The organism is Streptomyces sp. bgisy159, from assembly GCF_057707805.1.
In genome coordinates this window covers 1-111,664 of the sequence record NZ_JBYIQX010000021.1, presented here as the reverse complement: position 1 = coordinate 111,664, position 111,664 = coordinate 1, and the positions used below count along the sequence as shown (strand labels likewise).

General features: G+C 72.0%; 104 protein-coding genes (1 of these 104 cut by a window edge). 51 read left to right on the top strand and 53 right to left on the bottom strand.

All coding sequences use genetic code 11. The annotated features are described in order from the left end of the window. The 3 genes from AC3ET3_RS21200 to AC3ET3_RS21190 form a co-directional block, all read left to right on the top strand. A protein-coding gene (locus AC3ET3_RS21200; RefSeq protein ID WP_432134728.1) for a pyridoxal phosphate-dependent aminotransferase crosses the window boundary here: on the top strand, positions 1-1,071 show its 3' portion. Its footprint begins 141 nt before the window's first position; only the last 1,071 of its 1,212 coding nucleotides appear in the window; its start codon lies beyond the left edge, outside the window; its stop codon occupies positions 1,069-1,071. Between the two features lie 81 nt (positions 1,072-1,152). Beyond that, positions 1,153-1,569, top strand: a complete 417-nt coding sequence (locus AC3ET3_RS21195) for an SCO4983 family protein (protein ID WP_432134727.1) — start codon at positions 1,153-1,155, stop codon at positions 1,567-1,569. A 94-nt stretch (positions 1,570-1,663) separates the two neighbouring features. Beyond that, entirely contained in the window at positions 1,664-2,248 is a 585-nt protein-coding gene (locus tag AC3ET3_RS21190) for a Uma2 family endonuclease (protein ID WP_432157077.1), read from the top strand. Between the two features lie 200 nt (positions 2,249-2,448). On the opposite strand, the gene AC3ET3_RS21185 is transcribed toward AC3ET3_RS21190, so the two are convergent. Next, positions 2,449-4,269: a phosphoenolpyruvate carboxykinase (GTP) gene (locus AC3ET3_RS21185; RefSeq protein ID WP_432134726.1), complete on the bottom strand. Its 1,821-nt coding sequence runs from the start codon at positions 4,267-4,269 to the stop codon at positions 2,449-2,451. Positions 4,270-4,530: 261 nt separating this feature from the next. Here AC3ET3_RS21185 and trhA point away from each other — a divergent pair, with 261 nt between their 5' ends. The 4 genes from trhA to AC3ET3_RS21165 all read left to right on the top strand — a co-directional run bounded on the left by trhA (position 4,531) and on the right by AC3ET3_RS21165 (position 8,413). Next, on the top strand, positions 4,531-5,286 hold the full coding sequence (gene trhA / locus AC3ET3_RS21180) for a PAQR family membrane homeostasis protein TrhA (protein ID WP_432134725.1): 756 nt from the start codon (positions 4,531-4,533) through the stop codon (positions 5,284-5,286). Between the two features lie 102 nt (positions 5,287-5,388). Then, positions 5,389-7,002 (top strand): MFS transporter, encoded by a 1,614-nt coding sequence (locus tag AC3ET3_RS21175; protein ID WP_432134724.1) that lies wholly within the window; start codon positions 5,389-5,391, stop codon positions 7,000-7,002. A 5-nt stretch (positions 7,003-7,007) separates the two neighbouring features. Further along, positions 7,008-7,637, top strand: a complete 630-nt coding sequence (locus AC3ET3_RS21170) for a TetR/AcrR family transcriptional regulator (RefSeq protein ID WP_488187251.1) — start codon at positions 7,008-7,010, stop codon at positions 7,635-7,637. 35 nt (positions 7,638-7,672) lie between these two features. Further along, positions 7,673-8,413: a Mut7-C RNAse domain-containing protein gene (locus AC3ET3_RS21165; RefSeq protein WP_432134722.1), complete on the top strand. Its 741-nt coding sequence runs from the start codon at positions 7,673-7,675 to the stop codon at positions 8,411-8,413. Here AC3ET3_RS21165 and AC3ET3_RS21160 read toward each other — a convergent pair. The 5 genes from AC3ET3_RS21160 to AC3ET3_RS21140 all read right to left on the bottom strand — a co-directional run bounded on the left by AC3ET3_RS21160 (position 8,400) and on the right by AC3ET3_RS21140 (position 17,214). Next, positions 8,400-10,781 carry a galactose oxidase family protein gene (locus AC3ET3_RS21160; RefSeq protein WP_432134847.1) on the bottom strand — a complete coding sequence of 794 codons (2,382 nt, stop codon included), beginning with the start codon at positions 10,779-10,781 and terminating at the stop codon, positions 8,400-8,402. The two genes, AC3ET3_RS21165 and AC3ET3_RS21160, sit on opposite strands and share 14 nt — an antisense overlap. A gap of 65 nt (positions 10,782-10,846) precedes the next feature. Then, positions 10,847-12,043, bottom strand: coding sequence for a glycosyltransferase (locus AC3ET3_RS21155; RefSeq protein ID WP_435612647.1), 1,197 nt, complete (start codon positions 12,041-12,043; stop codon positions 10,847-10,849). After that, positions 12,040-13,698: an ArnT family glycosyltransferase gene (locus AC3ET3_RS21150; protein ID WP_432134720.1), complete on the bottom strand. Its 1,659-nt coding sequence runs from the start codon at positions 13,696-13,698 to the stop codon at positions 12,040-12,042. Before AC3ET3_RS21150 ends, AC3ET3_RS21155 begins: the two co-directional genes overlap by 4 nt. Further along, entirely contained in the window at positions 13,695-14,963 is a 1,269-nt protein-coding gene (locus AC3ET3_RS21145) for a glycosyltransferase (RefSeq protein WP_432134719.1), read from the bottom strand. The genes AC3ET3_RS21150 and AC3ET3_RS21145 overlap by 4 nt, the downstream gene beginning before the upstream one ends. 193 nt (positions 14,964-15,156) lie before the next feature. Then, the gene (locus AC3ET3_RS21140; RefSeq protein WP_435612646.1) at positions 15,157-17,214 is read right to left on the bottom strand and encodes a thioredoxin domain-containing protein; all 2,058 of its coding nucleotides are present in this window, start codon (positions 17,212-17,214) and stop codon (positions 15,157-15,159) included. Between the two features lie 197 nt (positions 17,215-17,411). Here AC3ET3_RS21140 and AC3ET3_RS21135 point away from each other — a divergent pair, with 197 nt between their 5' ends. Continuing rightward, a complete protein-coding gene (locus AC3ET3_RS21135) occupies positions 17,412-17,978 on the top strand; it encodes a Uma2 family endonuclease (RefSeq protein WP_435612645.1) in 567 nt (188 codons plus the stop codon). Between the two features lie 209 nt (positions 17,979-18,187). Here the strand turns inward: AC3ET3_RS21135 and AC3ET3_RS21130 are convergent, their stop codons facing one another. The 3 genes from AC3ET3_RS21130 to mca form a co-directional block, all read right to left on the bottom strand. After that, on the bottom strand, positions 18,188-18,496 hold the full coding sequence (locus AC3ET3_RS21130) for a hypothetical protein (RefSeq protein WP_435612644.1): 309 nt from the start codon (positions 18,494-18,496) through the stop codon (positions 18,188-18,190). Positions 18,497-18,825: 329 nt separating this feature from the next. Next, entirely contained in the window at positions 18,826-19,146 is a 321-nt protein-coding gene (locus AC3ET3_RS21125) for a hypothetical protein (RefSeq protein WP_432134715.1), read from the bottom strand. Then, positions 19,139-20,020 (bottom strand): mycothiol conjugate amidase Mca, encoded by an 882-nt coding sequence (gene mca, locus AC3ET3_RS21120; RefSeq protein ID WP_432134714.1) that lies wholly within the window; start codon positions 20,018-20,020, stop codon positions 19,139-19,141. The genes AC3ET3_RS21125 and mca overlap by 8 nt, the downstream gene beginning before the upstream one ends. A gap of 156 nt (positions 20,021-20,176) precedes the next feature. Between mca and AC3ET3_RS21115 the strand changes: the two genes are divergently transcribed. Both AC3ET3_RS21115 and greA read left to right on the top strand, forming a co-directional pair. Next, positions 20,177-20,578: a DUF4307 domain-containing protein gene (locus tag AC3ET3_RS21115; RefSeq protein WP_432134713.1), complete on the top strand. Its 402-nt coding sequence runs from the start codon at positions 20,177-20,179 to the stop codon at positions 20,576-20,578. 221 nt (positions 20,579-20,799) lie between these two features. After that, positions 20,800-21,300, top strand: coding sequence for a transcription elongation factor GreA (gene greA, locus AC3ET3_RS21110; protein WP_432134712.1), 501 nt, complete (start codon positions 20,800-20,802; stop codon positions 21,298-21,300). 127 nt (positions 21,301-21,427) lie between these two features. On the opposite strand, the gene AC3ET3_RS21105 is transcribed toward greA, so the two are convergent. The 3 genes from AC3ET3_RS21105 to ilvA form a co-directional block, all read right to left on the bottom strand. After that, complete coding sequence (locus tag AC3ET3_RS21105) at positions 21,428-22,270, bottom strand: ABC transporter permease (RefSeq protein ID WP_432134711.1); 843 nt, start codon at positions 22,268-22,270, stop codon at positions 21,428-21,430. Next, entirely contained in the window at positions 22,267-23,244 is a 978-nt protein-coding gene (locus tag AC3ET3_RS21100) for an ATP-binding cassette domain-containing protein (RefSeq protein WP_432134710.1), read from the bottom strand. The genes AC3ET3_RS21105 and AC3ET3_RS21100 overlap by 4 nt, the downstream gene beginning before the upstream one ends. 224 nt (positions 23,245-23,468) lie before the next feature. Continuing rightward, positions 23,469-24,698, bottom strand: coding sequence for a threonine ammonia-lyase (gene ilvA / locus AC3ET3_RS21095; protein WP_435612643.1), 1,230 nt, complete (start codon positions 24,696-24,698; stop codon positions 23,469-23,471). A 162-nt stretch (positions 24,699-24,860) separates the two neighbouring features. On the opposite strand from ilvA, the gene AC3ET3_RS21090 reads away from it, so the two are divergent. From AC3ET3_RS21090 to AC3ET3_RS21075, 4 genes are all read left to right on the top strand, one after another. Then, complete coding sequence (locus AC3ET3_RS21090) at positions 24,861-25,373, top strand: MarR family winged helix-turn-helix transcriptional regulator (RefSeq protein WP_432134846.1); 513 nt, start codon at positions 24,861-24,863, stop codon at positions 25,371-25,373. A 257-nt stretch (positions 25,374-25,630) separates the two neighbouring features. Then, on the top strand, positions 25,631-26,134 hold the full coding sequence (locus AC3ET3_RS21085) for a sigma factor-like helix-turn-helix DNA-binding protein (RefSeq protein ID WP_435612642.1): 504 nt from the start codon (positions 25,631-25,633) through the stop codon (positions 26,132-26,134). Positions 26,135-26,162: 28 nt separating this feature from the next. Continuing rightward, positions 26,163-26,417 (top strand): hypothetical protein, encoded by a 255-nt coding sequence (locus tag AC3ET3_RS21080; RefSeq protein ID WP_432134845.1) that lies wholly within the window; start codon positions 26,163-26,165, stop codon positions 26,415-26,417. Between the two features lie 66 nt (positions 26,418-26,483). Further along, positions 26,484-26,864 carry a hypothetical protein gene (locus tag AC3ET3_RS21075; RefSeq protein ID WP_432134707.1) on the top strand — a complete coding sequence of 127 codons (381 nt, stop codon included), beginning with the start codon at positions 26,484-26,486 and terminating at the stop codon, positions 26,862-26,864. Positions 26,865-26,915: 51 nt separating this feature from the next. Here AC3ET3_RS21075 and AC3ET3_RS21070 read toward each other — a convergent pair whose 3' ends face one another. After that, the gene (locus AC3ET3_RS21070) at positions 26,916-28,070 is read right to left on the bottom strand and encodes a cystathionine gamma-synthase (RefSeq protein ID WP_432134706.1); all 1,155 of its coding nucleotides are present in this window, start codon (positions 28,068-28,070) and stop codon (positions 26,916-26,918) included. A 131-nt stretch (positions 28,071-28,201) separates the two neighbouring features. On the opposite strand from AC3ET3_RS21070, the gene AC3ET3_RS21065 reads away from it, so the two are divergent. Beyond that, the gene (locus tag AC3ET3_RS21065; protein WP_435612641.1) at positions 28,202-29,320 is read left to right on the top strand and encodes a hypothetical protein; all 1,119 of its coding nucleotides are present in this window, start codon (positions 28,202-28,204) and stop codon (positions 29,318-29,320) included. Positions 29,321-29,525: 205 nt separating this feature from the next. Here AC3ET3_RS21065 and msrA read toward each other — a convergent pair whose 3' ends face one another. Together msrA and AC3ET3_RS21055 are read right to left on the bottom strand one after the other, a co-directional pair. After that, the gene (gene msrA / locus AC3ET3_RS21060) at positions 29,526-30,038 is read right to left on the bottom strand and encodes a peptide-methionine (S)-S-oxide reductase MsrA (protein WP_435612640.1); all 513 of its coding nucleotides are present in this window, start codon (positions 30,036-30,038) and stop codon (positions 29,526-29,528) included. A 211-nt stretch (positions 30,039-30,249) separates the two neighbouring features. Further along, positions 30,250-31,836: a hypothetical protein gene (locus tag AC3ET3_RS21055; protein ID WP_432134703.1), complete on the bottom strand. Its 1,587-nt coding sequence runs from the start codon at positions 31,834-31,836 to the stop codon at positions 30,250-30,252. Positions 31,837-32,126: 290 nt separating this feature from the next. On the opposite strand from AC3ET3_RS21055, the gene AC3ET3_RS21050 reads away from it, so the two are divergent. The 4 genes from AC3ET3_RS21050 to AC3ET3_RS21035 all read left to right on the top strand — a co-directional run bounded on the left by AC3ET3_RS21050 (position 32,127) and on the right by AC3ET3_RS21035 (position 35,847). After that, positions 32,127-32,567: a glutaredoxin domain-containing protein gene (locus tag AC3ET3_RS21050; protein ID WP_432134702.1), complete on the top strand. Its 441-nt coding sequence runs from the start codon at positions 32,127-32,129 to the stop codon at positions 32,565-32,567. Positions 32,568-32,734: 167 nt separating this feature from the next. Further along, positions 32,735-33,415 (top strand): hypothetical protein, encoded by a 681-nt coding sequence (locus AC3ET3_RS21045; protein WP_432134701.1) that lies wholly within the window; start codon positions 32,735-32,737, stop codon positions 33,413-33,415. Positions 33,416-33,436: 21 nt separating this feature from the next. Continuing rightward, positions 33,437-35,041: a hypothetical protein gene (locus tag AC3ET3_RS21040; RefSeq protein WP_435612639.1), complete on the top strand. Its 1,605-nt coding sequence runs from the start codon at positions 33,437-33,439 to the stop codon at positions 35,039-35,041. Next, positions 35,038-35,847: a TIR domain-containing protein gene (locus AC3ET3_RS21035; RefSeq protein ID WP_435612638.1), complete on the top strand. Its 810-nt coding sequence runs from the start codon at positions 35,038-35,040 to the stop codon at positions 35,845-35,847. The genes AC3ET3_RS21040 and AC3ET3_RS21035 overlap by 4 nt, the downstream gene beginning before the upstream one ends. 138 nt (positions 35,848-35,985) lie before the next feature. Here the strand turns inward: AC3ET3_RS21035 and AC3ET3_RS21030 are convergent, their stop codons facing one another. Continuing rightward, positions 35,986-36,906, bottom strand: a complete 921-nt coding sequence (locus AC3ET3_RS21030) for a macro domain-containing protein (protein WP_435612637.1) — start codon at positions 36,904-36,906, stop codon at positions 35,986-35,988. 101 nt (positions 36,907-37,007) lie between these two features. On the opposite strand from AC3ET3_RS21030, the gene AC3ET3_RS21025 reads away from it, so the two are divergent. Next, on the top strand, positions 37,008-38,369 hold the full coding sequence (locus tag AC3ET3_RS21025) for an AfsR/SARP family transcriptional regulator (RefSeq protein WP_432134697.1): 1,362 nt from the start codon (positions 37,008-37,010) through the stop codon (positions 38,367-38,369). Between the two features lie 120 nt (positions 38,370-38,489). On the opposite strand, the gene AC3ET3_RS21020 is transcribed toward AC3ET3_RS21025, so the two are convergent. Further along, entirely contained in the window at positions 38,490-39,530 is a 1,041-nt protein-coding gene (locus AC3ET3_RS21020) for an NAD(P)-dependent alcohol dehydrogenase (RefSeq protein WP_435612636.1), read from the bottom strand. A 170-nt stretch (positions 39,531-39,700) separates the two neighbouring features. Here AC3ET3_RS21020 and AC3ET3_RS21015 point away from each other — a divergent pair, with 170 nt between their 5' ends. After that, a complete protein-coding gene (locus AC3ET3_RS21015; RefSeq protein ID WP_432134695.1) occupies positions 39,701-40,624 on the top strand; it encodes a helix-turn-helix domain-containing protein in 924 nt (307 codons plus the stop codon). Positions 40,625-40,713: 89 nt separating this feature from the next. Here the strand turns inward: AC3ET3_RS21015 and AC3ET3_RS21010 are convergent, their stop codons facing one another. After that, positions 40,714-41,979 carry a L,D-transpeptidase gene (locus AC3ET3_RS21010; RefSeq protein ID WP_435612635.1) on the bottom strand — a complete coding sequence of 422 codons (1,266 nt, stop codon included), beginning with the start codon at positions 41,977-41,979 and terminating at the stop codon, positions 40,714-40,716. 206 nt (positions 41,980-42,185) lie between these two features. Continuing rightward, positions 42,186-42,566, bottom strand: a complete 381-nt coding sequence (locus AC3ET3_RS21005) for a hypothetical protein (RefSeq protein ID WP_435612634.1) — start codon at positions 42,564-42,566, stop codon at positions 42,186-42,188. Positions 42,567-42,675: 109 nt separating this feature from the next. On the opposite strand from AC3ET3_RS21005, the gene AC3ET3_RS21000 reads away from it, so the two are divergent. Further along, a complete protein-coding gene (locus tag AC3ET3_RS21000; protein ID WP_432157053.1) occupies positions 42,676-43,002 on the top strand; it encodes an LPXTG cell wall anchor domain-containing protein in 327 nt (108 codons plus the stop codon). Between the two features lie 42 nt (positions 43,003-43,044). Beyond that, a complete protein-coding gene (locus AC3ET3_RS20995) occupies positions 43,045-43,842 on the top strand; it encodes a hypothetical protein (protein ID WP_432157052.1) in 798 nt (265 codons plus the stop codon). Positions 43,843-43,906: 64 nt separating this feature from the next. On the opposite strand, the gene hutH is transcribed toward AC3ET3_RS20995, so the two are convergent. The 3 genes from hutH to AC3ET3_RS20980 form a co-directional block, all read right to left on the bottom strand. Further along, entirely contained in the window at positions 43,907-45,520 is a 1,614-nt protein-coding gene (gene hutH, locus AC3ET3_RS20990) for a histidine ammonia-lyase (RefSeq protein ID WP_432134844.1), read from the bottom strand. A gap of 64 nt (positions 45,521-45,584) precedes the next feature. After that, positions 45,585-46,739 carry a GGDEF domain-containing protein gene (locus AC3ET3_RS20985; RefSeq protein ID WP_432134690.1) on the bottom strand — a complete coding sequence of 385 codons (1,155 nt, stop codon included), beginning with the start codon at positions 46,737-46,739 and terminating at the stop codon, positions 45,585-45,587. Positions 46,740-47,023: 284 nt separating this feature from the next. Beyond that, positions 47,024-47,833 (bottom strand): enoyl-CoA hydratase/isomerase family protein, encoded by an 810-nt coding sequence (locus AC3ET3_RS20980; protein WP_432134689.1) that lies wholly within the window; start codon positions 47,831-47,833, stop codon positions 47,024-47,026. Between the two features lie 249 nt (positions 47,834-48,082). Between AC3ET3_RS20980 and AC3ET3_RS20975 the strand changes: the two genes are divergently transcribed. Next, the gene (locus AC3ET3_RS20975) at positions 48,083-48,790 is read left to right on the top strand and encodes a hypothetical protein (protein WP_435612633.1); all 708 of its coding nucleotides are present in this window, start codon (positions 48,083-48,085) and stop codon (positions 48,788-48,790) included. Between the two features lie 61 nt (positions 48,791-48,851). Here the strand turns inward: AC3ET3_RS20975 and AC3ET3_RS20970 are convergent, their stop codons facing one another. Both AC3ET3_RS20970 and AC3ET3_RS20965 read right to left on the bottom strand, forming a co-directional pair. Next, positions 48,852-49,979, bottom strand: a complete 1,128-nt coding sequence (locus AC3ET3_RS20970) for an adenylate/guanylate cyclase domain-containing protein (protein WP_432134687.1) — start codon at positions 49,977-49,979, stop codon at positions 48,852-48,854. 236 nt (positions 49,980-50,215) lie between these two features. Beyond that, the gene (locus tag AC3ET3_RS20965) at positions 50,216-51,085 is read right to left on the bottom strand and encodes a biotin--[acetyl-CoA-carboxylase] ligase (protein ID WP_432157050.1); all 870 of its coding nucleotides are present in this window, start codon (positions 51,083-51,085) and stop codon (positions 50,216-50,218) included. A gap of 110 nt (positions 51,086-51,195) precedes the next feature. Between AC3ET3_RS20965 and AC3ET3_RS20960 the strand changes: the two genes are divergently transcribed. The 4 genes from AC3ET3_RS20960 (at position 51,196) to AC3ET3_RS20945 (ending at position 53,895) form a co-directional block, all read left to right on the top strand. Next, a complete protein-coding gene (locus AC3ET3_RS20960; protein WP_432134685.1) occupies positions 51,196-52,788 on the top strand; it encodes an acyl-CoA carboxylase subunit beta in 1,593 nt (530 codons plus the stop codon). Between the two features lie 9 nt (positions 52,789-52,797). Next, positions 52,798-53,007 (top strand): acyl-CoA carboxylase epsilon subunit, encoded by a 210-nt coding sequence (locus tag AC3ET3_RS20955; protein WP_432134684.1) that lies wholly within the window; start codon positions 52,798-52,800, stop codon positions 53,005-53,007. Between the two features lie 106 nt (positions 53,008-53,113). Beyond that, complete coding sequence (gene mmpB, locus AC3ET3_RS20950; RefSeq protein WP_432134683.1) at positions 53,114-53,242, top strand: morphogenic membrane protein MmpB; 129 nt, start codon at positions 53,114-53,116, stop codon at positions 53,240-53,242. 32 nt (positions 53,243-53,274) lie between these two features. After that, positions 53,275-53,895, top strand: a complete 621-nt coding sequence (locus AC3ET3_RS20945) for a Maf family protein (protein WP_432157049.1) — start codon at positions 53,275-53,277, stop codon at positions 53,893-53,895. Here AC3ET3_RS20945 and AC3ET3_RS20940 read toward each other — a convergent pair. Then, positions 53,864-54,352, bottom strand: a complete 489-nt coding sequence (locus AC3ET3_RS20940; protein WP_432134681.1) for a hypothetical protein — start codon at positions 54,350-54,352, stop codon at positions 53,864-53,866. The genes AC3ET3_RS20945 and AC3ET3_RS20940 overlap by 32 nt on opposite strands. A gap of 376 nt (positions 54,353-54,728) precedes the next feature. Here AC3ET3_RS20940 and AC3ET3_RS20935 point away from each other — a divergent pair, with 376 nt between their 5' ends. Next, positions 54,729-56,501 (top strand): acetyl/propionyl/methylcrotonyl-CoA carboxylase subunit alpha, encoded by a 1,773-nt coding sequence (locus AC3ET3_RS20935; protein ID WP_432134680.1) that lies wholly within the window; start codon positions 54,729-54,731, stop codon positions 56,499-56,501. Positions 56,502-56,730: 229 nt separating this feature from the next. On the opposite strand, the gene AC3ET3_RS20930 is transcribed toward AC3ET3_RS20935, so the two are convergent. Together AC3ET3_RS20930 and AC3ET3_RS20925 are read right to left on the bottom strand one after the other, a co-directional pair. Beyond that, positions 56,731-57,642: a DeoR/GlpR family DNA-binding transcription regulator gene (locus tag AC3ET3_RS20930; protein ID WP_488191645.1), complete on the bottom strand. Its 912-nt coding sequence runs from the start codon at positions 57,640-57,642 to the stop codon at positions 56,731-56,733. Positions 57,643-57,762: 120 nt separating this feature from the next. Continuing rightward, the gene (locus AC3ET3_RS20925; RefSeq protein WP_432134678.1) at positions 57,763-59,211 is read right to left on the bottom strand and encodes an NAD(P)H-quinone dehydrogenase; all 1,449 of its coding nucleotides are present in this window, start codon (positions 59,209-59,211) and stop codon (positions 57,763-57,765) included. A gap of 97 nt (positions 59,212-59,308) precedes the next feature. On the opposite strand from AC3ET3_RS20925, the gene AC3ET3_RS20920 reads away from it, so the two are divergent. From AC3ET3_RS20920 to AC3ET3_RS20910, 3 genes are all read left to right on the top strand, one after another. Continuing rightward, complete coding sequence (locus AC3ET3_RS20920) at positions 59,309-59,797, top strand: gamma-glutamylcyclotransferase (protein WP_432134677.1); 489 nt, start codon at positions 59,309-59,311, stop codon at positions 59,795-59,797. Positions 59,798-59,932: 135 nt separating this feature from the next. Then, positions 59,933-60,757 (top strand): purine-nucleoside phosphorylase, encoded by an 825-nt coding sequence (locus tag AC3ET3_RS20915; protein WP_432134676.1) that lies wholly within the window; start codon positions 59,933-59,935, stop codon positions 60,755-60,757. A 103-nt stretch (positions 60,758-60,860) separates the two neighbouring features. Next, positions 60,861-62,492 (top strand): phospho-sugar mutase, encoded by a 1,632-nt coding sequence (locus tag AC3ET3_RS20910; RefSeq protein WP_432134675.1) that lies wholly within the window; start codon positions 60,861-60,863, stop codon positions 62,490-62,492. Positions 62,493-63,367: 875 nt separating this feature from the next. Here AC3ET3_RS20910 and AC3ET3_RS20905 read toward each other — a convergent pair. The 3 genes from AC3ET3_RS20905 to AC3ET3_RS20895 all read right to left on the bottom strand — a co-directional run bounded on the left by AC3ET3_RS20905 (position 63,368) and on the right by AC3ET3_RS20895 (position 66,151). Next, positions 63,368-64,048, bottom strand: a complete 681-nt coding sequence (locus AC3ET3_RS20905; RefSeq protein WP_432157048.1) for a PH domain-containing protein — start codon at positions 64,046-64,048, stop codon at positions 63,368-63,370. Between the two features lie 15 nt (positions 64,049-64,063). After that, complete coding sequence (locus tag AC3ET3_RS20900; RefSeq protein WP_432134673.1) at positions 64,064-64,675, bottom strand: class F sortase; 612 nt, start codon at positions 64,673-64,675, stop codon at positions 64,064-64,066. A gap of 156 nt (positions 64,676-64,831) precedes the next feature. Beyond that, positions 64,832-66,151, bottom strand: coding sequence for a hydroxyacylglutathione hydrolase (locus tag AC3ET3_RS20895; protein WP_432157047.1), 1,320 nt, complete (start codon positions 66,149-66,151; stop codon positions 64,832-64,834). A gap of 246 nt (positions 66,152-66,397) precedes the next feature. On the opposite strand from AC3ET3_RS20895, the gene deoC reads away from it, so the two are divergent. From deoC to AC3ET3_RS20880, 3 genes are read left to right on the top strand one after another with little or no spacing between them, the layout of a single operon-like run. Then, on the top strand, positions 66,398-67,357 hold the full coding sequence (gene deoC / locus AC3ET3_RS20890; protein ID WP_432134843.1) for a deoxyribose-phosphate aldolase: 960 nt from the start codon (positions 66,398-66,400) through the stop codon (positions 67,355-67,357). A gap of 5 nt (positions 67,358-67,362) precedes the next feature. Next, the gene (locus tag AC3ET3_RS20885; RefSeq protein WP_432157046.1) at positions 67,363-68,820 is read left to right on the top strand and encodes an aldehyde dehydrogenase family protein; all 1,458 of its coding nucleotides are present in this window, start codon (positions 67,363-67,365) and stop codon (positions 68,818-68,820) included. Further along, a complete protein-coding gene (locus tag AC3ET3_RS20880; RefSeq protein ID WP_435612632.1) occupies positions 68,817-69,716 on the top strand; it encodes an aldehyde dehydrogenase family protein in 900 nt (299 codons plus the stop codon). The genes AC3ET3_RS20885 and AC3ET3_RS20880 overlap by 4 nt, the downstream gene beginning before the upstream one ends. A 97-nt stretch (positions 69,717-69,813) precedes the next feature. Here the strand turns inward: AC3ET3_RS20880 and AC3ET3_RS20875 are convergent, their stop codons facing one another. Then, positions 69,814-70,239 carry a hypothetical protein gene (locus tag AC3ET3_RS20875; protein WP_435612631.1) on the bottom strand — a complete coding sequence of 142 codons (426 nt, stop codon included), beginning with the start codon at positions 70,237-70,239 and terminating at the stop codon, positions 69,814-69,816. Between the two features lie 64 nt (positions 70,240-70,303). Here AC3ET3_RS20875 and AC3ET3_RS20870 point away from each other — a divergent pair, with 64 nt between their 5' ends. Next, entirely contained in the window at positions 70,304-71,011 is a 708-nt protein-coding gene (locus AC3ET3_RS20870) for a uridine kinase family protein (RefSeq protein ID WP_432134668.1), read from the top strand. 149 nt (positions 71,012-71,160) lie between these two features. Here AC3ET3_RS20870 and AC3ET3_RS20865 read toward each other — a convergent pair whose 3' ends face one another. After that, a complete protein-coding gene (locus AC3ET3_RS20865; protein ID WP_432134667.1) occupies positions 71,161-71,964 on the bottom strand; it encodes a SigE family RNA polymerase sigma factor in 804 nt (267 codons plus the stop codon). A gap of 233 nt (positions 71,965-72,197) precedes the next feature. Between AC3ET3_RS20865 and afsQ1 the strand changes: the two genes are divergently transcribed. From afsQ1 to AC3ET3_RS20840, 5 genes are all read left to right on the top strand, one after another. Then, entirely contained in the window at positions 72,198-72,875 is a 678-nt protein-coding gene (gene afsQ1, locus AC3ET3_RS20860; protein ID WP_432134666.1) for a two-component system response regulator AfsQ1, read from the top strand. An 88-nt stretch (positions 72,876-72,963) separates the two neighbouring features. Further along, positions 72,964-74,577, top strand: coding sequence for an ATP-binding protein (locus AC3ET3_RS20855; protein ID WP_432157043.1), 1,614 nt, complete (start codon positions 72,964-72,966; stop codon positions 74,575-74,577). A 17-nt stretch (positions 74,578-74,594) separates the two neighbouring features. Then, positions 74,595-75,197, top strand: a complete 603-nt coding sequence (locus AC3ET3_RS20850) for a hypothetical protein (protein ID WP_435612656.1) — start codon at positions 74,595-74,597, stop codon at positions 75,195-75,197. Between the two features lie 156 nt (positions 75,198-75,353). Then, complete coding sequence (locus AC3ET3_RS20845) at positions 75,354-75,872, top strand: VanZ family protein (RefSeq protein ID WP_432134841.1); 519 nt, start codon at positions 75,354-75,356, stop codon at positions 75,870-75,872. An 88-nt stretch (positions 75,873-75,960) separates the two neighbouring features. Continuing rightward, the gene (locus AC3ET3_RS20840) at positions 75,961-76,161 is read left to right on the top strand and encodes a PspC domain-containing protein (RefSeq protein WP_432134664.1); all 201 of its coding nucleotides are present in this window, start codon (positions 75,961-75,963) and stop codon (positions 76,159-76,161) included. A gap of 74 nt (positions 76,162-76,235) precedes the next feature. On the opposite strand, the gene AC3ET3_RS20835 is transcribed toward AC3ET3_RS20840, so the two are convergent. Beyond that, positions 76,236-76,592, bottom strand: coding sequence for an ATP-binding protein (locus AC3ET3_RS20835; protein WP_432157042.1), 357 nt, complete (start codon positions 76,590-76,592; stop codon positions 76,236-76,238). 138 nt (positions 76,593-76,730) lie between these two features. Beyond that, the gene (locus AC3ET3_RS20830) at positions 76,731-77,894 is read right to left on the bottom strand and encodes an adenosine deaminase (protein ID WP_432157041.1); all 1,164 of its coding nucleotides are present in this window, start codon (positions 77,892-77,894) and stop codon (positions 76,731-76,733) included. 112 nt (positions 77,895-78,006) lie between these two features. Here AC3ET3_RS20830 and AC3ET3_RS20825 point away from each other — a divergent pair, with 112 nt between their 5' ends. Then, positions 78,007-78,798, top strand: coding sequence for a prolyl oligopeptidase family serine peptidase (locus tag AC3ET3_RS20825; protein WP_432134661.1), 792 nt, complete (start codon positions 78,007-78,009; stop codon positions 78,796-78,798). A gap of 272 nt (positions 78,799-79,070) precedes the next feature. Here the strand turns inward: AC3ET3_RS20825 and AC3ET3_RS20820 are convergent, their stop codons facing one another. Then, the gene (locus AC3ET3_RS20820; RefSeq protein ID WP_432134660.1) at positions 79,071-80,030 is read right to left on the bottom strand and encodes a LysR family transcriptional regulator; all 960 of its coding nucleotides are present in this window, start codon (positions 80,028-80,030) and stop codon (positions 79,071-79,073) included. A gap of 64 nt (positions 80,031-80,094) precedes the next feature. On the opposite strand from AC3ET3_RS20820, the gene AC3ET3_RS20815 reads away from it, so the two are divergent. Together AC3ET3_RS20815 and AC3ET3_RS20810 are read left to right on the top strand one after the other, a co-directional pair. Next, on the top strand, positions 80,095-81,384 hold the full coding sequence (locus AC3ET3_RS20815) for an MFS transporter (protein ID WP_435612630.1): 1,290 nt from the start codon (positions 80,095-80,097) through the stop codon (positions 81,382-81,384). A 160-nt stretch (positions 81,385-81,544) separates the two neighbouring features. Then, positions 81,545-82,561: a sigma-70 family RNA polymerase sigma factor gene (locus AC3ET3_RS20810; RefSeq protein ID WP_435612629.1), complete on the top strand. Its 1,017-nt coding sequence runs from the start codon at positions 81,545-81,547 to the stop codon at positions 82,559-82,561. On the opposite strand, the gene AC3ET3_RS20805 is transcribed toward AC3ET3_RS20810, so the two are convergent. Then, positions 82,445-82,831: an STAS domain-containing protein gene (locus AC3ET3_RS20805; RefSeq protein WP_432157039.1), complete on the bottom strand. Its 387-nt coding sequence runs from the start codon at positions 82,829-82,831 to the stop codon at positions 82,445-82,447. The two genes, AC3ET3_RS20810 and AC3ET3_RS20805, sit on opposite strands and share 117 nt — an antisense overlap. A gap of 73 nt (positions 82,832-82,904) precedes the next feature. Between AC3ET3_RS20805 and AC3ET3_RS20800 the strand changes: the two genes are divergently transcribed. Continuing rightward, complete coding sequence (locus tag AC3ET3_RS20800) at positions 82,905-83,825, top strand: AEC family transporter (RefSeq protein ID WP_432134656.1); 921 nt, start codon at positions 82,905-82,907, stop codon at positions 83,823-83,825. Positions 83,826-83,834: 9 nt separating this feature from the next. On the opposite strand, the gene AC3ET3_RS20795 is transcribed toward AC3ET3_RS20800, so the two are convergent. The 9 genes from AC3ET3_RS20795 to AC3ET3_RS20755 form a co-directional block, all read right to left on the bottom strand. Next, positions 83,835-84,422: a Uma2 family endonuclease gene (locus AC3ET3_RS20795; protein ID WP_432134655.1), complete on the bottom strand. Its 588-nt coding sequence runs from the start codon at positions 84,420-84,422 to the stop codon at positions 83,835-83,837. A 98-nt stretch (positions 84,423-84,520) separates the two neighbouring features. Further along, on the bottom strand, positions 84,521-85,804 hold the full coding sequence (locus AC3ET3_RS20790) for a thymidine phosphorylase (RefSeq protein ID WP_435612655.1): 1,284 nt from the start codon (positions 85,802-85,804) through the stop codon (positions 84,521-84,523). Positions 85,805-85,892: 88 nt separating this feature from the next. Then, a complete protein-coding gene (locus tag AC3ET3_RS20785; RefSeq protein WP_432134654.1) occupies positions 85,893-86,306 on the bottom strand; it encodes a cytidine deaminase in 414 nt (137 codons plus the stop codon). Next, the gene (locus tag AC3ET3_RS20780; protein WP_432134653.1) at positions 86,303-87,565 is read right to left on the bottom strand and encodes an ABC transporter permease; all 1,263 of its coding nucleotides are present in this window, start codon (positions 87,563-87,565) and stop codon (positions 86,303-86,305) included. Before AC3ET3_RS20780 ends, AC3ET3_RS20785 begins: the two co-directional genes overlap by 4 nt. Further along, entirely contained in the window at positions 87,565-88,689 is a 1,125-nt protein-coding gene (locus tag AC3ET3_RS20775) for an ABC transporter permease (RefSeq protein WP_432134652.1), read from the bottom strand. The genes AC3ET3_RS20780 and AC3ET3_RS20775 overlap by 1 nt, the downstream gene beginning before the upstream one ends. Beyond that, complete coding sequence (locus tag AC3ET3_RS20770; protein ID WP_432134839.1) at positions 88,686-90,365, bottom strand: ABC transporter ATP-binding protein; 1,680 nt, start codon at positions 90,363-90,365, stop codon at positions 88,686-88,688. The genes AC3ET3_RS20775 and AC3ET3_RS20770 overlap by 4 nt, the downstream gene beginning before the upstream one ends. 259 nt (positions 90,366-90,624) lie before the next feature. Further along, complete coding sequence (locus AC3ET3_RS20765) at positions 90,625-91,674, bottom strand: BMP family lipoprotein (RefSeq protein ID WP_432134651.1); 1,050 nt, start codon at positions 91,672-91,674, stop codon at positions 90,625-90,627. A 289-nt stretch (positions 91,675-91,963) separates the two neighbouring features. After that, entirely contained in the window at positions 91,964-93,052 is a 1,089-nt protein-coding gene (locus tag AC3ET3_RS20760; protein WP_432157037.1) for a BMP family lipoprotein, read from the bottom strand. A gap of 433 nt (positions 93,053-93,485) precedes the next feature. After that, complete coding sequence (locus AC3ET3_RS20755; protein WP_432134838.1) at positions 93,486-94,736, bottom strand: M20 family metallopeptidase; 1,251 nt, start codon at positions 94,734-94,736, stop codon at positions 93,486-93,488. 407 nt (positions 94,737-95,143) lie between these two features. Here AC3ET3_RS20755 and AC3ET3_RS20750 point away from each other — a divergent pair, with 407 nt between their 5' ends. Further along, the gene (locus tag AC3ET3_RS20750) at positions 95,144-95,455 is read left to right on the top strand and encodes a hypothetical protein (RefSeq protein ID WP_432134649.1); all 312 of its coding nucleotides are present in this window, start codon (positions 95,144-95,146) and stop codon (positions 95,453-95,455) included. A gap of 258 nt (positions 95,456-95,713) precedes the next feature. Here the strand turns inward: AC3ET3_RS20750 and AC3ET3_RS20745 are convergent, their stop codons facing one another. Further along, complete coding sequence (locus tag AC3ET3_RS20745; RefSeq protein ID WP_435612628.1) at positions 95,714-97,474, bottom strand: cellulase family glycosylhydrolase; 1,761 nt, start codon at positions 97,472-97,474, stop codon at positions 95,714-95,716. Positions 97,475-97,645: 171 nt separating this feature from the next. Between AC3ET3_RS20745 and AC3ET3_RS20740 the strand changes: the two genes are divergently transcribed. After that, complete coding sequence (locus tag AC3ET3_RS20740) at positions 97,646-98,134, top strand: VOC family protein (protein WP_432157035.1); 489 nt, start codon at positions 97,646-97,648, stop codon at positions 98,132-98,134. 29 nt (positions 98,135-98,163) lie between these two features. On the opposite strand, the gene AC3ET3_RS20735 is transcribed toward AC3ET3_RS20740, so the two are convergent. From AC3ET3_RS20735 to AC3ET3_RS20720, 4 genes are all read right to left on the bottom strand, one after another. Beyond that, a complete protein-coding gene (locus AC3ET3_RS20735; RefSeq protein ID WP_432134646.1) occupies positions 98,164-99,234 on the bottom strand; it encodes a hypothetical protein in 1,071 nt (356 codons plus the stop codon). Between the two features lie 49 nt (positions 99,235-99,283). Continuing rightward, positions 99,284-100,222 carry an N-acetylneuraminate synthase family protein gene (locus AC3ET3_RS20730; protein ID WP_432134645.1) on the bottom strand — a complete coding sequence of 313 codons (939 nt, stop codon included), beginning with the start codon at positions 100,220-100,222 and terminating at the stop codon, positions 99,284-99,286. 14 nt (positions 100,223-100,236) lie between these two features. After that, the gene (locus tag AC3ET3_RS20725; RefSeq protein WP_432134644.1) at positions 100,237-101,463 is read right to left on the bottom strand and encodes a cytidylyltransferase domain-containing protein; all 1,227 of its coding nucleotides are present in this window, start codon (positions 101,461-101,463) and stop codon (positions 100,237-100,239) included. 140 nt (positions 101,464-101,603) lie between these two features. After that, positions 101,604-102,959, bottom strand: a complete 1,356-nt coding sequence (locus AC3ET3_RS20720) for a DUF6716 putative glycosyltransferase (RefSeq protein ID WP_435612627.1) — start codon at positions 102,957-102,959, stop codon at positions 101,604-101,606. Between the two features lie 197 nt (positions 102,960-103,156). On the opposite strand from AC3ET3_RS20720, the gene AC3ET3_RS20715 reads away from it, so the two are divergent. The 4 genes from AC3ET3_RS20715 (at position 103,157) to AC3ET3_RS20700 (ending at position 108,499) form a co-directional block, all read left to right on the top strand. Continuing rightward, positions 103,157-104,137 (top strand): glycosyltransferase family 2 protein, encoded by a 981-nt coding sequence (locus AC3ET3_RS20715; protein ID WP_432134642.1) that lies wholly within the window; start codon positions 103,157-103,159, stop codon positions 104,135-104,137. After that, positions 104,137-105,504 carry a polysialyltransferase family glycosyltransferase gene (locus tag AC3ET3_RS20710; protein WP_432134641.1) on the top strand — a complete coding sequence of 456 codons (1,368 nt, stop codon included), beginning with the start codon at positions 104,137-104,139 and terminating at the stop codon, positions 105,502-105,504. The genes AC3ET3_RS20715 and AC3ET3_RS20710 overlap by 1 nt, the downstream gene beginning before the upstream one ends. Positions 105,505-105,572: 68 nt before the next feature. Next, entirely contained in the window at positions 105,573-106,742 is a 1,170-nt protein-coding gene (locus tag AC3ET3_RS20705; RefSeq protein ID WP_432134640.1) for an acyltransferase family protein, read from the top strand. Then, positions 106,739-108,499 carry a hypothetical protein gene (locus AC3ET3_RS20700; protein WP_432134639.1) on the top strand — a complete coding sequence of 587 codons (1,761 nt, stop codon included), beginning with the start codon at positions 106,739-106,741 and terminating at the stop codon, positions 108,497-108,499. Before AC3ET3_RS20705 ends, AC3ET3_RS20700 begins: the two co-directional genes overlap by 4 nt. Before the next feature lie 69 nt (positions 108,500-108,568). Here AC3ET3_RS20700 and AC3ET3_RS20695 read toward each other — a convergent pair whose 3' ends face one another. From AC3ET3_RS20695 to AC3ET3_RS20685, 3 genes are read right to left on the bottom strand one after another with little or no spacing between them, the layout of a single operon-like run. Beyond that, entirely contained in the window at positions 108,569-109,837 is a 1,269-nt protein-coding gene (locus AC3ET3_RS20695; RefSeq protein ID WP_432134638.1) for an NAD(P)/FAD-dependent oxidoreductase, read from the bottom strand. Continuing rightward, positions 109,834-110,244, bottom strand: coding sequence for a GtrA family protein (locus AC3ET3_RS20690; RefSeq protein WP_432134637.1), 411 nt, complete (start codon positions 110,242-110,244; stop codon positions 109,834-109,836). Before AC3ET3_RS20690 ends, AC3ET3_RS20695 begins: the two co-directional genes overlap by 4 nt. Continuing rightward, on the bottom strand, positions 110,234-111,268 hold the full coding sequence (locus AC3ET3_RS20685; RefSeq protein WP_432134636.1) for a glycosyltransferase family 2 protein: 1,035 nt from the start codon (positions 111,266-111,268) through the stop codon (positions 110,234-110,236). The genes AC3ET3_RS20690 and AC3ET3_RS20685 overlap by 11 nt, the downstream gene beginning before the upstream one ends. Between the last annotated feature and the right edge of the window lie 396 nt (positions 111,269-111,664).

Genomic DNA, 111,664 nt, shown 5'->3' with positions numbered 1-111,664 from the left:
GAGGCCCCGCCCGAGATCCTGGAGGACATCCTCCGCAACGTCTCCTCGGCGCACGGCTACGGCGACGCCAAGGGCCTGCTCGCCGCCCGCCGGGCCGTGGTCATGCACAACCAGACCCTCGGCATCGAGACCGACGTCGAGCACGTCTTCATCGGCAACGGCGTGTCCGAGCTGATCGTGATGGCGATGCAGGGCCTGCTCGACGACGGCGACGAGGTACTCGTCCCGGCCCCCGACTACCCGCTGTGGACGGCGGCCGTCTCGCTGTCCGGCGGCACGGCGGTGCACTACCGCTGCGACGAGCAGTCCGACTGGATGCCGGACCTCGCGGACGTCGAGCGCAAGGTCACCGACCGCACCAAGGCGATCGTCATCATCAACCCGAACAACCCGACGGGCGCGGTGTACGACGAGGCGATGATCAAGGGGCTGACGGACATCGCCCGTCGCCACAACCTGCTGGTCTGCTCGGACGAGATCTACGACAAGATCCTCTACGACGGCGCCACCCACACCCCGACCGCGAAGGTCGCCCCCGACCTGCTGACGCTCACCTTCAACGGCATGTCGAAGGCGTACCGGGTGGCCGGCTACCGGGTGGGCTGGATGTCGATCTCCGGCCCGCGCGCGCACGCGGACTCCTACATCGAGGGCCTGACGATCCTGGCGAACATGCGGCTGTGCGCGAACATGCCGGGCCAGCACGGGGTGGTGGCCGCGCTCAGCGGACGGCAGACGATCAACGACCTGGTCCTGCCGGGCGGGCGACTCAAGGAGCAGATGGACACGGCGTACGAGCTGCTGACGCAGATCCCCGGCGTGAGCTGCGTCCGCCCGAAGGGCGCCCTGTACCTGTTCCCGCGTCTGGACCCCACCGTCTTCAAGGTCAAGGACGACCGGCGACTGGTGCTGGACCTGCTGCGACGCGAGAAGATCATGGTGGTGCAGGGCACCGGCTTCAACTGGCCGGAGCCCGACCACTTCCGAGTGGTCACGCTGCCGACGGTGACGGATCTGCGGGACGCGATGGGCCGTATCTCGCGCTTCCTGGACGGCTACGGCCAGCCCTGACCGCCTCTTTCTACGATCACCACAACTTTAGACGAGATCTAAGCTAGGATGGCTTCCTGTCAGAGCACAGGAGGCCATCCCATGTACGAGCCGATCCGCACCAAGTCGGTGCACAGCACGATGGCCGGCACCCCCTCGGACTTCCCCCACCGCTCCCGGGAGGAGGAGCTGGACATCCAGCTCGCGGGACACCTCTCGGCGCTGCTCACCGTCACCGACGAGCTGCGCGGTCACCGCCCCTCCGGCGAGCTGGACGCGGCGGCCGACCGGCTCGCCCAGCAGGTGGCCCGGCTGCGGGGAGGCCGGGCGCCGGTCCGCGCGGTGCCCTCCGGGAGCGCCGCCGATCCCGCGGCCCTGCACCGGCGCGCCCACGCCCTGGCCGGCCGCGCCCTCGTCGTCGCCGCGTCCCGCGCCGACACGGCCGCCGCCATCCTGGCCGCCGAGCGCATGGACGCCCACACCAGCGCCCTGGACCCCCGCGAACTCACCGCCCCCTGAGCCCCCCGGGCTCCCCTGATCGGCCCCGGTCCGCGCGCACCCGCAGCGACGCGCGGACCGGGTGCCACATCTTCAATACGCTGAGCCCATGGGCATGGACTACGCCAAGATGCGCGTGATCGCTGAGCAGCTCGGGGCCTACGCAGAGCAACTCGAAGGGTCCTGGAGCGTCGAGATCGGACCCTCCGGTCCGATACTGGCGATGATGTGCCCGTCCAAGCGTCACAAGGGCACCGTCCGCCGCATCCGCGACCAGCTGAACGCACAGCTGCCGGACACTCACCCTGGCTACATCTGCGAGAACGGCCCGGAGATCGAGCACCCCGTGCTCGCCCGGATGCGCCGCCCCGACGCCGTCGTCATCCCTGAGGACGTCCTCGACGAAGAGGGCCTCGCCGTCGACGCGACGCAGGTGCTCGCGGTGATCGAAATCGTCTCGCCGTCGAACCCGAGCAACGACTACATCGAGAAACTCATCGACTACCCCGCGATGGGCATCCCGCACTACCTGATCGTCGACCCCCGCGCCGGCACGATCGAGGTCCACTCCGAGCCCTGCCGGGCCGCCTACGGCCGCAAGGAGCCGTACATCTACGGGGACGTGGTGGGGTTCGGTGCCTGGCGGATCGAGACCGCCGCCTTCCGGCGCCACGGGAAGGCCGGGGACGCGGCTCCCTGAGAACGGGCGCGGCCTCCCGGGAACGGGCGAGGGCCCGCCGCCCGCGCCTCCGTCGGGGCGGACGGGGCGGGGCGACGGGCCCGGGGCCGCGCACGCCGTTGTGCGCGGCCTCGCCGGTCTGGTCCCGCGGCCGGCCCGTGACGATGTTGCTGGTCAGGGCACAACTCGGAAGGCCAGCCGCGGAGTCGGGGGGGAGGGCGTCAGCCCAGGCGGTTCACCAGCGCCCGGTACTGGTCCCACAGCTCCTTCGGGGTGTGGTCGCCGAAGGTCTCCAGGTGGCCGGGGACGAGTGCGGCCTCCTCGCGCCACACCTCCTTGTCCACCGTGAGCAGGAAGTCCAGGTCGGCTCCGGACAGGTCCAGCCCGTCGGTGTCCAGGGCCTCCTTCGTCGGCAGGACGCCGATCGGGGTCTCCACGCCCTCGGCCTTGCCGTCCAGGCGCTCCACGATCCACTTCAGGACGCGGGAGTTCTCGCCGAAGCCGGGCCAGACGAACTTGCCGTCGTCGTTCTTGCGGAACCAGTTGACGTAGTAGATCTTCGGCAGCTTGGCCTGGTCCTTGCCCTTGGCGACGTCGACCCAGTGGCCCATGTAGTCGCCCATGTTGTAGCCGCAGAACGGCAGCATGGCGAACGGGTCGCGGCGCAGCTCGCCGACCTTGCCCTCGGCGGCGGCGGTCTTCTCGGAGGCCACGTTGGCGCCGAGGAAGACGCCGTGGTTCCAGTCGAAGGACTCCGTCACCAGGGGTACGGCGGTGGCGCGGCGCCCGCCGAAGAGGATCGCGGAGATCGGCACGCCCTTGGGGTCCTCCCACTCGGGCGCGATGATCGGGCACTGGGCGGCGGGGGTGGTGAAGCGGGCGTTGGGGTGGGCGGCGGGCTCCGGGGAGTCCGGGGTCCAGTCGCGGCCCTTCCAGTCGGTGAGGTGGGCCGGGACCTCCTCGGTCATGCCCTCCCACCAGACGTCGCCGTCGTCGGTGAGCGCCACGTTGGTGAAGACCGAGTTGCCCCACAGCGTCTTCATCGCGTTGGCGTTGGTGTGCTCACCGGTGCCGGGCGCGACGCCGAAGAAGCCGGCCTCGGGGTTGATGGCGTACAGCCGGCCGTCCTCGCCGAACCGCATCCACGCGATGTCGTCGCCGATGGTCTCGACGGTCCAGCCGGGGATCGTCGGCTCCAGCATGGCGAGGTTGGTCTTGCCGCAGGCGCTCGGGAAGGCCGCGGCCACGTACTTGGCCTCTCCGCGCGGCGGGGTCAGTTTGAGGATCAGCATGTGCTCGGCCAGCCAGCCCTCGTCGCGCGCCATCACGGAGGCGATGCGCAGGGCGTAGCACTTCTTGCCGAGCAGGGCGTTGCCGCCGTAGCCGGAGCCGTAGGACCAGATCTCGCGGCTCTCGGGGAAGTGCGAGATGTACTTGGTGCCGTTGCAGGGCCAGGGGACGTCCGCCTGGCCGGGCTCCAGCGGGGCGCCGACGCTGTGCACGGCCTTCACGAAGAAGCCGTCCTCGCCGAGCTCGTCCAGCACGGCCTGTCCCATCCGGGTCATGGTGCGCATGGAGACGGCGACGTAGGCGGAGTCGGTGATCTCCACACCGATCGCGGACAGCCGGGAGCCGAGCGGGCCCATGCAGAAGGGCACGACGTACATGGTGCGGCCGCGCATGGAGCCGCGGAAGACGCCCCGCTCGCCGGTGAAGACCTCGCGCATCTCCGCGGGGTCCGTCCAGTGGTTGGTCGGCCCGGCGTCCTCCTCCTTCTCGGAGCAGATGAACGTCCGGTCCTCGACGCGGGCGACGTCCGACGGGTCGGAGGCCGCGTAGTAGGAGTTGGGGCGCTTGACCGGGTCCAGCTTTCTGAACGTGCCCTTCTCGACGAGCTCCCCGCACAGGCGCTCGTACTCGGCCTCGGATCCGTCGCACCAGACCACGCTGTCCGGTTGGGTCAGTTCGGCGATCTCGTTCACCCACGAGATCAGATCCTGATGCTTGGTGGGAACGGTGGTAGCCGAGTTGTCGCGCGCCACGGTTGCTCCTAGGTGAGGGTTATTTCCTTATTGCCCCGTGGGGGCTGCGACCCGGATGCCGCCACAGATGCTCATCCGGTGCCGACCGCACTCATTTGATCATCCGACGGGTCGGCCCATATGTCCAGAGGGCGTCACAGATGAGCAGGGTGAGACGCGCCACGCACGCAGCGGTCGGAAGATGAGATGATGGCCACTCTTCGCCGCGATCCCGTCCCCAACTGATCCGTAACTTACGGTTCCGTAGGTACGATGCGGCGCATGACAGCGCCCGCCCCCGATGCGCCCATGGACGCCCCGGCCGCCGGCCAGGGGTCCGACGCGCCCGCGCCTTCTCTGCCCCGCCAGCTCAAGCACCAGGTCGCCCAGCACCTGACCGACCCGATCAAGCCGAGACTGCGCGGCTGGCTGCACCTCGGCATGTTCCCGGCCGCCCTCGTCGCCGGCCTGGTCCTCACCGCGCTCGCGGACTCCACCCGCGGCCGGGTGGCCTGCGGCATCTACGTCCTGACGGCCTGCCTCCTGTTCGGCGTGAGCGCGCTGTACCACCGCGGGAACTGGAGCCCGCGCATGGACGGCATCCTGCGCCGGCTGGACCACGCCAACATCTTCCTGATCATCGCCGGCACCTACACCCCGCTGACCATGCTGCTCCTGCCCGGCGCCAAGGGGCAGTGGCTGCTGTGGGGCATCTGGGCCGCGGCCGCCGCCGGCATCGTGTTCCGGGTGTTCTGGGTCGGCGCCCCGCGCTGGCTCTACACCCCCTGCTACCTGGCCATGGGCTGGGCGGCGGTGTTCTTCCTTCCGGACTTCATGCGTGCCGGCGGCATCGCCGTGCTGGTCCTGGTGATCGTCGGCGGCGTGCTCTACAGCGTCGGCGGCGTCATCTACGGCATCAAGCGGCCGAACCCGTCACCGCGCTGGTTCGGCTTCCACGAGGTGTTCCACTCCTTCACCCTCGCGGCGTTCGTCGTGCACTACGTCGGCATCTCGCTGGTGGCGTACCAGCACGCCTAGCCGGCTACCGCCGCTCGACGCGGGGCCACGGTCTGCGGACCGTGGCCCCTTTTTTTGCGCGCCCGTTGACAGCGCCTGGCTTTTGACAGCTACTCTCATTTCATGGCAACTGTCACTACGCCGGTCGAGCCGCGCCTCGACCCACGCCGCTGGTGGGCCCTCGGGGCCCTGGTCGCGAGCATGCTGACGCTCGGCTTCGACACGACGATCCTCAACGTCACCCTCCCGACGATGGCCGCCGACCTCGGCGCCACCACGGGCGAACAGCAGTGGATGGCCGACGCGTACGTCGTCGTCTTCGCGTCGCTGATGCTCCCGGCGGGCCTGCTCGGCGACCGGTTCGGACGGCGCCGGATGCTGGTCGCGGGCCTCGCGCTGTTCCTCGTCGGCTCGCTGGCCGGCGCGCTCGCCGGGGATGTGACCGCCGTGGTCGCGGCCCGCGCCGCGATGGGCGTCGGAGCCGCGCTGATCACCCCGCTGGCGCTGTCCGTCGTACCGTCGCTGTTCCCGGCCGACGAACGGGGCAAGGCCGTCGGCGTCATCTCCGCCGCCTCGGCGCTCGGCCTGCCGCTCGGCCCGATCATCGGCGGCTGGCTGCTCAACCACTTCTGGTGGGGCTCGGTCTTCCTGGTCAACGTCCCCATGGCCGCCCTCGGCATCGCCGCCTGCGTGCTGCTGCTCCCCGAGACCCGCGACCCGTCCTCGCCCAGGGTGGACGCCCTGTCGGCGGCGCTCGGCGTGAGCGGGCTCGGCGCCCTCGTCTACGGGTTCATCGACGCCCCCGAGCGCGGCTGGGACGCCCCGCCGATCCTCGTCCTGTTCGCCGCGTCCGCCGTCCTGCTCACCGCGCTGGTGGTGCGCGAACGCCGGGTCGAGCGCCCCATGCTCGACATGACGCTGCTCGCCCACCGCGGCTTCCTGCTCAACACCGTCGCGGCCACGCTGGTGATGTTCGTCCTGTCCGGGCTGCTGTTCGTGCTGCCGCCCTATCTGCAGGCCGTTCTCGGCAACGACGCCCTGGGCACCGGGGTGCGGCTGCTGCCGATGATGGGCGGCCTGCTGGTGGCCTCCCGCACCGCCGCACCGCTCGCCGCCCGCTTCGGCGCCCGGCTCACCGTGAGCGCCGGACTGGCCGTACTGGCCTTCGCCGCGCTCCTCGGCAGCCGTACGAGCGCGGCCTCCGGCTACGGCTTCACCGCCCTGTGGCTCTCCGTCACCGGCCTCGGCTTCGGCCTCTCGCTCATCCCCGCGATGAACGGCGCCCTGGGCGCGCTGCCCCGCGACCGCGCTGGCAGCGGCTCCGGACTCCTGATGACCCTGCGCCAGGTCGGCGGCGCCCTCGGCATCGCCCTGCTCGGCAGCCTCCTGTCCGGCACCTTCCGGGACCGGCTCGACGTCACCGGACTGCCCGCGCGGGCCGCCGACACCGCCGGGGACTCCGTGGTCGCGGCGCACCTCGTCGCCGAGAAGGCCGGTCCCGTCAGGGGCACGGACCTGGTCGCCTCGGCGAACAGCGCCTACGTCCACGGGATGGGCGTCGTCCTGCTGGTGTGCGGGATCGCGGCGCTCGTCTCCGCCCTGCTGGCGGCGGCCTTCCTCACCGGGGCGCCCGACCCGGGGACCGCTGAGGCAGCCGAGCCCACCGAGACCGCCGAGCCCACCGGGCCCGGCACGGACCCGGCCATGGCGGCGCCGCCGGAGCGTGCCGGACAATGACCTGCATGACGGCCGCACGAAGCACCTCCCCCGCCGACCGCCCCCGCCTCGGACTGCGCGAGCGCAAGAAGATCAAGACACGGGAGGCGATCCGCACGGCGATGTACGCACTGGTCAAGGAGCAGGGCTACGAGGCCACGACCATCGACCAGATCGCCGAGCGCGCCGAGGTGTCCCCGTCGACCGTCTTCCGGTACTTCCCCACCAAGGAGGACATCGTCCTCACCGACGAGTACGACCCGGTCCTCATGGAGATGCTGCGGGACCGCCCGGCGGACGAGCCGTGGGCGGACTCCATCCGGCACGTCATGCTGGCGGCCGCCCGGGTGGGGGTCGAGGAGGACCGGGAGGTGGCGCGGCTGCGCACCCACCTGCTGGTCCACGTCCCGGCGGTGCGCTCGCGGATGATGGAGACCATGTCGGTCACCGGCCGCATGCTGTCCACCGCGATCAGCGAGCGCACCGGACTCGCCCCCGACAGCCTGGAGGTCCGCGTCCACGCGATGGCCCTCATGGGCGGCCTGATGGAGACGTCGATGTACTGGGCGGAACACGGCCACGAGGGCGACCTCGCCCCGCTCCTCGACCGCGCCCTCGACGTCCTGGAACACGGCCTGCCGGACCGGAAATCCTGAGGCCGGGCCGCCCGGCCCGTGCCATCCTTGACCGGGTGAACGCACCCGAGATCCACGTCGAAGTAGCTCCCGAACTGGCCGTCTTCGTCCCGCACCACCGCCGTGCCGGAGCCACCGCGCTCGCCGTCGACGGTGTGTCGACCCTCGGCCATGTCGTCGAGTCGCTCGGCGTGCCGCTCACGGAGGTCGGCACCCTGACCGTCGACGGCCGCGAGGTCCCGGTGTCCCACGTCCCGGCGCACGGCGAGTCGGTCCTGGTCGGGCCGGTCGCCCACCCGCAGCGGGTGCCCGGCGCCCCCCTGCGCTTCCTCCTCGACGTCCACCTCGGCACCCTGGCCCGCCGGCTGCGCCTGCTCGGCGTCGACACCGCGTACGAGTCCACCGACCTCGGTGACCCGGCGCTCGCCGCGCTCTCCGCCGCCGAGAAGCGCGTCATGCTCAGCCGCGACCGTGGCCTGCTGCGCCGCCGGGAACTCTGGGCCGGCGCCTACGTCTACAGCACCCGCCCCGAGGACCAGCTGCGCGACATCCTCGGCCGCTTCCGCCCCGAGCTACGACCCTGGACCCGCTGCACGGCCTGCAACGGCCTGCTGCGCGAGGCCACCAAGGAGGAGGTGGCCGACCAGCTGGAGCACGGCACCCGGCGGACGTACGACGTCTTCGCCCGGTGCGCGGACTGCGGCCGCGCGTACTGGAAGGGCGCCCACCACGACCAGCTGGTGGCGATCGTGGAGGACGCCCTGAGCCTGCGTCAGGAGCCGGTCAGCGACGCCTGACGTCCTGCGCGTCGCACGCGACCCCGTTGCGGTTGCGGTCCAGCTTCAGCGGGTCGTCCTTGCCGTTGACGGCCAGCCGCCCGTACTCGTTCTTGCGCAGCCACTCGCAGCGGGCCGCCGTCGTCCTCTTCACCTGGGCCGGGAACACCGTCGGCACGCACACGTTGGCGGAGCCGTAGTGCCGGTCGCACCCGGAGATCGCCGTGCTCAGCGGCTGCGACGTCCGCTTCTGCCCCGGCTTGGTCACCTTGCCCTGGAGGTCGTCCGCGAAGGAGTGGATGTGCGGCGACGGCGCGCCGCTCGACGAGGACACCGAGAACGTCGACAGCGAGTCGGTGCTCAGGGCGGCGGGACCCGTCAGGTGGACCCACTCGGCCACCGACGGCACCCCGTTCGCGTCGACCGCGAAGAGCATGTACCAGCCGGGCGGCGCCAGGTTGGGGTTGCTCGTCACGTTGAGGTCGACGTTGTTCCCGTCGACGGACAGGGGCAGGTCCACGAACCGCTGGTTGGGGTCGGAGGAGTGGGTGACCGCCGCCGGCCGGATCAGCTCCGCCTTGGCGATGGGCCGGTCGACCGTGATGCGCTGGGTGTCGCCGTAGTTCCACTCGGAGTCGATCACCGAGGTGATCGACGGCCGGGCGCCCTTGAACAGGTAGGGCGGGCTGTAGATCGACACGTCGTGGTTCCAGCTGCCGTTGCCCGGGTTGTCGCCGGTGGTCATCACACGGCCGTCGGGCAGCAGGAACGCCGACGAGTGGTAGCCGCGCTCCTCCGGGTCCGGCACCACCGGGTCGAAGGTGCCGGCGGCCGGGTCGTACAGCGACGACTCGTACACCGGGTCGGCCCGGTTGTGCAGCGCGCCGCCGGTCTCCAGCACCTTGCCGTCGGGCAGCAGGACCGCGGAGACGTACATCTTGCCCTGCGCGCCGGTCTCGGCGACCGGCCCGTTGCCGAGGTCGACGGTGCCCTGCGGCAGCGGCGGCCCGGCGACGTAGGCGGGGTTGGCGGCCTTGAGGTCGATGACGTCGGTGAGCCGGTTGCCGTCGGGGTTGCTGTCGATGTTGCCGCCGCCGAGGGTGAGGACCCGCTGGTCCTGCGCGGGCGGCAGCAGCACGCTCGCCGACTGGTCCCGCTGGTCCTTGTTCTGCAGACCCGGCACCTCGGTGATGGTGTTGGCGTCGTAGTCGTAGATCGCCGAGCCCGTGCCGGGGATGTTGTTGCCGAAGACGTGGCTGCCGGAGTAGAAGAGGCGGCCGTCCTGCATCAGGATCATCGACGGGTACAGGCCCCAGTACGACCAGGTCTGGTTGACCTGCCAGGTCGGCAGCCACTTCTGCTGCGCGTCCGACCAGCGCTCGGCGGTCACCGATCCGGTCGAGTCCTCCCGCAGCCCGCCGAACGACAACACGTCACCGTTGCCCATGATCGTCGCCGACGGGTACCAGTGGCCGTCGTTGAGGTCGTTGGTCTTGGTGTAGGTCTCGGTCGCCGGGTCGAAGATGTACGAGTCCTTGAGCCCCTCGTAGCCGTGCGTGCCCGCCGCGTCGGGGTAGGCGCGGTTGCCGCTCATCACCAGCACCCGGCCGTCCTGCAGTTGCACGTGCCCGGCGCAGAACATGTCCTTCGGGGTCGGGATGACCTTGTAGCTGCCGTCGGCGGGGTCGTACACGGCGCTGGTGAAGGTGCCCGCGGCGAACAGCTCCTCACTGTTGCCGGAACCGGCGATCAGCAGCACCTTGCCGTTGTTGAGGACGACGGAGTGCATGGAGCGCACCGGGTTCTGGGTGGGCAGCACGTCCCACTTCCCGTCCGCGCACTGCTCGGCGGTGCCCGTGCAGTCGGCGGGCGGCAGGGGCTGCGCCACCTGCTCCATGGTGTAGTCGTCGGTGGTCGCCGAGCCGGTGCCGTACACCGACACGCCCCAGGTGATGCGGTCGGTGCCGGCCGGCACCTCGGGGGTGCGCACCGACGCCTGGGTCCAGGCGGCGGCCATGTCCAGGGTCTTGAGGTCGGTCCAGTACTGCCAGCCGGCGGTGGTGTCGTGCCGGAACACGGTCACCGCGGTGTCCGGGGTCGTCGACTTGTACCAGAGGGACAGGTCGTACTGCCGCCCCGGCGACACCGTGGGCGCGCACTCGGCCGACTCGGTGATCAGGGCCTTGCGGTCGCCGTCGACGCGTCGGGTCAGCTCCACCCTCATGGCCTTGGAGCCGCTGTGGGCGTCGTTGACGGTGGTGAAGGTGAAGTCGTTGTCCCCCCAGCCGGACTTCTCCCAGCAGTACGGCATGTCGCCGGTACCGGCGGTCTCGAAGCCCGGGTTCTTGATCAGATTGGCGGCGGACGCGGACTGCGGCGAGCTGAGCATCAGCCCCCCGGTCAGCCCGGCCACCGCCAGGATGGCGGTCGTCCTTCGGCGTCTTGTCACACGGCTCACACGGCCCTCCTAGCGGCGGTACGGCGGCTGCCGCGCATCCCCCTGCGCGGCAGGTAGACCAGCGCTTCGGTGCCGACGAAGCGCAGGACGAACGTGGTGACCAGGGCCAGCGCGGTGGCCGGCAGGGCCGACATGCCGAAGCGGTGCACGAGCAGCGCGATCAGCGGGATGCGCAGCACCAGGTCGGCGTTGGCGAGGAGCGCGAACCGGCCGAGCCGGTCCCACCAGCGGCGGTGGTCGCGCCGGTCGCGGAAGAGCAGGTGCTCGATGAGGTAGAAGTTCCAGCCGACGCCGAGCTGGTTGGCGAGGATCTCGGCGGGCACGTAGTGCACCCCGGCGGCGGTCAGGGCGTACAGGCCGAGCAGGTTGGGCACGAAACCGCTGAGCCCGATCAGACCGAAGCCGACCATGCGGGCGACCGGGGAGGCGGTGCGCAGTCCGGCGAGGTGGCGCAGGAACCTCACGCCTTCCTGCGCGGTCGACTTGGACTCTCCGGCGTAGCGGTCCTGGAAGACGAACGGCACCTCGGTGACGGTGCGCGGGCGGCTGCGGACCGCGAGTTCGAGGAGGATCTTGTAGCCGAGCGGTTTGAGGACGTCGGCGGTGACGGCGCTGCGGCGGATCGCGAAGAAGCCGCTCATGGGGTCGCTGATGCCGTGCAGCCGGCGCGGGAAGAGCGCCTTGGTCAGCCAGGTCGCCGCGCGGGAGACGGCGACGCGGTAGCTGCCGGCGAGCCCGGCGCGGCTGCCGCCCTTGATGTAGCGGGAGGCGACGACGAGTCCGGCGCCCGTCCGTTCGCCCGTGGCGACGAGTTCCGGCACCAGCGAGGGCGGGTGCTGGCAGTCGCCGTCCATGACGACGATCCAGTCGGAGCCGGCCGCCTTCATGCCCTCGACGACCGCGCCGCCGAGCCCTCCTACGGGCTGCTCGCGGTGGAGCACGGTCACCGGGAACGGGCAGTCCTTCGCCGCGTCGCGGATCACGTCGGGGGTGTCGTCGGTGGAGTCGTCCACGAAGACGACCTCGCAGGGCAGCCGGGCGGGCACCGACGCGGTGATCTGGTGCAGCAACTGCCGTACGTTCTGCGACTCGTTGAAGGTCGGTACGACGATGGTGACGGCCCCGGGCTCCGGGATCTCGGTGGCCCCGGTCTCCGGGACGCGGGCGGTGTACTCGGTGTACTCGTGGGTCATCGGACGCCTCCCGCGGCCTGGCCGGTGGTCTGGATCTCCCGGATCTCGATGCGGTCCTCGCCGGTGCCGAAGGTGGCGACGGGCCGGGAGTGTTCGAGGGCGGCCCGGACGCCGGGCAGGTCGGGGGCGTCGCGGCGCACGGTGGGTGAGGCGACGACGTAGTCGATGTCGCGCCAGCCGTGGGGCAGGGTCTTCGTCACGGCGGGGTCGAGGTCGGCCTTGTAGAACCAGATCGCGCCGGTCCCGGGCTGGAAGCCCTGGTGGACGAGGTCCAGCCAGAGCGCGTCGTCGACCAGGACGCGGGTGTTCCCCGGGTCGTCGATCTCCCGGTCCAGCCAGCTCGCGGCCGCCCGGTAGGGGGCGTTGGCGTCGGCGGTCATCGCGGTGCGGTCACCGTCGTACCAGCGCGGCAGGACGTAGGCGCCGGCGGCGAGCGCGAGGAGCACGGCGACGCCGTACCGCCCGCCGGTCAGCCACCGCTTCTCGCCGTCGGCGCGCCGTCGGCGCAGGATGCCGTGGGCGACGCTGGCGGTGCCGCCCGCGAGGACCAGCGCGAGGAAGGGCAGCACCTGGATGACGTACATGGCGGGCAGGTAGCCGCTGGGCCGCATGGCGACGACGGCCAGGACCGCCACCGCGAGGGAGGGGCCGGCCAGGGCGCGGGCGGTGACCGACCAGCGCCAGGTGGCCAGGAGCAGCAGGGCGCCGGCCAGGCCGCCGAGGATCAGGACGTGGTCGTAGTACAGCCAGGACCGCAGCACGCCGTGGGAGCCGGAGCCCGCGTCGAGGATGAAGCCGGAGCCGGGGCGGGTCATCTGGTAGGTGATGCCGTCCCAGAGCGAGACGTGCCCGCTGCCCGGCAGCAGTTCGCCTTTGAGGAGGGCGAACAGCGGATAGGAGAAGCCGATCAGCGCGCAGGCGGTGACGGCGCCGGTCACGGCGAACTTCCGGGTGTCGCGGTGGCTGTGCCGCCACATGGTGAGCAGGACCGCCGGGAGGACGAAGAGCATCGTCTCCTTGGTGAGGACGGCGGTCGCGGCGGCGACGCCCGCGCCGAAGTGGTGCCAGAGGTGGCGGCTGGGCGAGGCGGCCAGGGCGAACGCGAGCAGCGTCCACATCACGGCGAGGTTGTCGAGGAAGATCTCCCGCTGCAGGACGACGGAGAGCGGGGACAGCCCGAAGAGCGCCATGCCGAGCCCGGCGGCCCAGCGGGGCAGGGACAGCCGTCGGCCGAGGACGTAGAGGAGGACGGCGCTGACCGCGCTGACGACGAGCATGGCCGCGCGCATCGCCGCGACCGTCATGGACGCGGGGGCGATCAGCTTGGGTATCCAGGTCAGCAGGGCGAGCTGGATCCAGCCGAGCGGCGGGTGGTCGTACCAGTAGGTGTAGTGGGCGAGGCCGCGGCCCTCCTGGACGGCCCAGGCCTGGGCGAGGTAGGTGCCCTCGTCGTCGCTGAGGGTGGGGTAGTCGGCGATGTTCCAGCCCTGCACGACGAGGATCGCCACCAGGAGCGCGCCGCACAGGAGGAGGTCGGGACGGGACGAGCGCAGCCGCTTCGGCGGGGCTGTCCGGCCGGTCGGAGGGGTCTCGGGCACAGCTCGGCGCTGCGCGGGGACCTTCGGTCGGGTCACCGCGGGAAGGGTGGAGGTCACGCAGGAACGTCCTCTCGGGTCACTGCGGAATCGGTGAGATGCGCTCCGACGTGGGTGGTGAGCTCCCAGTCGTTGCGGCCGCGCTGCTCACGCCAGACGGCGCGGACGGCCGCTCCGGCGAGCAGCACCTGGTAGAAGGGGCCGCCGACGACCAGCTTCACGTAGTGGGCGAAGCGCACGCGCAGTCCGTACTGCCGGCCGAAGTCGTGCAGGCCCACGACCTCGAAGACGAAGGTGACCAGCGCGGTCACGGCCGGCAGGAAGGTGATGAAGGCGATCCCGACGGGCACGTCGAGGAAGAGGGCGATCGCCACGTTGAGCGGGATGATGAGGCCGGAGAACGCCTGAAGGAACGGCGTCATGAGGGTGTAGCGGGCGAGCAGCCGCTGCCCGAAGGTGGGCAGTTGCTTCCAGTCCTTCTTCCGGTACACCTGGAGGAAGCCCTGGTTCCAGCGGGTGCGCTGCTTCAGCAGGGACATCAGGCTGCCGGGGGTCTCCTCCCGGGTGACCATGTCGGAGTCGTAGGCGACGACGACCTTCTTGCCGACGCTGGAGAGCCGTACGCCCAGGTCGCAGTCCTCGGCGAGGCAGTCGGGGTCCCAGCCGTCGGCTTCCCGGAGCACGTCCGTGCGGACGAAGACGGTGTTGCCGCCGAGCGGGATGAAGCCCTTCTGCGCGTGCAGGTGGAGCCGGGAGCGGAACCAGAAGAAGTACTCCAGGCAGTTGCGCAGGCTGTACCAGCTGGAGTGGAAGTTGATCAGCTGGACGCCGCCCTGGACGACGTCGGCGCCGGTGGTCCGGAAGGCGTGGTCGACGTGCGCCAGCAGCTCCGGGTGGACCTGGTCCTCGGCGTCGAAGACCCCGACGACGTCGCCGCGGCAGTGCGGCAGCGCCGTGTTCATGGCCTTCGGCTTGTTCTTCTTCTCGTGGGTGTCGACGACGACCCGGACGCGCGGGTCGCGCTCCTCGGCCGCGCGGGCGACGGCCGTGGTCTCCGGGTCGTCGTGGCCGACGATGACGATGATCTCGAAGTCGGTGTGGCTGGACTCCAGCAGCCGCTGGATGGTGTGGTCGAGCACGGCCTGTTCGTGCCGGGCCGGCAGCAGCAGTGAGAAGGACACGTGCTGGTCCCCCTCGGGGCTGCCGAAGCGGGTGGAGGCGAGCACCTCGGGCGTGCGCCACGCGTGCATCTGCCACCACAAGGTGAACGCCGCCATCCAGAACAAGGCCAGTGAGATGGCGGCGATGAAGACAGACGTCAGCAAACAGATCCCCCCAGATCTTGAAGCCCCCTGACGCGACGGCGCGTCACACCCGTCGCGTCACTGTGGAGAGATTAGGGGGGATTCGTGAAATGCGGGAGGTGTTGCGATAAACGGCTTGTTTCGGAGTTGACGCGACACTACTCGGACTTATCCGAACCAGAGATGATCCCCCGGGTGCGGAATTTGTCCTTCCCTATCCGTTTCCACCGCTCAGTGCCGCCCGCAAGTGCTCGCTGTCCGTCGTCGGGGCGTCACAGACGAAGTGACGGCAGACGTACGCGGCCGGTTCCCCGTCCACCAGCGGCCGGTCCGCCAGCAGCGGGAACTCCTCACTGCCCGCGGTCCCGTAGGCCACGACCGCCCCGGGAGAGGTCCCCAGCAGCGCCGTGCGGTGCAGCTCCCTCGCCGCCGGATCGTCCAGCGCGGGCCCCACCACGGCGACCTCCCGCGGCCCGGCCAGCGCCGCCTCGGCGACCGCCAGCCCCCACCCGATGAACCGCGGCACCCGCGGCCCGAGCGCCTTCACCACGCCGAGCGCCTTCTCGGCCGCCGCCCGGTACGCACCGCCCCCGGCCCCCTGCGCGGGCGACGCACCGGTGTGCGCGGCGTAGGCGAGCAGCGCGCCCGCGGCCGCCGTCCACCCCGAGGGCGTCGCGTTGTCGGTCGGGTCCTGCGGCCGCCTGATCAGCCGCTCCGCGTCCACCGCCGTGTCGTACAGCGTGCCGTCCTCACCGGTGAAACGGGCCAGCACATGGTCCAGCAGGAACCCGGCGAACTCCAGCCACACGCCCTCACCGGTGACCGAGGCCAGGGCCAGGAACCCCTCGGCGACATCCGCGTAGTCCTCCAGCACCCCGGAGTGCGCCCCGGCCCGCCCGTCCCTGCTGGTCCGGCTGAGCCGCGCCCGGTCGTCCAGATGCAGCCGTACGAGGAGGTCGGCGGCGGCCACCGCGGCCTCCACCAGATCGGGCCGGTCGAAGTAGGCGCCGGTCTCGGCGAGCGCGGCGACCGCGAGCCCGTTCCAGGCGGCGACCACCTTGTCGTCCCGGCCCGGCGCCGGCCGCTCGGCGCGGGCGGCGAGCATCCGGGCCCGCACCGAGTCGATCCGCGCCGCGTCGAACACCTCTTCCTGCTGCGGCAGCCGAAGCACCGAGGAGCCGTGCTCGAAGGTGCCCTCCTCGGTCACGCCGAAGTACCGGGCGGCGAGCCCGGCGTCCTCCCCGAGTACCTCGTCGAGCCGCCGCGGCGTCCAGACGTAGTACGCCCCCTCGACGTGCCGGCCGCTCCCGTCGTCGCTGTCCGCGTCCAGCGCGGAGGCGAAACCGCCCTCGGGCGTGCGCAGTTCACGGACCATGAAGTCGGCGGTCTCCAGCGCGACCCGCCGGGCGAGCTCCGAACCGGTGGCCCGCCACAGGTGCGCGTACACCCGGCACAGCAGGGCGTTGTCGTAGAGCATCTTCTCGAAGTGGGGTACCACCCAGTCCCGGTCCACCGAGTAGCGGGCGAAGCCGCCGCCGAGCTGGTCGTAGATGCCACCGCGCGCCATCCGCTCACACGTGTCCCGTGCCATCTGCAGCGCCCCCTCGGAGCCGGTGCGGGCGTGGTGCCGGAGCAGGAACTCGATCACCATGGCCGGGGGGAACTTCGGCGCGCCGCCGAAGCCGCCGCGCTGCGGGTCGTACTCCCGGGTGAGGCCGAGCAGCGCCTGCGCCAGCTCCTCCTCGCCCGGTGTCTCGGTGCCGCCGTAGGAGATCTCCCGACCGGCCAGGTCCCGCACGATCTTCCCGGCCACCTCGGCGACCTCCTCCCGCCGTTCGTCCCAGGCCAGGTGGACGCCCTCCAGCACCTGCCGGAAGGACGGCATGCCGTGGCGCGGCGCGGGCGGGAAGTAGGTGCCGAAGTAGAACGGCTCGGCGTCCGGGGTCAGGAACACGGTCATGGGCCAGCCGCCCTGACCCGTGGCCGCCTGCACCGCCTCCATGTACACGGCGTCGACGTCGGGGCGCTCCTCGCGGTCGACCTTCACACTCACGAAGTGCTCGTTCAGGTACGCAGCGGTGTCGTCGTCCTCGAAGGACTCGTGCGCCATGACGTGGCACCAATGACACGCGGAGTATCCGACCGACAACAAAACGGGTGCATCGCGCCGTTTCGCTTCCTCGAACGCCTCCGGTCCCCACGGCCACCAGTCGACCGGATTGTCAGCGTGCTGAAGCAGATAAGGCGAGGTCACACCAGCCAACCGGTTCATGCGCCCCAGCCTCTCACAGCGCCCGGCGCGACCGATGAAGCCTTCACGGGATCGCTGAGCTCGGCTGACTTGCACTCGTGCGCCATTACGCAGTGGGCGACTCCGTCCCCCTCCGAGACGGGCAGCCCGACACCTCGGAACAGTAGGCTGGGCGCAGCAGTGCCGGCCCTGCCGAGGCTCCTCCAAGGAGGTACACCATGACCGCCGAGATGGTGGCGCCCGCGTGGATGCATTCGCAGATCAGCGCGGAGCAGTACGACTCCTGGTCCGAGGAGCAGTGCGCCGGCATCGAGATCGTGGACGGGATGGTCGTCGTGAGCCCGAGCGCCTCCAAACGGCACAACCGGCTGGCTCGGATCCTGGCCAATGCCCTGGACGCCGCCGCGGGGCCCGACTGGAACGCGGACACGGACTTCGACGTCCGACTGCAGGACGTTCCCCTCACCAACCGCCGTCCGGACGTCACCGTCTACCGGGCGGAGACCATCGACGTCACGCCCACCCGCCCCGAGCATGTGCTCCTGGTCGTCGAGGTCGTGTCGCCCGGTTCGGAAACAACCGACCGCGTCGTGAAGGTGGACCAGTACGCCAAGTCCGGCATCCCCTTCTACTGGCGGGTCGAGCAGGCCGCCACCGGCGTCCCGATCGTCTACACCTACGTCCTCGACCCCGCCACCAAGGCTTACAGGGACGGCGAGATGTTCACCGGCACGGTGAAGGCCACCGCACCTTTCTCCCTCACGGTCGATCTCGGGGACATGTAGGGACGTTGCGGGCATCCGTGGCTTCGGGCGCGGAAGGTGGCCGGACACGTCGCCGTCCATCGAATCCGCACGGCAGGTCTTCACAACCCCGGCACGCACCGTGAAGACACACGCTTCGTCCCGCCGGTCATTTGCGGTCGGCGTCGCAACCCCCTGCCGCACCGGACAGGAAACGCCAAGGGGTGCCCGGCCCAGCCATACGCCATGGCTCAGGCGTGGGTCGTGGTGGGCGCCTGCTCGGCTGGGACGCTCCGCCGGGCCGCGCGCGTCCGCCCGGTGCCCGCTCTGGACGGGGCAAGGAAGCCGACGAGGAGCGCGGCGACGCCGAAGCCCACCGCGACGCACAGCGCGACGCCCGTGAACTGGCTGAAGAGCTGGGGCGCCTGGGCACCGCCGACCAACTGCTCGGGCCCGTACAACTGGACCACGGTGTACGCGGCAGTAATCCCCCCGAGCACCACCAGCGCGCTGAGGAAAAGCGGCAGCAGCCGACCCAGACGCGGGGCGGCGGCAGCCACGGGAGAGACGCTCGCGCCGGCTTCCGGCGGATCGGTGTCGCGCACGGCGAGGCGTGGACCTGCGGGGAGCCGGCCTTGGTGGGCGCGGGCAACGCGCGCACGGCGCGGGCGTGGGCCCTGTATGACGAGGCGGTCGGCGCGCCCGCTGTGTGACGCCGGGGTCGGCGGCTGCCGGCTGGGGCCGGAGCGCGAGGTGTCGCTGGAGGCGGGCGGCAGGCCTGGCGCGCCTCGGCATGGCGGCGGACCTCCACGCCCACCGGGTGACGGGCGTGGAGGTGCCGCCACCGAGCCGGTGAGCGCGCTCTGGGCCACCACTGGCCCGGGCGCTCCTAGGCCTTCTTCTGGGCCTTCTCGCCGGAGGCGGTCTTCTCCCCGGAGGTGACGTTCCCCACGGAGGCGGCCCGCTCCTGGGAGGGAATCGCCTCGCCGGACGGGGCCGCCTCGCCGGAGGAGGGGGCCTCCGGTTCCTTGAAGTCGACCCTGCCCATGTGCCGGTTCATCGACTTCATCAGGGCCCACACCGCCACCGCCATCGCCGCGAAGACGAGGAAGCCCAGGACACCGGGGGTGACCTTGTTCTCGTCGATCTCCTTGGCGAGGGGGAGGAGCTGGGCCGCTGCCACACTCACGCTTGCGCTCATGTCAGGCATTGTCCCGGATGCCCGCGAAGAGGTCGTCCTCGGGGAGGGAGGTGTCCACGAGCGACTTCGCCAGCTCGTACTCCTCCGTCGGCCAGACCTCCCGCTGGAGCTCCATCGGCACCCGGAACCAGCCGCCGTCGGGGTCGATCTGCGTGGCGTGGGCGATCAGCGCCTTGTCGCGGATCTCGAAGAAGTCCGCGCACGGGACGTGCGTGGTCAGCGTGCGCTCCACCCGCTCGAACTCCTTCCACCGCTTCAGCCACTCCCCGTACGGGGACTCCAGGCCCCGGTCGAGCATTGCCTGGTGCAGCGCCTCGGTGCGGGGCCGGTTGAAGCCCTGGTTGTAGTAGAGCTTGAGCGGCTGGTAGGCGGGCCCGAAGCGGTCCTCGGGGTACTTCTCGGTGTCCGCCGCGCCCTCGAACGCCACCATGGAGATCTTGTGGGTCATGATGTGGTCGGGGTGGGGATACCCGCCGTTCTCGTCGTAGGTGGTGATCACCTGGGGACGGAAGGCGCGGATCTGCTTCACCAGCTCGCCGGCGGCCTCGTCGACGTCCTCCAGGGCGAAGCAGCCCTCCGGCAGCGGCGGCAGCGGGTCGCCCTCGGGCAGGCCCGAGTCGACGAAGCCGAGCCACTCCTGCTTGACGCCGAGAATCTCCCGGGCCTCGTCCATCTCCTTCTTGCGTACCTCGTGGATGTGCTCCTCGATGTACGCGTCGCCCTGCAGCTTGGGGTTGAGGATGGAACCGCGCTCCCCGCCCGTGCAGGTCACCACCAGCACGTCCACCCCCTCGGAAACGTACTTCGCCATGGTGGCCGCGCCCTTGCTGGACTCGTCGTCGGGGTGGGCGTGCACGGCCATCAGTCGCAGTTGGTCAGTCAAGACTCAGATCCTCAAGTGTCGGCGCCCCACGTCGAAGGGGGCTAACGGCGGCTTCTATAGTGACGGAATCGGGGGTCGAATAATTCCGGGGCCGGACCGGGCGGGCGGCTTTCGGACGGTCACCGCCCCGCCGATGCCCTTGCCGAGAGGACGATCATGAGTACGACGGCGAGCCCCCGAGTACCCGAGGGGCGTTACGGCCGCTCCTCGGACGAGCGCGCCGACCGCAGACTCAAGATCGCCGCGGGGGCGTTCGGCGTGGTGCTGCTGGCGTTGATGGGGTACTTCGCCTACCACTACATCGCCAAGAACGAGATCAGCGGACAGGTGATCGCCTTCCAGGCGAGCGATGACGCCGTGCGGGTGCATCTGGAGGTCCACAAGGACGCCGGCGTCGACGGTTACTGCACGATCCGCTCGCAGGCCGCCGACGGGGCCGAGGTCGGCCGGGCCGACTTCCGCTTCTCCGGCCCGGACACCCGTATCGACCGGGTGGTCACCCTGCGTACCACGGAGAAGGGCACGACCGCCGAGCTGCTCGGCTGCCACGTCGGCTGAAGCCCGGCCGGCCCCCGGCCGGGGCTCGGCTTAGCCCTGGTCGACGCGGCGCCGTCGCCTGGAATGCGTGGGCGGTGACCTGCGCTGACGTAATTCTGGTGGCTTATGTCCTCCCCCTGTGGCCACTGAATTGTTAGGCTCGTGGTTTCGCCCTCCCATGGAGGAACATGCTTCTGGGTAGGGCGATGCTTTGTATTCCCAGTACCGACGAGGAGCACCCTGTGACCCAGACCAGCGAGAACGTCACCTGGCTGACCCAGGAGGCGTACAACAAGCTCAAGGATGAGCTTGAGTACCTTACTGGTCCTGCGCGCACGGAGATCGCCGCCAAGATCGCGGCCGCGCGCGAGGAGGGCGACCTGCGCGAGAACGGCGGGTACCACGCGGCGAAGGAGGAACAGGGCAAGCAGGAACTCCGTGTCCGCCAGCTGACCCAGCTTCTGGAGAACGCCCAGGTCGGCGAGGCCCCGGCGTCGACGGACGGTGCGGTGGCGCCCGGCATGGTCGTGACGATCGCCTTCGACGGCGACGAGGACGACACCCTGTCCTTCCTGCTCGCCTCGCGCGAATACGCGAGCGCCGACATCGAGACGTACTCGCCGCAGTCCCCGCTGGGCGCCGGCGTGATCGGCCACAAGGTCGGCGAGGACGCCGAGTACGAGCTGCCCAACGGCAAGAAGGCCTCCGTGCGCATCCTCAAGGCCGACCCCTACAACGGCTGACCCAGAGCCGCCCTGCGACCGACCGCCCCCGGCGTCCCTCGGGACACCGGGGGCGCGGCGTCGGGACCACCGCGCACCGGGGCGCAGCGGGGTGACCCGGCGGGCCGGCTGCGCCGTGCGAACCCTCTCAGCCGGCTGCCCGGCGGTACTTGCGGACGGCGAGGGTACGGAAGGCGAGGATGATCAGGACGGACCAGATCAGCGAGGCCCACACCGGGTGCTGCATGGGCCAGGCGTCGGGTACCGGGTAGCCCTCCGGGAAGTTGCCGAAGAGTTCCCGGCACGCCTGGACGGTGGCGCTGAAGGGGTTCCAGTAGGCGATGGTCTGCAGGAACGACGGCATGTTCTCGGCCGGCACGAAGGCGTTGGAGATGAACGTCAGCGGGAACAGCCAGATCAGGCCGCCGGAGGTGGCCGCCTCGGGGGTGCGCACGGACAGGCCGATCAGCGCGCCGATCCAGGAGAACGCGTAGCCGAGCAGGAGCAGGAGGGCGAAGCCCGCGAGCACCTCGGCGAAGTTCGCGTGGGTGCGCCAGCCGACCAGGACGGCGACGAGCGCGAGGACGACCAGGGTCAGGGTCGTCTGGACGAGGTCGGCGAGGGTGCGGCCGGTGAGGACCGCGCCGCGCGACATGGGCAGGGAGCGGAAGCGGTCGATGAGGCCCTTGTGCATGTCGTCGGCGATGCCCGCGCCCGCCCCGGCGGTGGCGAAGGTGACGGTCTGCGCGAAAATGCCCGCCATCAGGAACTCGCGGTATCCGGACGCGCTGAGACCGGCGCCCGGGACGCTGATCGAGCCGCCGAAGACATAGCTGAACAGCACGACGAACATGATGGGCTGGACCAGCCCGAAGATGATCACTTCGGGGATGCGGGTCATGCGGATCACGTTGCGCTTGGCGACGACGAGGGAGTCACGGGCGGACTGTCCGACGGCGGTGCCGCGCACGGTGTCGGTGAGGGTGCTCATCGGGCGGTCTCCTGCTCGGTGGTGGTGTCCTCGGACTCGGCAGCGTGTCCGGTCAGGGAGAGGAACACGTCGTCGAGGGTGGGGCGGCGCAGGCCGATGTCGTCGATCTCGATGCCCCGGCCGTCCAGCTCGCGGATGACCTCGGCGAGGAGCTTGGCACCGCCGGTGACCGGAACGGTGAGCTTGCGCATGTGCTCCTCGATCGCGGTGTCGCCCTTGCCGAAGCCGGTCAGCACCTCCGCCGCGGCCGGTATGTGTTCGCGCTCGTGCACCACGACCTCGACGCGCTCGCCCCCGGTGCGGGCCTTGAGCTGGTCGGAGGTGCCGCGGGCGATGACCCGGCCGTGGTCGACGACCGCGATCTCGTGGGCGAGGTGGTCGGCCTCCTCCAGGTACTGGGTGGTCAGCAGCAGGGTCGTACCGCCGGAGACGAGCTGTTTGATGACTTCCCACAGCAGTTGGCGGTTGCGCGGGTCGAGACCGGTGGTGGGCTCGTCCATGAACATGACCGGCGGGGAGACCACGAGGGCGGCGGCCAGGTCGAGGCGGCGGCGCATGCCGCCCGAGTAGGTCTTGGTGGGGCGGTCGGCGGCGTCGGTGAGGTCGAAGCGTTCCAGCAGTTCGTCGGCGCGGGCCTTCGCCGCCTTCGCCCGCATCTGGTAGAGCTGCCCGACCATCTGCAGGTTCTCGCGGCCGGTCAGGTACTCGTCGACCGCCGCGAACTGGCCGGACAGGCCGATGGAGCGGCGCACGCGGTCGGGGTGGGCGAGGACGTCGATGCCGGCCACCGATGCCTGGCCGCGGTCGGGGCGCAGCAGGGTCGTCAGGCAGCGGACGGTGGTGGTCTTTCCCGCTCCGTTGGGGCCGAGCAGGCCCAGGACCGTGCCCTCCGGGACGTCGAGGTCGACGCCGTCCAGAGCCTTGACGTCTCCGAAGGTCTTGACCAGCCCCTCGGCATGGATGGCGCCTGGCATAGAAGTTCTCCGCGTCGTCGGGGATACGTCTTCGAGTGGGAACAGTAACGCGATGTATCGCGTGTCTCAATGGATTTGTCGGCGGTGCATCCGAACGGGTGAGACGGGGTCAGGGGAAGAGCGGTGCCGGGGTGGGCGCGGTGTCGGAGTATGGGGTGGGCGCGGTGTCGGGGTATCGAGGTGGCCGCGGTGTCGGGGCGGTGGGCAGTGGGCGGTGGGCGGTGTCAGCCGAGCACGGTGTGGCCCGCCGCGCGCAAGGCCTGGCCGACCTCGGCGCAGTGGGCCGGGCCCTTGGTCTCCAGATGCAGCTCCACCTCCGCCTCCGTCAGCCCGAGGCGCGGGTCGGTGCGGACATGACTGACGTCGAGGACGTTGGCGTCCACCCCCGACAGCACCCCGAGCAGCGCCGCGAGCGCGCCCGGCCGGTCCGTCAGCCGGACCCGTACCGCCAGGTAGCGGCCCTGCGCGGCCATGCCGTGGCGCAGCACGCGCTGCAGCAGCAGGGGATCGACGTTGCCGCCGGACAGCACCGCCACGACCGGCCCCTCGAAGGCGCCCGGGTCGTGCAGCAGCGCGGCGACGGGGCTGGCGCCGGCCGGCTCCACCACCAGCTTGGCCCGCTCCAGGCAGAGCAGCAGCGCGGTGGACAGCTCGTCCTCGCTCACCGTGCGCACCTCGTCCACCAGGTCGCGCACGATCGCGAACGGCACGTCACCGGGCCGGCCCACCCTGATGCCGTCGGCCATCGTGACCGGGTTGCCGAGCGCCACCGGGTGCCCGGCGGCCAGCGACGGCGGGTACGCGGCCGCCCCGGCGGCCTGCACCCCGACGATCCGCACGTCGGGCCGCACCGACTTCACGGCCACCGCGACACCCGCCGCGAGACCGCCGCCGCCGATGCCGACCACGACCGTGCGCACCTCCGGGCACTGCTCCAGGATCTCCAGGCCCACCGTGCCCTGCCCGGCGATGATGTCCGGGTGGTCGAAGGGGTGGATGAACACCGCGCCGGTCTCGGCCGCGTACTCCTGGGCGGCGGCCAGCGTCTCGTCGACGACCTGGCCCTGCAGGCGCACCTCGGCGCCGTAGTCCCGGGTCGCGCTGATCTTCGGCAGGGGCGCGCCCCGCGGCATGAAGACCGTCGCCCGCACGCCCAGCAGCGACGACGCCAGTGCCACGCCCTGCGCGTGGTTGCCCGCGCTGGCGGCGACGACCCCGGCGGCCCGCTCCTCCGGGAGCAGCCCGGCGATCCGTACGTAGGCGCCGCGCAGCTTGAAGGAGCCGGTCCGCTGGAGGTTCTCGCACTTGAGGTGCACGGGCTCGCCGACGAGCTGGGACAGGTACCTGCTGCCTTCCATGGCGGTCGTCCGTGCCACGCCCGACAGCATCTTCTGGGCGCCGCGCACGTCGTCGAGGGTGACCGGCCGCAGGATGTCAGTCGTGCTGGAGCTCATGACTCCAGCATCGCAGTTCACAGGCGGGAGCGAGCGCTGTGACCAACCGGCGAGATCGGTTTGCGCGGGGCAGGTACGGCACGGCTTCGGGCCGCGTAACCTGTTTCCCCAACCCAGCACCCCTGATGAAGTGAGCCCCCGGCCATGCCCACAACGCCTGAGATGTCGATGGACATGACGACCGTCGGTGACACCGGTCTTCTCGACACGCTGCAGCACGAGGTAGCGCTTTTCGCCCGCCGTGCCGAACAGACCCGGCTCGGCGGGGTCGGGCAGCTGCGCAACTCCATGGACCGCGCCGCGTACCTGCTGCTCAACCGCCTGGACAAGGAGGGGCCGATGGGTGTGAAGGCACTGGCCGCGAGCATGGGCATCGACTCCTCGACGGTCACCCGGCAGGTCGCGCCGCTGGTCGAGACGGGGCTCGTCAAGCGCACCTCGCACCCCGAGGACGGGCGGGCGGTGGTGCTCCAGCTGTCCCCGCGCGGGCAGGCGCGTCTGGAGGAGGTGCGCTCCTCGCGGCGTCAGTTGATGGCCGAGTTGACCCACGACTGGGCGCCGGAGGAGCGCGAGGCGTTCTGCGCGCTCCTCACGCGCTTCAATGGCGCGCTGTCGTCCCGGATGGCGGCCCACGGCCTGCCGGGCTCGGAGGCGTCCCCCGCGCAGGCTTCCTGACCCGACGGGGCCGCCGCGCCGCACGCGTGCCCTGCCCTCGCCGTGCGGGCTTCCCGCCACCCCGGCGCGCTCCCCCTCGCCTCCGTCACCGCGCGCGTGCCGCGTCGTCGTCGGCGCGCGTGTCTCGTCGCCGCGCGCCTGCGCTCGTACCACCGGCCCGTGCGCACCCCTTGACCGGTGGGGCGCGGCTGGCCTCAGATGAGAGAGGGCCGGTCGGTGAGGTCGGTGTGCGAAAGCGGCGTCGGGGGGAGGCGCGCGTGGGAGACAGACACCTGGAGCAGGACGTCCGCCGGGCCCGCGAGTTCGAGGCGTTCGTCGCGGGAGCCGGGGGCCGGCTGCTGCACACGGCCACGCTGCTGACGGGCGAGTCCGCCGTCGCCAACCCGCGCGCGCGGCGGCTGCTGGCCCTGGCCCTGGCGCACACGTACGCGTCCTGGCACCGGCTGCGTGGCGAGGACCCGTACGACCGCACCCGGCGCCATCTGGCCGTCCGCTTCGCCGACGGGGCCTGGCACCAGTACGGCGGCCGTGGATGCGCGCGCCCGCACCCGGACAGTCCGCTGTTTCCGCTCACCCCCCGGGAGCGGCTGGTGCTGGTCCTGCGGTGGTACGAGGGGGTCGGCGAGGACCAGGTGGGCGCCCTGCTCGGCATGCCCGCCGAGCGGGTCCACGCGGTGTGCGAGCGGGCGACGACGACCTTGCTGCGCCCGCCGCCCGCTCCGGTGCGGCCGCCGGCCGGCGCGAAGGTGGCCCCGTCATGAGGGCGCCGGGGAGGTGGCGGTCGTGATCATGAACCGCCCGCAGCGCGAGGCCGCCGTGAGACACCTGCTGGAGGGCTCGGACCGGCCGGCCCCGGTCCCGCCGGAGCTGTACGAGGACGCCCTGCGCCTGGGCGCGCGCCGTCTGCGGCGGGAGAGGCTGGTCCGACGGCTGCTGTGGCTGGCACTGGTCGCGGCGGTGGTGGCGTTCACGGTGTGGTCCCTGACCGCCCGCCCGTGGGTCGAGCCCCCGTCGGACACCACCCCGCCCCTGACGGGCTGGTGAGCCGGCCGCGGCGTGGCCGATCATGAGGCGTCCCGTCGTGCGGCCGCCGGAGAGGCAGTGTGAGCTGTGGGTGAGTGGTATGCGATCTGCGCGATCCGGTATGTCCTGGTCCTCGGCGCGGGGTATGCCGTCGCCTGCGCCGTGGCACCGTTGGACCCGGAGCCCGATCGGGCCTTCTGGCCCATGTTCGTCGGGCAGTTGGTGGAGCTGGCCGACCTGCTGGCGGTCCTGGCGCCGCTCGCGCTGTTCCTTCTGCTGCTGCTGGGGCTGATCAAGCAGTACGGCAGTACGGCGGTGTTCCGCGCGTGGGCCGCGGCGCTGCTCCTCCTTCCGCTGGTGCCGCTGTGGCTGGGCGGCATCGGAGGCTTCACCGGGATCATGATGCTGACCAACATCGCGTTCGCCTGCCGGCTGATGCCCGCGCCACCGCTGCGGCCGCTGTACTGACGGCCTGACACGGCCCGGCCACCCGTCATGGCGGCCGGGCCGGTCGCGTCCCTAGCCGAGCGCCTGCTGCAGGTCCGCCAGCAGGTCGTCGGCGTTCTCGATGCCGACGGAGAGACGGACCAGGTCGCCGGGCACCTCCAGGGCCGAGCCGGCGGCGGAGGCGTGGGTCATGCGTCCGGGGTGCTCGATGAGGGACTCGACACCGCCGAGGGACTCGCCGAGCGTGAAGATCTTCGCCCGGTTGCAGACCTCGACGGCGGCCTCCTCGCCGCCCTCGACCCGGAAGGACACCATGCCGCCGAACGCCCGCATCTGCTTGGCGGCGACCTCGTGGCCGGGGTGGTCGGGCAGGCCCGGGTAGAGGACCCGGGTCACGCGCGCGTGCCGGGTGAGCATGTCGGCGATCTTGCCGGCGTTCTCGCTGTGCCGGTCCATGCGCACCGACAGCGTCTTGGTGCCGCGCAGCACCAGCCAGGAGTCGAACGGACCGGCGACGGCGCCCATCGCGTTCTGGTGGAAGGCCAGCTCCTCGCCCAGGGTCTCGTCGGCGGTGATCAGCGCGCCGCCGACGACGTCGGAGTGGCCGCCCATGTACTTGGTCAGCGAGTGCACGACGACGTCCGCGCCGAGCGACAGCGGCTGCTGCAGGTAAGGCGTGGCGAAGGTGTTGTCGACGACGAGCCGCGCGCCGGCGTCCCGGGCGACCTGGGCGACGGCGGCGACGTCGGTGATGCCGAGCAGCGGGTTGGAGGGTGTCTCGACCCACACGGCCTTGGTCTTCGGCGTGATCGCGGCCCGTACGGCGGCCGGGTCGCCGGTGTCGGCGACCGACCACTCCACGCCCCAGCGGGCCACGACCTTCGCGAACAGCCGGAAGGTGCCGCCGTAGGCGTCGTTGGGGATGACCACGTGGTCGCCGGGGCTGAGGAGCGTACGCAACAGGCAGTCCTCGGCCGCCAGTCCGGAAGCGAACGCGAGACCGCGGCGGCCGCCCTCCAGAGCCGCGAGGTTCTCCTCCAGGGCGGTCCTGGTCGGGTTGGCGCTACGGCTGTACTCGTAGCCGCCGCGCAGGCCGCCGACGCCGTCCTGCTTGTAGGTCGAGACCTGGTAGATCGGCGGGACCACGGCACCGGTGAGGGGATCGGCGGTGTTGCCCGCGTGGATCGCGAGGGTCTCGAAGTGCTGACTGATGTGCCTGTCGCTCATGGGCACCGAGCGTAGTCCGCCCGGCGCTCCCGTGCCGGACGGCTTCGCAGGGGCGTGGGGAGAGCGGGGTTTTCCACAGGCCGGGGGGCCGGGGTTGGCCAATTGTCGGTGCGGTCTGGTTCGCTGGTCACATGGAGATTCTCTGGGGCCTGATGGCGGTGCTCTTGATCGGCTTCGTGCTGGTGCCCTACCTGCTGCGCCGGGGCCGAGGGATCACCCGGGTCCTGCCGGGGCACCCGGACGCCGCCGACCCGGCGAACTACGGCTTCGTACGCGAGGAGGAGCTGGACGTCCGGATGCCGGGGCCCGACCAGGACCTGCTGGAGGTGCTGGACGTGGTGCAGCGCACCCAGGACTACCGGGCGGCCCAGCAGCTGCTGGCCGGCACCGAGACGGACGGTGAGATCCGCTGGCAGCGGGTGCAGGCCTTCGCGGGCGCGGCCTCGCTGGAGCTGGCGCAGCGGCCGGGCGGGGTGAGCGAGACGCCCGGTGGTCAGTGGCTGCGCGTGTGGCGGACCGAGGCGCCCAAGGACGCGGGCGGCGCGGCGGTGTACGCCGAGTTCCTGGTGCAGCAGGCGTGGCGGACCGCGACGCCGGGCACGGAGGATTTCCGGATCATCATGGAGGAGGCCAAGGACGCCTGCGGCCAGGCGGCGCTGCTCTCCCCCGGCGATCCGGTGCCGTACGTCATCGAGCTGTCCGTGGCGCGCGGGCTCGGCTACCCGCGCCCGGAGTTCGAGGAGTTGTGGCAGCGGATCCTGGACCGGGCGCCGTACCACATGGGCGCGCATCTGGCGGCGCTGCACTACTGGTGCGAGAAGTGGCACGGCTCGCGGGAGCTGGCGGCGCAGTTCGCGGAGACGGCGGCCGCCCGGGCGCCGGAGGGCTCGCTGCTGGCCGCGCTGCCGTTGTTCGCGGTGTTCGAGCACCTGCCCGAGGTGAACCTGGTCACGAGCTTCTACCGGAGCGAGACCGTCACCAAGGCGATGCACGGCGCCCTGTACGCGGTGCACTCCGCCGACCCCGAGGACCCGATGGCGGCGCACGTCCGCCACCTGCTGGTCTTCTTCCTGGTGCGTGCCGAGCGCTGGGCGGAGGCGATGGAGCAGCTGGTGCGCGTGGACGGACACGTCGGCGCGCTGCCGTGGACCCTGAGCGCCGAACCGGCCGCCCAGTTCGCCGTGCACCGCGCGCTGGCGGTGGCGGGGTACGAGGCGAACGGCGGCAGCCCGGCGATGCTGCTGGGCTGACGGCGCCCCTCGGACCGGCAGCCTCGGCACCCGGCCCCGGCGCCCGGATCGGAACGGGTGCGCCGCGCGAAGACACCTCGGGAAGTCGCCCGGCAGGCGCAAGCACAGACGCAGGCAAAGGCACAGGCGCAAGCGCAGGCACAGACGCAGGTACAGGCAAGGCCCGGCGGCGAAGCCTTCGCTTCCCGCCGGGCCGTGGTGCGGGTCAGTCCTGGGCGCGGGCGGGCAGCCGCCATCCCGGGCGCGGGAAGTGGCAGGTGTAGCCGTCCGGGTAACGCTGCAGGTAGTCCTGGTGCTCGGGCTCGGCCTCCCAGAAGGGGCCGACCGGCTCCACCTCGGTGACGACCTTGCCCGGCCACAGGCCGGAGGCGTCCACGTCGGCGATCGTGTCCTCGGCGATCCGCTTCTGCTCGTCGTCGACGTAGTAGATGGCCGAGCGGTAGCTGGCGCCGATGTCGTTGCCCTGGCGGTTCCTGGTGCTCGGGTCGTGGATCTGGAAGAAGAACTCCAGGATCGCGCGGAAGTCGGTCCTCTCGGGGTCGAAAAGGATCTCGATGGCCTCCGCGTGCGTGCCGTGGTGGCGATAGGTCGCGTTCGACACGTCACCCCCGGTGTATCCGACCCGGGTCGCCGTCACCCCCGGAAGCCGGCGGATCAGCTCCTGCATTCCCCAGAAACACCCGCCGGCCAGCACGGCCCTCTGCGTCTGCCCAGCCATTGCGGCCCTCCCATACGTGTCAGCTCGGTGACTCGGCGTGCTCGGCTCGAACGCCACCGCCATCCGATGCCCACCGTCTCCAACGCGCGAGGGCCGCGAACGATTCCGTGCTCCCCCGGTCGGCCCGGCGGTCGCCGGCCCCTCCCGAGGCCCGGCCCCGCCGTCCGGACGCCCGGCCCCGTCCGGCGGGGCCGGGCGTCCGGGGGGCCGGCTACTTCCCCGGCTGGGTGAAGCCGAGGACCGTCGGAGCCAGCAGTTCGGTGGACAGCGGGCCGCGTTCGGTTCCCGGCTTGATGTAGTCGCGCAGTCCGAGCACGAGCTGGCCGCGCAGGGCGGGGTCGCCCTCCGCCGTGGGGTCGTTGTGCGGCGGCAGCATCTGCGTGGTGATGTCGGTGCAGTTCTCCGGTCCCCCGGGGACGCCGCTGAGCACCGCGCAGTCCCGGGTGAAGTAGTGGACGAACATCTTGTCGGTGTTGCGGACCGTCTTGGCGTAGGCGTCGGCGGACCCCTTGAGGTCGCTGTCCAGCACGTTGGCCACGCCCGCCAGGATCGCGGCGTTGTTGACGGACAGGGCGCTGTAGGTGGCGTTGCCGGTCTCGGTGGCCAGGGTGTCGATCACCGCGTAGACCTGGCCGGAGTCGAGCGGCAGCGGTTGCTGGCTCAGGAAGTAGGCCGCGTCCTGCTGGTCGCCGAGGCAGTCCATGTTGATCTCGCGGCAGTACGGTCCGGTCCACCCGTACGTCTCCACCGGGTCGAGCATCCGGGCGGAGGCCGGCGGGGGCTGGGTGCAGTCCTGGGTCCGCAGGCGGGTCGTGCCGCGGACGCGCTCGCACACCGCGCTCACCAGGTTCCGCAGGTCGCCCGCCAGGGCTGCTTCGCTGTCGGCCGTGCGCGGGGCGAAGGTGAGCGGTCCGTAGCGCTGGACGGGACCGGTCGAGGCGGGGGCCCGCACTCGCATCACCGTCAGCGGGGGATCCTGCCGCCACCGGGCCGCGGCCTGTTCCTGGCCGGCGTCGGGGAGGGCGTAGCGGAACGCGGTCAGGAAGTCGATGGCGTCCTTGCCCATGCCCAGCGGTCCGATCGGGCCGTAGGTGTCCCGGTCGGGGATCTGCTCGGTGAAGATGTCGTCGGCGGGTACGCCCTGGGCCTGCAGGGTCCGGCGGACGGCACGGTCGGTGGCGGCGCTCGGGGTGACGATGAAGTACCGGTTCTTCTCGAAGGAGTAGCCGGACTGCCGCTCCATGACGACGTTGTTCACGATGTCCCCGAGGGCGGACACGCTCTGGGTCCGCTGCGAGCCCCGGTCGCCGGGCGGGATCGTGTCGAACAGGTAGTGCATGGGGACGTCGACGGTGCTCTGCCACTTGAGGTAGTCGCTGGTCTTCCAGTGCCCGTGCTGGCTGAACTCGAAGGTCTGCAGTCCCATGTAGCGGCCGGGGGGCGGCATCTTGCCGTACATCACGAGAGCGTCGCGCTCGCCGAGCCGGTAGGTGGCGGTGTGTCCAGGCCGCGTCTTGCCGAAGGCGTTCACCGCCGCGGGGTCGACGTACTCCCCGGGCCAGGTCTTGACGACGGGCAGCACGTACGGGGCGGCGGGGTTGTTCGCGTAGCAGTTCTTCAGCTTCGGGTAGGTGTAGTTCTCGCAGTCCTGCTCGGTGTACAGCTTCGGGTAGCCGGAGGCGACCTGGAAGCCGCTCGCGCGCAGGTCCGCGACCAGCCCCGAGGTGAAGGAGTCGCCGGGCCCGTCGGGACCGCCTCCCGCACTCTGCCGGCCGCACCCGGCCATGGCGACGAGCAAGACGCACGTCAGCGAACACCCGACTCTCGGCGCTGTACGGCCCACGGTTTTCCCTCCGGATCGGTTCCGTGCCCACGCCTGCGGGAGGATGGCACCGTGAGGCACAGTCCCGAGGTCTACACAGGGTTGCTTTCAGTGATTCGACTGTCACCAAAGGTGGTGGGCCGGGCAAACCCGGCGGGGCAGTCGGGCGACGCACCGGCGGCCGCGCCCGACGGGGTACCGCGGGCGGGCCGCCCGTTCCCGCCGGTCCCGGCGCCCCCCGGGGCCCTGCCGGCCCGGGTGCCCTCATGACGCGCGGCCGGCTGCTCCTCCCGTCGCTGCTGGTGCTCGGCGGAGCGGCCCTCGCGACCGGCATGGTCCTCGACGGGTCCCCCGGCCCGGCCGTGGTGGTGCTGCTGGTGTTCCTGGTGCTCGCGGGCATGCACTCGCCGCTGGTCTTCCCCAGGTCGGTCGGCGCGGCGGAGGCGCGGCGGCGCAGCGCGCTCGACGGCCGGCCGGTCGTCCTCTGGCGCCCGGGCTGCCCGTACTGCCTCCGGCTGCGCCTGCGCCTGGGGCGTGACGCCCGCCGGGCGCACTGGGTGGACATCTGGCGGGACCCGTCCGGCGCGGCCATGGTGAGGGAGGCCGCCGACGGCGACGAGACGGTGCCGACCGTGCTCGTGGACGGCCGGCCCCACGTCAATCCGGACCCCGCGTGGGTCCGCCGGCAGATCTCCCGTCCCTCGTGACCGCGTAGGCGCGCGCCCGCGGCCGGGTGTCTCATACCGGACCCGGATCGGAAGCGCATCGGAAGCGGGAAAGCGGTTCTCGGCCATCGCCCGTCGCGGCAGAGTGGCTCTCGCCACACCGGCTGGACGAGCGAGAACCCGGCGATCGCCGGGAGTTGCGAGGATTCATGAGACACACCCACGAGCCGCCGAGCCTGTTACCCGCCGCCGGCCAGGAACGGACACACACGCTCCTCATCGCCGGTGTTCCTCTGCTGCTGCTCGTGCTGATCGGCGTCGTTCCCCAACTGGGTTCGGACGACGGCGCATCGGGCGCGAGCGGCTCGGACCGGCCCGGCGGCTACTTCTACCGGCCACCGGACAGCTACTCGGCCCCACCGGACACCTCCCCGACGTACGAGACGGCGCCCTCCCTGCCCACTCCCGAGGCCACCAGCCTGTTCCCGGACCCGTTCGGCACGCTGGACGCGCAGGGCGGGGAGACCGCACCGAGCGCGGAGGGCACGGGGAGCGTCCTCGGTACGGTGGGCACGCCGGACCCGGGGAGCAGTGAGGACGCCGGCTCCCCCGCCGCCACCGTCAGCCGCTACTTCGAGGCCATCAACGCCCGCGACTACCGGACCGCCTGGGATCTCGGCGGCAAGAACCTCGACTCCTCCTACGCGTCGTTCGTGTCGGGCTTCAGCGACACCGCGCGCGACGAGGTCACCCTCGGACTGACGGTCGCCGGCAGGGTTCCGGTCGACCTGGTCGCCGTCCAGACGGACGGCACGCGGAAGTCGTACAGCGGCTACTACACCGTCGCGGACGGGGTCATCACCGAGGCCTCGATGTCCCCCACCGGCTGAGCAGAGCGGAGCGACGAAGACATGTCGAGCGAGACGATTTCCCTTCCCGCCCAGCCGCCGGAACGGCCCCGGCCGGCCGCCGGGCCCACCGTGCCGGACTCCACCAGCGACGCCACCCGCCTGCTGTGCGCGGGCACCTACCTCGACACGGCGTACCGGGCGACGGTGATCCGTGAGCTGCTGACCCACCGGTTCCGGGTGGTGGCACCGTCGTACGGGTACGACGCCGTTCCCGTGCTGGCCCACGCCCTCGCGGCGCGCCGGCTGCACAAGATGCAGCGGGCCGTCCTCGGCATCGGGTTCGGCGTCACGGTCGTCCTGATGGGGCTGGACGTCCTGAGCGGGTTCACCGGGACGCTGCTGGTGCTGTGGCTGGTGTGGGTGACGGCGTATCTGCGCCGGGTCGTCACCCTGCAGACCCTGATCAGCCGTCTGCGGCCCCGGACCGTCGGGGCGGGCGGGCCCGCCGGGTTCGACGGCTCCTGTCCGGAACACCCGGAGCTGACGCCCGAGCTGGCCGCCAAGATCGACCGGGAGCAGACGTCGGACGGCAGTGTGATCCACTACGGCGGCTACCGGCCGTTCGTCGGCGCGGGCGAGCAGGTGCGCCGCTGGTCCACCGCCGAGTTGCTGATCGGAGCCCCGCGCACCGTGTTCGACCGCCGTCGGCACGCCGCCGGCTCGTCCGGCGAGTCCGGCGAGTCCGGCGAGTCAGGGAAGTCCGGCGAGTCAGGGAAGTCCGGCCCGGCCGATCGGGAGCCGAAGCGCAAGGAGGTCATCCCCTTCACCGTCAGGGAGATCACGGCGTACGTCGGCGACCGGATGACCGCGGACCTGCGGGACCGTCAGCCCGAGGGGAAGCGGATCGACGGGCTGGCGGTCGAGCGGTCCACCTTCACCGCGTCCGTCTCCACGCACCCCGGCACGCTCCCGGAGGGCGCGGGCCGCTGGCAGGACACCTACGGCTCGGGACGCGTCTACCTGTGCGTCCGGGTGGGGTCGTGGAACCAGGAGCTGGTCACCACGGCGTTCGTGGGCTTCGACCTGAAGGGGAACAGCCTGCACACCGAGTTCTACTCGTACGTGCTGAGGCCGATCCGGGAGAACTTCCACCTGGTGGACCGGCTGCCCGCCGGTCTGGACGCCGGGCTGCTGCTCCGCGTCGGGTGGGACACGCTGCTGGGCGCGCCGCAGACCGCGGCGCGGGCCGTTCTGAGCCGGTTGCCGGGCCTGCGGGAGCGGCGCTGGGACGCACTGGTGATCGAGGCGGCCGCGCCCGACACCAGTGAGTTCCGCCTCGGCCGCTACGCGGCCCACGCGCCGAACCGCGGGGCGCTGCTCAGCATCAGGGAGATGGCGGTCAGCCCCCACTACCACGAGTTCTTCCAGGAGACGGACACCATCAAGTACACACAGATCGTGGAGCGCCAACTGCTGCAGATCGTGCGTGACTTCCTGCACGAGCACAACGTGGACCTGGCGGAGCACGAGGCCCGCCAGACGAACATCCTCAACGACTACGGACACCACAACAACTTCGTCAAGGGCGACAGGAACAACGTCAACTCGGGCACGCAGCACGCGGCCCCGAAGTCCGACGGCGGCAAGGGGGCCGCGTCCTCATGACGGATTTCATGGACGACTGGGACGACTTCATGGACGACACGCCGGGCAACCGCAGCGACTACGGCAAGGACAACGACTTCGGCCGCAACAACAACTTCGTCACCGGCAACGGCAACCGCACCAACTCGGGCACGCAGAACTACTACGCCGGCCCGCCTGGAGGTTCCCGGCCGGCCCGTGAGGACCGGGGAGACGACCGTGAGACGGGCCGGCGGCGCGAGGAGGAGGGCTCCGAGGCTCCCGCGGACCGCAGCCGCAACGTCTTCGTCGTCCACGGGCGGGACGAGGAGGCCCGGCTGAAGATGTTCGACCTGCTGCGGCTGCTCGATCTGCATCCGCTGGACTGGGAGGACCTGATCAAGGCCACGGGGCGGACGGCTCCGTACCTCGGCGAGGTGGTCACCAGGGCCCCTTCGCAGGCGCAGGCCGCCCTGGTGCTGCTCACACCGGACGACATCGTCCAGCTGCACCCGCAGCTGCGGGGGGCGAACGAGCCGTCGTCCGAGACCGAGCCGACCGGTCAGCCACGCCCGAACGTGCTGATCGAGCTGGGCATGGCGCTGATGGCCTACCCGGAGCGCACTCTGCTGGTGCAGATGGGCGAGATGCGTCCGATCTCCGACATCGGGGGCATGAACTTCATCCGCTTCGACGGTTCGGAAACCGCCCTCGGCAAGATCGTCGAGCGGCTGAAGCTGGCGGGGTGCAAAGTCAACGACACCGGCTCCGACTGGCGCCACACCTTCCCCTACCGCCATCTGTCGGCGTACGGCCGCACCGGGCGTGTGGAGTCGCCGGCCACCTGAAGCCGCGGCACGGGCCCGGTGGCCGCTCAGGCCCGGGGGACGGGCCCGTGCCGCTCGGCGCCGCGTGGCGCGTACCGGACGGCGTCCCCCGGGGGGTCGGACGCCGGGTACCGTCACGCGGCGCCGCACCTCCCGGCGTCAGACGTGGCGCCGGGCGCCCGCCGCCAGGCCGGACAGGAACGCGCCCGCCTCCGGGAGGTCGATCCGTCCCAGCTCGCCGGGCCGTACGACCACGCGCAGCTCGCGGCAGACCACCCGTTCCCAGGAGTGGACGACGAACGACAGCAGGATCAGCCGCAGCAGACTGTTCTCGTCGAGGTCGTGCAGGCGGGCGAGCCCGGCGCCGGTCAGCGGCATGGTGACCCGTTCCAGCTGGCCGTGCCGGCGCACGGCGTCCCACAGCCGCTCCAGGCCGATCCACAGGTCCTGCACCCCGGAGGAGGCGACGCAGTCGTTGCCCATCCGGCTGTAGGCGACGGCGAACACCAGCCGCGGCCGGGTCCCGAGGACGGCGACGGTGCCGAGCGGGTACCGTTCGCGCTTGCCGCGCGGCTTGTCCCGCGCGCTCTCCGACACCCGCGGAGCCACGCCGCGCAGGGCGGCGGTCAGTTCCGCGTCCAGCCGCCGGACGTCGCCGGCGTAGCGGCGGGCGAGCAACTGGCCCTGGACGCTGGCGTCGTTGATGACGGAGCCGTCGCCGACGACGGTGTCGAAGGTGTCGGTGAAACCCACCACGAGATGGCCGGGCTGGTCGAAGAGGTCGCCCTCCTCGACCACCACCGTCATACCGGGCCGTGCGAAGTCCTGCCGTACGGCGGCCTGCGGCCGGGTGCGGGCCAGCCCCCAGGCCAGGCAGAGGGCCAGGGAGCCGGCCAGCACCGGAGCGGGGCGTGAGACGGCCTCCGGGAACAACAGGCCGACGAACTGCAGGACGGCCGAGACACCGCCGAACGCGACCAGCGCCTGGGCCGCGAAGGCCCGCCGTCCGCGCCGCGATCCGGGCAGCCGCGGCCGTGGCCGCGCGAGACGGATCGCGGGAAGCGGTCCGGTCCATCGCATGATTGCCTCCAGGGCACCTTGGTACGCTGACGACACTGCTGAGGGTGTGTCACGCGGCAAAGGGGGCGGGGCGCGTGCAGACTCACGCACCAGGTGTACGCGTGAGCGTCCTGGGCCCGGTCCGGCTCGACGTGAACGGCGTGCCGGTACGGCTGACCCCGCTGACGGCGCGCCTGCTGGTCCGGCTGGTGGCCGCCGAGGGCGAGGCCGTGACGGCCCGCCGGCTGTACCGGGACGTCTGGGGGCACACCGTGGACGTGCCGCGTCAGGAGCTGCGCGGCCGCAACGAGGTGCAGAAACGCGTTCTGGAGCTGCGGCGCGCCTTCGACCTGGCCGGGCCGGGATGCGGGGCCCGGATCGTGCGCACGGGGCAGTTGCCGACCGCGCGCGGGGCCGAGAGCACCTACCGGCTCGACCTGGCCGTGGAGGAGCTGGACAGCGCCGAGTTCACCCGGCTGGTGAGCGACGCGCTGCACGCGGCCCCGGCCTCGGCCGTCCGGCTGCTCACCGGCGCGGAGCGGCTCTGGCGCGGCCGGCCGCTGGCCGAGGCGCAGGACGAGGACTTCGCGAGCGGTGCGGTACGGCGGCTGACCCGGCTGCGCGAGACGGCGCTGCGCGAGCTGATCGCCGCGCACACCGTGCTGGGCCGCTACGACCTCGCGCTCCCGGTGGCCGAGCAGGCGGTGCGGGAGCGGCCGGAGGACGCCGAGGCGGCCGCCACCCTGGCCCGGCTCGGCGCCCGGCTGCGCGAGCGGCACGGGGACGAGTTGCTCCGGCACACCCTGCGCGGTCTGCGGGTGGACGTGGTCGTGGTGCGCGGCGACCTGTTCGACCACGAGGACGCCAACCTGGTGGTGGGGTTCTCGGACACCTTCGACACGTTCGCCGACGACGTGGTGATCAGCCGGGAGAGCGTGCAGGGCCAGCTGGTCGACCGACTCTTCGAGGGGCGGCACCGGCTTCTCGACGAGCGGGTGCGCCGCGGGCTGAAGGGTGTCGCACCGCTGGCCACGGAGAGCCCCCGGGCGAAGCCGCGCGGCCGGCGCACCCGCTACCCGATCGGCACGTCGGTGGCGGTGCCGGTCGGCGGCCGCCGCGTCTTCGCCCTCGCCTACTCCCGGCTCGGCAACGACCTGCGGGCCCGTTCCGCGCCGGCGGACCTGCGGCTGAGCCTGGAGCGCCTGTGGCCGTCGGTCGCCCTGCACGGCATGTTCAAGCCGGTGGCGGTGCCGTTGATCGGCGCGGGCCTGGCCCGGATCGTCGAGCTCGACCACACGCAGTTGCTGCTGCTGGTCGTGGAGACCTTCGCCCGGAGTCTGCGCCAGGACCCCGCCGTCTCCCCCGAGCTGCGGATCGTGCTGCGCGACGACGAGCTCGCACGGACCGAACTCACGGTCGTCGAGGCGTTCCTGCGCGGCGTGGACGAGCAGGGGCTGACGCCCCCGCCGCTCGGCGCGAGCTGATCCGGTCACTCCCCCAGCAAAGATCCGGGGCCGCTTCCGCGGACAGCCACCGCGTGCTTCCGGAGCGCTTCCCGAGTGCTTCCGGGAACCGGCTGGGCGGGCGCCGCGGTGGCCGGACGGTCAGATCGTCGACGTGTCGATCACGAAGCGGTAGCGCACGTCGCTGTTCAGCACGCGCTCGTACGCCTCGTTGATCTGGTCGGCGCGGATCACCTCGATCTCGGCGCCGAAGCCGTGCGTGGCGCAGAAGTCGAGCATCTCCTGGGTCTCGGCGATGCTGCCGATCATGGAGCCGGCGAGGGTCTTGCGGCCGCCGATGAGGGAGAACAGGTTGAGGGAGACGGGCTCCTCGGGGGCGCCGACGTTCACCAGGGCGCCGTCCGTCTTCAGCAGCGAGAGGTAGGCGCCGAAGTCGAGCGGGGCGGAGACCGTGGAGAGGATGAGGTCGAAGGTGCCGGCCAGGTCCTGGAAGGTCGCGGGGGCGTTGGTGGCGTAGTAGTGGTCGGCGCCCAGCTTCAGGCCGTCGTCCTTCTTGCGCAGCGACTGGGACAGGACGGTGACCTCCGCGCCCAGTGCGTGCGCGATCTTGACGCCCATGTGGCCGAGGCCGCCCATGCCGACCACGGCGACCTTCTTGCCGGGGCCCGCGTTCCAGTGGCGCAGCGGGGAGTACGTGGTGATGCCGGCGCACAGCAGCGGCGCGGCCTCGTCCAGCGAGAGGCCGTCGGGGATGCGGACGGCGTAGTTCTCGTCGACGACGAGGTGCGTGGAGTAGCCGCCGTAGGTCGGCTCGCCGTTCTTGTCGAGGCCGTTGTAGGTGGCGGTGCCGCCCTTGAGGCAGTACTGCTCCAGGCCCTGCTCGCAGTACTCGCACGCGCGGCAGGAGTCGACGAAGCAGCCGACGCCGACCCGGTCGCCGACCGCGTACCGGGTGACGCCGGGGCCGGCCTCGGTCACGATGCCCGCGATCTCGTGACCGGGCACCATCGGGAAGATCGCCTGTCCCCAGCCCTCGCGGACCTGGTGGATGTCGGAGTGGCAGATTCCGGCGAACTTGATCTCGATGAGGACGTCGTGCTCGCCGACGGCACGGCGCTCGATGGTGGTGCGCTCCAGCGGGGCCTTGGCGGCGGGTGCGGCGTATGCGGGCACAGTGGTCATGCCGGGTGTCTCCTAGCACTTCGGGAGCCCCGGCCTGCCTTCCGGCCGGGCGCGGTGTCCAGACTGCCGGTCCGGCCGGCGCCCACCCAGGCCTCCGTCGTTCGTACGTCTGCGGTGCCTACCACCGGCGGGGACAGGATCGTGCGCGTACGACCAGGAATACTCGACGTATGGACGAACAGCCCGAGGACGTACAGGGGCCTGCCGCAGGGGCCGGACGGGCGCTGGACCGGCGCGCGGAGCTGAGCGAGTTCCTGCGCACCCGGCGGGCCCGGCTGAAGCCGGAGGACGTGGGGCTGCCGGTGTTCGGGCGGCACCGCCGGGTGCCGGGGCTGCGGCGCGAGGAGCTGGCGCAGCTGGCCGGGGTGTCGGTGGCGTACTACACGCGGCTGGAGCAGGGCAACGGGCGCAACGTGTCGGCGGAGGTGCTGGACGCCATCGCCCGGGCGCTGCGGCTGACCGACGCCGAGCACGCCCACCTCACGCATCTGGCGAAGCCGAAGCAGCACAAGAAGCGGGCGGCGGCGCGCGGCCCCCAGCTCCGGGTGTCGTTGCGGCACCTGCTGGACACGATGGACTCGGTGCCGGCGTACATCATCGGGCCGCGCGGGGACATCCTCGCGTGGAACCGGATGGCGGCGGCGCTCTTCGGTGACTGGGGCGAGCTGCCGGCCGCCGAGCGGAACTGGGCGCGGCTGGTGTTCCTGCGGCCCGAGTACCGCGAGCTGTTCGTCGAGTGGGAGCAGAAGGCGATCGACATCGTGTGCCTGCTGCGGATGAACGCCGGCTACTGCCCGGACGACCCGCGGCTGGCCGCGCTGATCGGCGAACTGTCCGTGAAGAGCGAGGAGTTCCGCCGGCTCTGGGCGACGCATGACGTCAAGGAGCAGACCCACGGGACGAAGCGGCTGCGCCATCCCCTGGTCGGCGAGCTGACCCTGCACTTCGAGGGTCTCCGGCTCGCCGACGACGGGGAGCGGTCGATGATCGTCTACCACGCGGAGCCGGGCACGCCCTCGGCGGAGGCGCTGCGGCTCCTGGCGAGCTGGGGCACCGACGCGACGCGGGCGGGCAGCCGGACACCGTCCGCCTGAGGCCCGGTCCGGCGGGGGCGGGGCTCGGCCCGACATGACGATGCCGCCCCGAGGGGCGGCATCGACCGGTGGGTGTGCGGTGGTGGCCGTCAGAGGGCCGAGCCCGCCTTCCAGGTGGCCCAGTCCATGTTCCAGCCGTTCAGGCCGTTGTCGGGGGCGACGGTCTTGTCGCCGGTGTTGGCCACGACCACCACGTCGCCGACCATGGAGTTGGTGAAGAACCAGTAGCCCGGGGTGCCCTTGTCGTTGGCGCCCTTGGTGTCGGACAGGCCCACACAGCCGTGGCTGGTGTTGACGTTGCCGAAGACGGACTTGGCGCCCCAGTAGTTGCCGTGGATGAAGGTGCCGGAGGTGGTGAGGCGGATGGCGTGCGGCACGTCCTTGATGTCGTACTCGCCCTTGCCGTCGTCGTCGGTGAAGCCCACGGTCGCGCCGTTCATGCGCGTCTCCTTGAACTTCTGCGACATCACCATGATGCCTTCGTAGGTCTTGTTGTCGGGCGAACCGGCCGAGATCGGGATGGTCTTGACGACCTTGCCGTCCTGCGTGACCTTCATCTGCTTGGTCTTCGCGTCGACGTAGCTGATCTGGTTGCGGCCGACGTTGAAGGTGACCGTCTTCTGCTGGACGCCGTAGACCCCGTCGGCGCCCTCGACGCCGTCGAGCGTCAGCTTCAGGGTGACGGTGGAGTTCTCCTGCCAGTACTTCTCCGGGCGGCAGTCCATGCGGGTGCTGTTGAACCAGTGGCAGGCGACCTCCTGGCCGCTGCTGCTGGTGACCGTGATGCCCTTCTGGACGGCGGCCTTGTTGGTGATCGACTTGTTGAAGCTGATCGACACCGGCATGCCGACGCCGACCGTGGAGCCGGCCTCGGGGGTGAAGTTGCCTATGAAGCTGTTGGCCGGGGACACCGTGGTGAAGGAGGCGTTCTCGTGGGCCTCGCGGCCGTCGGCGTCCTTCGCGGTGGCGGCCAGCTTGTAGGTGGTCGAGCGCTCCAGCTGGACACTGGGCTTCCAGCTGGTCTTGTCGGCGGACATCTCGCCGGCGACGGCGGTGCCGTCCGCGGTGGTCATGGTGACCTGGGTGAGCGTGCCCTTGGCCACCGTGACCGAGGCGGAGTTGTTGATGGAGGCGTTGTTGGAGCCGTCCGCGGGCGTGATCTTGATCTGCGCCTCGGAGGTCTTCTCGGCCGCCGCCTCGTCGACCTTGGCCTGCGAGGTGTCGTTGCCACCGCTGCCCGAGGCGTTGTCGTCGCCGCCGGAACAAGCGGAGAGCACCAGCACACCGCCGAGCAGTGCGGACGCGGCCATCAGACCCTTGCGCCGCTTACTGTTCGCAATCACACGCTTCTCCATCACTGCCGATTCCCGATACCCCGAGAGTCCCCGTCAAGGTCTTCAACGCTACGACCGGTTTCTCCCGTTCCACATAGCGCGCATGTGTGGGGCACACCACGTCCGTCACGGGGGCGGCGGGTGCGGTGGTCGGTGGTTGCGTCGTATGAGACGACGTGACCCCGGACGGCGGTTGCCGTCCGGGGTCACGAATTGACCACGACCGGTCAACCGGTGCCGCCCTCGGTGTCGTCTTCGTCGACATCATCCTCGTCGAGATCCCAGTCCGGCGAATCCGGGTCGTACTCGATCCGCTCGCTCGACCAGGACGCCTGCTGGAGTTCCACCCCCGGGACCTCGCTGACCAGGTCGAAGGGATCGACGAGATACGCCAGCGCCTCGGCGGTGTCCTCCGTCACAGTGCTCTCGGCCTGCCCGCGCTCGTCGTCCGCCGTCCCCGCGTTCCGGATGTCACCGGAGTCACCGGTCTCCTCGGCGTCCTCGGCGATGCGCCGCAGGGCGGCCTCGGTGAGGGCGTTCGCGTCCTCGACTTCGAGGACCAGTTCCACCCGAAGCCGCACAAAACGCGATGTCTCTTCAGTGCTCATGCCGGGAGCGTAAAGCTCTTCGCCCCCGTGACTTTCCCGTGACCCGCGACTTTCACTAACATCTGCGGACACGGCCAATTCGCCAGCGCCACAAGGGGATCGATCTTCCGTGTCATCCGCTCGCCGTCCACTGCTGACCGCCACCGCCGCGGGGACGCTGCTGTGCGCCCTGTGGTTCGTCCCCTCGGCCAACGCGACCCAGGACGCCACCACCCCCACCTCCGCCACGAACACGCAGGTCACGAGCCTGGTCACCACCCAGGCGCGCCCCACCTCCACCGGCGTCCGGGAGAGCGGCGGGGCCGGTGACGGCACCCTCCTCGCCGACACCGGAAGCTTCGACACCACCCCGTACGTGGTGGGCGGGACGACTCTGCTCGCCCTGGGGGCGGGATTCGTGGTGTATTCCGTTCGCCGGGAACGCCTGGGTTTTTGAACTGACTTGACGCCCCCTTGACGGAATCTTCATAGTCATCGCATGAACAGATCAACGGGGGCGCGGCTGTGCGCCACGGCCGCTGTGGGCGCGCTGTCGCTCGCGCTCATCACGGGATGCTCGGGCGGATCGTCCGACGACGCCGAGGACGGCGCCAAGGACACCGGGAGTTCCGCCTCCTCCTCGGCACCGGCGGCGAAGGCGCTGACGTCGGCGGAGCTGGAGAAGCTCCTGCTCGCGCAGGGCGCGGTCAGCGGGTACAAGGTCGACTCGGGTGACGACCTGCTGCCGAAGTCCAAGAAGGACGTGAAGACCGACAAGCCCGCCTGCGACCCGCTCGCCTGGGCCACCGGCGGCCTCGCGCCGGGCGACACCGGCGCGAACGCGAGCAACTCCCTGACGGAGGACAAGAAGCCCTCCGGCGCGCCGACGTCCCTGGAGGACGTCAGCGAAGCGGACATCGAGAACGCCTTCAAGATCAACATCACCTTCGTCGGCCTGTCGTCCTACGAGGGCGACGGCGCCGAGAAGGCCATGAAGGCGGTGTCGGACGGCGTCAAGGCCTGCTCCGGCGGGTACGGCGTCACCGCCGACGGGGAGAACTCGAAGGTCACCAAGGTCGCCGAGATCGAGGGCGCCGCCGGCGGCGACGAGTCGGTGGGGTTCGCCGAGGACGTCGACATGGACGGTGACGGCACCGCCACCTTCCACACCCAGGTGGTGCGCAAGGGCAACACCATCGCCACCTTCTACACGGCGGACTTCACCGCGCTGACCGGCGGCAAGGCCGCCGAGGTCCCGGCCGCGGTGGTGCAGGCGCAGCTCGCCAGGCTGAAGTGACCCGCTGACCCGAGGAGCCCCGCCGTGTGGACCACGGCGGGGCTCCTCGGCGTCGCGGCGCCGGTCAGCGCAGCGGGCCGGTGACCGTCTCGGCGGCGGCGACCAGCCGGCCGTCGCGCACGAAGGCGTCGGCCGCCGCCAGGTCGGGGGCGAGGAAGCGGTCCGGGCCGGGGCCCCCGACGCCGGCCTCGCGGGCCGCGTCGATGACCGCGCGGGTGGCCGGGGCCGGGGTCAGCCCCTCCCGCAGCTCGACGGCGCGGGTGGCGGCGTACAGCTCGACGGCGATCACCCGGGTGAGGTTGTCGACGGCGGTGCGCAGCTTGCGCGCGGCCGACCAGCCCATGGAGACGTGGTCCTCCTGCATGGCGGAGGACGGGATCGAGTCCGCGGAGGCGGGGACGGCGAGCCTCTTCAACTCGCTGACCAGCGCCGCCTGCGTGTACTGGGCGATCATCAGCCCCGAGTCCACGCCGGCGTCGTCCGCGAGGAACGGCGGGAGTCCGTGGCTGCGGTTCTTGTCGAGCAGCCGGTCGGTGCGGCGCTCGGCGATGGAGGCCAGGTCTGCGGCGGCGATGGCGAGGAAGTCGAGGACGTAGGCGACCGGGGCGCCGTGGAAGTTGCCGTTGGACTCCACGCGCCCTCCCCCGGCGAAGCCGTCGGAGCCGTCCCCGGGCAGCACGACGGGGTTGTCGACGGCCGCGGCCAGCTCGCGCTCGGCGACGAGCCTCGCGTGGGCCATGGTGTCCCGGCCCGCGCCGGCGACCTGCGGGGCACAGCGCACCGAGTAGGCGTCCTGGACGCGGGGGGCGTCGTCCTGGTGGTGCCCGGTGAGACCGGAGCCCTTCAGCACGGCGAGCATGTTGGCGGCGGCGTCGCCCTGCCCGGGGTGGGGGCGGATGGCGTGCAGCTCGGGCGCGAGGACCTTGTCCGTGCCGAGCAGCGCCTCCAGCGACAGGGCGGCGGTGATGTCGGCGGACTTGTAGAGGGTGTCCAGGTCGGCGAGGGCCATGACCAGCATGCCGAGCATGCCGTCGGTGCCGTTGAGGAGGGCGAGGCCCTCCTTCTCACGCAGTTCCACGGGGGCGATGCCGTGCTCGGCGAGCAGTTCGGCGGCGGGCCGTACGACGCCGTCGGGGCCCTCGGCCTCGCCCTCGCCCATCAGCGTCAGCGCGCAGTGGGACAGCGGCGCGAGGTCACCGGAGCAGCCGAGCGAGCCGTACTCGTGGACGACGGGGGTGATCCCGGCGTTGAGGATGTCGGCCATGGTCCGCGCCACCTCGGGACGGACACCGGTGTGCCCCGAGCAGACGGTCTTCAGGCGCAGGAACATCAGGGCCCGTACGACCTCGCGCTCGACGCGCGGGCCCATGCCGGCGGCGTGCGAGCGGACGATGTTGCGCTGCAGCTGGGTGCGGAGTTCCTGGCTGATGTGCCGGGTGGCGAGGGCGCCGAAACCGGTGGAGACGCCGTAGACGGGATCGGGCTTGGCCGCCAGGGCGTCGACGATCTCGCGGGCCGCGGCGAGGGCGGCCACGGCCTCGGCGGAGAGCTCGACCCGGGCGCCGCCGCGCGCCACGGCGAGGACGTCGGCGGCGGTGACCCCGTACGCCCGCCCGTCACCCAGCACCACCTTGTCAGGGCCGCGCTTCGCGCCGTCGCCGTCCACCACAGTGTGCATATCCATATTCAGGAGCGTACGCAGTGAATTCCAAGATGTCACTAGTGGGGTACTGGAGCGCCCCTTACCGCCGCCCCCGGAACCGCCGGCGCTCCACCGCGCCGTCCTCCTCGGAGGGCTCCGCGTCCGCCAGGCGTACGACCGGGTCCTCGGGGCCCTCACGCCCGGCCACCACCGGCCGGGCCGAACGCTCGGCCTTGGCGCGGTACTGCGCGGCGTCGGCGAGCCGGAACAGCCGGCGGGCCGAGCCCACGGGGCCGACGGGGTCGCCGGTCGACGCGACCCCGCAGGCCACCCCCTCGCCGAGGGCCAGTTCGGCGGCGCGGCGGCACAGCTCGTCGGCCACCTTCACGACGTCGTCGGCGGGCGGGCCGACGGCCAGCAGGCAGAACTCGTCGCCGCCGAGGCGGGCGGCCAGCGCGCCGGGCAGCATCGCGCCGCACAGCGACAGCACCGACCCGAAGCGCTCCAGCAGCCGGTCGCCGACGGCGTGCCCGAGGGTGTCGTTGACCCGCTTGAGCCCGTTCAGGTCGCAGACGACCAGGCTGACCACGGCGCCCTCCCGGCGGTGCCGGTCCACCGCCTCGTCCAGCCGGGAGTCGACCGCGCGGCGGTTGGCCAGGCCGGTGAGGGAGTCGGTGAAGGCCAGCCGGCGGGCCTCCTCCAGCCGCTCGGTCTGCGCGAGGCCGGCGGCGACGACCGAGGCGAGGACGGTGGCGAAGTCCGCGTCGGCGCGGTCGAAGACGGGAGCGCCGGTGGAGCGGGCGACATACAGCTCGCCCCAGGCCCGGCCGTGCAGCACGACCGGGGCGACCACGCACGACCCCCGGTTGCGGCGGCGCAGCGCCGCCACCCGCTGGTGGCAGAACCCGGGGTCCCCGGCGGCCGGATCCGGGCCGTCGGCGGTCTCCACCCAGGCGTTCGGCTCGCCGCCGGCCGCCCAGCGCTCGTGCAGGAACTCGGTGATCTCCGGGAAGCGGTGGACGGGGTAGGCCTCGTTCTCCGGGAACTCCGCCTCGTCGGGGGCACGGTCGCCCACGTTGACCAGAACACGCAGACAGCCCAGGTCGCGCTCCCACACGGACAGCGCCGCGAAGCTCCCGGCCAGCGCACGGCAGGCGCCGAGCGCCGCCGCGCGCCAGGACTCCCGGGGGGTGTGCGCCGCCGCCATCCCTTGCGCCAGCGCGACCACGGCCGCGAGGCGTCTGTCCTCACCCATTCATCCAGGCTAGGGATATTCAGGCCGAAAAGGGACGGTGGGTGTGGCGCACGGGGGAGAGTCCGGCCGTTCGCGCGCCCTCGGCGGCGGGGCGACACGGCCGGCCGGGCGGTGGATCACCCGCTCCCCCGGCCCACTCCCCCCGCCTCGCCCCGCCCCGCTCACCACCCGGCCCTGCCCCCCGACCCTGCCCCTCCGGCCCCGCCCCTCCGGCCCCGCACCTCCGGCCCCGCACCTCCGGCCCCGCACCTCCGGCCCCGCTCCCCGGACCTGCGCTCGCGGACCTACTCTCCCGGCCAGACAGGCTTCCGCTTCTCGTTGAAGGCGGCGACACCCTCCGCGCGGTCCCCGGAGAACGCGACGGAACGCCAGGCCGCGTCCTCGACCTCCAGGCCGGCCCGCAGGTCCAGCCCCTGGCCCAGGCGCAGGGCCCGCTTGGCGGCGCGCAGTCCGACCGGCGAGTTCCCGGCCATCCGTGCCGCCATCGCCAGCGCCTCCGCCCGGTCCTGCCCCGCACCGGTCAGAACGTCGACGAGCCCCAGCTCCCGGGCCTCCGCCGCCTCGACCCGCCGCGCCGAGAAGATCAGCTCGGCGGCGCGCGCGGCCCCGACCCGCCGGGGCAGCAGCTGCGTACCCCCGCCGCCCGGGATGACGCCCACCGAGACCTCCGGGAGCCCCACCACGGCCGTGGGGTCAGCGACGATCACGTCGCAGGACAGCGCCAGCTCGAAACCGCCGCCCAGCGCGTACCCGTGCACCGCCGCCACCGTCGGCACCGGCAGCTCCAGCACCCCGGTATACGCGGCACGGGCCACCGGCCGCTGCCGCACCAGCTCCGCGTCGCTGAAGGAGTTCCGCTCCTTGAGGTCGGCGCCCACGCAGAACGCCCGCTCGTGGGTGGAGGTCAGCACGACGACCCGGACGTCGCGGTCCGCGCCCAGCGCGGCACAGGCGGCCGCGATCGACCGGGCCATCTCGCTCGACACGGCGTTCATGGCCTTCGGCCGGTCGAGGGCCAGCTCCGCCACATGTCCGACGTCCCCGTCACCGTGCCGCCGCACCAGGACGAACTCCCCGAACCGCTCCTCGCTCAAGACACCCTCCGGTTAACGCGGGTTAACAACTTCGACGGGCCCGATCATCGCAGCCCGGCCCCGCCCGGGGGAAGGAGCCGGGCCCACCGGCCGCAGAGCAGACGATTGGTCCGGAAGTTCCCGGAACGCCGCCCGACTACCCGTTCGAGTGAACATTTCTGCGCACTCCGGGCTCCTCGCCCGGGGGAGCGCATAACGTGCGTCCGCCACGGCGTATCGGGGGCGCGAACGCATCGGGGAGGCAACACGATGACGAACACGCCGACCAGCACGGCGACGAGCACGGTGAGCGGCACCGACCGCCACCCGGACACTTCCGGCCGCACCGGAGGCCGGACCCCGGCGGAGCCGGCCCTCGCCGGCCCCGGTGCCGCACGGCTGTGGGGTCCGCGCGGCCGGCACCGCCGCCCCCGGCCCCGCAAGCTGCTTCTCGCGGCCGGCGGTCTCGTCGTGGCGGCCGGGGTGCTGAGCCTCGTACGGCTGACTCCGCACTCGGGGGTCGGCGGCCTCGGCACCGCCGAGGCCGGCCCGTCGTACCCGGACCAGGGCGCGGCCACCGGAACCGAACGCGCGACCCACACCGCCGCGACCGCCCCGGCCGTGCCGAAGCACGCGCCCCCCAGCCCCGCGGCCACGTCCCCGACGGGCGCTGCGGGCGCCGCCGCGACACCGTCGGCGCCGAGGACGCCGGGACGCGAATCGGTGCCGGTCGCGTCGGAGGCCCCGGGGGTGGCACCGGACGACGGCGCCCCGCGCGGCTCGGCGGACTCCGGCGCCACGAGTCCGCCCGACGCGTCCGGCGGGAGCGCGGACACCGCCGCTCCGGCCACCTCCACCTCCGCCCCCGGCTCGGGCACCGGCACCGGCACCGGCACCGGCACGACGTCGCCCGCCCCGGAGCCGAGCATGCCCGGCCTGTGCGTGCCGGCCATCGGGCTGTGCGTCGACCTGCCGTGACCCCGGCGCACGGCGCGGCCCGGCAACGGCCGGGCGGCGCACCCCGCGGAGCGCGGTGGAGTCAGCCGGCGTCGCCGTCGCGGCGGTTCAGCAGCCAGGGCTCGACCACACCCAGGCCACGCACCGGGCGCTGCCACATCGGCTGCAGCGCGAAGCGGTAGGCCGGCGGGTCCTCGCCCTCCTTCTCCGCGGCGGCCGCCGCCTCGGCCGCCTCCGCCTCGGAGGCGGGGGCCTCGCCGGTGCGGGTCAGCTCCTCGGCGAAGGCGCTGTCGACCAGCACGGCGTCGCGGGGGGCTATCGAGGTGAGGCGGGAGGCGAGGTTCACCGTGGTGCCGAAGACATCGCCCATCCGGGTGGTGACCGTGCCGAACGCCATGCCGACGCGCAGCTCCGGCATGGTCTCGTCGTTGGCCATCGTCTCGATGAGCCGCAGCCCGATCTCCGCGGCGATGCCCGCGTCGTCGGCCGCGTAGAGCACCTCGTCGCCCAGGGTCTTGATCAGCCGGCCGCCGTGTGCGGCCACCAGGTCGGCGGCGGTGGTCTCGAACGCCTCGACCAGCTCGCCGAGCTCCTCCTCCTCCATGCGCCGGGTCAGCCTGGTGAACCCGACGAGGTCGGCGAAGCCGACGGCCAGACGGCGGTCGACCATCTCCTCGTCGTCGCCGGTCTGCACGACCCGGCCGGCCGAGGCGGCGAGCTGGCGGCGCCAGACGTAGACCAGGAACTCCTCCAGCTCCGGCAGCAACAGCTCGACGATCGGATACGTCACCTCGGTGCGGGTCATGCCGGGCTCGGGCGGCTCGGTCAGCCCCTCCAGGAAAGAGTCGATCTGCCATTCGGCCAGACGGGCGGTGGTCTGGCCGGTGGACCGGGCCACCTGCACCGCCATCGCCTCGCTGAGCAGGCCCGCCTCGACCAGACCGGCCAGGCGGCGCAGCGCGAGCACGTCGGCCTCGGTCAGGGCCTTCGCCTGGCCGATGTCCGCGAAACCCATGGCCCGCCAGAAGCGGGAGGCCAGTTCCATGGAGACACCGGCGCTGCGGGCCGCCTGGAACGGGGTGTAGCGGCGCTCGGCGCCCAGGATGAGCTGTTCGAGGCGCAGGGCGAGCGGATCCTCGCCGGTGTCAGTGACGTGGGGGTCCACTCGGCCGCTTGCGTCCGCGCCGGAGCCCGTGTCGTCGACGGTCACGCCTGCTGCCCTTCCGATCTACCGCGGTCGGGTACCGACCGGCCTCAACTCTACGGCAGGTGTGCGCCAGCTCACTCCGTCGGGTGGGGCCGGGGAGTGAGCTGACCGGGGGTTACTCGGTGGTCGCGGGCGGTGTGCGGGGAGCGCGGGGAGTGCGGGGAGCACGGCCCGTTTCCGGGGGGGGCGGGCCGCCGGTGGCCGGTCGCGCGGGTCCCCGCACCCCCGGGCGCGACCCGTCACGCCGACCGCAGGTGCACGATGTCCCCGGCCCCGACGGCCTCCCGTACCCCCGCCTCGTTCACGATCACCAGGCGTCCGTCCCCGTCCACGGCCACCGCCTCGCCGACCACGGAGCGGTCCCCGGGCAGCTCGGCCCGCACCACGCGCCCCAGCGTGGCGCACCCGGCGACGTAGGTCTCCTGAAGGCCGCAGACGCCCGCGTCGCCCTCCGCCGAGCGCCAGCGCCCGTACCACTCCTCCAGCGACCGCAGCACCGCCCGCAGCAGCGGATCCCGGTCCGTGCTCACCGCGCCGGCCAGCGCCAGCGACCCGGCCTGCGGCACGGGCAGTTCCTCGGCGCGCAGGGAGACGTTGACGCCCACCCCGATGACCACACCGTCGTCGCCGGCCCGCTCCGCGAGGATGCCGCCGGCCTTGCGCTCCTCGCCGCCGACGGTGACCAGCAGGTCGTTCGGCCACTTCAGCGCGGTGTCCACGCCGGCCGCCCGGGACAGCCCCGTCGCCACCGCCACGCCGGTCAGCAGGGGCAGCCACCCCCACCGGTCGACGGGCACCTCCGCCGGACGCAGCAGTACCGAGAAGAACAGGCCCGAACGCGGCGGGGCCGTCCACCGGCGGTCCAGGCGCCCCCGGCCCGCCGTCTGCTCCTCGGCGACCAGGACCGTGCCCTCGGCGGCCTTCCCGGCGGCGGCGAGGCCGACCAGGTCGCTGTTGGTGGAGCCGGTGGCGCGGACCAGTTCCACGCCGGTCCACAGGCCGCCCTCCCGGACCAGTCCCCGGCGCAGCGCCGGGGCGTTGAGGGGCGGCCGGTCCAGGTCGGACCACGGGCCGTCGCTGTTCGTGTCTGCTGTATCTCGCGGCGTCATGCAAGCCAGATTAGGTGTGGGAAACGCCGCATCGCCGACTCATTGACCCGCCACTACTCTACGGATGAGTAACCGTCCCCCCTTTTGAGCAGGCAGGGAGCCGCATCCCGATGTCCGAGCCGGAAGAGATCGACATCCACACGACCGCGGGGAAGCTCGCGGATCTCCAGCGCCGCATCGAGGAGGCGACGCACGCCGGCTCCGCCCGCGCCGTGGAAAAGCAGCATGCCAAGGGCAAGTTGACGGCGCGTGAGCGGATCGACCTGCTGCTGGACGAAGGTTCCTTCGTCGAGCTGGACGAGTTCGCCCGCCACCGCTCCACCAACTTCGGCCTGGAGAAGAACCGTCCGTACGGCGACGGTGTCGTCACCGGATACGGCACGGTCGACGGCCGCCCCGTCGCGGTCTTCTCCCAGGACTTCACCGTCTTCGGCGGCGCCCTCGGCGAGACGTACGGGCAGAAGATCTGCAAGGTCATGGACTTCGCCCTGAAGACCGGCTGCCCGGTCATCGGCATCAACGACTCCGGCGGCGCCCGCATCCAGGAGGGCGTGGCCTCGCTCGGCGCGTACGGCGAGATCTTCCGCCGCAACACCCACGCGTCGGGCGTGATCCCGCAGATCAGCCTGGTCGTCGGCCCGTGCGCGGGCGGCGCGGTCTACTCGCCGGCCATCACCGACTTCACGGTCATGGTCGACCAGACCTCGCACATGTTCATCACCGGCCCGGACGTCATCAAGACCGTCACCGGCGAGGACGTCGGCTTCGAGGAGCTGGGCGGCGCCCGCACCCACAACACCAACTCCGGCGTCGCCCACCACATGGCCGGCGACGAGAAGGACGCCATCGAGTACGTCAAGCAGCTGCTGAGCTACCTGCCGTCGAACAACCTCTCGGAGCCGCCGGCCTTCCCCGAGGAGGCCGACCTCGCCGTCTCCGACGAGGACCGCGAGCTGGACACCCTGGTGCCGGACAGCGCGAACCAGCCGTACGACATGCACACGGTGATCGAACACGTCCTGGACGACGCCGAGTTCTTCGAGACGCAGCCGCTGTTCGCGCCGAACATCCTCACCGGCTTCGGCCGTGTCGAGGGCCACCCGGTCGGCATCGTCGCCAACCAGCCCCTGCAGTTCGCCGGCTGCCTGGACATCCACGCCAGCGAGAAGGCCGCGCGGTTCGTGCGGACCTGCGACGCCTTCAACGTCCCGGTGATCACCTTCGTCGACGTCCCCGGCTTCCTGCCCGGCGTCGGACAGGAACACGACGGCATCATCCGCCGCGGCGCCAAGCTGATCTACGCCTACGCCGAGGCCACGGTCCCACTGATCACGCTCATCACCCGCAAGGCCTTCGGCGGCGCCTACGACGTCATGGGCTCCAAGCACCTGGGCGCCGACCTCAACCTCGCCTGGCCCACCGCCCAGATCGCCGTGATGGGCGCGCAGGGCGCCGTCAACATCCTGCACCGCCGCACCATCGCCGAAGCGGAGGAATCCGGAGACGGCGAGGCCACCCGCGCCCGCCTGATCCGGGAGTACGAGGACGCCCTCCTCAACCCGTACACGGCGGCCGAGCGCGGTTACATCGACGCCGTGGTGATGCCGTCGGACACCCGCCGGCACATCGTGCGCGGCCTGCGTCAGCTGCGCACCAAGCGGGAATCCCTGCCTCCGAAGAAGCACGGCAACATCCCCCTCTAAGGAGCCGCTGTGACCATCAAGGTCGTACGGGGCAACCCGACCCCCGAGGAGCTGGCCGCCGCCCTGGCGGTGGTCAGGGCCCGCGCCGCGGCGGCCGCCTCCGTGCCGCCCGGCGCCCCCACGGAACGGGACTCCTGGTCCGACCCGGCCCGCATCGCGGCACACCGGCTGCCGCAGCCGGGGCCGAGGACGTGGGCCCGCACCTACTGGCCGGGCTGAGCCCGGCATACCGGGGCGCGGGGAACGGCGCGACCGGCCGGCGGGCACCGGCACTTTGAGTACACGTACTCAGGCGCCGGCCGCCCGGTCCCCGCACCCTGGACCCATGCTGTGGTCCGACCCCGAGAACGAACCGCCCGAAGAGCTCCGCGACATGCAGAACATGCTGCGCAGGCTGGGCACGTTCCTCGCGTTGGCCATGGTCGTGGCCATGCTCGTCGCCGGCCTGAGGTGAGCCCGGCACCGTCGGGTGACTAACCTGATCGCATGACCGCTCAGCGCCGCAGGCACCTCGTCCTCGCCTCCGCCTCCCCCGCCCGGCTCGGTCTGCTCCGGCAGGCGGGGCTCGATCCGGAGGTCATCGTCAGCGGAGTCGACGAGGACGCGGTGCACGCCCCGTCCCCGGCCGAGCTGGCGCTCGCGCTCGCCGAGGCGAAGGCCTCCGTGGTGGCCGCCAAGCCGGAGATCAAGGGCGCGCTGGTGATCGGCTGCGACTCGGTCCTCGACCTGGACGGCCAGGCCCTCGGCAAGCCCGCCGACGCCGAGGAGGCGACCGCCCGCTGGAAGGCGATGCGCGGCCGCGCCGGCACCCTGCAGACCGGCCACTGCGTGTACGACACCGTGAGCGGGCGCTACGCCTCGGCCACGGCGTCCACGGTGGTCCACTTCGGGGAGCCCACCGACGACGAGATCGCCGCGTACGTGGCCTCGGGCGAGCCTCTCCACGTCGCCGGCGCGTTCACCCTGGACGGCCGCTCGGCGCCGTTCATCGACGGCATCGACGGCGACCACGGCAACGTCATCGGCATCAGTCTTCCGCTCGTGCGCCGGCTGCTCGGGCAGCTGGGCGTGGGCATCACGGAGTTGTGGGCGCGGCCGGAGGCGTGACCGGGGCGCCGCCGTCCCCTGCCGAGGGCACGGTGTCCGAGGACGCCGTGCCGGCCGGGTCCCCGCCGTCGGCGTCGTAGGTCATCAGCAGCAGCACGATCAGCCCGAGCACGGCCACCAGGCACAGGAAGGCCGGCCAGCCGACCAGGCCCCAGGCGAAGGCGGCCAGCAGGCCGTGGGTGACCGCCGCGCTGATGAGCACGACACGCCCGAAGCCGGCCGGCGCGCGATCCCGTGCGCCGACCACCGCGGCCACCACCGCGCACACCACGAAGTACAGGCCGAAGACGATCCCGCCGGCCTTCGAGGAGGTGGCCATCACATCGGGGTCCAGGCCGGCCAGCGACATGTGCTGGCGGTCCACCAGGACCCCCAGGATCCAGTTGACCGCCGCGATGCCGAACGCCTCCGCGAGGAGGACGACCGCCAGGATCCAAGCCACCGGCCTGCGCAGCATCCGGTCCCCACCCACTTTCGATCGCTCTTCGAGCGGTAGTCCGAGCACCCCCGGTACGTTCGGGACATCGCGAACGCTACTAACGGGTAAACCCAGGGACAAGAGTCCTGCGGCGGGCAAAGAATCATTGGGCCGTTCGTAGGGACTCCACAAAGAAACAGAGTGGGCCGCAGCACGCCCTCACAGAGACCTTGACCACATCGGGGGGCTAGGGTTTCCCCGAGGAGTCCCGCGCACCGCCGTGCTACAAGGGATTTCACGGGTCGAGCGGGCCTCGCATCACGCTCCGTGTGGGCAAGCTCACCTTTGGGGACGCCTCGTGGTGCCGTGTCGGCAGTCCCTAAACTCGGCTTGTTTCAAGGAGGGAGCCTCAATCGTGCGCAAGGTGCTCATCGCCAACCGTGGCGAAATCGCTGTCCGCGTGGCCCGGGCCTGCCGGGATGCCGGTATCGCGAGCGTTGCCGTCTACGCCGACCCGGACCGGGACGCTCTGCATGTCCGCGCCGCGGATGAGGCGTTCGCCCTGGGCGGTGACACCCCGGCGACCAGCTATCTCGACATCGGGAAGGTGCTCAACGCCGCCCGTGAGTCCGGTGCGGACGCCGTCCATCCGGGATACGGCTTCCTCTCGGAGAACGCCGAGTTCGCGCAGGCGGTCCTGGACGCGGGTCTGATCTGGATCGGCCCGCCGCCGCAGGCCATCCGGGACCTCGGCGACAAGGTCGCCGCCCGGCACATCGCCCAGCGGGCCGGTGCCCCGCTGGTGGCCGGCACGCCCGACCCGGTCTCCGGCGCCGACGAGGTCGTCGCCTTCGCCGAGGAGCACGGCCTGCCGATCGCGATCAAGGCCGCCTTCGGTGGCGGCGGTCGCGGCCTGAAGGTCGCCCGCACCCTCGACGAGGTGCCGGAGCTGTACGACTCGGCCGTCCGCGAGGCGGTCGCCGCCTTCGGCCGCGGCGAGTGCTTCGTCGAGCGCTACCTCGACAAGCCGCGCCACGTCGAGACCCAGTGCCTCGCCGACCAGCACGGCAACGTGGTCGTCGTCTCGACGCGCGACTGCTCGCTGCAGCGCCGCCACCAGAAGCTGGTCGAGGAGGCCCCGGCGCCGTTCCTGTCCGACGAGCAGATGGCCGAGCTGTACCGCGCCTCCAAGGCCATCCTCAAGGAGGCCGGCTACGTCGGTGCGGGCACCGTCGAGTTCCTCGTCGGCAACGACGGCACGATCTCCTTCCTGGAGGTCAACACCCGTCTCCAGGTGGAGCACCCGGTCACCGAGGAGGTCACCGGCATCGACCTGGTCCGCGAGATGTTCCGCATCGCCGACGGCGAGGAGCTGGGCTACGGCGACCCCGCCATCCGGGGTCACTCGTTCGAGTTCCGCATCAACGGCGAGGACCCGGGCCGGGGCTTCCTGCCCGCCCCCGGCACCGTGACCCTCTTCAGCCCGCCGTCGGGTCCGGGCGTCCGCCTGGACGCGGGCGTGGAGTCCGGCAGCGTGATCGGCCCGGCCTGGGACTCCCTGCTGGCCAAGCTGATCGTCACCGGCGCCACCCGGCAGCAGGCGCTGCAGCGCGCCGCCCGCGCCCTGGCGGAGTTCCAGGTCGAGGGCATGGCCACCGCGCTCCCGTTCCACCGCGCGGTCGTGACGGACCCGGCGTTCGCCCCCGAGGTGCACGGCAAGGAGGGCCCGTTCACGATCTTCACCCGCTGGATCGAGACCGAGTTCGTCAACGAGATCAAGCCCTTCGCCGCCCCCGCCGACGCCGAGGCGGACGAGGACGCGGGCCGTGAGACGGTCGTCGTCGAGGTCGGCGGCAAGCGCCTGGAGGTCTCCCTCCCGGCCTCGCTGGGCATGACCCTGGCCCGTACCGGCCTCGCCGCGGGCGCCAAGCCGAAGCGTCGCGCGGCGAAGAAGTCCGGGCCGGTGGCGTCCGGTGACACCCTCACGTCCCCCATGCAGGGCACCATCGTCAAGGTGGCCGTGGAGGAGGGCCAGGAGGTCAAGGAGGGCGACCTGGTCGTCGTCCTGGAGGCCATGAAGATGGAGCAGCCCCTGAACGCCCACAAGGCCGGCACCGTGAAGGGCCTGTCGGCCGAGGTCGGCGCCTCCCTCACGTCGGGCGCGGCGATCTGCGAGATCAAGGACTGACCTGCGCGCCCGAGGTTCCCCGTGCCCACGTCCCAAGGGGCGCGGGGAACCGCGCATAGGGGCGCGGGGAACCGCGCATCAGGGGCGCGGGGAACTGCGCACCAGGGGCGCGGGGAACTGCGCGACCAGCCACCCACGCACCCGCACCCGCACCCGCACCCGCACCCGCACCCGCAGACCGAACCCCACGCATCCGCGGCGTCCCCGCACCGCCGGAGGCAACCGGCGGCTACCGCCGCCGCAGGTCGGCGACGCGCGCCCGCTCGGCGCCCGCCCCCGGGTCCCCCATCACCGGCGCCGACCGCAGCCCCGAGGGCACCCGGCGCGGCGCGGGCAGGGCCACGTCCCTGCGCTGCTGCCGCCCGGCGGGCTCACCGTTTCCCGAGGCTCCCGCCACGGCGATCTGCACGCCCTGGTCCGCGAGCGCCTGGAGTTCCGTCTGGGCCCGGTCGTCATGGGCCGGCGGCTCGTCCGTGACCAGCCGGGTGATCAGGTCCGTCGGCACCGTCTGGAACATCGTGTCGGTGCCGAGCTTGGTGTGGTCGGCCAGGACCACGACCTCGGCGGCGGCCTGCACCAGCGCCCGGTCGACGGACGCGGAGAGCATGTTCGACGTGGACAGCCCGCGCTCGGCGGTCAGCCCACTGCCGGAGATGAAGGCCCGGGACACCCGCAGCCCCTGGAGGGACTGTTCGGCGCCGCTGCCGACGAGGGCGTAGTTGGACCCGCGCAGCGTGCCGCCGGTCATCACGACCTCGACCCGGTTCGCGTGGGCCAGCGCCTGGGCGACGAGCAGGGAGTTGGTGACGACGGTGAGTCCGGGCACCCGGGCGAGCCGGCGGGCCAGCTCCTGGGTGGTGGTCCCCGCCCCGACGACGATGGCCTCCCCCTCCTCCACGAAGTTCGCGGCGAGGTCGGCGATGGCCGTCTTCTCGGCGGTCGCGAGATGCGATTTCTGCGGAAAGCCGGACTCCCGCGTGAACCCGCCCGGCAGTACCGCACCGCCGTGCCGGCGGTCGAGGAGTCCTTCTGCCTCCAGTGCGCGCACGTCCCGCCGTACGGTCACTTCGGAGGTCTGGACGACGCGGGCGAGCTCACGGAGCGACACGGCCCCGTTCGCCCGCACCATTTCGAGGATCAATTGGCGACGTTCTGCAGCGAACACGAAACTGACAGTAACCCCAACGACCGACTGCGTTCAGCTGTTTGCACTGAATAACAGAAATTGTTCGCACAGCGGGGCGGGAAGTGGTATAGGGGGTCAGATCTCCCCAGCGGTCTTCCTGGTGTGCAGTTGACGTGCCACTTCGGCGATCGAGCCCGACAGGGACGGGTACACGGTGAACGCGTTCGCGATCTGTTCGACCGTCAGATTGTTGTCGACGGCGATCGAGATGGGGTGGATCAGTTCCGAGGCGCGCGGCGCCACGACCACACCGCCGACCACGATCCCGGTGCCCGGACGGCAGAAGATCTTGACGAAGCCGTCCCGGATGCCCTGCATCTTGGCGCGCGGGTTGCGCAGCAGCGGCAGCTTCACCACCCGGGCGTCGATCTTGCCGGCCTCGACGTCGGCCTGGGTGTAGCCGACGGTGGCGATCTCCGGGTCGGTGAAAACGTTCGACGAGACCGTCTTCAGGTTCAGCGGGGCCACCGCGTCACCCAGGAAGTGGTACATGGCGATGCGTCCCTGCATCGCGGCGACCGAGGCGAGGGCGAAGACGCCGGTGACGTCACCTGCCGCGTACACGTTCGGGGCCGTGGTGCGCGAGACGCGGTCGGTCCAGATGTGGCCGGAGTCGCGGAGCCTGACGCCGGCCTCCTCCAGGCCGAGGCCCTCGCTGTTGGGGATGGCGCCGACGGCCATGAGGCAGTGGCTGCCGGTGATGACCCGGCCGTCGGCCAGGGTGACCTCGACCCGGTCGCCGACCCGCTTGGCGGACTGGGCGCGGGAGCGGGCCATGACGTTCATGCCGCGGCGGCGGAAGACGTCCTCCAGGACGGCGGCGGCGTCCGGGTCCTCGCCGGGCAGCACGCGGTCCCGGGAGGAGACGAGGGTGACCCGCGACCCGAGGGCCTGGTAGGCGCCGGCGAACTCGGCGCCGGTGACACCGGAGCCGACCACGATGAGTTCCTCGGGCAACTCGGTCAGGTCGTACACCTGGGTCCAGTTCAGGATGCGCTCGCCGTCCGGCTGGGCGTCGGGCAGCTCGCGCGGGTGGCCGCCGGTGGCGATGAGCACGGCGTCGGCGGTGAGGGTCTCCTCGGTGCCGTCGGCGACGGACACGACGACCTTGCGGGAGCCGTCGAGCGACTGCCCGCCGTCCAGCCGGCCCCGGCCGCGCATGACCCGGGCGCCGGCCCGGGTGACGGAGGCGGTGATGTCGTGCGACTGGGCGAGCGCGAGGCGCTTCACACGCCGGTTCACCTTGCCCAGGTCGACGCCGACCACCCGGGCGGACTGCTCCAGGGGCGGGGTGTCGTCGGCGACGATGATGCCGAGCTCCTCGTACGAGGAGTCGAAGGTGGTCATCACCTCGGCCGTGGCGATCAGGGTCTTCGACGGCACGCAGTCGGTCAGCACCGACGCTCCGCCCAGACCGTCGCAGTCGACGACGGTCACCTCCGCGCCGAGCTGCGCGGCGACCAGCGCCGCTTCATATCCGCCGGGTCCGCCACCGATGATCACGATCCGAGTCACGTACTCCATTGTCCCGCACGCGTCGCGGTGCCACCGCCCGGGGGCTCGCGGAGCGGCGGGGCCGTTACCGGAGTGACGCCTGTGCCGCCTGCCGTACCCTCTCCCCATGTCGCTCTACGCCGCGTACGCCGGCAATCTCGACGCGCGGCTGATGACCCGCCGCGCCCCCCACTCGCCGCTGCGCGCCACCGGCTGGCTGAACGGGTGGCGGCTGACCTTCGGCGGCGAGCACTGGGGGCTTCCCCCGGCCGGCCCGGAGGGCGCCGCCGACGCGGGCCTCGCCGAGGGCTGGAGCGGTGCGCTGGCGACCATCGTCGAGGACCCGCTGTCCCAGGTCTTCGTCGCGCTGTACGACATCGCCGCGATGGACGAGGAGACGCTGGACCGCTGGGAGGGCGTCGGCCTGGACGTCTACCGCCGGGTCCGGGTCCGCGTCCACACCCTGGACGGTGAGGAGCCCGCCTGGGCGTACGTCCTCAACGGCTACGAGGGCGGCCTGCCCTCGGCCCGCTACCTCGGCGAGATCGCCGACGCGGCGGAGTCGGCCGGCGCCCCCCACGACTACGTGATGGAGCTGCGCAAGCGGCCCTGCTGACGGAGTCCGGCCGCCCCGACCGGACCCCGTCCACCCCGGCCGACCGGGCCTTCGTCGGAAACGACAAGACAACGATCGCCGTCCCGTGCGCCCCGTCATCTACGCGCGTAGGCGGAAAAGGGCTACCCTCAACCCGTGAACGCTTCTCTTCTTCCGGACGACATCCAGGGCGACCCCCGTGCCGCCGCCGACGCCGCCGCCGTGCGCCTGCGGGAGCTGACGGGCGCCGAGACCCACGACGTCGCCCTCGTGATGGGCTCCGGCTGGGCTCCGGCCGTGGACGCCCTCGGCGCCCCCGACGCCGAGTTCCAGGTCACCGAGCTGCCCGGCTTCCCGCCGCCGGCGGTCGCGGGCCACGGCGGCAAGATCCGCTCGTACCGGATCGGTGACAAGCGCGCCCTGGTCTTCCTCGGCCGCACGCACTACTACGAGGGCCGCGGTGTCGCCGCCGTCGCGCACGGCGTACGCACCGCCGCCGCCGCCGGCTGCAAGACGGTGGTCCTCACCAACGGCTGCGGCGGTCTGCGCGAGGGCATGCGCCCCGGCCAGCCCGTGCTGATCAGCGACCACATCAACCTCACGGCGACGTCGCCGATCGTGGGCGCGAACTTCGTGGACCTCACGGACCTCTACTCCCCGCGCCTGCGCGCGCTGTGCAAGGAGGTCGACCCGACGCTGGAGGAGGGCGTCTACGCCCAGTTCCCCGGCCCGCACTACGAGACGCCGGCCGAGATCCGGATGGCCCGGGTCATCGGCGCCGACCTCGTCGGCATGTCGACCGTGCTGGAGGCCATCGCGGCCCGCGAGGCGGGCGCCGAGGTGCTCGGCATCTCCCTGGTCACCAACCTCGCCGCCGGTATGACCGGCGAGCCCCTGAACCACGAGGAGGTGCTCCAGGCCGGTCGTGACTCCGCCGCCCGCATGGGCACCCTCCTGGCCCAGGTCCTGAACCGCCTGTAGCGCCGGGCACCCGCCGGGGGCCGGGCCCCCGGCGGGGTCGCAGGGGGCGGGAGCCCCAGGGGACGGACACCGCACAACCGAACACCAGAGAGGTTGATCCGACGTGCAAGACGACCTGATGGCACGGGCCGACGCGTGGCTCACCGAGGACCCGGACCCCGAGACCCGCGCCGAGCTCGCCGCGCTGATCGAGGCGGGCGACGTCACGGAACTCGCCGCCCGCTTCGCCGGCACCCTCCAGTTCGGCACCGCCGGCCTGCGGGGCGAACTGGGCGCCGGCCCGATGCGCATGAACCGCTCGGTCGTCATTCGCGCGGCCGCCGGACTGGCCGCCTATCTGAAGAAGCGGGGCGGGGACGGTGGCCTGGTCGTCATCGGCTACGACGCCCGCCACAAGTCGGCCGACTTCGCCCGCGACACCGCCGCCGTGATGACCGGCGCCGGCCTGCGCGCGGCCGTTCTGCCCCGCCCCCTGCCCACCCCCGTGCTCGCCTTCGCCATAAGGCACCTCGGCGCGGTCGCGGGCGTGGAGGTCACCGCGAGCCACAACCCGCCCCGCGACAACGGCTACAAGGTCTACCTCGGCGACGGCTCCCAGATCGTGCCGCCCGCCGACGCCGAGATCGCCGCCGAGATCGCCGCGATCCCGAGCCTGACCACGGTCGACCGCCCCACCGAGGGCTGGCAGACCCTGGACGACTCGGTCCTGGACGCCTACCTCGCCCGCACGGACGCGGTCCTGTCCCCCGCCTCCCCGCGCACGGCCCGCACGGTCTACACGGCCATGCACGGCGTCGGCAAGGACGTCGTCCTGGCCGCCTTCGCCCGGGCCGGCTTCCCGGCTCCTGTCCTCGTCGCCGAGCAGGCCGAACCGGACCCCGAATTCCCCACGGTCGCCTTCCCCAACCCGGAAGAGCCCGGTGCGATGGACCTGGCCTTCGCCAAGGCCCGCGAGACCGGCCCTGACCTGGTCATCGCCAACGACCCCGACGCCGACCGGTGCGCCGTGGCCGTCCGGGACGGCGCCGACTGGCGCATGCTGCGCGGTGACGAGGTCGGCGCCCTGCTCGCCGCCCACCTCGTCGCACGCGGTGTGACGGGCACCTTCGCGGAGTCGATCGTCTCCTCCTCCCTCCTCGGCCGCATCGCCGAGAAGGCGGGCCTCGGCTACGAGGAGACCCTGACCGGCTTCAAGTGGATCGCCCGCGTGGACGACCTGCGCTACGGCTACGAGGAGGCCCTCGGCTACTGCGTGGACCCCGAGGGCGTGCGCGACAAGGACGGCATCACCGCCGCCCTGCTGATCACCGAGCTCGCCTCCGAGCTGAAGGAGCAGAACCGCACGCTCCTCGACCTGCTCGACGACATCGCCGTCGAACACGGCCTGCACGCCACCGACCAGCTCTCGGTCCGCGTCCAGGACCTCTCGGTGATCGCCGACGCCATGCGCCGCCTGCGCGAGCAGCCGCCGACGTCCCTCGCCGGCCTGACGATCACCGAGGCGGAGGACCTCACCCGGGGTACGAAGACCCTGCCGCCCACCGACGGCCTGCGCTACACCCTCACCGGGGCCCGCGTCATCGTCCGCCCCAGCGGCACCGAGCCCAAGCTCAAGTGCTACCTGGAGGTCGTCGTGCCGGTCGGGACGCACGCCGACCTGGCGGCGGCCCGGGCGAAGGCGACGGACCTGCTGACGGCGATCAAGGGGGACCTCTCCGCCGCCGCGGGTATCTGACGGCCCGGACGTCACCCGGCGGGCCGCCCCCTCACCCGGAGGGAGGCGGCTCATCGGGTGATGCCGCAGCGCGGCCGCACTGTGGGACACGGACAGAAGCCACCCCCGGGGACGCCGGACTGCCCACCCGGCGCCGGGGGCGCCTGCGAAGCCGCCGCCGGGTCCCGCGCCGCCCCCGCCACCTCGCCGAGCGACCGCCTGCCGGGCTCCCGACGACACCCCGACGCCCTCGCGGCCGCCCCTGCCCCACCGCTGCCGCGCCCAGGCGGCCACCGGCGAGCGGAGCACGGCCAGGGCCGGGCCGACATCGGCCGCACCCGCCGGACGGACGGGCGCGAGCACGCGGACGAGGGGCACGGGCGCGGGGGTGCGGCGTGCGGGAGGCGCCACGGGCACGGGGATGCAGCGCGGGGGATGATCCACGGGCGCAGAGGCACAGCGTGCGGGAGGCGCCACGGGCGCGGGGGTGCGGCGTGCGGGAGGAGCCACAGGCGCGGGGATGCAGCGCGGGGGATGATCCACGGGCGCAGAGGCACAGCGTGCGGGAGGCGCCACGGGCGCGGGGGTGCGGCGTGCAGGAGGCGCCACAGGCGCGGGGATGCAGCGCGGGGGATGATCCACGGGCGCAGAGGCACAGCGTGCGGGAGGCGCCACGGGCGCGGGGGTGCGGCGTGCAGGAGGCGCCACAGGCGCGGGAGTGCACCGTGCGGCGGGCTACAGCGGGGGCGGCAGGTGCGGCGGGAAGAACGCGTGGCGCTCACCGCGTGACCGAACCGCGGTGGCCGACTGGTCCCGGCCCGGCCCGGCGTGTCCTTACCGGCCTCGGCAACGCGAAAGGACCGGGCGGCGAAGCCGTCCGGCCAGGAGCGCCCAGGTCACCCCATGGCGGCGACGATCACGAGGACCACCGCGCCCGCCAGCGCCGGTCCGAGGATCTCCCATGCCCAGCGGACGCTCACCTCGCCCTGGGCACTCGGCGCGCCGGCGCGGCTCTCCTGCAGCTCACGCAGTTCGTCCATGACCTTGTCGGTGGCCGCGCGCACGGGCCCTTCCTGCGGGGCGCCGCGCCGCGGGACGGGCCCGTGGCCGGCGGGGTCCCGGGCGTCCCGCCCCTCGGTCCGCTGCTGCGTGGCGCGCGCCTCCTGCCGGGCCGCCCGCTTGCGCGCCCGCAGGGAGACCGGGACGGACCAGAGCTGGAACTTGCGCCCGTCCTCGGTGAAGAGCTCGTTGGAGTACCCGGAGCGCAGTCCGGCCACCTGCCCCCACGGCACCACGATCACGCGGAACGGGTTGCGCACCCGCAGCCGGTCCTGGCCCGCGTAGACGGCGGGCCGCAGCGTGAAGGCCACCACCAGCGGCACCGCGAGGATCATCCCGGCCAGCGCCAGCCACGGCGTACGCCCGTCGCCGTTGACGATCGCGTCGATGCCGAGCCATGCCATGACGGCGAGCAGGGCAACGCCGCCGGCGACCGCCATCGACGACCGGTACACCCGGTCCGGGAACTCGGGCTCCGGGGGCTGCGGCGCGGGTGACTGGTGATCGGGGCTCGTCATGGCCCCGATTCTGCCTCACGCCACGAGGTCGGCGTAAAGGATGATGTTGTCGGGCCGGTGGCCGTCCACGAGGTCTCCCCCGCAGGTGATCAGGCGCAGCTCGGGGCGCGTGGTGTTCCCGTAGACCTTGTCGGTGGGGAACGTCTTCTTGTCCACCTGCTCGATCTCGCGGACGCGGAAGTCCGCTGTCGTTCCGTCGGCGCGGGAGACGCTGATCGTGTCGCCGGCCTCGATCCGCGCGACGTTCCTCAGCACGGCCGGGCCCTTCGCGGTGTCGAAGTGGCCGATGAGGACGGCGGGTCCGGTCTCACCGGGTGTCACGCCCTTGTCGTACCAGCCGATGCGGTCGGCCTGCTCCGCCGGGGGCACCTCGACGGTGCCGTCGGCGGCCAGACCGAGCTCCAGGACGGGCCCGGTGTCGACTCCGGCGGCGGGGATGCGCACCCGGACGGGCTTCGCCGCGGCCATCGGCCGGACGGTCTCCGCAGGGGAGGCAGGTGCGGCGGTGGTGGGCCGGACGTGGGCGGGCGGGGTGGCCGGCGGTTCCTCGTGATCGCTGCCGCATCCGAGCAGCGTGGCGGCGGCGAGGAGGGTGAACAGCGCCGCGGCGGTTCGTCGGGGGGACATGTGCCTTCCTGGGGGGGGGACGGAACGGACGGGCCACCGTGTCGTGTCCGCCGCGTCCGGAGTGGCTGACGGGTCGGACGTGGCTGACGCGTCGGGCAGGGCGCCCCGCGGCCCGGCTCCGGCGCACCGGAGCCGGGCCGTGGGCGCACACCGTCCTCAGTCGGTGCGGCGGCGGACGAAGAACACGAAGCCGAGGCCCGCGGCGGCGAGCGCGGCGGCCCCCGCGCCGGAGGCGACGAGCACGGTGTCGCCGTCACCCGTGGAGCCGTCCGTGGACAGCTCCGCGCCGGCGGCGACGGCACCCCGCGGCACGACGGTGGTCTGGGCGGTCGTGGTCCGGACGTCGCCGGCCGGCGTGGTGCCCTGTCCGGTGCCGGAGCCGGACTTGCCGGCGTCCTGGCCGCCGTCCTCCTTCTCGTCGCCGATGAACACCGCCGGGCCCTGCTGCTTCCGGCCGATGATGTAGTTGCTGAAGGAGCCGTCGGGGTTCAGCACGACGACGGTGACGTCGTCCTGGCCGATCACCGACTCGTCGCCGTCGGCCCACAGGATGCCGAGCGAGTGGCCGTCCCGGAAGGCGTCCAGGCCGTAGACGCCGTTCTTGTGCAGCAGCTCGACGATCTTGCCGTTGGGCAGCTTGTACCTGCCCAGCTTGCCGCCCGTGACGGTGTTCCCGGTCCAGTGGTAGGTGGTGCCGTCCGGGGTGAGCACCATGTAGAGGCCGTTGTGCTGTCCGGCGACGGCGCGGCCGTCGGCGTCGAGGGTGCCGATGACGCTGCCGTCGACGATGTTCTCGGCCCGGTAGTGGTTCATCGAGAGCTGGTAGATCTTGAGGAGCGACCCGTCGGACAGCGTCTCGGTCCGTACGAGGGTGCCCTTGGCGTCGCCGCCCGCGTCAGCGGGCTCGCTGGTGACCTTGCCGTCGGAGTGCAGAGTGACCCGCACTCCGTGGAAGACCTTGGTGTCCGTCGGGTGGGCGCCGGAGCCGGTGCCGGCGTGCAGCTTGCCGAGCAGGGTGCCGTTCTGGGCGTGGACCGTGGCGTCGAACAGGGTCCCGTTCATCTCGAAGACCCGGGCGGTCAGGCCACCTTCGAGCCGGTACGTGCCCGCCGGCTCACCGGCCGGGTCACCGGCCTGCGCGCGCTGGGAGGTCAGGGTGCCGTCGGAGGACAGGATGACGCGGACCGTCCCGTAGACGCGGTAGTCCTTGACGATCGCGCCGGAGTCGCTGGTCACCCGGAGCGCGCCCAGCAGGGTGTCGCCGCGGTAGACGGCGGCGTGATAGGTGTGCTCGCCCTGCTTGTAGATCTTGCCGGTCAGCCCGTCCAGCAGCGTCGCGGTGCCGGCCTCCTCGCCTGCCGCGGAGGCGGCGGCCGGGGCGGGACCGTCGGCCGCGAAAGCGGTGGCGACGGGCGCGAGGACCGCGGCACCGAGAGCGGCGGCCGTGACGGCGGTACGGAGGATCTGGCGGCGCATGACGACTCCAAGTCGATGTCGAGCACGGTTGGATGAGAGAGTCGCATGCCGGTTTCACTGGCTCCCTGTGGCGACCGGGGCGGCGTGGTTTCGGCTGCAGGAACAAAACTAGTGATCTTGTAAGACGGACCTGTCCGTTCCATGTCACAGAGGCGTGACAGGGGTCACTTCCGCTCCGCCGGGCAAGCCGTTCACGTCGCCGGGGTATACAGCCGCTACGCGCGTAGATATGCTCGTCTGGTGACCATGCCCAGTACTGCACCTGTCGCGCACGCTCTCCGGGACGCCACCGCGTCCGACAGCACGCTGCGCCGCTTCCTCCACGGGCTGCCCGGCGTCGACGCGGTCGGCCTGGAGGCGCGCGCCGCCTCGCTCGGCACCCGTTCCATCAAGACCACCGCGAAGGCGTACGCCATCGACCTCGCCATCTCGATGGTCGACCTGACGACGCTGGAAGGCGCGGACACCCCGGGCAAGGTCCGGGCGCTCGGCGCCAAGGCGGTCCACCCCGACCCGACCGACCGCTCCACGCCCACCACGGCCGCGGTCTGCGTCTATCCCGACATGGTGGCCGTCGCCAAGCAGGCCGTCGCCGGCTCCGGTGTGAAGGTCGCCTCGGTCGCCACCGCCTTCCCCGCGGGCCGCGCCGCGCTCGACGTGAAACTGGCCGACGTGCGGGACGCCGTCGCCGCGGGCGCCGACGAGATCGACATGGTCATCGACCGCGGGGCGTTCCTCGCGGGCCGGTACCTGAAGGTGTACGACGAGATCGTCGCGGTGAAGGAGGCCTGCGGGACGTCGGCCCGCCTGAAGGTCATCTTCGAGACCGGCGAGCTCTCGACGTACGACAACATCCGCCGCGCCAGCTGGCTCGGCATGCTCGCCGGCGCCGACTTCATCAAGACCTCGACGGGCAAGGTCGCGGTGAACGCAACCCCCGCCAACACCCTGCTGATGCTGGAGGCCGTCCGCGACTTCCGCGCCCAGACCGGGGTACAGGTCGGGGTGAAGCCCGCGGGCGGCATCCGCACCACCAAGGACGCGATCAAGTTCCTGGTCCTGGTCAACGAGACCGCCGGCGCGGACTGGCTGGACAACCACTGGTTCCGCTTCGGCGCCTCCTCGCTGCTGAACGACCTGCTCATGCAGCGCCAGAAGCTGGCCACCGGCCGCTACTCCGGCCCCGACTACGTGACGGTGGACTGACCGACATGACCTCCCCCTTCGAATACGCACCCGCGCCCGAGTCCCGCTCGGTCGTCGACATCGCCCCGTCCTACGGCCTGTTCATCGACGGCGAGTTCACCGAGGCCGCCGACGGCAAGGTCTTCAAGACCGTCAGCCCGTCGACCGAGGAAGTCCTCTCCGAGGTCGCCCAGGCCGGCGAGGCCGACGTGGACCGTGCCGTGCAGGCCGCCCGCAGGGCCTTCGCGAAGTGGTCGGCACTGCCGGGCGCGGAGCGCGCGAAGTACCTCTTCCGCATCGCCCGGATCATCCAGGAGCGCAGCCGTGAACTGGCCGTCCTGGAGACGCTGGACAACGGCAAGCCGATCAAGGAGACCCGCGACGCCGACCTCCCCCTGGTCGCCGCGCACTTCTTCTACTACGCGGGCTGGGCCGACAAGCTCGACCACGCGGGCCTCGGCGCCGATCCGCGGCCGCTGGGCGTGGCCGGCCAGGTCATCCCCTGGAACTTCCCGCTGCTGATGCTGGCGTGGAAGATCGCCCCGGCCCTCGCGACCGGCAACACGGTCGTGCTGAAGCCGGCCGAGACCACCCCGCTGTCCGCCCTGTTCTTCGCGGACATCTGCCGTCAGGCGGGCCTGCCCAAGGGCGTCGTGAACATCCTCCCGGGCTACGGCGACACGGGCGCCGCGCTGGTGGCGCACCCGGACGTGGACAAGGTCGCCTTCACCGGTTCCACGGCCGTCGGCAAGCAGATCGCGCGCTCGGTCGCGGGCACGCACAAGAAGGTCACGCTGGAACTGGGCGGCAAGGGCGCCAACATCGTCTTCGACGACGCCCCGATCGACCAGGCCGTCGAGGGCATCGTCAACGGCATCTTCTTCAACCAGGGCCAGGTCTGCTGCGCGGGCTCGCGGCTGCTGGTCCAGGAGTCGGTCCAGGACGAGCTGCTGGAGTCCCTGAAGCGGCGGCTGTCGACCCTGCGCCTGGGCGATCCGCTCGACAAGAACACCGACATCGGCGCGATCAACTCCGAGGAGCAGCTCGCCCGGATCACCACCCTCGTGGAGCGGGGCGAGGCGGAGGGCGCCGAGCGCTGGTCCCCGTCCTGCGAGATCCCCGAGGCCGGCTACTGGTTCGCCCCGACCCTGTTCACCAACGTCACCCAGGCCCACACCGTCGCCCGCGACGAGATCTTCGGCCCGGTCCTGTCGGTGCTGACCTTCCGTACGCCCGACGAGGCCGTCGCCAAGGCCAACAACACGCCGTACGGCCTGTCGGCGGGCATCTGGACCGAGAAGGGCTCGCGCATCCTGGCCGTCGCCGGCAAGCTGCGGGCGGGCGTGATCTGGTCCAACACGTTCAACAAGTTCGACCCGACCTCGCCGTTCGGCGGCTACAAGGAGTCGGGCTTCGGCCGCGAGGGCGGCCGCCACGGCCTGGAGGCGTACCTCGCCCCGTCGAGCCCGGAGGGCGAGCGATGAAAAACACTGCTGACGCGACCCGTCTCGCTGTCTTCAAGACCTACAAGCTGTACGTCGGGGGCAAGTTCCCCCGCTCCGAAAGCGGCCGGGTGTACGAAGTGACCGACTCCAAGGGCAACTGGCTGGCCAACGCGCCGCAGTCGAGCCGCAAGGACGCCCGTGACGCGGTCGTCGCCGCCCGCAAGGCGTTCGGTGCCTGGTCGGGCGCCACGGCCTACAACCGGGGGCAGATCCTCTACCGCGTCGCGGAGATGCTGGAGGGCCGCCGGGACCAGTTCGTGCGCGAGGTCGCCGACGCGGAGGGCCTGTCGAAGTCGAAGGCGGCCGCCGTCGTGGACGCGGCGATCGACCGCTGGGTCTGGTACGCGGGCTGGACCGACAAGATCGCCCAGGTGGTCGGCGGCGCCAACCCGGTCGCGGGCCCGTACTTCAACCTCTCCTCCCCCGAGCCGACGGGCGTGGTGGCGGTACTCGCCCCGCAGGAGTCGTCCTTCCTGGGCCTGGTCTCGGTGATCGCCCCGGTGATCGCGACCGGCAACACGGCGGTGGTGATCGCGAGCGAGAAGTCCCCGCTGCCCGCGCTGTCCCTGGGCGAGGTCCTGGCGACGTCCGACCTGCCCGGCGGCGTCGTCAACGTCCTGTCCGGCCGCACGGCGGAGATCGCGGCGCCGCTCGCCGCCCACCAGGACGTCAACGCGATCGACCTGGCCGGTGCCGACGAGACGCTGGCGACGGAGCTGGAGATCGCGGCGGCCGACAACCTCAAGCGCGTCCTGCGTCCACAGCCTGTGGACTACGCGCGCACGCCGGGCACCGACCGGATGACGGCGTTCCTGGAGACCAAGACGGTGTGGCACCCGACGGGGTCGCTGGGCGCGTCGGGGTCGGCGTACTAGCACTGACCGATCAGGGGACGGGGACTGCGCGGCGTTGACGGCGGAGCATCACACCGTGACCGCCTCGCGCGGTTCCCCACCCCCCTGCCCGGTGCCGTCAGTTGGGGCCCAGCAGCCCCGCCACCTCCCCCACCACCGGCATGCTGCCGATCGACCGGGCCTGCGCGATCGGGCCGGTGAACGCCTGGGAGGTCAGCGGCTGGAAGTCGGCGAGCTGGGTGCCGACGCCGTTGTCCAACGGGTCCACGCCCGTACCGGCCAGCGGGTTGGGCTTGAGGCCGGTGAGGGTGCCGACGGCGTAGGGGAGGCCGGTCGTCAGGCCTTTCAGGCCGCCCTGCGGGTCGATGCGGCCGAGCGAGGTGGGGCTGGTGTGCAGCACCTCGCCGGCGTTCACCGCGTCCAGGGCCGGAACCTCCGCCGCGGCCGCGGCGCCGGTGCCCGCGCCGAGGGCCGCCCCGGCGGTGGCGAGGGCTGCCAGTACGCGTCGGGCGGTGGGGGTGTGGGGGGAGTCGTGACGGGCCATCGCTGCTGCCACCTCTTGTATCACTGCGGAAAGTAGCCAGGTCGACGCAGAGGGTAGTTGAGGTGTGACGCGTGCTTCAAAGCCGACCCGCGGGGTCGTTGACGGGCCGGTCGATGCCTCACACTGGTGTCCCGTGAGCTCCCAACCGCCCATACCCACGCGAGTCGTGCTGCTCTGCGGCCCTTCCGGCTCCGGCAAGTCCCTCCTCGCAGCCCGCTCCGGCCTGCCGGTCCTGCGGCTCGACGACTTCTACAAGGAGGGCGACGACCCCACGCTGCCGCAGGTGGCGGGGAGCTCCGACATCGACTGGGACCACCCCGGCTCCTGGGACGCGGACGCGGCGATCAGCGCGATCACCGACCTGTGCCGCACGGGCCGCACGAACGTGCCCGTCTACGACATCGCGATGAGCGCGCGCACCGGCGCGGACACGGTCGACATCGGGCCGACCCCGCTGTTCATCGCGGAGGGCATCTTCGCGGCGGAGATCGTGGAGCGCTGCCGGGACCTGGGGGTGCTGGCCGACGCGCTGTGCCTGAGCCGGGGCCCGGTGACCACGTTCCGCCGCCGCTTCGTGCGCGATCTGCGCGAGGGCCGCAAGTCGGTGCCGTTCCTGCTGCGCCGCGGCTGGCGCCTGATGAGGCTGGAACGTTCGATCATCTCCCGGCAGACCGCGTTGGGCGCGTACGCCTGCGACCGGGACGAGGCTCTGGGCCGGCTGGCGGCAGCCGCGGCGGGCGGGCGGACCCCGCAGGCCAGGACACCGGCGTAACCGTACGAGAACGGGGCCGGACGGACCCCCCGGCCCTCCAGCCCCGCTCTCGTCGTGCTCCCCCGTGGATCCCCCCCCCGGATCCCCCGTCGCGGCTCCCCCGTCGCCGCGTCACCGCGTCCCCCGTCGCGGTCCCCCCCCCGTTGCCCTCAGGCGACAAGCTCCCCGAAGGCGCTCTGCTCGTCACGGCCGAAGCTGAGGACCTCGTCCTCGCGCAGCCGGCGGAGCGACCGCCAGATGCTCGACTTCACCGTGCCGACACTGATGCCGAGGATGTCCGCGATCTCCGGGTCGGTGCGGCCCTCGTAGTAACGCAGGACCAGCATCGTCCGCTGGAGCTCGGGCAGCCGGGCCAGCGCCTGCCACAGGACCGCGCGCAGCTCGGTGCCGCGCATCGCGTCCGTGTCGCCGGGCGTCTCCGGCAGTTCCTCGGTCGGGTACTCGTTCAGCTTGCGGCGGCGCCACGCGCTGATGTGCAGGTTGGTCATGGTGCGGCGGAGGTAGCCCCCGACCGCGGCCTTGTCACTGATCCGGTCCCACGCCTTGTACGTCGAGAACAGCGCGCTCTGCAGCAGGTCCTCGGCCTCGAAGCGGTCACCGGTGAGGTGGTAGGCGGTGGCGTACAGGGAGGCGCGGCGCTCCTGGACGTAGGCGGTGAACGCCGCTTCGGCGTCCGCCGACTCCGCCGGAGAGCGTCGCCGCTCCCCCGAGTCCTCCCTGTACGCGGCTCCCCCGTGGGCCCCCGTCGCGGCTTCCCCCGTGTGCGCGTCAACCACCGTCATGTGACCGGTGTGCTGACGCCCGGTGCCGCGAGCGCACCCCCGCCCTCCCCCACGCTCGAACGCACTCGCGCGGGAGGTACCCCCTTCAGCACCGGACTTCTCGGAACCCCGGTGCACATCGTGCAGACGCGTGACCACTGCGCTGGTGCTCATGCTGTGCAGCGTGTTCATCTCGCGCCCCCCGTCGTGGACTTCCGGTGTTCGTCGGCCGGTGAGGCGATGCCTCGTCGGCCGGTGTCGAAAAGACTGCCGGGGGCACTTCATGGCCGTGTCCGCCGACTGTCACAGACCTGTCACAGGGGTACGGCACAGGACGGACACGCTGTGCGCACAGGCCGTGGCGGTACGAGCCGTATCCGCCCCACGGGTCGAACGCAGCCGACTCCATGGGCCAGAATGAGCCCGTGCCTTCCCTGTTGCTGATCGAGGACGACGACGCCATCCGGACGGCCCTGGAGCTCTCACTGACGCGCCAGGGACACCGCGTGGCGACCGCTGCGAGCGGTGAGGACGGTCTGAAGCTCCTGCGCGAGCAGCGACCGGATCTGATCGTGCTGGATGTGATGCTGCCCGGAATCGACGGCTTCGAGGTGTGCCGGCGGATCCGGCGGACCGACCAGCTGCCGATCATCCTGCTGACCGCGCGCAGCGACGACATCGACGTGGTCGTCGGGCTGGAGTCCGGTGCCGACGACTACGTCGTGAAACCGGTGCAGGGTCGGGTGCTGGACGCGCGGATCCGGGCCGTGCTGCGGCGCGGGGAGCGCGAGTCGAACGACGCGGCGACCTTCGGCAACGTGGTGATCGACCGGGCCGCGATGACCGTGACGAAGAACGGCGAGGACCTGCAGCTGACGCCGACCGAGCTGCGGCTGCTCCTGGAGCTGAGCCGGCGGCCGGGTCAGGCACTGTCGCGCCAGCAGCTGCTGCGGCTGGTGTGGGAGCACGACTACCTCGGCGACTCCCGGCTGGTGGACGCGTGCGTCCAGCGGCTGCGCGCCAAGGTCGAGGACGTGCCGTCGTCCCCGACGCTGATCCGTACGGTCCGTGGTGTCGGCTACCGCCTGGACGCGCCCGCGTGAGCGACGCGCGCCCGGCCACCCGGCCGCGGACGACCTCGAAGCCCGCACCTCCGCGCCGCGCGGGCGGGGAAGCGAACGATTGGACACGGTGACGGACGTGCAAGGGGGGTCCCGCGGCGAGGCCGCGGCCCGTAAGGGAGTTCTGTCACGGCTGCCGCTTCCGTCCTGGCTGCGCTTCACCAGCCTGCGGCTGCGGCTGGTCGTGGTGTTCGGGCTGGTTGCGCTGACCGCCGCGGTTTCCGCGTCCGGCATCGCGTACTGGCTCAACCGCGAGGCCGTGCTCACCCGCACCCAGGGGGCTGTGCTGCGGGACTTCCAGCAGGAGATGCAGAACCGCGCCGGCTCGCTGCCCGAGTACCCCGGCCAGGACGAACTGCAGCACACCGCCGGGCAGATGGCCAACAGCAGCCAGCGCTTCAGCGTGCTGCTGGTGGCCACCGACGGCGGCGGCAGGACCGTGTACGGCGGCTCGGGCGGGCTGAGCGGGTTCTCGCTGGACGACGTGCCCGAGTCGCTGCGCACGGCGGTGAACGAGCGGCAGCCGCTGACCGTCGGCAACAAGTCGCCGTACCACCTGTACTGGCAGCGGGTCGTCGAACACGGCACGCCGTACCTGGTGGCCGGGACGAAGGTGATCGGGGGCGGGCCGACCGGCTACATGCGCAAGTCGCTGGAGCCGGAGGCCAAGGACCTCAACTCGCTGGCCTGGTCGCTGGGGATCGCCACGGGGCTGGCGCTGATCGGTGCCGCGCTGCTCGCGCAGGCCGCCGCCACGACCGTGCTGAAGCCGGTGCACCGCCTCGGCATCGCGGCACGGCGGCTCGGCGAGGGCAAGCTGGACACCCGGCTGCGGGTGTCGGGCACCGACGAACTGGCCGACCTGTCACGGACGTTCAACCTGGCGGCGGAGGCGCTGGAGAAGCGCGTCGCGGACATGGCCGCGCGGGACGACGCCTCCCGGCGGTTCGTCGCGGACATGAGCCATGAACTGCGCACTCCGCTCACCGCCATCACGGCGGTCACCGAGGTGCTGGAGGAGGAGCTGGAGGCCGAGACCGGCAGCGTGGACCCGATGATCGAGCCGGCCGTGCGACTGGTCGTCAGCGAGACGCGCCGGCTGGGCGACCTGGTCGAGAACCTGATGGAGGTCACCCGCTTCGACGCGGGCACGGCCAGGCTGGTGCTGGACGACGTGGACGTCGCCGACCAGATCACCGCCTGCATCGACGCCCGTGCCTGGCTGGACGCGGTGGACCTGGACGCCGAACGGGGCATCCACGCGCGGATCGACCCGCGCCGGCTGGACGTCGTCCTCGCCAACCTGATCGGCAACGCGCTCAAGCACGGTGGCTCCCCGGTGCGGGTGTCGGTGCGTGAGGAGACGAGCGAGGAGCGGGGCGCGGAGGTCGTCATCGCGGTGCGCGACCACGGCCCCGGCATCCCCGAGGACGTGCTGCCGCACGTCTTCGACCGGTTCTACAAGGCGAGCGCCTCCCGGCCGCGTTCCGAGGGAAGCGGTCTGGGGCTGTCCATCGCCCTGGAGAACGCCCACATCCACGGCGGTGAGATCACCGCCGCGAACTCCCCCGAGGGCGGCGCGGTGTTCACGCTGCGCTTGCCCAAGGACGCCTCGCCGCCGGCCGAGGAGCGGGACGAGCGGCACGCCGAGCAGCCCGAGAAGGAGAAGGGGAACGCCTCGTGACCGTAGGGCGACACCTCATGACCGCACGGCGGCTGCTCGCCGCGGTGGCCCTGCCGGCCCTGCTCGCCGGGTGCGGGATCCGCGCCACCGAGGTGCCGACGGACTTCGGGCCCGCCCCGTCGCGGGTGCGGTGCACGCTGTCGGACGCGGACACGGCGACGCAGCCCGCCCGGGGGGTTCCGGTGCAGGTGTTCCTGCTGTGCGGCTCGTCGCTGGTGGCCGTGGACCGGTGGGCGCCGGTGCCGGCCGGGGCGTCGGACGGCGCGCGGCGCGGCCTGGTGGCACAGGGGCTGCTGGACCAGTTGGCGCGCCGGCCCTCCACGGCCGAGAAGCAGGCCGGGTACACCACGAGTGTGCGGGGCGGGATGACCGTGGACGGTCCGCGCCCCGACGACCCGGACGAGACGCTGCGGCTGAGCGTGGCGCCCGGCGACCTGACCTCGTACGCCCTCGCGCAGATCGTGTGCACCTTCTCCGACTCGGCGGCGGCCGAGGGGGACGGCTCGGTGGTGCTGGGCGGCCCGGACTCCGGCCCGCCGCGCCGCTACGAGTGCACGGACGAGGTGCGGTCCCGCCCCGGCACCAGCAGGCCGCCGTCCTCGCAGGTCGCCGGGGCGTGACGGAGACCTCACGGGGGTCTCGGGCCGCCCCGCGGAACCGATCGTCGCGAAGAGCACGTCTAGGGGGGCGTGCAGCGTCATAGCGGGACCGTTGATGTCCGGGGCGGTACGGCGTCCCCCGAGGGGCGCGGGGAGCCACGCGACCAGTCACCGACGATCCGCGCTCCGCGAGCGGCCGGTGTCCTCCTCCTGCTGGGCCACCTCCTCTTCCTCGCCTGGTACTCGCTGCGGCCCCTCGACGTGCCCTGGGTGATGCCCGCCAACTGGCATCCCTTCGCCGCCATCCGCGCCGACCTGGACCTGGGCTGGCGGGTGGCGGCGCTGCGCATCTGCCGGGAGCTCGCACTGCCGGCCCCGCTGGGCGTGCTGCTGCCGCTGGTGCACGGCAGGCTCCGGGTGTCCCCGCTGGCCTCGCTGCTGCGGACGACGGCCGCGGGCGCGTTGCTGGCGCTGACCGTGGAGCTGCTGCAGACCGATGTGCCGGGTCAGGTCGTGGACGTCGACTCGCTGCTGCTGGCCACGGCCGGGGTGGCCCTCGCGCACCTGGCGGTCGTACCGGCGTCGCGGTCCTGGCTGCGCCGCAGGGCCGAGCGCGGGGCGGGGGCCGTCCGGCCGCAGGAGGAGCCGTCTCAGGGTCTCACCCCGACGATTCCCAGGGTGGGGATCGCCCCGTAGAGCGACGCTTCGTCCGGTTCGTCTCCGTAGCGTGGAGGGAGGACGAGGGGCCACCAGGGCGCCTCCGACGCTCACGAAGGAGCCGCAGATGTCCAGCCTCGCTCGACCCACCCATGGCCGCATGATCGGCGGAGTGTGCGCCGCGCTGGCCCGGCGCTTCGGCACCTCCGCGACCACGATGCGGGTGATCTTCCTGGTGTCGTGCCTGCTGCCGGGGCCGCAGTTCCTGCTCTACCTGGCGCTGTGGATCCTGCTGCCGTCGGAGGACAAGGCCCGCACGGCGTGGTGACCCCGGTACGCGTACGCCGCCGGGGCGCACCCTGACGGAAGGGGTGCGCCCCGGCGGCGTCGTACGGGAGCGGGTCAGCCCAGCGGGATCCCGTTCACCGGCAGGCCGTGCGTGGGCAGGCCCTGGAGCGGCAGGCCGCCGAGCAGGCCGGCGACCGGCGCGGTGGGACCCTCGGCGAGGACCTTCTGGGCGGCGGGCTGGGCGGCCGCCACGCCCGCCTGCTGCGCCGGCTTGGACTGTTCGAGCACCTGCCCGGCACCCGGTACCGCCTGGTCGACCTTCTCGGCCGGCAGGGCCTGGGTGACGGTGTCCAGCACCTGCCCGGTGGCCTCCGGCACGGCGGGGGCGGCGTTGGCGGCACCGGCACCCGCGGCGGCGAAGGCGGCACCGAGGGCGGCGACACCGAGGGTCTTGGCAGCAGACTGCTTCATGATGAATGCGTCCTCGAATGGGATACGGGGAACTGAGCGGTTCTCGACCGTAAACACGTCCCCGCACCCGCCGCAAACATCGAAATGCGGACGGATTGTGAACGCTGCCCTGTGCGACGGTTCCGGGAAATCCCGCGACTACCCTTCCCCGGCCGGAGAACCGCTGGTGGAGGCGGTCTGCTGGAACAGCCATTCGGATTTCAGCTCGGCATATCCGGGCTTGATGACGTCATTGATCATCGCCAGCCGTTCATCGAAAGGAATGAACGCTGATTTCATCGCATTGACGGAGAACCACTGCAGATCGTCGAGCGTGTAGCCGAACGCGTCGACAAGGTGCTCGAATTCCCGGCTCATGCTGGTCCCGGACATCAGCCGGTTGTCGGTGTTGACGGTGGCCCGGAAGTGCAGGCGGCGCAGCAGGCCGATGGGGTGCTCGGCGTAGGAGGCCGCCGCCCCGGTCTGCAGGTTGGAGCTGGGGCACAGCTCCAGCGGGATGCGCTTGTCGCGGACGTAGGAGGCGAGCCGGCCCAGGGTGACACCGCCGTCGGCGGCGACCTCGATGTCGTCGATGATGCGCACCCCGTGTCCCAGCCGGTCGGCGCCGCACCACTGCAGGGCCTGCCAGATGGAGGGCAGCCCGAACGCCTCGCCGGCGTGGATGGTGAAGTGGTTGTTCTCGCGCTTGAGGTACTCGAAGGCGTCCAGGTGGCGGGTGGGCGGGTGACCGGCCTCGGCGCCCGCGATGTCGAAGCCGACGACACCCGAGTCGCGGTAGGCGTTGGCGAGTTCGGCGATCTCCAGGGAGCGGGCCGCGTGCCGCATGGCGGTGAGGAGGGCGCCGACGCGGATGCGGTGGCCGTTCTCCCGGGCCAGCCGCTCGCCTTCGCGGAACCCCTCGTTGACGGCCTCGACGACCTCTTCGAGGGTCAGCCCGCCGTCGAGGTGCTGCTCGGGGGCGTAGCGCACCTCGGCGTAGACGACGCCGTCCTCGGCCAGGTCCTCGGCGCACTCACGGGCGACCCGGACCAGCGCGTCCCGGGTCTGCATCACGCCGACGGTGTGCGAGAAGGTCTCCAGATAGCGTTCCAGGGAACCGGAGTCGGCGGCCTCGCGGAACCAGATGCCGAGCTTGTCCGGGTCGGTCTCGGGGAGATGGGAGTACCCGGTGTCCCGGGCGAGGTCGACGACGGTACCGGGGCGCAGCCCGCCGTCGAGGTGGTCGTGCAGCAGAACCTTCGGCGCCCGGCGGATCTGGTCCGAGCTGGGAGTGGCGCCTTTCGCGATGCTCTGGCTCGTCATTTCGGCACTCTACTTCCTACGCGCGTAGACGGCGCGGTGCCGCGCGACGCCGATACGCAAAGGTGACCGCAGGACTGGTGGAGTCCCCGCTCGGTTCTGACACTGTTCTGTCATGGCACACGATGCGACGGCGGTTCGAACGGCCCGCCTGGGGAGGGCGATCGGCCCGGAACCGACGGCGGTCAGCGGAGCGGTGCTGCTCCTTCCCGGCGGGGAGGAGGTCTCCGTGCGCAGACCCTCCCCCCTGTGGGACACCTCCCGGGTGCGTGCGCTCGGCCGCCGGCTGGCGGGCGACGGCCGGGTGGACGGGCTCGCCGTCCATGTGGTGCGGTACCGCGCGCGCGGCTGGAACGGCAGCGAGGCGCAGCTCGCGGCGGACGCCGAGTGGGCCGCGGACGAGATCGTGCGGCGCTACGGCGATGTGCCGGTGTGCCTGGTCGGCGTCGACATGGGCGGACGCGCCGCGCTCCGGGCGGGCGGTCACGAGGCCGTCAACGCGGTACTGGCCCTCGCCCCCTGGCTGCCGGAGGACGACGTGGCGGCGCCACCCGAACCGGTGAAGCAGTTGGTGGGGCGCAAGGTGATGATCGTGCACGGCACGAACGACCGGCGCACCGATCCGGAGCTGTCGTTCCGGCTGGCGGCCCGGGCGAAGAAGGCCAACCGGGACGTGTGCCGGTTCGAGGTGCACTCCGACGGGCACGGGCTGCGCCAGCACCGCCGCGAAGTGCTGGCCCTGTCCAGTGACTTCGTGATGGGCGTGCTGTTCGGCCGGGCGCTGTCCCGGCCGGTGGTGGACGCGCTGGCGGCCCCGCCGCCGATCGGGCTGCGGATGCCGCTGGCGGCGGGGTTCGGGGCCGGGCTGGGCGGGGGGCGGGGGGCTGGCCGCGGAGCTCGGGCGTAGGGGCGGGCGGTCGTGGGGCGCGGGATGTCCGGCGCGGGCGTAGACGTACGCGTGCGGGGCGGACGCGGGCGTCTGGCGCGGGCACAGGCACAGGCACAGGCACAGGCACAGGCGAGCCTGACTGCGGGCGCCGGGCGCCGGGCGCAGGGCCAGTCGCGCGGCCCGGGTGTGAGCGCCGGACGCAGGCGTCGGGCGTGAGCGCGGGCGCTGCGGTCACGCCGTTCGGGGACGTCGGCGGAGAGGTCCGGCCGGGGGCGCCAGGCACTGCGCGGTCAGGGGAGCAGGCTGCCCCTCCGGGAGAGGAGGAACTTCTTGAAGGCGGCCACCGGGGGTGTGTCCGGGTGGTCGGCGAGCCAGGCCACGCCGATCTCACGGACCGCGCGCGGGGCGGTGACCGTCAGCTCCACCACTCCGGGGCGGGGGACGGTCGGCGGCGGCAGCAGGGCCACCCCGAGGCCCGCCGCGACCAGGCCGCGCAGGGTCTCCGCCTCCTCGCCCTCGAAGGCGATGCGCGGCTTGAAGCCGGCCTCCTTGCAGAGGTCGTCCGTGATGCGCCGCAGGCCGTAGCCGGGCTCCAGAGTCACGAACGTCTCGTCGGCCGCCTCCGCGAGGCGGATGCGGCGGCGGCCGGCCAGGCGGTGGTCGGCGGGGACGACGAGGCGGAGCTTCTGCTCGTCGAGGCGGCGGGCGACCAGGTCGGGGGCGTCGGGGACCGGTGAGGTGAGGCAGAGGTCCAGCTCGCCCGCGCGCAGTCCCTCGATCATCGCCTCGCCGTAGTTCTGGACGAGGCTGAAGCGGACGCGCGGGTGGTCGGCACGGAAGGCGTGCAGCAGGCCGGGCACGGTCTCGGCGCCCATGGTGTGCAGAAAGCCGAAGGCGACCTTGCCGGTGGCCGGGTCGGCGTCGGCGCGCACCTCCTCGGCGGCCCGCTCGACCTCGGCGAGGGCCCGTTCGACCGAGCCCAGGAAGGTGCGGCCGGCCGGGGTCAGGGAGAGCGTACGGCCGTGCCGGGCGAACAGGTCGACGCCGAGATCCTGCTCCAGCCGCACCATGGCCCGCGAGAGGGTGGACTGCGGGACGTTCATCTCCAGAGCGGCCCGGGTGACGTGCTCGTGGCGGGCGACGCCGGCGAAGAAGGCGAGGCGCGGCGCGAGCAGCATCGACATCTCCGCCCTGTCTTCTGTGTCACTGTCCGGTGACAGCCGCTTCTGTGACCTCCGCTGATGCACCATGGGAACGATTATGAGGGTTTCATGCATTGGACGGATGAGCGGCCGCCTCCGTAGCGTCGAGGACATGAATCCCGCCAGTACCGGGGCGTCCACCGCCGTGGGCGCCGCTGCCCCCGTCCCCGCTCCCTCCCCGTCCGCCGACTCCCGTATGACGCCCGGCGGCCCCGGCTACCGCCGGATGAGTCTCGCCCTGTTCCTCGCGGGGGTCGCCACCTTCGCGCTGCTGTACTCCACGCAGGCGCTGCTGCCGCTGATCTCCGACGACCTCGGGGTGACGGCCGGCGCGGCGAGCTGGACGGTGGCCGCGGCGACCGGCGGACTGGCCCTGTTCGTGCTGCCGATGAGCGCCCTGTCGGAGCGGTACGGCCGCCGTACGGTGATGACGGCCTCGCTGGCGGTCGCGGTGGGCGTGGGACTGCTGGTGCCCCTCGCACCGTCGCTCGGCGCGCTGGTGGTGCTGCGGGCGGTGCAGGGCGCGGCGCTGGCGGGCCTGCCGGCGTCGGCGACGGCGTACCTGGCGGAGGAGGTCCGGCCCAGGGCGCTGGTCACGGCGATCGGACTGTTCGTCGCGGGCAACAGCGTCGGCGGGATGAGTGGCCGGGTCATCACCGGCTGGGCCGCGCAGGCATTCGGCTGGCGGGTCGCCGTCGGGGTGGTCGGGGTGCTCGCGGTGGTCTGCGCGGTGGCCTTCCGGGCGCTGCTGCCGACGCCCCGGCACTTCACGCCGGGCTCGCTGCGGCCGCGCGTGCTGGCCGGCACGGTCCGCGCCCACCTCGCGAACCCGCTGCTGCGCCGCCTGTACGCGATCGGCGCGCTGTTCATGACGGTCTTCGGCGGCGTCTACACGGTCATCGGCTACCGCCTGACACAGGAGCCGTTCGGGCTGCCGCAGGGCATCGTCGGCTCGATCTTCCTGGTCTACCTGGTCGGTACGGTGTCGGCGTCGACGTCGGGCCGCCTGGTGGGCCGGCTCGGCCGGCGGGGCGCGCTGTACCTGGCCGGCGGCACCACGGCGGCGGGGCTGCTGTTGTCGCTCGCGGGCTCGCTGGTCCTGGTCCTGGCGGGGCTGGTGCTGATCACGGCGGGCTTCTTCGCGGGGCACGCGGTGGCGTCCTCCGCGGTCAGCAGGACCGCCACGACCGGCCGCGCCCAGGCGGCGGCGCTCTACCAGTCGGCGTACTACGTCGGCTCCAGCGCGGGCAGCACCCTCGGCGCACTGGCCTTCCACTCGACCGGATGGGCCGGAACCGTGGGCGTCGGACTGCTGGCGGTGCTCGGCGTCGTGACGATCACGGTGCTCGGCACCCGGGCGGCCCGGACGGCGGCCCGGCGGGAGCCGGTTCCGGCACACTGAGCGGACCCGCGAGCGCCCTGCGGTCGGACAGGCCTTCCGACCTGGGGGTTCGTGCGCTCAGGGGGCCGTTGTCAGTGGCCTGCGGTAGCTTCCGAAGTATCCGAAGGCACCGGGCGCACGGGGCGCCGGGTGGAACGGCCGCAGGGGCGGGTGGGCGACGATGAGTGACGGTACGGCGACGGTCGAGGACCTCGACGCGAGGCTGGAGCGGCACCGGGTCGAGCTGACGGGGTACTGCTACCGGATGCTCGGTTCCTCCTTCGAGGCGGAGGACGCGGTGCAGGACACCCTGGTGCGGGCCTGGCGCAGCTACGACAGGTTCGAGGGGCGCAGCAGCCTGCGCTCGTGGTTGTACCGGATCGCCACGAACGTGTGCCTGGACATGCTGTCGGCCGGCAACAAGCGGGCGCGGCCGGTGGACCTGTCCGAGTCGACGCCGCTGGCGCAGGCGGCCCTGTCCCCCCGGCCCGACCACACCTGGCTGGAGCCGATGCCCGACGCGCGAGTGCTGCCGACCGTGGAGGACCCGGCGGAGGCGGCGGTGGCGAAGGAGTCGGTGCGGCTGGCGTTCATGGCGGCGCTGCAGCAGCTGCCGGCCAAGCAGCGGGCGGTGCTGATCCTGCGTGAGGTGCTGGCCTGGAAGGCCGCCGAGGTCGCGGAGCTGCTGGACACGTCGGTGGCGTCGGTGAACAGCGCGCTCCAGCGGGCCCGGGCGACCCTGGCCGAGCGGTCGGACCGGGCGGCGCAGGCGGCCGTCTCCGACCCGCTGGACGCGGAGCAGCAGAAGCTCCTCGAACGCTATGTCGCGGCCTTCGAGGGCTATGACATGGCGGCGCTCACCAAGCTGCTGCACGAGGACGCGGTCATGACGATGCCGCCGTTCGACCTGTGGCTGACCGGCCAGGACGACATCACCGGCTTCATGACCACCCTCGGCTCCGCCTGCGCGGATTCGCGGCTGCTGCCGGTGCGGGTCAACGGGCTGCCCGGCTTCGCCCAGTACAAGCCGGACCCGGAGAAGGGCGGCTACACCCCCTGGTCGATCCAGGTTCTGGAGATCTCAGACGGGCGCCTCACCGGTTTCCACTTCTTCCTCGACACCCAGCGGTGGTTCCCGCTGTTCGGCGTCCCCCTCCACCTCGACGGGGACGGCGACGAGGTCGAGCAGGGCGCGTAGGGCGGGGTCGGGGCCGCGCAGCCTGATCCGGCCGCCGGCCCGCCGGGCCGCCAGCTGCAGCCGGGCCACCAGCTCGACGGCCATGAGGCCCGGCGGCCCCAGCCCGCTCACCTCCACCACGACGACGCCGGCGCCACCCCCTTCCAGCAGCGCCCGCACGGTATCGCCGAGTCCCGCCACCCGCTCTCGGGTGAGGGGACCGGTCAGGGTCAGGACGGGCTTCGTTTCGGGGTCCACGTGCGGTAGACCCACGAGGCGGCCGGAACTCATCGCGGACCCGCCTCGCACGGCCCGGCGTAGATCACATTGACCGGGTCGCCGGTGTCCCCCGAGGGTTGGCCCTGTGCAGGGGGTGCTGAGCGGGTTCGTGGTGATCGCGGTCGTCATCGGGGTGGGCTATGTACTGGGGCGGCGGGGGTCGCTCGGCCCTCAGGGCGGGGCGGTGCTGACGCGGCTGGCCTTCACGCTGGCGGGTCCCGCGCTGCTCTTCACGACCTTGGCGGACGCCGACCTCGCCGTCCTGTTCTCCAGCCGGCTGCTGGTGACGGCGCTGAGCACGGCAGCGGTCTGCGGGGTGTTCGTGGCGGTCGGGGCGGCGCGGCGCTGGGAGGTGGGCCGCACCACGATCGGCGCTCTGTGCTGCGGTTACGTCAACTCGGGCAACCTCGGCATTCCCATCGCCGCGTACGTCCTCGGTGACGCCTCGCTGGTGGCACCGGTCCTGCTGTTCCAGGTGGTGCTGGTGACGCCGGTGGCGCTGACCGTGCTGGATCTGTCGGGCGCGGGCGAGAAGGGCTCGGTGGGCCGGCGGTTGCTGACGCCGCTGCGCAATCCCATCGCGGTGGGCTCGCTGTCGGGCGTGGTCGTGTCGGCCGCGGGCTGGCACCTGCCCGGCCCGGTCATGGACCCGCTGACCCTGATCGGCAACATGTCCGTACCGGCGGCGCTGCTCGTCTTCGGCATGTCCCTGCACGGCAACGCGCCGTTGGCGGGGGGCCGGGACCGGCTGCCGGTGCTGCTGTCGGTGGCGCTGAAGTCGGTGGGCCAGCCGCTCGTCGCCTGGGTCCTGGCCAGCACCGTCTTCGGGCTGCGCGGCGCGCCCCTCCTGGACGTGGTGGTGACCTCGGCCCTGCCTGCCGCCCAGAACCTCTACACCTACGCGAGCCGGTACCGTGTCGCCGAGTCCCTGGCCCGGCAGTCGGTCCTGCTGTCGACGGTGGTGTCGGTGCCGGTTCTGGCGGGGGTGGCCACGGTGCTCGGCTAGCGGCCGGGCTCAGCTCAGGGGGAAGACGCTCGTGTCGATGTCCAGGCCGAAGGGCGCGGGCAGGCTCAGCTTCTCCCCGTACTCGACGGAGGTCAGGACGCGGTACGTGCCGTCCTCGGGGGCGCCGTAGAGGGTCGCTGTGGGACGGCCGCTGTGACAGGGGTCGAGGAGGAGGTAGAGCGGGACGCCGGCCCGGGCATAGCCGTAGGCCTTCTTGATGCGATCGTGGTTGGCGTTGCTCGGAGAGGTGATCTCCACGACCAGTTCCGCCTCGCACGCCTGCACGCGCGTCTTGCGGCGCAAGGCGGCCCGGGGCACGACACATAGATCCGGAACGAAGAGTCCCCCGGATTCCGACGCGCTCAGTCCGAGTGTCTGGTAGATGCCACAGCCCTCCGGGACCACGGAGTACAGGCGCTCCTGCAACAGTTCGGCGGTGTAGTTGTGCTCTTCGGACGGGGGCGGTGGCACGGTGACGATCCCTTCGATGATCTCCACCTTGCTGCCCTCGGGAACGTCCGTCTCCTCCCAGACACGGACGATCTCGTCCCAGTCCTTGTCGCTCAGGGACTCGGACTCGACACTGAGTGCGCTCATGGCGGTTCTCCCTATTCGGTGCGTCACCGATCCCAGCATGCCGAACGGGACCGGCACAGGTCCACCGATCCCGTTCACCCGAAAGGGGAAAGCGCAGGTCAGGCGATACGTTCCAGCACGACGGGGGTCGGTGTGAAGTCCGTGCCCGGGGCCGCGATGTCGTACGAGCCCTCCACAGCCTGGAGCGCGTAGTCGAAGCGCTCCGGGGTGTCCGTGTGGAGGGTCAGCAGGGGCTGGCCCTCGGTGACCGTGTCGCCGGGCTTGGCGTGCATCTCGACGCCCGCGCCGGCCTGCACCGGGTCCTCCTTGCGCGCGCGGCCCGCGCCCAGGCGCCAGGCGGCGATGCCGACGTCGTAGGCGTCGAGGCGGGTCAGGACGCCGGAGGCGGGGGCCTTGACGACGTGCTGCTCCTTCGAGGTGGGCAGGGGCGCGTCCGGGTCGCCGCCCTGGGCCGCGATCATGCGGCGCCAGACGTCCATCGCCGAGCCGTCGGCCAGCGCCTTCGCCGGGTCGGCGTCCGTCACTCCGGCGGCGTCCAGCATCTCCCGCGCCAGGGCGATCGTCAGCTCGACCACGTCCGCCGGGCCGCCGCCCGCCAGGACCTCCACCGACTCGCGGACCTCCAGCGCGTTGCCCGCGGTCAGGCCCAGCGGGGTGGACATGTCGGTCAGCAGGGCGACCGTCTTCACGCCGTGGTCGGTGCCCAGGCCGACCATGGTCGTGGCCAGTTCCCGGGCGTCCTCGATCGTCTTCATGAAGGCGCCGGTGCCCACCTTGACGTCGAGGACCAGGCTGCCGGTGCCCTCGGCGATCTTCTTCGACATGATCGAGGAGGCGATGAGCGGGATCGCCTCCACCGTGCCGGTGACATCGCGCAGGGCGTAGAGCTTCTTGTCGGCGGGGGCGAGGCCGTCGCCCGCCGCGCAGATCACCGCGCCGGTGGTGTCGAGGACGTGCAGCATCTCGTCGTTGGAGAGCAGCGCGCGCCAGCCCGGGATGGACTCCAGCTTGTCCAGGGTGCCGCCGGTGTGGCCGAGGCCCCGGCCGGACAGCTGCGGGACGGCCGCACCGCACGCCGCCACCAGGGGGGCCAGCGGCAGCGTGATCTTGTCGCCCACGCCGCCCGTGGAGTGCTTGTCGGCGGTCGGGCGGGACAGGGAGGAGAAGTCCATCCGCTCGCCGCTCGCGATCATCGCGGCGGTCCAGCGGGCGATCTCGCGGCGGTTCATGCCGTTGAGCAGGATCGCCATCGCGAGCGAGGACATCTGCTCGTCGGCGACCTCGCCGCGCGTGTAGGCGTCGATGACCCAGTCGATCTGCTCGTCGCTGAGTTCCCCGCGGTCCCGCTTGGTGCGGATGACGGAGATGGCATCCGACTGCATGACAGCCATGGCGTTCCTTCTTCCAAGACGTTCGGAAAAGTGTGCGGCCCCTCTGCGTTCGTCGCTCGTCAGAGGGGCCGCACGGGAGTCACTGGGTGAGATGGTCCGGGCCGAAGGCCTGGGGCAGCATCTCGGACAGCGGCAGGATCCCGGCCGGGGTGTCCATCTGGAGGTCCGGTCCGCCGAACTCGAACAGCAGCTGGCGGCACCGTCCGCACGGCACGAGGAGCCGGCCCTGGCCGTCGACGCAGGTGAAGTGCGTCAGCCGGCCGCCGCCGGTGCGCTGCAACTGGGAGACGAGCCCGCACTCGGCGCACAGGCCGAGCCCGTAGGAGGCGTTCTCGACGTTGCAGCCCGAGACCGTACGGCCGTCGTCGACCAGGGCGGCGACGCCTACCGGGTAGCCGCTGTAGGGGGCGTACGCGTGGGTCATGGCCTCGCGGGCCACCGACCGCAGCCGCTCCCAGTCGCAGCCGCCGGCCCCGGCCGGGACGGGGCTCACTTGCCCTGTCCCTTCCGGTACGGCAGACCGTCCGCCTTCGGCATCCGCAGGCGCTGCGCGGACAGCGAGAGCACCAGCAGGGTGACGATGTAGGGGGTGGCGGACACCAGCTGGCTCGGGACCTCGTCGGTGCTGGTGTACCAGAGGAACATCAGCGCGGAGATCGCGGCCGTGACGCCGGCGGCGACGTACTTCTTCTTCCACACCAGGTAGACCGCCCCGGCCACCAGCAGCATGGCCAGCAGCAGGATCAGCGCGTGGACGTTCACGGTGCCGCCGCGCAGGTTGAGGCTGGTGGTGTAGCCGAAGAGGCCGGCGCCGAGGGCGAGGCCGCCCGGCATCCAGTTGCCGAAGATCATCGCGGCGAGGCCGATGAAGCCGCGGCCGGCGGTCTGGCCGTCGAGGTAGACGTTGGACGCCACGATCGACAGGAAGGCGCCGCCGAGGCCGGCGAGACCGCCGGAGATGATCACGGCGATGTACTTGTACTTGTAGACGTTGACGCCGAGGGACTCGGCCGCGACCGGGTTCTCGCCGCAGGAGCGCAGGCGCAGGCCGAAGGCGGTGCGCCACAGCACCCACCAGGTGGCCGGGACCAGGGCGACGGCGACGACGGTCAGCGGCGACAGGTTGGTGACCAGGCCGCCGAGCAGGCCGGCGATGTCCGAGATCAGGAACCAGTGCTTCCCGTTGAGGGTCTGCAGCCAGTCGGACAGGCCCGGGACGTCGAAGGTGCCCAGCGACTCGATCGGCGGGGACTGCTTGGAGGAGCCCTGCGGGGCGTCCTCGAAGGTGAACTTCGACAGGTAGCGGGTGGTGCCGAGGGCGAGGATGTTCAGCGCCACACCGGAGACGATGTGGTTGACGTTGAAGGTGACGGTGGCGACGGCGTGCAGCAGCGCGCCGAGGGCGCCGCCGAGGATGCCGAAGACGACGCCGGTCCACGGGCCCCACTGGTAGCCGGCCCAGGCGCCGAACCAGGTGCCCAGGATCATCATGCCTTCGAGGCCGATGTTGACGACACCCGCGCGCTCGGCCCACAGACCGCCGAGACCGGCGAGGCCGATGGGGACGGCCAGGCGCAGGGCGGTGGACATCTGGCCGGTGGAGGTGATGCCGTCGGCACCGGAGATCATGCGGACGATCGAGGTGAGGACCAGCACGCCGGCGATGATCAGCAGGAGTACCGGCAGGGACATACGGCGGCTGGCCTTGCCCGGCTGCTTCGCCGGGCTCTTGGCGACGGTCGCGGTGCTCATCAGGCAGCCGCCTCCTTGTGGACGTTGCTGTTGGCGGCCTCGGCGGCGAGCTGGGCGCCGACGCGCTGCTGCTGGCGGCGCAGGCCCCACTGCCGTACGAACTCGTAGGAGATGACGACCGTGAAGACGATGACGCCCTGCATGATCGTGGCGATCTCCTTCTCGTACGCCGTCGGGGTGGCGTAGTCGAGGGCCGGGGACGCCTTGTCGAGGAAGGCCCACAGCAGGGCCGCGAGCGCGATGCCGCCGGGGTTGTTACGGCCGAGCAGGGCGATGCCGATGGCGGTGAAGCCGAGGCCGGCCGGGAAGCTCTGGCTGTAGGTGTGGGAGCTGCCCATCAGCAGCGGCAGGCCGGACAGGCCCGCCACGGCGCCGGAGATGAGCATGGCGGTGAGCACCATCCGCTTGGCGTTGACGCCGGAGGCCGCGGCGGCGGTCTCGGAGGCGCCGGTGGCGCGCAGGTCGAAGCCGAAGCGGGTGCGGTTGAGGACCACCCAGTAGGCGATGCCGACGAGGACGGCGAGGAAGACCAGGCCGTAGATCTCACCGACGTCGGGGCCGAGGTCGAAGCCGGGGATCCAGCCGGACTCCTTCATGACGCCGGTGGTGCGGTTGTCGCCGACCCGGACGCCGAAGTGGTTGTCGAGCGTGAGGTAGACGATGAGGGCGCTGGCGATCGCGTTCAGCATGATCGTCGAGACGACCTCGCTGACGCCGCGGGTGACCTTCAGGACGCCCGCCACGCCGGCCCACATCGCGCCGGTGAGGGCGCCGACCAGCAGCAGCAGCGGGACCTGGAGGACGGACGGCAGCGCCACGTGCGCGCCGACCACCGCGGTCATCAGGGCGCCGAGGCGGTACTGGCCGTCGACACCGATGTTGAACAGGTTCATCCGGAAGCCGAGGGCGACGCCGATGGCGGCGATGTAGTACATCGACGCCTGGTTGACGATCAGCACCTGGATGTCGGAGTAGCCGATCTGCTCCAGCATCAGCTGGTACGGCTCGATCGGGTTGCGGCCCGAGGCGAGCAGTACGACCGAGGTCAGCAGGATCGCCGCGACGAGCGCGATGACCGGGCCGGCCAGCGCGAGGAGCACGCGCTCCCTGTCGAACTTCTTCATCGGGCCTCGTCCTCCGGGGCGGCGCCGTCGCCGCTCGTCTCGTGGTGCTCCAGGTGACCCGACACGGCACCCGTCATGGCGGAGCCGAGCTCCTCCGGGGTGACGGTGGCGGGGTCGGCGTCGGCGACCAGCCTGCCGTCGTAGATGACGCGCAGCGTGTCCGACAGGCCGATCAGCTCGTCCAGGTCGGCGGAGATCAGCAGCACGGCAAGGCCCTCTCGGCGGGCCTCGCGGATCCGGTCCCAGATCTGGGCCTGCGCGCCGACGTCCACACCGCGGGTGGGGTGGGCGGCGATCAGGAACTTCGGGTCGTGGCTCATCTCGCGGCCGACGATCAGCTTCTGCTGGTTGCCGCCGGACAGCGAGGCGGCGGTGACGTCGATGCCGGGGGTGCGGACGTCGAACTCCTCGACGATGCGCCGGGTGTCGTCCTGGGCGCCCTTGGGGTTCAGCCAGAAGCCCTTGGCGTTGGGCGTCTCGGTGACATGGCCGAGGATGCGGTTCTCCCAGAGCGGGGACTCCAGGAGCAGGCCCTGGCGGTGGCGGTCCTCGGGGATGTAGCCCATGCCGGCCTCGCGGCGGCGGCGGGTGGCCCAGCCGGTGATGTTCTCGCCGAGGAACTCGATGGTGCCGGAGTCGGCGTTCTTGGTGCCGACCAGCGCGTCGATCAGCTCGGTCTGGCCGTTGCCCTCGACGCCCGCGATGCCCATGACCTCGCCGGCGTGGATGGTGAAGGTGACGTCGTCGAGGGCCTTCTTCGCCTCGCCGCTCTCGACCGCCTCCATGCCGCCGGTGACGCCTTCGACCGAGGGTTCGGCCTCGACGCCGAGGGAGGCGCCGCCGCTTGCGTAGACGGTCAGGCCGCGGACGGTGACGACGGCCCGGTCGGTGACGGTGGACTCGGCGGTCTCCGGGGTGGGCAGCTCGCTGCCGACCATCATCTCGGCGAGCTGGCGGGCGGTGGTCTGCGACGGGATCGCGGTGCCCACGGTGGTGCCGCGCCGGATGACGGTGATGTCGTCGGCGACGGAGAGCACCTCGCCCAGCTTGTGGGAGATGAAGATGACGGCCAGGCCCTCCGCCTTCAGTTCGCGCAGGTTGGCGAAGAGGGCGTCGACCTCCTGCGGCACGAGCACGGCGGTCGGCTCGTCGAGGATGAGGGTGCGGGCGCCGCGGTAGAGGACCTTGAGGATCTCCACGCGCTGGCGGTCGGCGACGCCGAGGTCCTCGACGAGGACGTCGGGGCGTACGCCGAGGCCGTACCGGTCGGAGATCTCCTTGATCTTCTTGCGGGCGCCGGCGCCGATGCCGTGCATCTTCTCGCTGCCGAGGACCACGTTCTCCAGCACGGTGAGGTTGTCGGCCAGCATGAAGTGCTGGTGGACCATGCCGATGCCGCGGGCGATGGCGTCGGCCGGGCTGCCGAAGCCGACCTGCTCGCCGTCGACGGCGATGGTGCCCTCGTCCGGCTTCTGCATGCCGTAGAGGATCTTCATCAGGGTCGACTTGCCGGCGCCGTTCTCACCGACCAGGGCGTGGACGGTGCCCTTGCGGACCGTCAGGTGGATGTCGTGGTTGGCGACGACACCGGGGAAGCGTTTGGTGATGCCCGTGAGCTCAACCGCGACGGCCGAGGTCGAGGTCTTGCTGAGCGGAGGGCTGCTGGACGCGTCGATGGCGCACTCTCCTCGGGAAAGGGGGCCGCTCTACGCGCGTAGCGCCCCTGCTTTAAATAGTGCCCGGATCGATCGGTCCCGAGTCGCGGTCCGACCCGTCCCCGATCCGTTCCGAGCATTCTGCCGCGCGAGGGGGGTGCGTCCCCCGCGACGGCCGGGGCACGGGGAGAGCAATTCTCCCCGCACCCCGTTGCGTGGTCGTCACGCTGTCATGACAGCGTGCCCGCGACCATGGTCCGAGTGGACCAGGCCCTGGGGGTCAGGAGGTCTGAACCTGGATGGTGCCGTTCTTGATGGCCTCCTCGGCCTTCTTCACGGCGTCCTGGATCTCCTGGTTGTTCGCGAACTTCGGGTTGGAGTCCGACAGGCTCACACCGCCGTTGGACAGGTCGCCGCGGATGACACCGGTCTCCGGCTTGCCCTCCTCGACGGACTTGGCCAGGTCGTACACCGCGCCCTCGACGTTCTTCATGGCCGAGGTGAGGATGTAGTCCTTGTACGCGGCCAGCGCGTCCTGCTTGTACTGGTCGGAGTCGACGCCGATCGCCCAGACCTTGTTGGCGGCGGCGGCCTTGATCACGCCCTGGCCGGACAGGCCGGCGGCGGCGTAGACGACGTCCGCACCGGCGTCGATCTGGCCCTCGGCCGCGCTCTGCCCCTTGTCGGGGCTGGAGAAGCCGCCCTCGGCAGCGGTCTGCGTGAGGAACTGCGACTTGACGGTGACACCCTTCTTGGTGTCCGCGACGCCCTGCTTGTAGCCCGCCTCGAACTTGCGGATCAGCGGGACGTCCACACCGCCGATGAAGCCGACGACGTTGCTCTTGGTGGCCTTGGCGGCGGTGACGCCGGCCAGGTAGGAGGCCTGCTCCTCGGAGAACACGAGGTCCGCGACGTTCGGCGCCTTGGTCTGCTCGTCGTCGACGATGCCGAAGGTGGTCTTCGGGAACTTGGCCGCGACCTCCTTGACGGCCGGCGCGTACGCGAAGCCGACGCCGATGACCGGGTTGTAGCCCTTCTTGGCCAGCTGCTCCAGACGCTGCACCTTGTCGGCGTCCGACTCGCCGTCCTGCGGCTCCACGGCCGTGGACTTGTAGCCGAACTCCTTGTCGGCCTTCTCCATGCCCGCCGTCGCGGCATCATTGAAGGACTGGTCGCCCTTGCCGCCGATGTCGTACGCGAGCGCGAGGCCCAGATTCTTGTCGCCGTCCCCGGAGGACGACGAGGAGGACGAGCTTCCGCAGGCGGAAGCGGTGAGAGCGAGGGCTGCGGTAGCAACACCCGCGATCGTGATACGGGACACCCGGCGCATGGAACGTGACTCCTTTGTGCAAGCGCCCGGACCAGGCGCTGGTTCCGCCGCAGCGTAACGCGCGTAGACCAGACGGAAAAACCCTTCTGTCCGCTCCGTTACCGAGCTGTGGCCACAGTCACTGTCCAGACTACGGACAGCCGTGTGCCCCTCACCGGAGGCAAGGGGCGCACGGCCTGTACGACGCCCGGAGGGCCTAGAGACCGGGCGGAAAAAGTCGTACTTATTGGGGTGTCCTGTGGACGGCCGGGAGGGGCTCCGCCAGGGCGGCGCCCGGCCCCCGGGGGGATCACTTCGTGTTGACGGTGACCTTGCCGTCGATGATGTCCTTCTTGGCCTTGTTCACGGCCTCGACGACCTCGGGCATGGCCTGGTACTTCGGGTTGGAGTCGGCGAACCCGACACCGTCGTTGGAGAGGCTGCCGCGCACCACACCGGTCAGCGGCTTGCCCTCGTGGACCGACTTCGCCAGGTCGTACACCGCGCCGCCGACGTTCTTCAGGGCGGAGCCGAGGATGTAGTCCTTGTACGCGGCCAGCGACGACTGGGAGTACTGGTCGGAGTCGACCCCGATCGCCCACACCTTGCGGGCGGCGGCCTCGCTGATCACGCCCTGGCCGGACAGGCCGGCCGCGTGGTAGATCACGTCGGCGCCGGCGTCGATCTGGCCGGAGGCGCCCGCCTTGCCCTTGTCGGGGCTGGCGAAGCCGCCCTCCTGGGGTGTCTGGGTGAGGTACTGCGACTCGATCTTGATGTTCGGGTCGACCGACTTGGCGCCCTGGACGTAGCCGGCCTCGAACTTGTGGATCAGCGGAATGTCCACGCCGCCGATGAAGCCGATGTGGCCCTTCTTGGACGCCTTGGCCGCGGCCACGCCGGCCAGGTACGAGGCCTGCTCCTCGTGGAAGACCATGTCGGCCACGTTCGCGGCCTCCACGGTCTCGTCGTCGATGATCCCGAAGGTGGTCTTCGGGAACTTGGCGGCGACCTCCTTGACGGCCGGCGCGTAGATGTAGCCGACGCCGATCACCGGGTTGTAGCCCGCCTGGGCCAACTGGGTCAGCCGCTGCACCTTGTCCGCGTCGGACTCGCCGTCCTGCGGCTCGACGTCCCGGCCGCCGATGTGGAACTCCTTGTCGGCCTTCTGGAAGCCGGCGTACGCGGCGTCGTTGAAGGACTGGTCGCCCTTGCCGCCGATGTCGTACGCCAGCCCGATGCCCTTGCCCGAGTACGTGCCGGACCCGTCACTGTCACCGCTCTTCTTCGAGCTGGAGCTGGAGCTGGAGCTGGACTCACCGCAGCCGGCGGCAGCCAGGGCGACGACCGCGACGGCCACCGCCGCCCGGGCGAATCCGGTCCTCCGCGAAATCAGACGCATGGCAAGCACCCCTTCATCCCCACGGCACCGTCGTCCGTCGCCGGCCCGCATCCCCAACCGCCCGCCTCTGGCGGCGATTTCGGCGCACAGTAACGCGCGTAGAAGGGCAGGGGAACGGGGTTCTCCCCGGCCGTTATCGATTCGTGCCGCCCGCGGGTTACAGCCGCCGCACGGCGGTTACGCCGAGGTAACCCAACCCGGCGAAGCCACCCGCACCGGGCCGGCGATGCCACCAGCACCGGGCCGGGCGGGGCCGGGCACATCAAGCCGGGCGGGCGGGGCCGGGCGGGCCGGGCGTGGGTCACCCGCGCCGGGTCTGGCCAAGCCACCTGCACCCGGCCCGGCGGGGCCGGGTGCTGCCCTCCGGGGTCGCCTCGGAAACCCCAGCCGCGTCGGGCCGGGGCAGGCCGGGGCGGGCCGGGGCGGGCCGAGGTCAGGCCGGGCGGGTCGCCGCGTCGACCAGGGCCGCGGCCGTGAACAGCTCCACGCCGACCGTGATCGCCGACTCGTCCGCGTCGAAGTCGCCCTGGTGGAGGTCGCGGACCGTGCGCTCGCCGGGGGTGCGGACGCCGAGGCGGGCCATGGCTCCGGGGACGTGCTGCAGGTACCAGGAGAAGTCCTCGCCGCCCAGGCTCTGCTCGGTGTCCTCGATGGACTCCGGGCCGCGACGGGCGGACATCGCCTCGCGGAGCAGGTCCGTGACCTCGGCGTCGTTGACGACGGGCGGGACCCCTCGGACGTAGTTGATCTCGGACTTGGCGCGGTGCAGGTTGGCGACCTCGTCGATCGCGGCGACCACCATGTCCGGCGCCTGCCGCCAGGCGTCGATGTCCAGGCAGCGGACGGTGCCGGAGAGTTCGGCGTGCTGCGGGATGACGTTGGGCGCGTGGCCGCACTCGACACGGCCCCAGGTGACCGCGAGCCCGCTGCGGGTGTCGACGCGCCGGGAGACCAGCGCGGGCACGTCGGTGACCACCCGGGCCGCCGCCGTGACCAGGTCGGTGGTCAGGTGCGGGCGGGCGGTGTGGCCGCCGGGGCCGTCGAGGGAGATCTCCAGCCGGTCACAGGCGGAGGTGATGGCGCCGACCCGCAGGCCGACCTTCCCCGCGTCGACCCGGGGATCGCAGTGCACGGCCAGGATCCGCCCCACACCGGTCATCGCGCCGGACGCGATCACGTCGGCGGCGCCGCCGGGCAGGACCTCTTCGGCCGGTTGGAAGATCAGCCGGACCGGACGCGGCAGCAGACCCTCGCGGTGCAGCTCGGCGAGGACCAGACCGGCGCCGAGCACGACGGTGGTGTGCACGTCGTGGCCACAGGCGTGCGCGCGGTCCGGCACGGTCGAACGGTACGGACACTCACTCTTCGTGTCCGGGATGGGCAGCGCGTCGATGTCCGCGCGCAACGCGAGGACCGGCACGCCGTCGCCCGCCGCCCCGTCGTCGGCACCGTCGGTACCGATGTCGCAGATGAGTCCGGTGCCCACCGGGAGCACACGCGGCGTGAGCCCCGCCTTCTCCAACCGCTCCTTGATCGCGGCGGTGGTGCGGAACTCCTGGTTGCCGAGCTCGGGATGCATGTGCAGGTCGCGTCGGAACGCGATGAGTTCGGCGCGCAGGGCTTCCGGAAGGGTGCCGGGAAGCAGTGCTTTCGCAGCGGGGTCGGCCTCGGACTCTCGGGACATCAGTTGCTTCACCCTCTGAAGGGTAGGACGCCGAGGCGGTCAACTGACCCACGATCAACAAAACTCCGCCCGATAGGGGAAGAAAAGTTGGCCGCACGGCGCATGGCTACCGTCTGGGGTGGGTAAAATCGCCCGCTCATCGAGCGGGTCGATCATGAATCCACCCGTTTCTCTCTTCCTCACGGATACCACGCCTCGTCCAGGACACGCCGGGGCTGTCCGGTCAACGGGACCGAACCGGGGCCGCGCGGGCCTGCGTGCGGGACCCCGACCCGTACCGACGTACCGCACGCCACCGGCTCTCCGTCGGTGTCCGGACCGTGGCCAGGTCCCGGAAGGGTCACTGCCGGGCGGCGGATCGGACACGGGGAGTGCCCGGCGTCGGGGCGGCGGGCACGGTGGCAGCCATGACGAGTGGTACGGGGGTGGCGGGGGCTCGGGCGGGGGACGTCCTGTGGGCCTGCGGCTGCGGCGAGGAGAACATCCCGGGGTTCCTCGCCCGGGCGGGTCTGTTCGGGACGGCGTTCCTGGTGATCGGGCTGCTGTCCGTCATGGCGCTGGTGGCGGCGGCGCTGGGCGGCGTCCTCTGGCTGGCGGGCCTGCGCCGCCGCCGCGAGGAGGCCCGCCGGGCCCGCCCGGTGCCGCCGGACGAGGTCGCGGAGACGGAGGCGGGGCGGCTGCTGGACGGCTTCGGTTGGTGGGAGGGGGAGCCTCCGTGAGGCCGTGGCGGGGTGCGCACCGGGGGCGAGCCGGGGCGGCCGGGCGCCCCGGACCGGCCGGTTGGCCCAGGGCGGCCAAGTGCTCCGGGCCGGCCCTCGCCCTGGCCCTGTCCCCGACCCCGGCGGTCCCTGGGCGGTCGCTCCCTCCGCTTGGGGCGTTCTGTCCCGCCTCGCGGACCGTCCCTCCTGCCGGAGGCGGCTCGCGTCGGCAGGAGGGGACGGGGCAGCGGCTCGCCGAGGGCCCGCGGCGGCGGCCGGTCAGGCGGTCGTGCAGGTGCTGCCGTTCAGGGTGAAGGCGGCCGGGGCGGTGTTGGTGGCGCCCTTGGTGGCGGTGAAGCCCAGGGTGACCGAGCCGCCGGCGGCGATGGTGCGGGTGTAGGAAGCGGGGGTGACGCTCACGGCGCCGCCGGACTGGGTGGCCGTACCGCCCCACATGTTGGTGACGGTCTGCCCGTCGGTGTAGGCGAAGGCCAGCGTCCAGCCGTCCACGGCGGTCGTGCCGGTGTTGCGGACGACGATCTCGCCCTGGAAGCCGCCGGGCCACTCGCCGACCGCCCGGTAGCCGACCGCACAGGACCCGCCGGGGGCGCCGGCACCGGTGGTGACGGTCACCGCGGCCGAGCGAGCGGAGCGGTTGCCGGCCGCGTCACGGGCGTAGACGGCGAAGCGGTAGGAGGTGGCGGCGGTGAGCCCGGAGACGGTGGCCGTGGTGGCGGTGGTGGTGGCGACGCGGGTCTCCGAGGTGCCGTCGAGGCGGACCACGTCGTAGCCGGTCACGCCAACGTTGTCAGCGGCCGCGGCCCAGGTCAGCGTGGTGGAGGTGGCGGTGACGGCGGACGCGGACGGGGTGCCGGGGGCGGTCGGCGGCTCGGTGTCGTCAGGCGTGCCGCCACCGAAGACGGTGGCCTCGCGGGCGGTCTGCGCGATGCCGTCGGCGCCGTTGAAGATGCGCTGCCCCCAGGAGCTGAGGTCGGTCGGGTCGAAGTCGATCGCGAGGTCGAGGACGGGGTCCGTGTTGCCGCTCCAGGACCAGGCCAGGTAGCCGAGGCCCAGCTGCTCGGCGGTGGCCATCATGGTGTCCTCGTCGGGGTCGCCCCACTGGTCGGCGGGACCGCCGAACTCGCCGATGACGATGGGCAGTCGGGCGGCGACGAAGGCGTTGAGGTAGTCGGTGATCTCCTGGGCGGTGTCGAAGACGCTGTACATGTGGATCGAGAAGAGCAGGTTGCCGGTGGGGTCTGCGGCGTAGACGGATGCGGCGTTGTCCCGCATGACGCCCTGCCAGTCCTGTCCCCAGTTGGGCGCGTCGACCATGATCGTGTGCTGGAAGCCGGCGGCACGCAGCTTCTTGACGGCGGCGGTGGTGGGTGCGGTCCAGCCCGCGGGGTCGGTGTTGCCCCAGGGCTCGTTGCCGATGTTGATGACGATGTAGTCCTCTTCGCCGGCGAGGACGTCCTTCAGGCCGATCCAGTAGTCGGCGGCCTGGTCCAGGGTGCCGGCCGCGGCCTCCTCGCCGTATCCCGTGGTGTCGTGCACCTCCAGGACACAGATCAGCCGGTTGGCCTTGCACTGGCTGACGATGTTCGCGACGTCGGACGGGCTGTCGGCGGCCCAGCGATGGCCGTCGGCGAGGACGACGCGGACGGTGTTGGCGCCGAACGTCTTGATGTCGGCGAGGGACTGCTGGGTGCGGCCCGGGTACCAGGTGTGGGCGTGGTTGACGCCCCGCATGACGAAGTCGTTGCCGTTGCCTTCGACCAGCCGGCCGTCGCTGATGTGCAGGCCGGCGGCGAGGGCGGCGGGCGACTCGGTGGCGTGTGACTCGGTGGCGTGCGACTCGGCGGCGTGTGCGGTGGTCGCGTGCGCGGCGGTCGGACCGGCGGCGAACAGTCCGGCCAGCGCGAGCAGGCCGGTAAGACGGCTCAGCAGGTGTCGGGGTGTTCTCACTGCGGCTCCAGAAGTGAGGTGGGTGTGGGTGTGGGCGGGGTGGGGACGTCCGAGCGATGGGAGCGCTCCCATGGACTCATCTCATCCAGTACACGTCAAGACTGCGTGCGTCCCGGCACCAGGGCGGCGGCCGGCGGAGCGGGCGGCCCGCATCGGCGCTTGCCCTCAACCGGACTTGAGCTTCTAGGTTTCCTTGCACAGCCGCAGGAACCGACCCGCGGCGTCCTTGCAGGGAGATCCGCCGTGACCGAGCACACAGCCCACACCGAGGTCCCCGACCGGTACCGCTATGCCGTGATCCCGCACATCATGCTCGACGACGCCGCCGCGGCGATCGACTTCTACCAGCGGGCGTTCGGCGCTCGTGAGGACTTCCGGATCGACGCTCCGGGCGGCGGGATCCTGCACGCCGAGATCACCGTCGGACGGTCGGTCCTGATGCTGGGCGACGCGAGCGTGGACGAGGCGGAGGCCGCCTCCTTCGCCGCGCCCGCCGCACTGGGCGGCGCCACCTCCGTCACGCTGCATGTCTTCGTGCCGGACGTCGACAGCCTGGCCGCGCGGGCGGAAGCCGCCGGCGCCGAGATCCTCCAGCCGCCGAAGGACATGTTCCACGGTGATCGCACCGTCATTCTCAAGGACCCCTCGGGCCACATGTGGGTGTTCCTGACCCACGTGGAAGACGTCTCGCAGGAGGAGCTTCGGCGCCGCCTCGGTGCTGTGACCGCGTAGGTCCACCGAGTCGGGTCGGCCGGGCCGCCCTACGCCGGCTGCACCCCCACCGACGCCAGCCGGTGGGCATCGCGGGCCGTGTCCGTCACGCCCGACAGGAAGCTTCCGGCGCGCGGCGAGGCGTGGCGGGTGAGCCAGGTGGGGTCGATGTCGCAGACGGCGATGCGGACCTCGGTGCCGGACAGGGCCAGCGGGAGGGTGTGGACGACGGTGGAGGGGAAGCTGAGGACGGTCGAGCCGATGGGGCCGCGGCGGGCGACGAGTTCCAGGGGCAGTTCGGGGCGGACCACCTCCAGGCCGGTCTCCACGGCCAGCCGGTGGAGTTTGTCGGCGCTTTCGCGGCGGTGGGCGAAGTAGCGGGTGGCGCCGTGTGTCCGGGCCAGGGCCCGGACCGCCGCGAGGTAGTGGTCGGCGTCGACGACGCCGGTCTCCACCAGCGAGGTGCCCACCAGGTCGGCGCCCTTGGTGACGCTGGGCGGGCCGAAGCGGGCCCGGGTCCAGGCGAAGGTGTTGCGGGTGACCCGCACCCCCGGCGGGGCCTGGTCGATCGGCATCGAGGAGAAGACCTCCACCTGCCGTTCGCCGCGCGGTGTCAGCCGGCGGCGCGCCGACGCCGACACCGGGGCGAACAGCAGGTCGCGGGGGCCGGGGCGGCCGCCCTTGCGGTGCCAGCGCACCAGGCGTTCGCCGCGGGCGAGCTGGCCGACGAACTCCATGGTCGCCGTGCCGTCGTCCACCACCACCAGCTGCGGGGCGCGGGCGATGGTCAGCAGGAGCTGGACGTAGCGGGAGAACGGGTCGCCCATGACGATCCGCTCCGCCCGGCGCAGTTCGCCCGCCAGCCCGCCTATCGTGCGGAAGGGGGCCGTCGCCCCGCCCCGCGCGTCCTCCCAGCGGACCTTGTGGCCCTGCTCGCGGGCCAGTTCGGCCATCCGGCGCAGCTGGCCGCGGGTCATCGGGTCGACGGGTGCGAGGACCACGAGGGTGAGCCCCGCGCCGGGCAGGTGCGCGTGCGCCCACTCCAGTACGTTCAGCAGCTGTACCGGGCTCTCCACGAAGGCGAGGGTATGGGTGCCGGCGGTCCCGGCGCGGGGGCTCATGGGAGTGCGACCGTCCCGTCGTATGGGGTGAGGGGGGTGGGTGCGGTGGTCAGACGGTGACCGGTTCGCCCGCCGCGGCGGCGATCTCGGCCTCGGCGACGACGCCGGTGACGCGGCGCAGCTTCTTCATCGGGCCGAGCTCGGAGTCGTAGACCTTCTTGACGCCGTCGCCGAGGGACGCCTCGATGGTGCGGATGTCGCGCACCAGGCGGGTCAGGCCCTGCGGTTCGACGGAGGCGGCCTGGTCGGAGCCCCACATCGCGCGGTCGAGGGTGATGTGACGCTCGACGAAGGCGGCGCCCAGGGCCACGGCCGCCAGGGTGGTCTGCAGGCCGGTCTCGTGTCCGGAGTAGCCGATCGGGACGTTCGGGTACTCCTTCTCCAGCGTGTTGATCACGCGGAGGTTCAGCTCCTCGGCCTTCGCCGGGTAGGTGGAGGTGGCGTGGCACATCAGGATGTTGTCGCTGCCGAGGACCTCGACCGCGTGCCGGATCTGCTTCGGGGTGGACATGCCCGTGGAGAGGATGACCGTGCGGCCCGTCGCGCGCAGGGCACGCAGCAGTTCGTCGTCGGTGAGGGAGGCGCTGGCGACCTTGTGGGCGGGCAGGTCGAACTTCTCCAGGAAGGCGACCGCCTCGGTGTCCCACGGGGAGGCGAACCAGTGCAGGCCCTTCTCCTTGCAGTACGCGTCGATCTGCCGGTACTCGTCCTCGCCGAACTCCACGCGGTGGCGGTAGTCGATGTAGGTCATCCGGCCCCAGGGGGTGTCGCGCTCGATGTCCCACTGGTCGCGCGGGGTGCAGATCTCGGGCGTGCGCTTCTGGAACTTGACGGCGTCGCAGCCGGCCTCGGCGGCCGCGTCGATGAGCTTGAACGCGTTCTCCAGCTCACCGTTGTGGTTGATGCCGATCTCGCCGCAGATGTAGACGGGGCGGCCGGGGCCGACCTCGCGCGAACCGAAGTGACGCAGGCGGGAGTTGGTGCTCATGGTGAGGGATGTCCTTACTTGGGGAGGGGGTCGAGAGAGGGTCCGAGGATCCAGCCGGCGATCTCCCGGATCGCGCCGTCGCCGCCGGGGAGGGTGGTGACCGCGCGGGCGGCGCCACGTACGGCGTCGTGGGCGCTCGCGACCGCCACGGGCCAGCCGACGAGGGCGAAGCACGGGAGGTCGTTGACGTCGTTGCCGACGTAGAGCACGCGCTCCGGCGCGATGCCCTGCTCCTCGCACCACTGCTTGAGCGCGAGGTCCTTGCGGTCGACGCCGTGCAGGACCGGGAGCTTCAGCTTCCGGGCGCGGGCGGCGACCACCGGGTTCTGTTCGGTGGACAGGATCAGCAGCTTCAGGCCGCTTCGGCGCAGGGCGGCGATGCCGAGGCCGTCGCCGCGGTGCACGGCGACGAACTCCCGTCCGTCGGAGTCGATCAGCACCCGGTCGTCGGTCTGGGTGCCGTCGAAGTCGAGGACGACCGCGTCGATGTCGTCGGCGGCCGGCAGGGCGCCGGGCCGGCCGGCGTCGAACAGCGGCGCCAGGGCCCGGGCCCGGGCCAGGTCGTGCGGGTCGTCGATCTCCAGGACGCGCGCGGGGTCGGTGCGCACGAGGTCGGTGCGGCCGAAGAAGCGGTGGCCGTGCTTGCGGAAGCCGGCCGCGTCCATGGCGTAGGCGGCGCCGGTCTCCAGGTAGTCCTGGGGGCGGTCCTGGCGCCGGGGGCGGTGCGCCTTGTCGTGGTTGACGCCCGTGCCGCCCTCCGCGTGGGTGTCGGCGTCGGCGTCCCGCCAGACGAAGCCGTGGAAGGGGGCGACGGTGACGGCGCTGTCGGCGTCGCCGCCGGCGACCGCCGCGGCGACGCCGTCGATGTCCTCGCGGACCACGAACGGGCTGGTGCACTGCACCAGCAGCACGACGTCGACCACCTCGCCGTGCAGCGCCTCGTGGGCGTCCAGGGCGTGCAGGACGGCGGCCTCTGAGGTCGCGGTGTCGCCGGCGATGGCGGCGGGCCGCAGCACGACCTCGGCGCCGGCCCGGCGGGCGGCGGCCGCGATGGCCTGGTCGTCGGTGGAGACGACCACGTCGGTGACCAGCCGGGCCGCACGGCACTCCCGGACGGCGCGGGTGACCAGCGGGACGCCGCCGACCGGGGCGAGGTTCTTGGCGGGTACGCCCTTGGAGCCGCCTCGGGCGGGGATCACGGCGAGGATGCGGGGCATCGGGGCCGGGGGGTCGCTCTTCATGGGGGCTCCGTAAGTCGTCGGGCGGCCCGGGAGGGCGGTGTCGTCGTGCGCGTGCGGGTCGTGGCCGGCTGGTCGCGCCCCCGCGGCGGAGCCGCGTGGGGGAACACAGCCCCGGGCCCCTTCTGCCGCCGGTCCGCGGATCACAGCTCGCCCATCCGTCGGATCACCGGCGCCACCCGCTGGACGCCGTGCCGGTAGGCGCCTCGCGCGGCCCGGCGCACGATCTGGCGGACGGGGCCGGGGGCCTTGTCGGCAGCGGGTGCGCCGGGCAGGGGGACGCCGTCCGGGCCCAGGTGGTGGCGTGCGAGGACGCCGGGGAGATAGCCGGGGGCGGTCTCGGCCGTGTAGTACGGGGCGAGCGGGGGCGGGCCCTCGGGGCGGCCGAGCAGTCCGGCGATGCGTTCCCGGGCCGCGTCGAAGGCCGTGGCGTACGTGCCGTCGGCGGCGACCCCCTGCCGGGCCACCCACGCGGTGTCCGCCACCGGCAGGTGCCCGGCGTCGAGCTGGTCCCAGGAGGCGAGGCACCCGGAGCCGACGAAGTGGTGGTTGCCGAGCGCCTCGCGCACCCCGAGGTCGGTGAGGACGACGGTCGGGATACGGCGGTGCAGGGACTCCAGGGCCGCGGTGGAGCTGACCGTGACCATCAGGTCGGTGCGGTCGAGGACGTCGCCCATGTTGCCGTAGACCAGGCGGAAGTTGGGCGGCGGGTCGAGCCGCTGCGCCAGCTTCTGGTACGGCAGCTCCTCGATGTGGGTGGTGTGTTCGCCGGGCCGGGAGCGCAGCTTGAGCAGCACCTCCCGGCCGGGGTGCAGCCGGGCGTGCCGGACCAGCCGCTCCAGCAGGTAGGTACGGTCGCGGCGGGTGTCGGGGACGGAGGGCTGGGCGGCGAACACCACGGTGTAGGGCCGCTGCCCCCGCGGCGCGGACGGGTCGGGCGCGCCGGGGTAGGGCTCGCCGCCGAGGAAGGGCAGGGCCACCTCGGTCACCGCGGACGCGTCGGCGCCCACTCCCTCGTAGACCGCGCGGAACCGTTCGGCGTCCTGGCGGGAGTTGGCGAGGACGAGGTCGGCGCCGTGCCGCAGCAGGAGGCCGTCGGTGAGCTTCTCGTAGACGACGCCGACGTAGCCGGTGACGACCACCGGGCGCCGGTCGCGGCCCCGCCAGGCGTGGGCCAGGCCGTGCAGCATGGCCTGTACCCCGCCGCCGACCAGCGCGAGGACGACGACGTCGTACTCCTGCCGTTCCATCACCCGCAGGAACTCCACGGCCGTGACCTCGCGCAGGGAGTCGGCGCGCACGCCGACCTCGGCCAGCTGGCGCGGGGTGGGGGTGGCCCGGCCTCGCAGCAGGAACCCGTCCGGGGCGGGGGCGGTCGGCGCGTCGCCGGGGGCGATGCGGGCGGCGGTGAGGGCACCCCACTTCCAGCGGGTGTCGGAGTCCGCGAGGACCGCGATCCGCGGGGGCGTCGTATTGCTCGGCGGCTTACTCGGTGGCACGGCGAAGACGCTAGAAAGGGAAATCCAGTCGCGCGCCAACCTGAAGTCAACAGTGAGTTAACAACACATCTCCTGTTGCCGAATCGGCCGGAGTACGGCCGGAAAGTAGGTGTGATGCACTGTTCCGACACGTCGAGTTCACTCCGCGGTCCCCTTCGGGATACATGCGGCGTCATGACACGTCCTAGTGTTTCCGCGTGCCAAAGCTCTCCGTCATCGTGCCGTTCTACAACGTGCAGCAATACGCGCCCGACACCCTCGTGAGCCTGCGTGCGAACGCGCGTGAGGACTTCGAGTTCATCCTGGTCGACGACTGCTCGACCGACGCGACCCCGGACATCCTGGCGCGCGCGGAGCGCGAGCTGCCGGGCGCGGTGGTGGTCAGACACGACAGGAACGGGGGGCTGGCGACCGCCCGCAACACCGGCATCGACAGGGCGAGCGGCGAGTACCTGACGTTCCTGGACGGCGACGACTGGCTGAGCGCGGGCTACTACGAGCGACTCCTGGCCGCCATCGAGGAGTTGGGCTGCGACTTCGTGCGCACCGACCATGTGCAGTGCACCGGCCGGGCGCGCAGCGTGCGGCGGGTTCCGCACGGCCGGCGCGGGACGGTGCTGAACCCCAGGGAGGCGATCCTGCCCGCCGACCGGTCCACCTCGGTGGACTACCCCTACGCCTGGGCGGGCGTCTACCACCGGCGGCTGGTCGACCGCGGGCTGCTGCACTTCACCGACGGGCTGCGCACGGCCGAGGACCGGCCCTGGATCTGGAAACTCCACCGGGAGGCGGAATCCTTCGGCGTGGTCGGCCTGCTCGGTGTGCATTACCGGCGGGGGGTCGCCTCGTCCCTGACCCAGATCGGTGATGTCCGCCAACTGGATTTCATTCGCGCTTTCGACCAGGTGGTCGAGGAAACGGCCCGCGACCGCGAGGCCGACGTACTGCTGCCCAAAGCGGTGCGCACCTACTGCGCCATCATCACGCATCACCTCGATTCGATCGAGAGGTTCGAACCAGCCGTGGCCCGGAAACTGCGGACGCTGTCCGCCGCCGCCCTGAAGAGAATGCCGCAGGACGTGCTCGCGGACGTCATGGAGTCGATGGACCTGGAGCGGGCGAGCCTGCTGCGCCGGGTGCGCCGTCGGCCGGTCGCGTCGCGGACGGTGGCCGCCTGATGGCCCGTACGACCCGGATCTTCTGCGTCTCGACCCTGTACGGCGCCGCCACCCTGGCAGCCGCCCTCGACGCCGGGCTTTTCGAGCCGACGGACCGCCGGCTGCTGGTGGTCCTCAACACGGCGGCCACCCCGGAGATCACGCCGTCCGTCGACACCATGCCCGGTTTCGACCGCATTCGGGAGCGCTTCGACGAGGTGGTGTCCTGGAACGAGGCCATCGCCCCGTTCCACCCGAGCGGCTGGAGCCCCCGCGGCGACGACATCCCGCTGTGGGAGCGGTACGTGCGCCTGCTGTGGAACCTCGGCGACGACGAGGTCCGGCTGGTGGTGGAGTCCATCCAGGTCAACCCGTCGCTGGCGGTGTGCCAGATCTTCACCGGCGCTCCGGTCGACGTCTACGCCGACGGACTGATGAGCTACGGCCCCACCCGCAACAAGATCGATCCGCTGGTCGGCACCCGGATCGACCGGCTGCTCCACCTCGACCTGGTGCCGGGCCTGACCCCGCTGCTGCTCACCGAGTTCGGGGTGCCGCCGGTCCTGGTGCCGACCGAGGCCTTCCTGAAGGTGCTGGGCGAACTGGCCGAGGAGGAGCGGGAGCTGACGGCGCCCGAGCGGCGTCCCGCGCTGCTGCTCGGGCAGTACCTGTCGGCGCTCGACATCATCGGCGACGCCGAGGAGGAGCGGCTGCACCTGGACATGGTGCGCGGCGCGGTGGCGCTCGGGCACACCTCGATCGTCTTCAAGCCGCACCCGCTGGCCCCGGCCCGCTGGTCGCGGCTGCTGGAGGAGGAGGCGCGGAAGCTGGGCGCCGACCTCACCCTGCTGGAGCGGCCGGTGCTCGCCGAGGTCGCCTGTCTGCGGCTGCGGCCCGCGCTGGTGGCCGGCTGCTTCTCCACCGCGCTGTTCACCGCCGCCGGGTTCCACGGGCTGCCCGTGGCGCGGACGGGCACCGAGTCCGTGCTGGCCGCGCTCACGCCGTACCAGAACAGCAACCGGGTGCCGCTGACCATCGTGGACGCGCTGCTGCCCGACCTGGCGGACCGGGCGGCGGTGGAGGGCTGGGCCATGCCGTCGCGGGAGCGGGTGGCGGAGCTGTCCGCTCTGCTGAGGGCGGTCGGGTTCGCGATGCAGCCGCAGATCCACCCCGGGCTGCGGGGCGAGGCGGAGCGTTTCCTCTCCGCCCACCTCGACCAGCGCACCTGGCGCTACTTCAAGCGCCGCCGCCTGGCGTCCCTGGCCCTCCCCGGCGCCGTACCGGCCCAGCTCGCCTTCATCCCCCGCAACGCGGCGGTACGGCGGCTGGCGCGCCGGGCGCGGGCGATGAAGCGGGCGGCGACCAAGCGGGCGGCCGCGAAGCGGTAGTCCGCGAGGAAGCCCCCTCCCTCAGCAGGTACCCACCTCTCTCGACGTCCCACGGGAAGGCCCCCAGGATGAGCGCGGCTGAGCAGGCCACGGCACCGATACCCGAACCGGCGCCCCGGCCGGACCTCCCGCCGCCCGGCCCACCCGCCGTGCGGCCCCGGCGGGAGAGCAGGCTGCGCGCCCTGGACGGGCTGCGGCTGGTCGCGGCCCTGATGGTCTGCCTCTACCACTACACCGGCCGGGGCGGCGAGATCTCCGACTCCTGGCACCAGTCCCCCGCCGTGAAGTTCCCGACGCTGTCGCAGTTCACCACGTACGGGCCGCTCGGCGTGCAGTTCTTCTTCGTGATCAGCGGGTTCGTGATCTGCATGAGCAGCTGGGGCCGGAGCATGGGCGACTTCTTCCGCTCCCGGGTCTCCCGGCTGTACCCGGCGTACTGGGCGGCACTGGTGCTGGTCACGGTGGCCTGTGTCGTCCTGCCGGTGGTCCAGAAGCCGCTGCGCTCGGACGAGCTGCTGGTCAACCTCACCATGCTGCAGCAGCCGATGGGCGTGCCCCGGGTGCTGGGGGTGGACTGGACGCTGTGGGTGGAGGCCCGCTTCTACGTGCTGTTCGCGCTGTTCGTGGTGTGGCGGGGCGTCACCTACCGGCGCGTGGTGCTGTTCTGCTGCCTGTGGACGGTGGCGGGGCTGTTCGCCTCGGTCGCCGACCATCCGCTGGCCGAGGAGCTGGCGATGCCCGCGTACGCGCCGTACTTCGTCGGCGGCCTCGCCCTGTACCTGATCCACCGCTGCGGCAGCGACCCGCTGCTGTGGGGCATCGTGGCGGTCAGCTATCTGCTGGGCCAGCGGTACGCCGTCAGGGGCCTGTGGCATCCCGGCGCGCACGGCGACTTCCACCGCAGTCCGTACGTCGTCCAGCTGATCGTCCTCGCCGCCTTCGCGGCCGTCGCCGCGGTCGCGCTGGGCTGGACGGGCCGGGCCAACTGGCGCTGGCTGACGGTGGCCGGGGCGCTGACCTACCCCTTCTATCTGATCCACGAGCACCTGGGCTGGTTCTTCGTGCGGGTCCTGCACCGCCGACTCGGACTCGACGCCTACCCGACGCTCGCCGTCACGGTGCTGTCCATGCTGGCGATCGCCTGGCTGCTGTACCGCTTCGTGGAGAAGCCCTTCGGCCCCCGGCTCCGGCGCGCGCTGGCCGTTCGCCGGGACACGGAACTCCAGGTGACCACATGACGACCCCGACGACGCGGCAATCCTCCGCGACCGACTCCCGCGACCTGTTGCCGCATTCGCCACGAGGGGCGGATTTCCGCCGTTCGCGCCTCACCTCCCCCGCCGGGTGGACGACGGCCCTCGTCACCGCGGGGCTGCTGCTCCACATCACTCTGACGGCGGGTGTCTTTCTCGACATCCGCTATGTGCTCGCCGCGTTGCGCACCACGGGGGAGAGCGGCTTCTCCCCGTCCGAGGTGTTCGCCCACCGGCCTTTCTTCTACCGGTGGCTGATCGCCGGGCTGGACGCCGTCACCTTCGGCTCGTTCGCGGTGAGCGAAGCCCTGATGCGGCTGGTCGGCCTGGTGCTGTGCGCGGCGGCCGGCCTGCTGCTGTGGCGGGCCCTGCGCCGGCGCCTGCCCGAGCGCGACGCGCTGCTCGTCGCGGCTCCGGTCGCCCTCACTCTCGCCTTCGCGCCCGTCATCGACTACCTGCAGCCGGAGTGGTTCGCGATCGTCTTCGCGGTGGTGGCCGTCGCCGCCGCGCTGGGCGTCCGCGACCGGTGGCGGGCGGTCGCCCTGGCCGCGCTGCCCCTCGGTCTGGCCGTCCTGCTGAAGTACTCCACGGCGGGCACGGCCGCGATGGCGCTGCTCGTGGTCTTCGCCGTGGACCGGGTCCGGGCGCTGCTGCTGGCCGCCGCCACCGCCGTCGCCACCGGTCTGCTGTTCGGGATCAGCGTCTGGTCGGGTTCGCGCGAGCTGCAGTGGGTGCGCGACATGCCGCACATCAACGTCCACCAGCTGGGCGGCGCCGAGCCGGTCGTCGTTTCCGACCTCCTTCAGCGGACCGCCCAGTACGTGGGCGACCGGATCGTCCTGACGCCCGTGCTCGGGCTGCTGCCGGGAGCGCTGCTGCTGTTCGCGGTCACCCTCGGCTCCCGCCGGCAGCGCGTCGAGGCGGTCGTCGTCACCGCGCTGCTGGTCGTCGTCGGCCTGGGCGTCGTGATGTACCAGGGGAACTTCTTCGCGTACCACGGGGAGTCCCTGCCGGTGGTGGCCGCCGCGCTCACCGGTCTCGCGGTCGGCCGCTGGTACGGCGCGTACCGCCGCCCGCCGCTGTGCCTGACCGCGCTCGCCCTGGTGCTCGGGGCGCTCACCCCGCTGATCTTCCTGGTCCGCGAGGACGTGTACACGGTCGACCTGGCCTGGTACGCGTGCGCCGCGTCCCTCGCCGCCGCGCTGGTCGACATGCGGCTCGCGCGGGCCCCCCGCCGGCCGCGCACCCCGCGCGTCCCGGTCGCCCTGACGGGGCTCGCGCTCGTCGTGTGCCTGGCGGCGACCGTGTGGCCGTCGTCCGGGGTACGGGTGGTGCAGGGCCACCTCGTCACCACCAACGCCGAGCTGAAGGAGCAGGCCGAGGCCGCGCGGGCCGCCGGCGAGCAGGTGGCGGCCGAGCTGCCGGAGGACGCCGAGGTGCTGTATCTGGCGTTCGGGCTGCAGGCGTACTACGTCGGTCATCCGACCGGCTGCCGTTACCCCTTCCCCACCTTCCTGAGCGTCACCAAGCGGCTCCCCGAGGTCGCCGGCCTCACCTCGACCCGGGAGAACGTGCGCTGCGTCACCCAGGAGCACCCGGCCGAGTACATGGTCTACCAGCCGGGCTGGATGTCCCTCGCGGTGGTCGACCCGGAGATCGCCGACGACATCCGGCGCACCTACGCGTGCCCCAGGCCGGAGGGCCGGCAGCTGGTGGTGTGCACCCTGCGCCACCGCGGCTGACCGCCGCGCGCGGAAGGGGCCCCGGGAATTCGCCGTTCCGGGGCCCCTTCCGCGCGTGAGCCGGACGGGTCAGGCCGCGCCCGCGATCCGTGCCGCCTTGTGGCCGAGCTCCACCGAGTAGCTCTGACCGCGGTCCTGCGGGTAGATCTGGGCCATCGTCGCCAGCGTCACCCGGCTCAGGTGGGTGTGGTGGCCCGGGATCAGCGCCTTGTACCCGGGGGTGACCACCGGCTGGGCGAACGGGGCCCGGGAGAAGTGCCAGTCCTGGATCCAGGTGCGCTCGAAGGCCGGGTTCAGCCGCTTCAGGTACGGCAGGTAGCGGTCGAGCAGCTCGGCCGGGGCGGTGGTGAAGCGCCAGTCGTCGCGCTCCACGTAGTTGCCGACGTAGAGGATGTGCCGGCCGCCGTACTGCGCCGGGTCGATCATCTTCGTGTGCTCGACGACCGCCAGGAACGGGAAGTCCGGCTCGTTGATGTTGAGCCAGTAGTACGGGATCGCGCTGCGGTCCAGTTCGAGGACGAAGCAGGTCGCGCCCAGGTACTGGTTGCGCCGGACCGTGTCGTCGGCGGGCGCGTCGGCGGCCTGGGCGAAGGCCGGCTGCGGCGTCGTCACGATCAGGTGGTCGAAGGTGTACGCGGCCCCGTCGGCGGTGCGCACGGTGACCGGACCGTGGGCGCCCTCCTGCCGGATGGTCTCCATCCGCTTGCCGAACTCGACCTTGCCGCCGCGCTCGGCGATCCGGTCCCGCAGGGCGGCGTACACCCGCTCGAACCCGCCGTCCAGATAGCCGAGTTCGAAGGTGCGGCAGTGCACGCGCGCCCACAGCCAGGCCATCGACACCTGGTCGGCGCGGTCGCCGAACTTGCCGCGCAGCAGCGGCTCCCACACGGCTTCGGTGGCCCGCCGCCCGGCCCACTTGTTCAGCCAGCTCAGCGCGGTGCGGTCGTTGAACCGCTCCCCGTCGCGCACGAGTTTCAGCACCGCCGACGACAGACCGAAGCGGACGCCGGCGGGCAGGCCGTACAGCGGGGAGGTCAGCATCTGGAGGGGGGTGCTGAAGGGGTGCATGCGGCCGTCGCGGTAGACGCCGGTGGTGGTCTTGTGGAAACGCAGGTCGCCGCCGAGGCCCAGTTCCTCGATCAGCTCGATCATCTGCCGGTCGCTGCGGAAGATGTGGTGGTAGTAGCGCTCCAGCGGCACCCCGCCGACGGTGATCGACGCGGCGAGTCCGCCCAGTTCGTCGGCGGCCTCCAGGACGGTCACCGAATGACCGCGCTTGACCGCGTCGTAGGCGGCGGTCAGGCCGGTCGCTCCCGCGCCGATGACGCCGAGATTCATGCGAAGCTCCACTTTCTGTTGAGCGCGAACTGGAAGAGCAGCACCAGCGGCAGCGAGCCGGCCTTCACCAGGTTCGGATCGATGCCGAGGCCCCGGGAGAACACCGCGAGCAGGACGAAGGTCAGGGCGATGCCGGTCAGCCCGACGGCGTAGAAGCGCAGGTAGCGGATCAGCAGGCGGTCGCGCTTGCTGAAGGTGAACAGGGCGTTCAGGACGAAGTTGTTGGTGATGCCGAGGCTGGTGGACAGCACGTTGGCCACCTGTTCGTGCATCCCGGCCACGTTGTAGAGCAGCAGGAACGCGCCCAGGTCGAGCAGGACTCCGCTGCCGCCGACCAGGGCGTACGTGACCAGCTGACGGAGGTCCCGGCCGCGGCTGCCGGTGCTCTCGACGGTGTCAGTCGCCATGGCCGCCGGCGCCGCCCGGGCCGCTGCCGGCCGGTGCGGCGTGCGAGATGACCTGCCGGACCGTGTACAGCGGGCGGCCCTGCACCTCCGCGTAGGTGCGGCCGATGTAGCTGCCGAGCACGCCCAGCGACAGCATCTGCACGCCGCCGAGGAAGAGCACGACGACCATCAGCATCGTCCATCCGGAGACCGTGATGTCGGGCCGCAGGACCTTCATGGCGAGCGCGTAGACGATGCCGGCCAGGGACAGCGCGAGCACCGCGAAGCCCAGCTTGGTGATCATCCGCAGGGGTGCGGTGGAGAAGCCGGTCAGGCCGTCGATGGCGAGGCGGGCCATCTTCTTCAGGGGGTACTTGGTCTCCCCCGCGAACCGCTCGTCACGGTCGAAGTGCACCTCGCTCTGGCGGAAGCCCATCGAGGCGACCATGCCGCGCACGAACCGGCTGCGCTCGCGGAAGCGCCGCAGCTCGTCGGCGGCGCGGCGGTCCATGAGCCGGAAGTCGCCGGTGTCCACCGGGATGTCGACGTCGGTGGAGGAGCGCAGCAGGCGGTAGAAGGCGTGCGCGGTGGTCTTCTTGAAGAAGGTGTCCTGCCGGCTGCGCCGGCGGGCATGCACGATCTCCGCGCCGTCCCGCCAGGCGTCGATCAGTTCCAGGCTGACCCTGGGCGGGTCCTGCAGGTCGGTGTCCATGACGATCACGGCGTCGCCGTGTGCCTCGTCGATCCCGGCGGTGATGGCCATCTGGTGACCGAAGTTGCGGGCGAAGTCGATGACCCGGACGCGCCGGTCGTTCTTCGCGATGTCTTCCAGAATGGCCAGCGTGCCGTCGGCGGATCCGTCGTTGACGTACACCAACTCATAGGCGAACTCGGGGCGCTCGCTCAGGGCGGTGACGAGTTCCTCGTGGAAATGGCGGATCCCGTCCTGTTCGTTGAAGACGGGCAATACATATGAGACGAGCGCGGCGCCACCACGCTGGCGGGGCAGAACAGACCCTCGCGCCCGGCTGGATATGTCTGGCATTGGTTGAAGGTATGGGCGCGACGTGAACCGGCTGTAAACGCCCGGAGTCATATGTCCGACGGCAGGAGAAGCACCCGCGTGAACAACCGCATTACCTTCCTCGCCGCCGCCTTCACCGATCGGCCAGAATTTCCCCGCTGTTCACCTGATCGCCGATTCGGACGGTGCGCCGCGGGAAGAGACTGAGGATTTCCCTGAATGTCCATCACACGAGGAAGTGCTCACTTCTCATGAGCGATCCGCACGACGCGATGCGACCACCCCTCCGGCTCGATGACGTCCCGGGCTGGTTCCCCGTGCTCGACCAGGTGCTCTTCGACTGGGTCCTGGACCGTCAGGAAGCCGCCGGGGTGCGGGGCGACCTGCTGGAGGTCGGCGTCTACGTGACTCCTCCAC

What these genes read in the sequence shown, in the direction of transcription:
- AC3ET3_RS20880 (WP_435612632.1), top strand. Translation starts at nt 68,817, where the DNA reads ATGAAAAACACTGCTGACGCGACCCGTCTCGCTGTCTTCAAGACCTAC.
- AC3ET3_RS20700 (WP_432134639.1), top strand. Translation starts at nt 106,739, where the DNA reads ATGACGACCCCGACGACGCGGCAATCCTCCGCGACCGACTCCCGCGAC.
- AC3ET3_RS20730 (WP_432134645.1), bottom strand. Translation starts at nt 100,222, where the DNA reads ATGAGCACCAACTCCCGCCTGCGTCACTTCGGTTCGCGCGAGGTCGGC.
- AC3ET3_RS21070 (WP_432134706.1), bottom strand. Translation starts at nt 28,070, where the DNA reads ATGAGCGACAGGCACATCAGTCAGCACTTCGAGACCCTCGCGATCCAC.
- AC3ET3_RS21140 (WP_435612646.1), bottom strand. Translation starts at nt 17,214, where the DNA reads ATGAACCGGTTGGCTGGTGTGACCTCGCCTTATCTGCTTCAGCACGCT.
- AC3ET3_RS20780 (WP_432134653.1), bottom strand. Translation starts at nt 87,565, where the DNA reads ATGAGCACCGCGACCGTCGCCAAGAGCCCGGCGAAGCAGCCGGGCAAG.
- AC3ET3_RS21065 (WP_435612641.1), top strand. Translation starts at nt 28,202, where the DNA reads ATGGAGATTCTCTGGGGCCTGATGGCGGTGCTCTTGATCGGCTTCGTG.
- AC3ET3_RS20820 (WP_432134660.1), bottom strand. Translation starts at nt 80,030, where the DNA reads ATGGTGCATCAGCGGAGGTCACAGAAGCGGCTGTCACCGGACAGTGAC.
- AC3ET3_RS21050 (WP_432134702.1), top strand. Translation starts at nt 32,127, where the DNA reads ATGACGCGCGGCCGGCTGCTCCTCCCGTCGCTGCTGGTGCTCGGCGGA.
- AC3ET3_RS20690 (WP_432134637.1), bottom strand. Translation starts at nt 110,244, where the DNA reads ATGGCGACTGACACCGTCGAGAGCACCGGCAGCCGCGGCCGGGACCTC.
- AC3ET3_RS20885 (WP_432157046.1), top strand. Translation starts at nt 67,363, where the DNA reads ATGACCTCCCCCTTCGAATACGCACCCGCGCCCGAGTCCCGCTCGGTC.
- AC3ET3_RS20960 (WP_432134685.1), top strand. Translation starts at nt 51,196, where the DNA reads ATGTCCGAGCCGGAAGAGATCGACATCCACACGACCGCGGGGAAGCTC.
- hutH (WP_432134844.1), bottom strand. Translation starts at nt 45,520, where the DNA reads ATGCACACTGTGGTGGACGGCGACGGCGCGAAGCGCGGCCCTGACAAG.
- AC3ET3_RS20795 (WP_432134655.1), bottom strand. Translation starts at nt 84,422, where the DNA reads ATGAGCGCACTCAGTGTCGAGTCCGAGTCCCTGAGCGACAAGGACTGG.
- AC3ET3_RS21135 (WP_435612645.1), top strand. Translation starts at nt 17,412, where the DNA reads ATGACCGCCGAGATGGTGGCGCCCGCGTGGATGCATTCGCAGATCAGC.
- ilvA (WP_435612643.1), bottom strand. Translation starts at nt 24,698, where the DNA reads ATGAGCTCCAGCACGACTGACATCCTGCGGCCGGTCACCCTCGACGAC.
- AC3ET3_RS21155 (WP_435612647.1), bottom strand. Translation starts at nt 12,043, where the DNA reads ATGACCCACGAGTACACCGAGTACACCGCCCGCGTCCCGGAGACCGGG.
- trhA (WP_432134725.1), top strand. Translation starts at nt 4,531, where the DNA reads ATGACAGCGCCCGCCCCCGATGCGCCCATGGACGCCCCGGCCGCCGGC.
- AC3ET3_RS20765 (WP_432134651.1), bottom strand. Translation starts at nt 91,674, where the DNA reads ATGCGCCGGGTGTCCCGTATCACGATCGCGGGTGTTGCTACCGCAGCC.
- AC3ET3_RS20995 (WP_432157052.1), top strand. Translation starts at nt 43,045, where the DNA reads ATGAACAGATCAACGGGGGCGCGGCTGTGCGCCACGGCCGCTGTGGGC.
- AC3ET3_RS20810 (WP_435612629.1), top strand. Translation starts at nt 81,545, where the DNA reads ATGAGTGACGGTACGGCGACGGTCGAGGACCTCGACGCGAGGCTGGAG.
- AC3ET3_RS20920 (WP_432134677.1), top strand. Translation starts at nt 59,309, where the DNA reads ATGTCGCTCTACGCCGCGTACGCCGGCAATCTCGACGCGCGGCTGATG.
- AC3ET3_RS21040 (WP_435612639.1), top strand. Translation starts at nt 33,437, where the DNA reads ATGTCGAGCGAGACGATTTCCCTTCCCGCCCAGCCGCCGGAACGGCCC.
- AC3ET3_RS20750 (WP_432134649.1), top strand. Translation starts at nt 95,144, where the DNA reads ATGACGAGTGGTACGGGGGTGGCGGGGGCTCGGGCGGGGGACGTCCTG.
- AC3ET3_RS21090 (WP_432134846.1), top strand. Translation starts at nt 24,861, where the DNA reads ATGTCGATGGACATGACGACCGTCGGTGACACCGGTCTTCTCGACACG.
- mmpB (WP_432134683.1), top strand. Translation starts at nt 53,114, where the DNA reads ATGCTGTGGTCCGACCCCGAGAACGAACCGCCCGAAGAGCTCCGCGAC.
- AC3ET3_RS21105 (WP_432134711.1), bottom strand. Translation starts at nt 22,270, where the DNA reads ATGAGCACCCTCACCGACACCGTGCGCGGCACCGCCGTCGGACAGTCC.
- AC3ET3_RS20755 (WP_432134838.1), bottom strand. Translation starts at nt 94,736, where the DNA reads ATGTCCCGAGAGTCCGAGGCCGACCCCGCTGCGAAAGCACTGCTTCCC.
- AC3ET3_RS21030 (WP_435612637.1), bottom strand. Translation starts at nt 36,906, where the DNA reads ATGCGATGGACCGGACCGCTTCCCGCGATCCGTCTCGCGCGGCCACGG.
- AC3ET3_RS20945 (WP_432157049.1), top strand. Translation starts at nt 53,275, where the DNA reads ATGACCGCTCAGCGCCGCAGGCACCTCGTCCTCGCCTCCGCCTCCCCC.
- AC3ET3_RS20695 (WP_432134638.1), bottom strand. Translation starts at nt 109,837, where the DNA reads ATGAATCTCGGCGTCATCGGCGCGGGAGCGACCGGCCTGACCGCCGCC.
- AC3ET3_RS20830 (WP_432157041.1), bottom strand. Translation starts at nt 77,894, where the DNA reads ATGACGAGCCAGAGCATCGCGAAAGGCGCCACTCCCAGCTCGGACCAG.
- AC3ET3_RS20815 (WP_435612630.1), top strand. Translation starts at nt 80,095, where the DNA reads ATGAATCCCGCCAGTACCGGGGCGTCCACCGCCGTGGGCGCCGCTGCC.
- AC3ET3_RS21115 (WP_432134713.1), top strand. Translation starts at nt 20,177, where the DNA reads ATGAGTACGACGGCGAGCCCCCGAGTACCCGAGGGGCGTTACGGCCGC.
- AC3ET3_RS20985 (WP_432134690.1), bottom strand. Translation starts at nt 46,739, where the DNA reads ATGGGTGAGGACAGACGCCTCGCGGCCGTGGTCGCGCTGGCGCAAGGG.
- AC3ET3_RS21015 (WP_432134695.1), top strand. Translation starts at nt 39,701, where the DNA reads ATGGACGAACAGCCCGAGGACGTACAGGGGCCTGCCGCAGGGGCCGGA.
- AC3ET3_RS20760 (WP_432157037.1), bottom strand. Translation starts at nt 93,052, where the DNA reads ATGCGTCTGATTTCGCGGAGGACCGGATTCGCCCGGGCGGCGGTGGCC.
- AC3ET3_RS21035 (WP_435612638.1), top strand. Translation starts at nt 35,038, where the DNA reads ATGACGGATTTCATGGACGACTGGGACGACTTCATGGACGACACGCCG.
- AC3ET3_RS21100 (WP_432134710.1), bottom strand. Translation starts at nt 23,244, where the DNA reads ATGCCAGGCGCCATCCATGCCGAGGGGCTGGTCAAGACCTTCGGAGAC.
- AC3ET3_RS20975 (WP_435612633.1), top strand. Translation starts at nt 48,083, where the DNA reads ATGACGAACACGCCGACCAGCACGGCGACGAGCACGGTGAGCGGCACC.
- AC3ET3_RS20895 (WP_432157047.1), bottom strand. Translation starts at nt 66,151, where the DNA reads ATGCGCCGCCAGATCCTCCGTACCGCCGTCACGGCCGCCGCTCTCGGT.
- AC3ET3_RS20805 (WP_432157039.1), bottom strand. Translation starts at nt 82,831, where the DNA reads ATGAGTTCCGGCCGCCTCGTGGGTCTACCGCACGTGGACCCCGAAACG.
- AC3ET3_RS21170 (WP_488187251.1), top strand. Translation starts at nt 7,008, where the DNA reads ATGACGGCCGCACGAAGCACCTCCCCCGCCGACCGCCCCCGCCTCGGA.
- AC3ET3_RS20735 (WP_432134646.1), bottom strand. Translation starts at nt 99,234, where the DNA reads ATGAGCCCCCGCGCCGGGACCGCCGGCACCCATACCCTCGCCTTCGTG.
- AC3ET3_RS20965 (WP_432157050.1), bottom strand. Translation starts at nt 51,085, where the DNA reads ATGACGCCGCGAGATACAGCAGACACGAACAGCGACGGCCCGTGGTCC.
- AC3ET3_RS20925 (WP_432134678.1), bottom strand. Translation starts at nt 59,211, where the DNA reads ATGGAGTACGTGACTCGGATCGTGATCATCGGTGGCGGACCCGGCGGA.
- AC3ET3_RS21195 (WP_432134727.1), top strand. Translation starts at nt 1,153, where the DNA reads ATGTACGAGCCGATCCGCACCAAGTCGGTGCACAGCACGATGGCCGGC.
- AC3ET3_RS21125 (WP_432134715.1), bottom strand. Translation starts at nt 19,146, where the DNA reads ATGCCTGACATGAGCGCAAGCGTGAGTGTGGCAGCGGCCCAGCTCCTC.
- AC3ET3_RS20835 (WP_432157042.1), bottom strand. Translation starts at nt 76,592, where the DNA reads ATGAAGCAGTCTGCTGCCAAGACCCTCGGTGTCGCCGCCCTCGGTGCC.
- AC3ET3_RS21175 (WP_432134724.1), top strand. Translation starts at nt 5,389, where the DNA reads ATGGCAACTGTCACTACGCCGGTCGAGCCGCGCCTCGACCCACGCCGC.
- AC3ET3_RS20705 (WP_432134640.1), top strand. Translation starts at nt 105,573, where the DNA reads ATGAGCGCGGCTGAGCAGGCCACGGCACCGATACCCGAACCGGCGCCC.
- AC3ET3_RS21190 (WP_432157077.1), top strand. Translation starts at nt 1,664, where the DNA reads ATGGACTACGCCAAGATGCGCGTGATCGCTGAGCAGCTCGGGGCCTAC.
- AC3ET3_RS21005 (WP_435612634.1), bottom strand. Translation starts at nt 42,566, where the DNA reads ATGAGCACTGAAGAGACATCGCGTTTTGTGCGGCTTCGGGTGGAACTG.
- AC3ET3_RS20900 (WP_432134673.1), bottom strand. Translation starts at nt 64,675, where the DNA reads ATGTCCCCCCGACGAACCGCCGCGGCGCTGTTCACCCTCCTCGCCGCC.
- deoC (WP_432134843.1), top strand. Translation starts at nt 66,398, where the DNA reads ATGCCCAGTACTGCACCTGTCGCGCACGCTCTCCGGGACGCCACCGCG.
- AC3ET3_RS20775 (WP_432134652.1), bottom strand. Translation starts at nt 88,689, where the DNA reads ATGAAGAAGTTCGACAGGGAGCGCGTGCTCCTCGCGCTGGCCGGCCCG.
- AC3ET3_RS20940 (WP_432134681.1), bottom strand. Translation starts at nt 54,352, where the DNA reads ATGCTGCGCAGGCCGGTGGCTTGGATCCTGGCGGTCGTCCTCCTCGCG.
- AC3ET3_RS20710 (WP_432134641.1), top strand. Translation starts at nt 104,137, where the DNA reads ATGGCCCGTACGACCCGGATCTTCTGCGTCTCGACCCTGTACGGCGCC.
- AC3ET3_RS21045 (WP_432134701.1), top strand. Translation starts at nt 32,735, where the DNA reads ATGAGACACACCCACGAGCCGCCGAGCCTGTTACCCGCCGCCGGCCAG.
- AC3ET3_RS20865 (WP_432134667.1), bottom strand. Translation starts at nt 71,964, where the DNA reads ATGAACACGCTGCACAGCATGAGCACCAGCGCAGTGGTCACGCGTCTG.
- AC3ET3_RS20850 (WP_435612656.1), top strand. Translation starts at nt 74,595, where the DNA reads ATGACCGCACGGCGGCTGCTCGCCGCGGTGGCCCTGCCGGCCCTGCTC.
- AC3ET3_RS20875 (WP_435612631.1), bottom strand. Translation starts at nt 70,239, where the DNA reads ATGGCCCGTCACGACTCCCCCCACACCCCCACCGCCCGACGCGTACTG.
- AC3ET3_RS21010 (WP_435612635.1), bottom strand. Translation starts at nt 41,979, where the DNA reads ATGGAGAAGCGTGTGATTGCGAACAGTAAGCGGCGCAAGGGTCTGATG.
- AC3ET3_RS21080 (WP_432134845.1), top strand. Translation starts at nt 26,163, where the DNA reads ATGAACCGCCCGCAGCGCGAGGCCGCCGTGAGACACCTGCTGGAGGGC.
- msrA (WP_435612640.1), bottom strand. Translation starts at nt 30,038, where the DNA reads ATGGCTGGGCAGACGCAGAGGGCCGTGCTGGCCGGCGGGTGTTTCTGG.
- AC3ET3_RS21160 (WP_432134847.1), bottom strand. Translation starts at nt 10,781, where the DNA reads ATGCTCAGCTCGCCGCAGTCCGCGTCCGCCGCCAATCTGATCAAGAAC.
- AC3ET3_RS20825 (WP_432134661.1), top strand. Translation starts at nt 78,007, where the DNA reads ATGGCACACGATGCGACGGCGGTTCGAACGGCCCGCCTGGGGAGGGCG.
- AC3ET3_RS20790 (WP_435612655.1), bottom strand. Translation starts at nt 85,804, where the DNA reads ATGCAGTCGGATGCCATCTCCGTCATCCGCACCAAGCGGGACCGCGGG.
- AC3ET3_RS20905 (WP_432157048.1), bottom strand. Translation starts at nt 64,048, where the DNA reads ATGACGAGCCCCGATCACCAGTCACCCGCGCCGCAGCCCCCGGAGCCC.
- AC3ET3_RS21020 (WP_435612636.1), bottom strand. Translation starts at nt 39,530, where the DNA reads ATGACCACTGTGCCCGCATACGCCGCACCCGCCGCCAAGGCCCCGCTG.
- AC3ET3_RS20745 (WP_435612628.1), bottom strand. Translation starts at nt 97,474, where the DNA reads ATGGGAGCGCTCCCATCGCTCGGACGTCCCCACCCCGCCCACACCCAC.
- AC3ET3_RS20840 (WP_432134664.1), top strand. Translation starts at nt 75,961, where the DNA reads ATGTCCAGCCTCGCTCGACCCACCCATGGCCGCATGATCGGCGGAGTG.
- AC3ET3_RS20725 (WP_432134644.1), bottom strand. Translation starts at nt 101,463, where the DNA reads ATGAAGAGCGACCCCCCGGCCCCGATGCCCCGCATCCTCGCCGTGATC.
- AC3ET3_RS20685 (WP_432134636.1), bottom strand. Translation starts at nt 111,268, where the DNA reads ATGCCAGACATATCCAGCCGGGCGCGAGGGTCTGTTCTGCCCCGCCAG.